114 protein-coding genes and 1 tRNA gene (2 of these 115 cut by a window edge) are annotated in these 115,343 nt (G+C 40.2%); 100 read left to right on the forward strand and 15 right to left on the reverse strand.

The genetic code is table 11. The features are described from left to right. The 53 genes from JI666_RS01800 to hfq form a co-directional block, all read left to right on the forward strand. On the forward strand, positions 1-1,380 hold the 3' portion of the coding sequence (locus JI666_RS01800) for a proline--tRNA ligase (RefSeq protein WP_206888350.1). The gene continues 237 nt to the left of window position 1, outside the view; only the last 1,380 of its 1,617 coding nucleotides appear in the window; its start codon lies off the left edge, out of view; its stop codon occupies positions 1,378-1,380. Between the two features lie 76 nt (positions 1,381-1,456). Continuing rightward, positions 1,457-5,746 carry a PolC-type DNA polymerase III gene (locus tag JI666_RS01805; protein WP_206888352.1) on the forward strand — a complete coding sequence of 1,430 codons (4,290 nt, stop codon included), beginning with the start codon at positions 1,457-1,459 and terminating at the stop codon, positions 5,744-5,746. 158 nt (positions 5,747-5,904) lie between these two features. Then, positions 5,905-6,375 carry a ribosome maturation factor RimP gene (gene rimP, locus JI666_RS01810; RefSeq protein WP_206888354.1) on the forward strand — a complete coding sequence of 157 codons (471 nt, stop codon included), beginning with the start codon at positions 5,905-5,907 and terminating at the stop codon, positions 6,373-6,375. 19 nt (positions 6,376-6,394) lie between these two features. Beyond that, on the forward strand, positions 6,395-7,504 hold the full coding sequence (nusA, locus tag JI666_RS01815) for a transcription termination factor NusA (RefSeq protein ID WP_206888357.1): 1,110 nt from the start codon (positions 6,395-6,397) through the stop codon (positions 7,502-7,504). Between the two features lie 30 nt (positions 7,505-7,534). Next, entirely contained in the window at positions 7,535-7,798 is a 264-nt protein-coding gene (gene rnpM, locus JI666_RS01820; RefSeq protein ID WP_349769291.1) for an RNase P modulator RnpM, read from the forward strand. Continuing rightward, positions 7,799-8,104: a YlxQ family RNA-binding protein gene (locus JI666_RS01825; RefSeq protein WP_136945520.1), complete on the forward strand. Its 306-nt coding sequence runs from the start codon at positions 7,799-7,801 to the stop codon at positions 8,102-8,104. A 15-nt stretch (positions 8,105-8,119) separates the two neighbouring features. Continuing rightward, entirely contained in the window at positions 8,120-10,201 is a 2,082-nt protein-coding gene (gene infB / locus JI666_RS01830) for a translation initiation factor IF-2 (RefSeq protein ID WP_206888359.1), read from the forward strand. Next, on the forward strand, positions 10,198-10,473 hold the full coding sequence (locus tag JI666_RS01835) for a DUF503 domain-containing protein (protein WP_048309786.1): 276 nt from the start codon (positions 10,198-10,200) through the stop codon (positions 10,471-10,473). The genes infB and JI666_RS01835 overlap by 4 nt, the downstream gene beginning before the upstream one ends. Before the next feature lie 20 nt (positions 10,474-10,493). Then, entirely contained in the window at positions 10,494-10,844 is a 351-nt protein-coding gene (gene rbfA, locus JI666_RS01840; RefSeq protein WP_206888362.1) for a 30S ribosome-binding factor RbfA, read from the forward strand. Between the two features lie 65 nt (positions 10,845-10,909). Then, positions 10,910-11,806 (forward strand): tRNA pseudouridine(55) synthase TruB, encoded by an 897-nt coding sequence (gene truB / locus JI666_RS01845; protein WP_206888365.1) that lies wholly within the window; start codon positions 10,910-10,912, stop codon positions 11,804-11,806. A gap of 18 nt (positions 11,807-11,824) precedes the next feature. Beyond that, on the forward strand, positions 11,825-12,757 hold the full coding sequence (gene ribF, locus JI666_RS01850; protein WP_206888368.1) for a bifunctional riboflavin kinase/FAD synthetase: 933 nt from the start codon (positions 11,825-11,827) through the stop codon (positions 12,755-12,757). Between the two features lie 131 nt (positions 12,758-12,888). Continuing rightward, positions 12,889-13,158, forward strand: a complete 270-nt coding sequence (gene rpsO, locus JI666_RS01855; protein ID WP_048309782.1) for a 30S ribosomal protein S15 — start codon at positions 12,889-12,891, stop codon at positions 13,156-13,158. Positions 13,159-13,295: 137 nt separating this feature from the next. Then, on the forward strand, positions 13,296-15,413 hold the full coding sequence (locus JI666_RS01860; protein ID WP_206888371.1) for a polyribonucleotide nucleotidyltransferase: 2,118 nt from the start codon (positions 13,296-13,298) through the stop codon (positions 15,411-15,413). A 206-nt stretch (positions 15,414-15,619) separates the two neighbouring features. Then, positions 15,620-16,579, forward strand: coding sequence for a polysaccharide deacetylase family protein (locus JI666_RS01865; RefSeq protein WP_206888375.1), 960 nt, complete (start codon positions 15,620-15,622; stop codon positions 16,577-16,579). Positions 16,580-16,659: 80 nt separating this feature from the next. Then, positions 16,660-17,898 carry a M16 family metallopeptidase gene (locus JI666_RS01870; RefSeq protein WP_206888377.1) on the forward strand — a complete coding sequence of 413 codons (1,239 nt, stop codon included), beginning with the start codon at positions 16,660-16,662 and terminating at the stop codon, positions 17,896-17,898. 122 nt (positions 17,899-18,020) lie between these two features. Then, positions 18,021-18,263 carry a YlmC/YmxH family sporulation protein gene (locus tag JI666_RS01875; RefSeq protein ID WP_206889273.1) on the forward strand — a complete coding sequence of 81 codons (243 nt, stop codon included), beginning with the start codon at positions 18,021-18,023 and terminating at the stop codon, positions 18,261-18,263. A gap of 105 nt (positions 18,264-18,368) precedes the next feature. After that, on the forward strand, positions 18,369-19,271 hold the full coding sequence (gene dpaA / locus JI666_RS01880) for a dipicolinic acid synthetase subunit A (RefSeq protein WP_206888380.1): 903 nt from the start codon (positions 18,369-18,371) through the stop codon (positions 19,269-19,271). Further along, a complete protein-coding gene (locus JI666_RS01885) occupies positions 19,268-19,861 on the forward strand; it encodes a dipicolinate synthase subunit B (RefSeq protein WP_206888383.1) in 594 nt (197 codons plus the stop codon). Before dpaA ends, JI666_RS01885 begins: the two co-directional genes overlap by 4 nt. A 133-nt stretch (positions 19,862-19,994) precedes the next feature. Then, positions 19,995-21,041 (forward strand): aspartate-semialdehyde dehydrogenase, encoded by a 1,047-nt coding sequence (gene asd, locus JI666_RS01890; protein ID WP_206888386.1) that lies wholly within the window; start codon positions 19,995-19,997, stop codon positions 21,039-21,041. Between the two features lie 19 nt (positions 21,042-21,060). Beyond that, positions 21,061-22,332, forward strand: coding sequence for an aspartate kinase (gene dapG, locus JI666_RS01895; protein ID WP_136945508.1), 1,272 nt, complete (start codon positions 21,061-21,063; stop codon positions 22,330-22,332). A 5-nt stretch (positions 22,333-22,337) separates the two neighbouring features. Then, a complete protein-coding gene (dapA, locus tag JI666_RS01900) occupies positions 22,338-23,204 on the forward strand; it encodes a 4-hydroxy-tetrahydrodipicolinate synthase (protein WP_206888388.1) in 867 nt (288 codons plus the stop codon). 121 nt (positions 23,205-23,325) lie between these two features. Further along, a complete protein-coding gene (locus JI666_RS01905; protein ID WP_206888391.1) occupies positions 23,326-24,069 on the forward strand; it encodes a ClpP family protease in 744 nt (247 codons plus the stop codon). Further along, positions 24,066-24,293 carry a YlzJ-like family protein gene (locus JI666_RS01910; RefSeq protein ID WP_206888394.1) on the forward strand — a complete coding sequence of 76 codons (228 nt, stop codon included), beginning with the start codon at positions 24,066-24,068 and terminating at the stop codon, positions 24,291-24,293. Before JI666_RS01905 ends, JI666_RS01910 begins: the two co-directional genes overlap by 4 nt. A gap of 112 nt (positions 24,294-24,405) precedes the next feature. Then, the gene (locus JI666_RS01915; RefSeq protein ID WP_206888397.1) at positions 24,406-26,742 is read left to right on the forward strand and encodes an FtsK/SpoIIIE family DNA translocase; all 2,337 of its coding nucleotides are present in this window, start codon (positions 24,406-24,408) and stop codon (positions 26,740-26,742) included. 358 nt (positions 26,743-27,100) lie between these two features. After that, positions 27,101-28,198, forward strand: coding sequence for a BMP family lipoprotein (locus JI666_RS01920; protein WP_206888400.1), 1,098 nt, complete (start codon positions 27,101-27,103; stop codon positions 28,196-28,198). A 131-nt stretch (positions 28,199-28,329) separates the two neighbouring features. Continuing rightward, positions 28,330-29,859, forward strand: coding sequence for an ABC transporter ATP-binding protein (locus JI666_RS01925; RefSeq protein ID WP_206888404.1), 1,530 nt, complete (start codon positions 28,330-28,332; stop codon positions 29,857-29,859). After that, positions 29,856-30,914, forward strand: coding sequence for an ABC transporter permease (locus JI666_RS01930; protein WP_206888407.1), 1,059 nt, complete (start codon positions 29,856-29,858; stop codon positions 30,912-30,914). Before JI666_RS01925 ends, JI666_RS01930 begins: the two co-directional genes overlap by 4 nt. Then, positions 30,914-31,876 (forward strand): ABC transporter permease, encoded by a 963-nt coding sequence (locus tag JI666_RS01935; RefSeq protein WP_206888410.1) that lies wholly within the window; start codon positions 30,914-30,916, stop codon positions 31,874-31,876. The genes JI666_RS01930 and JI666_RS01935 overlap by 1 nt, the downstream gene beginning before the upstream one ends. Positions 31,877-32,015: 139 nt before the next feature. Beyond that, on the forward strand, positions 32,016-33,293 hold the full coding sequence (gene yfmF, locus JI666_RS01940; RefSeq protein ID WP_206888413.1) for an EF-P 5-aminopentanol modification-associated protein YfmF: 1,278 nt from the start codon (positions 32,016-32,018) through the stop codon (positions 33,291-33,293). A 2-nt stretch (positions 33,294-33,295) separates the two neighbouring features. Beyond that, entirely contained in the window at positions 33,296-34,582 is a 1,287-nt protein-coding gene (yfmH, locus tag JI666_RS01945; protein ID WP_206888416.1) for an EF-P 5-aminopentanol modification-associated protein YfmH, read from the forward strand. Positions 34,583-34,630: 48 nt separating this feature from the next. Then, entirely contained in the window at positions 34,631-35,341 is a 711-nt protein-coding gene (gene ymfI, locus JI666_RS01950) for an elongation factor P 5-aminopentanone reductase (RefSeq protein ID WP_206888419.1), read from the forward strand. 67 nt (positions 35,342-35,408) lie between these two features. Then, positions 35,409-35,660: a DUF3243 domain-containing protein gene (locus JI666_RS01955; protein WP_206888422.1), complete on the forward strand. Its 252-nt coding sequence runs from the start codon at positions 35,409-35,411 to the stop codon at positions 35,658-35,660. Positions 35,661-35,825: 165 nt separating this feature from the next. Continuing rightward, a complete protein-coding gene (locus JI666_RS01960; protein WP_136945496.1) occupies positions 35,826-36,608 on the forward strand; it encodes a YmfK family protein in 783 nt (260 codons plus the stop codon). A 17-nt stretch (positions 36,609-36,625) separates the two neighbouring features. Next, positions 36,626-37,537, forward strand: a complete 912-nt coding sequence (locus tag JI666_RS01965) for a helix-turn-helix domain-containing protein (RefSeq protein ID WP_206888425.1) — start codon at positions 36,626-36,628, stop codon at positions 37,535-37,537. 177 nt (positions 37,538-37,714) lie between these two features. After that, complete coding sequence (pgsA, locus tag JI666_RS01970) at positions 37,715-38,293, forward strand: CDP-diacylglycerol--glycerol-3-phosphate 3-phosphatidyltransferase (protein WP_206888428.1); 579 nt, start codon at positions 37,715-37,717, stop codon at positions 38,291-38,293. A 207-nt stretch (positions 38,294-38,500) separates the two neighbouring features. Then, complete coding sequence (locus tag JI666_RS01975; protein WP_206888430.1) at positions 38,501-39,730, forward strand: competence/damage-inducible protein A; 1,230 nt, start codon at positions 38,501-38,503, stop codon at positions 39,728-39,730. A gap of 11 nt (positions 39,731-39,741) precedes the next feature. After that, entirely contained in the window at positions 39,742-41,310 is a 1,569-nt protein-coding gene (locus JI666_RS01980) for a DEAD/DEAH box helicase (RefSeq protein ID WP_206888432.1), read from the forward strand. Positions 41,311-41,505: 195 nt separating this feature from the next. Then, positions 41,506-42,555, forward strand: a complete 1,050-nt coding sequence (gene recA / locus JI666_RS01985) for a recombinase RecA (protein ID WP_206888434.1) — start codon at positions 41,506-41,508, stop codon at positions 42,553-42,555. A 386-nt stretch (positions 42,556-42,941) separates the two neighbouring features. Then, positions 42,942-44,504, forward strand: coding sequence for a ribonuclease Y (gene rny, locus JI666_RS01990; RefSeq protein ID WP_206888436.1), 1,563 nt, complete (start codon positions 42,942-42,944; stop codon positions 44,502-44,504). 345 nt (positions 44,505-44,849) lie between these two features. Further along, positions 44,850-45,644 carry a TIGR00282 family metallophosphoesterase gene (locus JI666_RS01995; protein ID WP_206888439.1) on the forward strand — a complete coding sequence of 265 codons (795 nt, stop codon included), beginning with the start codon at positions 44,850-44,852 and terminating at the stop codon, positions 45,642-45,644. Between the two features lie 108 nt (positions 45,645-45,752). After that, a complete protein-coding gene (gene spoVS, locus JI666_RS02000) occupies positions 45,753-46,013 on the forward strand; it encodes a stage V sporulation protein SpoVS (protein ID WP_044391806.1) in 261 nt (86 codons plus the stop codon). A 118-nt stretch (positions 46,014-46,131) separates the two neighbouring features. Continuing rightward, positions 46,132-47,052 (forward strand): dipeptidase, encoded by a 921-nt coding sequence (locus JI666_RS02005; RefSeq protein ID WP_206888442.1) that lies wholly within the window; start codon positions 46,132-46,134, stop codon positions 47,050-47,052. Positions 47,053-47,164: 112 nt separating this feature from the next. After that, positions 47,165-48,916 (forward strand): 2-oxoacid:acceptor oxidoreductase subunit alpha, encoded by a 1,752-nt coding sequence (locus tag JI666_RS02010; protein ID WP_206888443.1) that lies wholly within the window; start codon positions 47,165-47,167, stop codon positions 48,914-48,916. Then, entirely contained in the window at positions 48,903-49,769 is an 867-nt protein-coding gene (locus JI666_RS02015; RefSeq protein WP_206888445.1) for a 2-oxoacid:ferredoxin oxidoreductase subunit beta, read from the forward strand. Before JI666_RS02010 ends, JI666_RS02015 begins: the two co-directional genes overlap by 14 nt. Positions 49,770-49,967: 198 nt before the next feature. Beyond that, positions 49,968-51,008 carry an L-threonine 3-dehydrogenase gene (tdh, locus tag JI666_RS02020; protein ID WP_206888447.1) on the forward strand — a complete coding sequence of 347 codons (1,041 nt, stop codon included), beginning with the start codon at positions 49,968-49,970 and terminating at the stop codon, positions 51,006-51,008. Positions 51,009-51,050: 42 nt separating this feature from the next. Beyond that, complete coding sequence (gene kbl / locus JI666_RS02025; RefSeq protein WP_206888449.1) at positions 51,051-52,226, forward strand: glycine C-acetyltransferase; 1,176 nt, start codon at positions 51,051-51,053, stop codon at positions 52,224-52,226. A 279-nt stretch (positions 52,227-52,505) separates the two neighbouring features. Beyond that, positions 52,506-54,038, forward strand: coding sequence for a tRNA (N6-isopentenyl adenosine(37)-C2)-methylthiotransferase MiaB (gene miaB / locus JI666_RS02030; RefSeq protein ID WP_206888452.1), 1,533 nt, complete (start codon positions 52,506-52,508; stop codon positions 54,036-54,038). Further along, the gene (locus JI666_RS02035) at positions 54,038-54,454 is read left to right on the forward strand and encodes a YlbF/YmcA family competence regulator (protein WP_048309748.1); all 417 of its coding nucleotides are present in this window, start codon (positions 54,038-54,040) and stop codon (positions 54,452-54,454) included. The genes miaB and JI666_RS02035 overlap by 1 nt, the downstream gene beginning before the upstream one ends. 268 nt (positions 54,455-54,722) lie before the next feature. Continuing rightward, positions 54,723-55,271 (forward strand): outer spore coat protein CotE, encoded by a 549-nt coding sequence (cotE, locus tag JI666_RS02040; protein WP_136945482.1) that lies wholly within the window; start codon positions 54,723-54,725, stop codon positions 55,269-55,271. 153 nt (positions 55,272-55,424) lie between these two features. Continuing rightward, entirely contained in the window at positions 55,425-58,037 is a 2,613-nt protein-coding gene (gene mutS / locus JI666_RS02045) for a DNA mismatch repair protein MutS (RefSeq protein ID WP_206888454.1), read from the forward strand. Between the two features lie 19 nt (positions 58,038-58,056). Continuing rightward, entirely contained in the window at positions 58,057-59,931 is a 1,875-nt protein-coding gene (gene mutL, locus JI666_RS02050) for a DNA mismatch repair endonuclease MutL (RefSeq protein WP_206888456.1), read from the forward strand. A 36-nt stretch (positions 59,932-59,967) separates the two neighbouring features. Then, on the forward strand, positions 59,968-60,909 hold the full coding sequence (gene miaA / locus JI666_RS02055; RefSeq protein WP_206889274.1) for a tRNA (adenosine(37)-N6)-dimethylallyltransferase MiaA: 942 nt from the start codon (positions 59,968-59,970) through the stop codon (positions 60,907-60,909). A gap of 46 nt (positions 60,910-60,955) precedes the next feature. Next, positions 60,956-61,189, forward strand: coding sequence for an RNA chaperone Hfq (gene hfq / locus JI666_RS02060; RefSeq protein WP_048309744.1), 234 nt, complete (start codon positions 60,956-60,958; stop codon positions 61,187-61,189). 58 nt (positions 61,190-61,247) lie between these two features. On the opposite strand, the gene JI666_RS02065 is transcribed toward hfq, so the two are convergent. Continuing rightward, positions 61,248-62,228 carry a tyrosine-type recombinase/integrase gene (locus JI666_RS02065; protein ID WP_206888458.1) on the reverse strand — a complete coding sequence of 327 codons (981 nt, stop codon included), beginning with the start codon at positions 62,226-62,228 and terminating at the stop codon, positions 61,248-61,250. A 125-nt stretch (positions 62,229-62,353) separates the two neighbouring features. Here JI666_RS02065 and JI666_RS02070 point away from each other — a divergent pair, with 125 nt between their 5' ends. The 6 genes from JI666_RS02070 to glnA all read left to right on the forward strand — a co-directional run bounded on the left by JI666_RS02070 (position 62,354) and on the right by glnA (position 68,147). After that, on the forward strand, positions 62,354-62,539 hold the full coding sequence (locus tag JI666_RS02070) for a cold-shock protein (protein ID WP_048309742.1): 186 nt from the start codon (positions 62,354-62,356) through the stop codon (positions 62,537-62,539). 13 nt (positions 62,540-62,552) lie between these two features. After that, the gene (locus JI666_RS02075) at positions 62,553-62,903 is read left to right on the forward strand and encodes a hypothetical protein (protein WP_206888459.1); all 351 of its coding nucleotides are present in this window, start codon (positions 62,553-62,555) and stop codon (positions 62,901-62,903) included. Positions 62,904-62,994: 91 nt separating this feature from the next. After that, positions 62,995-63,924 carry a stage V sporulation protein K gene (gene spoVK / locus JI666_RS02080; RefSeq protein ID WP_206889276.1) on the forward strand — a complete coding sequence of 310 codons (930 nt, stop codon included), beginning with the start codon at positions 62,995-62,997 and terminating at the stop codon, positions 63,922-63,924. 55 nt (positions 63,925-63,979) lie between these two features. Further along, a complete protein-coding gene (hflX, locus tag JI666_RS02085; RefSeq protein WP_211201400.1) occupies positions 63,980-65,242 on the forward strand; it encodes a GTPase HflX in 1,263 nt (420 codons plus the stop codon). Between the two features lie 12 nt (positions 65,243-65,254). Then, the gene (locus JI666_RS02090) at positions 65,255-66,520 is read left to right on the forward strand and encodes a methionine gamma-lyase family protein (protein ID WP_206888460.1); all 1,266 of its coding nucleotides are present in this window, start codon (positions 65,255-65,257) and stop codon (positions 66,518-66,520) included. 289 nt (positions 66,521-66,809) lie between these two features. Then, a complete protein-coding gene (gene glnA, locus JI666_RS02095; protein ID WP_206888462.1) occupies positions 66,810-68,147 on the forward strand; it encodes a type I glutamate--ammonia ligase in 1,338 nt (445 codons plus the stop codon). Positions 68,148-68,431: 284 nt separating this feature from the next. On the opposite strand, the gene JI666_RS02100 is transcribed toward glnA, so the two are convergent. Continuing rightward, positions 68,432-69,199 carry a PAS domain S-box protein gene (locus JI666_RS02100; protein WP_206888463.1) on the reverse strand — a complete coding sequence of 256 codons (768 nt, stop codon included), beginning with the start codon at positions 69,197-69,199 and terminating at the stop codon, positions 68,432-68,434. Between the two features lie 227 nt (positions 69,200-69,426). On the opposite strand from JI666_RS02100, the gene JI666_RS02105 reads away from it, so the two are divergent. From JI666_RS02105 to JI666_RS02120, 4 genes are all read left to right on the forward strand, one after another. Next, positions 69,427-71,238: a dihydroorotate dehydrogenase gene (locus tag JI666_RS02105; RefSeq protein ID WP_206888466.1), complete on the forward strand. Its 1,812-nt coding sequence runs from the start codon at positions 69,427-69,429 to the stop codon at positions 71,236-71,238. A 161-nt stretch (positions 71,239-71,399) separates the two neighbouring features. Beyond that, complete coding sequence (locus JI666_RS02110; RefSeq protein WP_206888468.1) at positions 71,400-71,804, forward strand: VOC family protein; 405 nt, start codon at positions 71,400-71,402, stop codon at positions 71,802-71,804. A gap of 11 nt (positions 71,805-71,815) precedes the next feature. Then, positions 71,816-72,280 (forward strand): NUDIX hydrolase, encoded by a 465-nt coding sequence (locus tag JI666_RS02115; protein ID WP_206888470.1) that lies wholly within the window; start codon positions 71,816-71,818, stop codon positions 72,278-72,280. A 16-nt stretch (positions 72,281-72,296) separates the two neighbouring features. Continuing rightward, positions 72,297-72,824 carry a dihydrofolate reductase family protein gene (locus JI666_RS02120; protein WP_206888472.1) on the forward strand — a complete coding sequence of 176 codons (528 nt, stop codon included), beginning with the start codon at positions 72,297-72,299 and terminating at the stop codon, positions 72,822-72,824. Between the two features lie 167 nt (positions 72,825-72,991). Here JI666_RS02120 and JI666_RS02125 read toward each other — a convergent pair whose 3' ends face one another. Further along, complete coding sequence (locus JI666_RS02125; RefSeq protein ID WP_206888474.1) at positions 72,992-73,483, reverse strand: ferritin; 492 nt, start codon at positions 73,481-73,483, stop codon at positions 72,992-72,994. A gap of 97 nt (positions 73,484-73,580) precedes the next feature. After that, positions 73,581-74,201, reverse strand: a complete 621-nt coding sequence (gene lexA, locus JI666_RS02130) for a transcriptional repressor LexA (RefSeq protein ID WP_136945468.1) — start codon at positions 74,199-74,201, stop codon at positions 73,581-73,583. 153 nt (positions 74,202-74,354) lie between these two features. Here lexA and yneA point away from each other — a divergent pair, with 153 nt between their 5' ends. The 10 genes from yneA (at position 74,355) to JI666_RS02180 (ending at position 79,892) form a co-directional block, all read left to right on the forward strand. Then, positions 74,355-74,675 (forward strand): cell division suppressor protein YneA, encoded by a 321-nt coding sequence (gene yneA, locus JI666_RS02135; protein ID WP_206888476.1) that lies wholly within the window; start codon positions 74,355-74,357, stop codon positions 74,673-74,675. Between the two features lie 3 nt (positions 74,676-74,678). Next, the gene (locus tag JI666_RS02140; protein ID WP_206888478.1) at positions 74,679-75,329 is read left to right on the forward strand and encodes a YneB family resolvase-like protein; all 651 of its coding nucleotides are present in this window, start codon (positions 74,679-74,681) and stop codon (positions 75,327-75,329) included. Positions 75,330-75,395: 66 nt separating this feature from the next. Beyond that, complete coding sequence (locus JI666_RS02145) at positions 75,396-75,632, forward strand: DUF896 domain-containing protein (protein WP_206888480.1); 237 nt, start codon at positions 75,396-75,398, stop codon at positions 75,630-75,632. A gap of 121 nt (positions 75,633-75,753) precedes the next feature. Continuing rightward, a complete protein-coding gene (locus JI666_RS02150) occupies positions 75,754-76,038 on the forward strand; it encodes a HesB/YadR/YfhF family protein (protein WP_206888482.1) in 285 nt (94 codons plus the stop codon). 155 nt (positions 76,039-76,193) lie between these two features. Further along, positions 76,194-76,637, forward strand: a complete 444-nt coding sequence (gene sirA / locus JI666_RS02155) for a sporulation inhibitor of replication protein SirA (protein ID WP_206888484.1) — start codon at positions 76,194-76,196, stop codon at positions 76,635-76,637. Between the two features lie 92 nt (positions 76,638-76,729). After that, positions 76,730-76,957, forward strand: coding sequence for a YneF family protein (locus tag JI666_RS02160; protein WP_206888487.1), 228 nt, complete (start codon positions 76,730-76,732; stop codon positions 76,955-76,957). A 114-nt stretch (positions 76,958-77,071) separates the two neighbouring features. Continuing rightward, positions 77,072-77,998 carry a M15 family metallopeptidase gene (locus JI666_RS02165; RefSeq protein WP_206888489.1) on the forward strand — a complete coding sequence of 309 codons (927 nt, stop codon included), beginning with the start codon at positions 77,072-77,074 and terminating at the stop codon, positions 77,996-77,998. 110 nt (positions 77,999-78,108) lie between these two features. Beyond that, the gene (locus JI666_RS02170; protein ID WP_206888490.1) at positions 78,109-78,819 is read left to right on the forward strand and encodes a cytochrome c biogenesis protein CcdA; all 711 of its coding nucleotides are present in this window, start codon (positions 78,109-78,111) and stop codon (positions 78,817-78,819) included. A gap of 20 nt (positions 78,820-78,839) precedes the next feature. After that, positions 78,840-79,295 (forward strand): Na(+)/H(+) antiporter subunit B, encoded by a 456-nt coding sequence (locus JI666_RS02175; protein WP_206888492.1) that lies wholly within the window; start codon positions 78,840-78,842, stop codon positions 79,293-79,295. A 108-nt stretch (positions 79,296-79,403) separates the two neighbouring features. After that, positions 79,404-79,892, forward strand: coding sequence for a CcdC family protein (locus JI666_RS02180; protein ID WP_206889278.1), 489 nt, complete (start codon positions 79,404-79,406; stop codon positions 79,890-79,892). Between the two features lie 32 nt (positions 79,893-79,924). Here JI666_RS02180 and JI666_RS02185 read toward each other — a convergent pair whose 3' ends face one another. Both JI666_RS02185 and JI666_RS02190 read right to left on the reverse strand, forming a co-directional pair. Next, positions 79,925-80,353 carry a DUF2621 family protein gene (locus JI666_RS02185; protein ID WP_206888494.1) on the reverse strand — a complete coding sequence of 143 codons (429 nt, stop codon included), beginning with the start codon at positions 80,351-80,353 and terminating at the stop codon, positions 79,925-79,927. Between the two features lie 360 nt (positions 80,354-80,713). Beyond that, positions 80,714-80,810 (reverse strand) — tRNA-Sec (locus JI666_RS02190). A gap of 522 nt (positions 80,811-81,332) precedes the next feature. On the opposite strand from JI666_RS02190, the gene selB reads away from it, so the two are divergent. The 4 genes from selB to phnC are packed head-to-tail and all read left to right on the forward strand — an operon-like array spanning position 81,333 to position 85,639. After that, positions 81,333-83,210, forward strand: a complete 1,878-nt coding sequence (gene selB / locus JI666_RS02195; RefSeq protein WP_206888496.1) for a selenocysteine-specific translation elongation factor — start codon at positions 81,333-81,335, stop codon at positions 83,208-83,210. Positions 83,211-83,236: 26 nt separating this feature from the next. Further along, a complete protein-coding gene (gene phnD, locus JI666_RS02200; RefSeq protein WP_206888500.1) occupies positions 83,237-84,139 on the forward strand; it encodes a phosphate/phosphite/phosphonate ABC transporter substrate-binding protein in 903 nt (300 codons plus the stop codon). 2 nt (positions 84,140-84,141) lie between these two features. Next, complete coding sequence (gene phnE / locus JI666_RS02205; protein ID WP_206888503.1) at positions 84,142-84,894, forward strand: phosphonate ABC transporter, permease protein PhnE; 753 nt, start codon at positions 84,142-84,144, stop codon at positions 84,892-84,894. Then, positions 84,884-85,639: a phosphonate ABC transporter ATP-binding protein gene (gene phnC / locus JI666_RS02210; protein WP_206888507.1), complete on the forward strand. Its 756-nt coding sequence runs from the start codon at positions 84,884-84,886 to the stop codon at positions 85,637-85,639. The genes phnE and phnC overlap by 11 nt, the downstream gene beginning before the upstream one ends. Positions 85,640-85,678: 39 nt before the next feature. On the opposite strand, the gene selD is transcribed toward phnC, so the two are convergent. Then, positions 85,679-86,728 carry a selenide, water dikinase SelD gene (gene selD / locus JI666_RS02215; protein WP_206888510.1) on the reverse strand — a complete coding sequence of 350 codons (1,050 nt, stop codon included), beginning with the start codon at positions 86,726-86,728 and terminating at the stop codon, positions 85,679-85,681. Between the two features lie 92 nt (positions 86,729-86,820). Here selD and JI666_RS02220 point away from each other — a divergent pair, with 92 nt between their 5' ends. Then, a complete protein-coding gene (locus tag JI666_RS02220) occupies positions 86,821-87,060 on the forward strand; it encodes a SelT/SelW/SelH family protein (protein ID WP_524535768.1) in 240 nt (79 codons plus the stop codon). 54 nt (positions 87,061-87,114) lie between these two features. Further along, positions 87,115-88,506 (forward strand): L-seryl-tRNA(Sec) selenium transferase, encoded by a 1,392-nt coding sequence (gene selA / locus JI666_RS02225; RefSeq protein WP_206888516.1) that lies wholly within the window; start codon positions 87,115-87,117, stop codon positions 88,504-88,506. 47 nt (positions 88,507-88,553) lie between these two features. On the opposite strand, the gene JI666_RS02230 is transcribed toward selA, so the two are convergent. Continuing rightward, positions 88,554-88,691 carry a small acid-soluble spore protein P gene (locus tag JI666_RS02230; protein WP_084006397.1) on the reverse strand — a complete coding sequence of 46 codons (138 nt, stop codon included), beginning with the start codon at positions 88,689-88,691 and terminating at the stop codon, positions 88,554-88,556. Positions 88,692-88,806: 115 nt separating this feature from the next. On the opposite strand from JI666_RS02230, the gene JI666_RS02235 reads away from it, so the two are divergent. Beyond that, on the forward strand, positions 88,807-89,067 hold the full coding sequence (locus JI666_RS02235; RefSeq protein WP_206888518.1) for a hypothetical protein: 261 nt from the start codon (positions 88,807-88,809) through the stop codon (positions 89,065-89,067). A 37-nt stretch (positions 89,068-89,104) separates the two neighbouring features. Here the strand turns inward: JI666_RS02235 and sspO are convergent, their stop codons facing one another. Next, positions 89,105-89,254: a small acid-soluble spore protein SspO gene (sspO, locus tag JI666_RS02240; protein ID WP_206888521.1), complete on the reverse strand. Its 150-nt coding sequence runs from the start codon at positions 89,252-89,254 to the stop codon at positions 89,105-89,107. Between the two features lie 191 nt (positions 89,255-89,445). On the opposite strand from sspO, the gene acnA reads away from it, so the two are divergent. The 8 genes from acnA to JI666_RS02280 all read left to right on the forward strand — a co-directional run bounded on the left by acnA (position 89,446) and on the right by JI666_RS02280 (position 95,153). Then, the gene (gene acnA, locus JI666_RS02245; RefSeq protein ID WP_206888525.1) at positions 89,446-92,157 is read left to right on the forward strand and encodes an aconitate hydratase AcnA; all 2,712 of its coding nucleotides are present in this window, start codon (positions 89,446-89,448) and stop codon (positions 92,155-92,157) included. Positions 92,158-92,407: 250 nt separating this feature from the next. Beyond that, positions 92,408-92,536, forward strand: coding sequence for an FbpB family small basic protein (locus JI666_RS02250; protein ID WP_206888527.1), 129 nt, complete (start codon positions 92,408-92,410; stop codon positions 92,534-92,536). 57 nt (positions 92,537-92,593) lie between these two features. Then, the gene (gene sspN, locus JI666_RS02255; RefSeq protein WP_048309683.1) at positions 92,594-92,737 is read left to right on the forward strand and encodes a small acid-soluble spore protein N; all 144 of its coding nucleotides are present in this window, start codon (positions 92,594-92,596) and stop codon (positions 92,735-92,737) included. Between the two features lie 139 nt (positions 92,738-92,876). Further along, positions 92,877-93,401, forward strand: coding sequence for a putative DNA-mimic protein (locus JI666_RS02260; RefSeq protein ID WP_206888529.1), 525 nt, complete (start codon positions 92,877-92,879; stop codon positions 93,399-93,401). A 52-nt stretch (positions 93,402-93,453) separates the two neighbouring features. Continuing rightward, entirely contained in the window at positions 93,454-93,942 is a 489-nt protein-coding gene (locus JI666_RS02265) for a hypothetical protein (RefSeq protein ID WP_206888531.1), read from the forward strand. Between the two features lie 86 nt (positions 93,943-94,028). Beyond that, positions 94,029-94,244, forward strand: a complete 216-nt coding sequence (gene tlp, locus JI666_RS02270; protein WP_206888533.1) for a small acid-soluble spore protein Tlp — start codon at positions 94,029-94,031, stop codon at positions 94,242-94,244. 157 nt (positions 94,245-94,401) lie between these two features. Beyond that, positions 94,402-94,839: an acyl-CoA thioesterase gene (locus tag JI666_RS02275; protein ID WP_206888536.1), complete on the forward strand. Its 438-nt coding sequence runs from the start codon at positions 94,402-94,404 to the stop codon at positions 94,837-94,839. Between the two features lie 2 nt (positions 94,840-94,841). Continuing rightward, positions 94,842-95,153: a hypothetical protein gene (locus tag JI666_RS02280; RefSeq protein WP_206888538.1), complete on the forward strand. Its 312-nt coding sequence runs from the start codon at positions 94,842-94,844 to the stop codon at positions 95,151-95,153. A 39-nt stretch (positions 95,154-95,192) separates the two neighbouring features. Here JI666_RS02280 and JI666_RS02285 read toward each other — a convergent pair whose 3' ends face one another. Beyond that, a complete protein-coding gene (locus tag JI666_RS02285) occupies positions 95,193-95,483 on the reverse strand; it encodes a HesB/YadR/YfhF family protein (protein ID WP_206888541.1) in 291 nt (96 codons plus the stop codon). Between the two features lie 150 nt (positions 95,484-95,633). Between JI666_RS02285 and JI666_RS02290 the strand changes: the two genes are divergently transcribed. The 4 genes from JI666_RS02290 to JI666_RS22060 all read left to right on the forward strand — a co-directional run bounded on the left by JI666_RS02290 (position 95,634) and on the right by JI666_RS22060 (position 97,767). Further along, positions 95,634-96,563 carry an SGNH/GDSL hydrolase family protein gene (locus JI666_RS02290; RefSeq protein WP_206888544.1) on the forward strand — a complete coding sequence of 310 codons (930 nt, stop codon included), beginning with the start codon at positions 95,634-95,636 and terminating at the stop codon, positions 96,561-96,563. A gap of 87 nt (positions 96,564-96,650) precedes the next feature. Then, the gene (locus tag JI666_RS02295) at positions 96,651-97,304 is read left to right on the forward strand and encodes a uracil-DNA glycosylase family protein (protein ID WP_206888547.1); all 654 of its coding nucleotides are present in this window, start codon (positions 96,651-96,653) and stop codon (positions 97,302-97,304) included. 136 nt (positions 97,305-97,440) lie between these two features. Continuing rightward, positions 97,441-97,578: a hypothetical protein gene (locus tag JI666_RS02300; protein WP_169525142.1), complete on the forward strand. Its 138-nt coding sequence runs from the start codon at positions 97,441-97,443 to the stop codon at positions 97,576-97,578. A gap of 93 nt (positions 97,579-97,671) precedes the next feature. Further along, positions 97,672-97,767: a putative holin-like toxin gene (locus JI666_RS22060; protein ID WP_430622278.1), complete on the forward strand. Its 96-nt coding sequence runs from the start codon at positions 97,672-97,674 to the stop codon at positions 97,765-97,767. A 1-nt stretch (position 97,768) separates the two neighbouring features. Here JI666_RS22060 and JI666_RS02305 read toward each other — a convergent pair whose 3' ends face one another. Further along, on the reverse strand, positions 97,769-98,659 hold the full coding sequence (locus tag JI666_RS02305; protein WP_206888550.1) for a helix-turn-helix domain-containing protein: 891 nt from the start codon (positions 98,657-98,659) through the stop codon (positions 97,769-97,771). Positions 98,660-98,829: 170 nt separating this feature from the next. Between JI666_RS02305 and JI666_RS02310 the strand changes: the two genes are divergently transcribed. Next, complete coding sequence (locus JI666_RS02310) at positions 98,830-99,603, forward strand: SDR family NAD(P)-dependent oxidoreductase (RefSeq protein ID WP_206888553.1); 774 nt, start codon at positions 98,830-98,832, stop codon at positions 99,601-99,603. A 54-nt stretch (positions 99,604-99,657) separates the two neighbouring features. On the opposite strand, the gene JI666_RS02315 is transcribed toward JI666_RS02310, so the two are convergent. Further along, complete coding sequence (locus JI666_RS02315; protein WP_206888556.1) at positions 99,658-100,203, reverse strand: hypothetical protein; 546 nt, start codon at positions 100,201-100,203, stop codon at positions 99,658-99,660. 196 nt (positions 100,204-100,399) lie between these two features. Between JI666_RS02315 and dat the strand changes: the two genes are divergently transcribed. The 4 genes from dat (at position 100,400) to JI666_RS02335 (ending at position 107,535) form a co-directional block, all read left to right on the forward strand. After that, positions 100,400-101,233: a D-amino-acid transaminase gene (dat, locus tag JI666_RS02320; RefSeq protein WP_206888559.1), complete on the forward strand. Its 834-nt coding sequence runs from the start codon at positions 100,400-100,402 to the stop codon at positions 101,231-101,233. A gap of 199 nt (positions 101,234-101,432) precedes the next feature. Further along, entirely contained in the window at positions 101,433-102,920 is a 1,488-nt protein-coding gene (cshA, locus tag JI666_RS02325) for a degradosome RNA helicase CshA (RefSeq protein WP_136945437.1), read from the forward strand. Positions 102,921-103,094: 174 nt separating this feature from the next. Next, positions 103,095-106,715: a dynamin family protein gene (locus tag JI666_RS02330; RefSeq protein WP_206888561.1), complete on the forward strand. Its 3,621-nt coding sequence runs from the start codon at positions 103,095-103,097 to the stop codon at positions 106,713-106,715. A gap of 4 nt (positions 106,716-106,719) precedes the next feature. Continuing rightward, a complete protein-coding gene (locus JI666_RS02335) occupies positions 106,720-107,535 on the forward strand; it encodes a sulfurtransferase (RefSeq protein ID WP_206888563.1) in 816 nt (271 codons plus the stop codon). Between the two features lie 51 nt (positions 107,536-107,586). On the opposite strand, the gene JI666_RS02340 is transcribed toward JI666_RS02335, so the two are convergent. Beyond that, on the reverse strand, positions 107,587-108,741 hold the full coding sequence (locus tag JI666_RS02340; RefSeq protein ID WP_206888565.1) for an aminotransferase A: 1,155 nt from the start codon (positions 108,739-108,741) through the stop codon (positions 107,587-107,589). Positions 108,742-109,242: 501 nt separating this feature from the next. On the opposite strand from JI666_RS02340, the gene JI666_RS02345 reads away from it, so the two are divergent. Continuing rightward, on the forward strand, positions 109,243-110,169 hold the full coding sequence (locus tag JI666_RS02345; RefSeq protein ID WP_206888567.1) for a polysaccharide deacetylase family protein: 927 nt from the start codon (positions 109,243-109,245) through the stop codon (positions 110,167-110,169). 209 nt (positions 110,170-110,378) lie between these two features. Here the strand turns inward: JI666_RS02345 and JI666_RS02350 are convergent, their stop codons facing one another. Next, positions 110,379-112,007 (reverse strand): M4 family metallopeptidase, encoded by a 1,629-nt coding sequence (locus JI666_RS02350; RefSeq protein ID WP_206888569.1) that lies wholly within the window; start codon positions 112,005-112,007, stop codon positions 110,379-110,381. 318 nt (positions 112,008-112,325) lie between these two features. Then, a complete protein-coding gene (locus tag JI666_RS02355) occupies positions 112,326-113,780 on the reverse strand; it encodes a PucR family transcriptional regulator (protein WP_206888572.1) in 1,455 nt (484 codons plus the stop codon). Between the two features lie 134 nt (positions 113,781-113,914). Here JI666_RS02355 and JI666_RS02360 point away from each other — a divergent pair, with 134 nt between their 5' ends. Together JI666_RS02360 and JI666_RS02365 are read left to right on the forward strand one after the other, a co-directional pair. Next, entirely contained in the window at positions 113,915-115,285 is a 1,371-nt protein-coding gene (locus JI666_RS02360) for an aspartate aminotransferase family protein (protein WP_206888574.1), read from the forward strand. Between the two features lie 18 nt (positions 115,286-115,303). Continuing rightward, positions 115,304-115,343 carry the 5' portion of a CoA transferase subunit A gene (locus JI666_RS02365; protein WP_349769292.1) on the forward strand. Its footprint extends 653 nt past the window's final position, so only the first 40 of its 693 coding nucleotides appear in the window; it begins with the start codon at positions 115,304-115,306; its stop codon lies off the right edge, out of view.

Here is a 115,343-nt window from a genome sequence, read left to right on the forward strand (position 1 = left end):
TGGCAAGAAACAGGTCGTTGGAACGTATACGGTCCTGAGTTAATGAGACTGAAAGATCGTCACGGTCGTCCGTTTGCTCTTGGGGCTACTCATGAGGAGCTTATTACAAGCCTTGTTCGTGATGAATTAAGTTCATATAAACAACTACCGGTTACACTTTATCAAATTCAGACCAAGTATCGTGATGAACGACGTCCTCGTTTTGGGTTGTTACGTGGAAGAGAGTTTATTATGAAGGATGCTTACTCTTTTCATTCTTCAGAAGAACAGCTCGATGATGCATACAAACTAATGCACAAGACTTATAGCAAAATTTTCACCACACTTGGACTGAATTTTAGACCAGTTGTTGCTGATTCCGGTGCAATGGGTGGTAAAGATACAGAAGAGTTCATGGCTCTTTCTAGTGTTGGGGAAGATACGATTGCTTATAGTGATTCTTCTGACTATGCGGCTAATATTGAAATGGCAGAAGTTCACGTCCAGTACAAAAAGTCAGATGAGCTTGAATCTCCATTCGCAAAAGGTGAAGCTGAAACTGCCTTAGATCGCCAAATTCATTCAACTGTTATGAAAGTTGAAGACGATTTGATTGCTGTTCTTGTAAGAGGCGACCATGTATTGAACGAGATTAAGGTAAAGAACCTATTTGGAACAAATATGGTTGAAGTTCACAATGAAGATATAGATTTAAAGGAATTCGAAGGTAAGATTATAGCAGATACTGCGGTTAAGACTATAGTCAATGGTTCAATCATAGGTGCACATGCCTATCATAATGTAAACCCTGACCGTGATCTTTCCATTGAACGTTATGAAGACCTCCGCTTCATCCAGGAAGGAGATCCTTCTCCAGATGGCAACGGAACAATCGTCTTTGCTGAAGGTATTGAAATTGGACAGGTGTTCAAGCTCGGTACAAATTATAGTGAAACGATGGGAGCCAAGTTCCTTGATGAAGGTGGTAAAGCTAAACCAATTATCATGGGTTGTTATGGTATTGGTGTATCAAGAACCTTAGCTGCAATTGCAGAGCAAAATGCAGATGACAATGGATTACGTTGGCCGCTTGCTGTAACACCGTATCATATTCATTTGATTACGATTAATGTGAAGGATGAAGATCAAAGCGCATTATCGGATCGTCTTTATGACTCACTTAAGAATGAACATGACGTTCTTTATGATGACCGCAAGGAACGTGCGGGTGTAAAGTTTAAAGATGCCGATTTGATTGGATTACCACTTCGCGTTATTGTTGGTAAAAAAGCAAACGAAGGTATTGTAGAAGTAAAGCGTAGAGATACTGGGGAGTCTATAGAAGTGCCTGTAGATAACTTGAACTCGACACTTCAGCAACTTTTAGAACAAATGAACTAAAATTGTGGAAAGGTGCCTGTGGTACCTTCCACCTTTTTTTTCGTTCGTGTATTGGTTAAGAAGGAGGAAGAATTGCATGGACCAGGATTTAAAGATAAGGAAAGAACGTCTTCAGCTGCTCCTTCAGCAAATATCGTTTCCTGATAAGTTTGAGGAATATTTTAAAGAGGGCTATATTTCAAAGCTAACTGTATATAAAGAGACGAGAAAATGGCATTTTGATTTTCACCTCCCTGACGTACTTCCATTTCATATATATGAGCTGTTTCGCAGTCGCTTGCAAGATGGATTGAAGCACATCGCAACAGTGACTTATGGCATCTCTACAGATAGTGGAGGTAATGAAGAATTAGCAATGGCATACTGGGACAATGTCGCTGAACTGATGAAGGAGCATTCCGCCTCCCTAACAGCTGTATTGAAAAGTCAAACGCCTAAAATAAGTGGAAATAAGCTTATTGTAACGGTTCGTAATGAGACGGAAGCTGCAATCGCAAGACGAAAGCTATCTGGTCCTTTGTCAGAGTGTTATACGCACGCTGGATTTCCGAAGTACATGCTTGAAGTAGAAGTTAAAGCTTCAGAACAGGATTATCAAAAATTTGTTGAACAAAAACAACAAGAAGATCAATCTAAAATGATGGAAGCCTTGATCGAGAAAGAAAAGGCAGATAAATCTTCAAGTAAAAACGTTCCAGATTCTCTTGTCATTGGTTACAAGATCAAAGAAGATCCAGTACCGATCGAAACTATTCAGGACGAAGAACGACGTATAGCTGTTCAAGGTTATGTCTTCCATGCTGAAACGAAAGAGCTTAGAAGTGGACGAACGCTATTAACGTTTAAAATAACGGACTACACGGATTCAATCCTTGTGAAAATGTTCTCCCGCGATAAAGAAGATGTTCCGATTTTAGAAGCAGTAAGGAAAGGAATCTGGGTGAAAGTACGCGGTGGGATCCAGAATGATACGTTTGTACGCGATCTTGTTATGATCGGAAACGATTTAACTGAAATCAAACCTGATTTACGAGTAGATGAGGCGCCTGAGGATGAAAAGCGTATTGAGCTACATGCTCACACGCAAATGAGTCAAATGGACTCCGTCAGTTCAACAGGGGAATTGATTACACAAGCAGCTAAATGGGGACATCCTGCTATCGCCATTACGGATCATAATGTTGTACAGTCATTTCCCGATGCGTATGCAGCAGGACAAAAGAACGGTATAAAGGTTATCTATGGTTTAGAAGCAGACCTTGTCGATGATGGGGTACCGATGGCATACAATGAAGCTGATCGTGATCTTGAAAGTGGCACTTACATTGTTTTTGATGTGGAAACCACCGGACTTTCGGCTGTTTATAATAAAATTATCGAGTTAGCGGCAGTGAAATTGAAAGATGGAGAGATCGTTGATAAGTTTGAGCGATTTGCTAATCCGCATCACCCTCTTTCATCTACAACCATTGAACTAACAGGTATCACGGACGATATGGTCATGAACGCTCCCGAAATTGAAGATGTCTTAAAAGATTTTCACGAATTTATGGGAGATGACATTCTTGTTGCTCACAATGCTAGCTTTGATATGGGCTTCTTGAATGTAGGGTTACGTAATATTGGGTTAGGAGAAGCAACAAATCCAGTAATTGATACCCTTGAGCTTGCTCGTTTTCTATATCCGGAAATGCGAAACCATCGCTTAAATACGCTTTGTAAAAAGTTTGATATCGACCTTACTCAGCACCACAGAGCGATATATGATGCGGAAGCAACAGGGTATTTATTGTGGAAATTGGTGAAAGATGCACTTGAGCGTGAAATTACAAATCACAATATGCTGAATGATAATATGGGGCAAACTGGTTTCCAACGTACGCGTCCATCGCATACGATCATATTGGCGCAAAATGACGTAGGTTTAAAAAACTTGTTCAAACTCGTTTCCCTTTCTCACATTGATTATTTCTACCGAACTGCACGTATTCCTCGCTCCAAGCTTGAGAAGTACCGCGAAGGTCTGCTGATCGGTTCAGGCTGTGACAAGGGTGAAGTTTTTGAAGGGATGATGCAAAAGTCACCTGAAGAAGTAGAGGAAATCGCGAAGTTTTATGACTATCTGGAAGTGCAGCCGCCACAAAATTACATGCATTTAATCGAGAAAGAACTTGTTCAAGATGAAATGGCGTTGCGTGAAATTATTGGTAAGATTGTAAAGCTTGGTGAGAAGTTAAATAAGCCAGTCGTCGCTACTGGTAACGTTCATTATCTCGAGCCAGAGGATCATATTTATCGTAAAATTCTTATTAAAGCACAGGCGGGTAACCCATTAAATCGCCAAACGTTACCTCAGGTTCATTTTAGAACGACGAACGAAATGCTTGATTGCTTCCATTTTCTTGGGGCAGATAAAGCGAAGGAAATTGTCGTACAAAAACCACAGCAAGTAGCCGACATGATCGATGATATTAAACCGATCAAAGATGATCTATTCACACCTCGAATTGAAGGTGCCGATGAAGAAATGCGTGAAATGAGCTATAACATGGCTCGAAGCATTTATGGTGATGAACTGCCAACAATAGTGGAAGAGAGACTTGAAAAAGAGCTAAAAAGTATTATTGGCCATGGATTCGCCGTTATCTACTTGATTTCTCATAAGCTAGTTAAGAAGTCACTAAACGACGGCTATCTCGTTGGTTCACGTGGGTCTGTAGGTTCTTCATTTGTTGCCACTATGACTGAAATTACTGAAGTGAACCCATTACCACCTCATTATGTTTGTCCATCTTGTAAGAAGTCACAGTTCTTTGATGACGGTTCTGTAGGATCAGGGTTCGATCTTCCAGACAAATCATGCGAAGATTGCGGTGTACCTCTTACAAAAGACGGACATGATATACCGTTTGAGACGTTTCTTGGGTTTAAAGGTGATAAAGTACCCGATATTGATTTGAACTTCTCGGGGGAATATCAGCCGCGTGCCCATAATTATACGAAGGAATTGTTTGGAGAAGACAATGTATTCCGAGCAGGAACAATCGGTACAGTCGCTGAGAAGACGGCGTACGGTTATGTAAAAGGGTATATGGGAGATCATGACCTTCACTATCGAGGGGCTGAAATTGATCGTCTCGTGTCGGGGTGTACTGGAGTTAAGCGAACGTCTGGGCAGCATCCAGGTGGTATTATCGTAGTACCTGATTATATGGACATTTACGATTTTTCACCTATTCAGTTTCCTGCAGATGATAAAACATCCGCTTGGAAAACAACCCATTTTGATTTCCATTCGATCCACGATAATTTGTTGAAGCTTGATATACTTGGGCACGATGATCCTACGGTTATTCGTATGCTTCAAGATTTAAGTGGAATTGATCCGAAAACCATCCCAACAGATGACGCTGAAGTGATGAAGCTCTTTAGTGGAACGGAATCTCTTGGAGTGACACAGGATCAAATTATGTGTAAAACAGGAACTTACGGAATCCCAGAATTCGGAACACGATTCGTTCGTCAAATGCTAGAAGATACGAAACCTAGTACATTTTCTGAGCTCGTTCAGATTTCAGGTCTTTCCCACGGTACTGATGTTTGGTTAGGTAATGCACAGGAATTGATTCAAGCTGGTACTTGTAACCTTAGTGAAGTAATTGGTTGTCGTGATGACATTATGGTTTATTTAATCTACAAAGGCCTTGATCCATCACTTGCTTTTAAAATTATGGAGTTTGTACGAAAAGGCAAAGGGCTACAAGAAGAATGGGTAGCTGAGATGAAGAAGCATGATGTGCCAGATTGGTATATTGATTCATGTTTAAAGATTAAATACATGTTCCCGAAAGCTCACGCAGCGGCATATGTGTTAATGGCCGTTCGAATTGCTTACTTCAAAGTGCATCATCCAATTCTTTTCTACGCTGCTTACTTTACGGTAAGAGCAGATGACTTTGATATCGATACGATGTCAAAAGGATCAAATCCGATTCGAGCGAAAATTGAGGAAATCAATGAAAAAGGATTGGATGCTTCTCCTAAAGAGAAGAACCTTCTCACTGTTATGGAAATCGCACTTGAAATGTCAGAACGCGGTTACCGTATGCAAAAGGTAGATTTGTATCGATCCAAAGCAGCAGAATTCGTTGTTGATGGCGATACACTCATTCCACCGTTTAACTCTTTACCTGGAGTTGGAACGAACGCAGCACTTAACATCGTTAGTGCTAAAGAAGGTGGAGAATTCCTTTCGAAGGAAGATCTTCAGCAACGAAGTAAGATCTCTAAGACTGTTCTTGAGTATCTTGATGACCATGGCTGCCTTGAAGGTTTACCAGATGCCAATCAGCTCAGTTTGTTCTAGAGGAGTGCGTTCGCTTCTCTGTTGAATTGGTGATATGAGTATGGTATAGTAATTGTGGAAATACTAGTGAATAAACACGCGACGGAAGAGTGGGGCTATCCCACTCTTTCGTTTTCGATTGGGACCCTGCTGTACAGGATCAGAAAGGAGGACAACCAATGACTGAAAATGTGATTACGGTAACTGAAGAACTAGTAAAACCAATAGTAGATGAAATGAACCTGGAACTCGTAGATATAGAATTTACGCAGGAAGGAAAGAATTGGTTTCTCCGTGTCTATATCGATTCTCCTCAGGGCGTAGATATCGAGGAGTGCGGTACAATTAGCGAAAAATTAAGCGAACAGCTTGATAAACATGATCCAATTACGCAACCTTACTTCCTTGAAGTATCCTCACCTGGTGCTGAGCGCCCGCTTAAGAAGCGGACTGACTTTGAAAAAGCAGTAGGTAAACAAGTCTATATGACAACCTATGAACCCATTAATGGGGAGAAGAGCTTTGAAGGTAAGCTTTCGGACTTCAATGGTGAAACGGTTGTCATTGAACAGAAAGTGAAAACGAGAGTTAAGAAGGTTGAATTACCTTTTGAAAAAGTTGCAAGCGCAAGGCTTGCTGTTGTTTTTTAGTTAAAGGGGAGAATGAAAAATGAAGAGTAGTGATTTATTAGATGCGCTGACCGTTCTTGAAAAGGAAAAGGGCATTAGCAAGGATATTATTGTTGAGGCGATTGAAGCTGCGCTTATTTCTGCATATAAGCGAAACTTCCACCAGGCTCAAAATGTTAGAGTTGACTTCAATCAAGATACTGGATCAATTCGCGTATTTGCTCGTAAAGACGTTGTGGAAGAAGTTGAAGATGCTCGTCTTGAGATCTCTCTTGAGGATGCAAAGGATATTGATCCACAATATGAATTAGAAGATATCGTTGAGATTGAGGTAACACCTCGTAATTTTGGTCGTATTGCAGCTCAGACAGCTAAACAAGTTGTTACACAGCGCGTACGTGAAGCTGAAAGAGGCATTATTTTTAGTGAATTTATTGATCGTGAAGATGATATCATGACTGGTATTGTGCAGCGTCAAGATCATCGTTTTATTTACGTTGACCTTGGACGTATTGAAGCTCTCCTCCCAGCAGGCGAACAAATGCCGAACGAAACGTATCATTCACATGACCGTATAAAGGTTTATGTTACGAAAGTTGAGAAAACAACAAAAGGGCCTCAGGTGATGGTTTCACGTACTCATCCTGGCCTTCTTAAGCGTTTATTCGAACTTGAAGTGCCTGAAATCTTTGACGGTACAGTAGAAGTGAAATCCATTTCCCGTGAAGCTGGCGATCGTTCTAAGATTGCGGTTCATGCAGAAGATCCAGAAGTAGATCCGGTTGGTTCATGTGTTGGACAGCGTGGACAGCGTGTACAAGCTATCGTAAACGAACTTAAAGGCGAGAAAATCGACATTGTAAGCTGGTCTGAAGACATCGTCAAGTACGTGGCGAATGCGCTAAGTCCTTCAAAAGTACTTAAGGTAAACGTAGATGAAGAAAACAAAATGACTCAAGTTATCGTTCCTGATTATCAGCTTTCACTTGCAATTGGGAAGCGTGGCCAGAATGCACGTCTTGCAGCAAAGCTTACAGGATGGAAAATCGATATTAAGAGTCAATCAGAAGCGGAAGAGCAAGGGATATACAGTCCTGATGAAGCACCGCTTTTTGAAGAGAACGATTCAGAAGACTCTGAGCTAGATTAAGCAACTGAAAGATCAGGAGAGGTGTCCATCGTGCAAAAACGTAAAATTCCGATGCGGAAATGTGTCGCCTGTCAGGAAATGAAGCCAAAGAAGGAGCTCGTTCGAGTCGTTCGATCACCCGAAGGGGTTATATCGATCGACGAAACGGGTAAAAAGAATGGACGAGGAGCTTATCTTTGCAATAATGAAGAGTGCTTCGCGCTTGCCAAGAAGAGAAATTCATTAGCGGCTCATCTTAAAACAGAAGTGACAGAAGATATCTATTCCGACCTACAAGAATCGCGGTCAAATTAAATGAAGAGTAAGAATTGGGAGTCACTTCTAGGACTTGCTCAGCGCGCTGGTAAAGTCGTTTCTGGAGAAGAACTTGTCGTTAAAGAAATTCAACGCAAGAATGCCAGACTGATTTTATTAGCTAATGATGCATCTGACAACACAAGAAAGAAAATAACGGATAAAGCAACTACTTATAAAGTGCCTGTATGTACCGTTACAGGACGATATGAACTTGGCCATGCAATTGGTAAAGTTCAGCGAGTCACGATAGCCGTTACTGACGCAGGCTTTGCGAAGAAACTCTTTGCGATTCTCGATCAATAACTCGGGGGTGATCGTTTGAGTAAGATGCGAATTCATGAATATGCAAAAGAACATAATACAACTAGTAAGGATGTTATCGAAAAGTTAAAAAGCATGAATATTACGGTGAGTAACCATATGTCTGTGATTGACGATCAGACTGTTGATAAGCTTAAAAACAATTCGAAACAATCCAAAAAGGGAAGCGACAAAAACAGTATGGAAAATAAAAACAACCGAAACAACCCAAAAGCAAATGCAAATCCAAAAAGTAAGAGTGCACCAAATAACCGCCGAGGCGGACGACGTCCTAACCGTCGAGGTAAAGGACAGCCTCCTAAAAACACGGCTGCTCCAAGAAGACTGCCTTCAAAAGTAACGTTTATGGGATCATTAACTGTAGGGCAGCTTGCTGAAAAACTTGGTAAAGATGCTTCAGAACTAATTAAAAAGTTAATGGGTCTTGGCGTTATGGCTACAATTAACCAGGAACTTGATAAAGACACAATGGAACTAATTTGTGATGACTATGGTGTTAAGGTCGAAGAAGAAGAACCATTTGAAGTAACAGACCTTGATAATTACACTAGTGAAGACAAAGAAGAGAAACTTGTTGAGCGTCCTGCTGTAGTTACAATTATGGGTCACGTCGACCATGGTAAAACAACGCTGCTTGATAGCATCCGTGACACAAAAGTAACTCAAGGTGAAGCAGGCGGTATTACACAGCATATCGGTGCTTACCAAATCGAAGACAAGAACAAGAAAATTACTTTCCTTGATACACCTGGACACGCTGCCTTCACAACAATGCGTGCACGTGGTGCGAAAGTAACGGATATTACAATCCTTGTTGTTGCAGCTGATGATGGTGTTATGCCTCAAACTGTCGAAGCGATTAACCATGCAAAAGCGGCTGAGGTGCCAATTATCGTTGCCGTTAATAAGATGGATAAAGAAGGTGCAAATCCTGACCGCGTTATGCAGGAACTAACTGAGTATGAATTGGTTTCTGAAGCATGGGGTGGAGATACAATTTTCGTCAACCTTTCTGCTATTAAGCGTGAGGGAATTGAAGAACTTCTTGATACCATTCTTCTTATTTCTGAAGTAGAAGAATTTAAAGCAAACCCAGATAAGCTCGCTACAGGTACAGTAATTGAAGCACAGCTTGACAAAGGCCGTGGCCCAGTTGCAACACTTCTTGTACAAGAAGGAACACTAAAAGTAGGAGACCCAGTAGTAGTAGGGAATACTTTTGGCCGTGTTCGTGCAATGGTTAACGACCTAGGTAAGCGTGTTGAAACTGCTGCACCGTCTACACCAGTTGAAGTAACGGGACTAAGTGATGTTCCACACGCTGGAGATCGTTTTGTAGCATTTGAAGATGAGAAAACGGCTCGTCAAGTTGGTGAAGCGCGTAACCAACAAAAAATTGAAGCACAGCGTAAAGAGTCTTCAAAAATGAACTTAGACGATCTATTTGAGAAAATTCAACAGGGCGATGTGAAGGACATTAACGTAATCGTTAAAGCTGATGTACAGGGTTCAGTTGAAGCACTAGCTGGCTCGCTTCGTAAGATTGAAGTAGAAGGTGTGAAGATTAATATTATTCATACAGCTGTTGGTGCTATTACAGAATCAGATATCATTCTTGCTTCAGCATCTAACGCAATCATTATTGGATTTAACGTACGTCCAGATACGAATGCGAAGAAAGTAGCTGAATCAGAGCAAGTAGAGATTCGTTTACACCGCGTAATCTATACAGCGATTGAAGAAATTGAATCTGCTATGAAAGGGATGCTTGACCCTGTTTATGAAGAGAAGGTCATTGGTCAGGCTGAAGTTCGTGAAACATTTAAAGTATCCAAAGTTGGTACTATTGCAGGTTCTTACGTAACAGAAGGTAAGATTACAAGGAATTCTGGTGTTCGTGTCATCCGTGACGGCATTGTGGTCTTTGAAGGTGAAGTGGATACACTGAAACGCTTTAAAGACGATGCGAAAGAAGTGGCTAAAGGATACGAATGCGGAATAACGCTTACTAAGTTCAATGATGTGAAAGAAGGAGACATTATTGAAGCTTACATCATGGAGGAAGTAAAGCCTAAGTGATCGGTTATGTAGAATGTGAATGCATCATTTATGATGCACAATCTCTGAAAGAAAAAAGGTCTGTGCTTCAGTCGGTTATAAGCCGGCTGAAGCATTATAATCTGGCTGTTTCTGAGCTTGATAGTCAGGATCTGTGGCAGCATACGGTTATAGGTATCGTCACGACCGCTTCAAGCAAGACGGCCTGTGAGCGTGAGCTTCAGCGTGCCGTTTCATTGATTGATTCACGTCCTGATATCGAGCTCACTCGAGCTACTTATGAATGGCTTTAGGAAAGAAACGAGGTGTAACGATGAGTAATGTTCGCGCAAATCGTGTTGGTGAACAGATGAAGAAAGAACTTGGTGATATAATCAGCAGGAAAATCAAAGATCCGCGCGTAGGTTTCGTTACGGTAACAGCTGTTGAAGTTACGAATGATCTACAACAAGCAACAGTATTTATTACTGTTCTCGGTGATGAAGAGAAGAAAGAAGCTACCCTTAACGGTCTTGCGAAAGCAACTGGATTTATCCGTTCAGAAATAGGGAAACGAATTCGTCTTCGCAAAACGCCGGAAATTTACTTTGAGTTCGATGAATCAATTGATTATGGTAACAAAATCGAGCGACTTCTTGCAGATTTAAATCAAACGGATGAGTAATGACGAAGGGATAGGCAGGAATGTCTATCCTTTCTCTATGTCATCGTAATGAAAGGAGGAAAAGTATGAACGGTATATTACCATTGAAAAAGCCTGCTGGGATGACGTCACATGATTGTGTTGCAATCACACGAAAGCTTTTACGAACGAAGAAAGTTGGACACACCGGTACATTGGATCCTGATGTGACTGGCGTCCTACCTTTATGTATTGGTAGAGCAACGAAAGTGGCTCAATACATGACTGATTTCTCAAAAACGTACGAAGCCGTTATCACATTAGGGTTTTCAACAACCACAGAAGATGCGTCTGGAGATAAAGTGAAGGAAAAGCATGTGGAAAGAATGCCGGCTGCTGACGAAATAGAAGAAGCCCTGGCTGCGTTCAGAGGGGATATCGAACAAATTCCACCTATGTATTCTGCCGTAAAAATAAACGGAAAGAAGCTATATGAGTATGCCTTTAAGGGAGAAGTCGTAGAGCGCCCATCTAGAAAAGCAACAATTTATGAGCTTGAGTTAATTGGTGAGGTCACACATGAAGAAGGAACTGTCTCTCTTCCTGTTCGTGTCACTTGTAGCAAAGGGACTTACATCCGTACACTTGCGGTTGATATTGGGGAAAAGCTTGGGTTTCCAGCCCATATGTCTTTCTTGATTCGTACTGCTTCCGGCCCATTTAAACTAGAAGAATGTTTGACATTTGATGAGATTAAACAGATGATAGAAGAGGACACGCTATCTCTGTTCCCAATGGAATACGCTCTTTCCGCAATGCCCTCATTAACCGTAGAACCTGAGTTTGAAGAAAAGCTTCAAAATGGAGCAGTGCTTCCTCAAGTGGATGAGATGACAGCGGAGCGGCTTGTTATGTACAATAAGGACGGAGAAGCAATTGCAATCTATCAAAAACATCCTGAGAAACCTGGCTTAATGAAGCCTGAGAAAGTGTTTTCGAGATGAAGTTAGAAGGTGAAACCGTTGAAGACAATTTATTTATCTCATCCTCATAAGATGGAAGCAGACAACCCATCTGTCATGGCACTTGGTTATTTCGATGGAATTCACCAGGGCCATCAGAAAGTCATATCTACTGCTAAAGAAATCGCAGTAGATATGGGAGTAGACGCTGCTGTTATGACGTTTTATCCCCATCCTTCTGTGGTATTGGGCAGTTCAACACCACAAACAGAAGCCATTACACCACTCGATGAGAAAATTGATTTGATTGAACAGCTTGGTATCGACGTACTTTACATCGTAAAGTTTGACCCTACTATAGCTGGTTTAACACCACAGCAGTTCGTAGATGACTACATTATTGCTTTATCAGTTGTACACGTTGTAGCAGGTTTTGACTTTACATATGGAAGTAAAGGAAGAGGAACAATGGACTCAATGCCATTTCATGCTCGAAACAAGTTTAATCAAACCATAATTGATAAAGTATCAAAACATGATGAAAAAGTTAGTTCAACATTAATTCGTTCTTATATTCGTGAAGGGGCTGTCGAGAACATTAAAGGTGTTCTTGGTCGCAACTATATTGTGAAGGGAACGGTTGTAAAAGGCGATCAGCGTGGACGTACAATTGGATTTCCAACAGCTAATGTTGAGCTAAAAGCCGATTATCTTGTTCCATCTACAGGTGTATACGCTGTTCGGTTGAAGGCAGAGGATTCCTGGCTGAACGGTGTTTGTAACATAGGGTATAAACCAACCTTTTATGATGAAAAGCCAGAGCATCCATCACTGGAGGTCCATGTATTTGATTATGAGGGAAATTTATATGGCCAAAATGTGATGGTAGAATTCCATAAAAAAATTCGTGGGGAAGTTAAATTCCCTTCAGTTGATGCCTTAATTCAACAAATTGGTCAAGACTCTGAAGAAGCAAGAAGAATACTTAAGTAGTTTCCCCTTGCATTTTGGTAAGAAAACCTGTAATCTAATATTCGTACGGAAAGTACACAACCTATACTGGGCAATCGAGTCACCGACGTTTGCGCGGTACCAGGGGATTAGAAATTAAGGAGGTGAAACGGATGGCAATCACACAAGAGCGTAAGCAAGAACTTATCACTAAGTTCAAAACTCACGAGAATGATACTGGTTCTCCAGAGGTTCAAATCGCTGTCCTTACTGAGGAAATCAACAATTTGAACGATCATCTACGTTTCCACAAGAAAGACCACCACTCTCGTCGCGGTCTTCTTAAGATGGTTGGTAAACGCCGTAATCTTTTAACGTATCTTCGTAACAAAGACGTTACTCGTTACCGCGAACTAATCAAAGAACTTGGTCTACGTCGATAATGATTCAGAAAAGCGGGATATTTCCCGCTTTTTTATTAGGTTAAAATACATAGATTTCTTCCTTTCTTTTTAGATGCAAAAAGGTTAGGGTATAATAAAAGAAATGATTTTATTGGATGAGAGGAGTTCTCACATTAATGGCACAGGACAAGCAAGTGTTTTCAATTGATTGGGCCGGTCGTGAGTTGTCGGTTGAAATTGGTCAACTGGCAAAGCAAGCGAGCGGTGCGGCATTGATTCGCTACGGCGACACAGCCGTATTAGCAACGGTTACAGGTTCAAAAGAGCCTAAAGACCTTCCGTTTTTCCCACTAACGGTTAATTATGAAGAACGATTATATGCAGTAGGTAAAATTCCTGGAGGTTTCATCAAGCGTGAAGGCCGTCCAAGTGAAAAGGCAATCCTAGCGAGTCGTCTAATTGACCGCCCGATTCGTCCTTTATTCCCTGACGGTTTCCGTAACGAAGTACAGGTAGTAAGTACAGTTATGAGCGTTGATCAAAACTGTTCCTCAGAGATGGCAGCTATGTTCGGTTCATCTCTAGCACTTGGTATTAGTGATCTACCATTTGATGGTCCTATTGCTGGTGTTATTGTAGGACGTATCGACGGTGAATTCGTCGTGAATCCAAACGTTGATCAGCTTGAACAAAGTGATATTCATTTAACTGTAGCTGGTACGAAAGAAGCTATTAACATGGTTGAAGCAGGTGCTGAAGAAGTTCCTGAAGAAACGATGCTTGAAGGTATTCTGTTTGGACATCAGGAAATTAAGCGTCTAATTTCTTTCCAGGAACAAATCATTGAAGCAACTGGTAAAGAGAAGCGTGAAGTAGTGCTTAAGAAAGCAAACGAAACGCTTGAAGCTGAGCTTAGCGAGCAGTACCTTTCTGACGTTAAAGAAGCTGTAAAAGTGATTGAAAAGCATGCAAGACAAGAAGCAATTGACGCTGTTATGACGCGTGCAACAGAAGCGTACGAAGAAAGCGAAGAATATAGTGCTGATGAAGTGAAATCAATTTTGAACAGCTTCGTAAAGCAAGAAGTTCGCCGTTTAATTTTGAAAGATAAAGTACGACCTGATGGACGCGGCGTTGATGAAATTCGCCCGCTTGATTCTGAAGTTGGTATTCTGTCAAGAACGCACGGTTCAGGTCTGTTCACTCGTGGACAAACTCAGGCACTTAGCATTTGTACGCTTGGAGCACTTGGAGATGTCCAAATCCTTGATGGTCTAGGTACAGAGGAATCGAAGCGTTTTATGCATCACTATAACTTCCCGAAGTTCAGCGTAGGAGAAACTGGCCCAATGCGTGGACCTGGTCGTCGTGAGATTGGTCACGGTGCACTTGGTGAGCGTGCTCTTGAGCAAGTGATCCCGACTGAGAAGGATTTCCCTTATACAATTCGTCTTGTATCTGAAGTGCTTGAATCAAATGGTTCGACTTCACAGGCAAGCATCTGTGCAAGTACGCTTGCGATGATGGATGCAGGAGTGCCGATTAAAGCACCAGTTGCAGGTATTGCAATGGGACTTGTAAGTGATGGAGAAGATGTAACAGTTCTTACTGACATTCAAGGCATGGAAGATGCTCTTGGTGACATGGACTTTAAAGTAGCTGGAACGAAGCAAGGTGTAACAGCTCTTCAAATGGACATTAAAATTTCTGGAATTAACGAAGACATTCTTCGTCAGGCTCTTGAGCAGGCGAAAAACGGACGTCTTGCAATTCTTGAAAACATGATGAGCGCTATTAATGAGCCTCGTACTGAGCTTTCTGCATATGCACCTAAAATCCTTACAATGTCAATTAAGCCTGATAAAATTCGCGATGTTATCGGACCAAGCGGAAAAATGATTAATAAAATTATTGAAGAGACGGGCGTTAAAATTGACATCGAACAAGATGGATCAGTCTTCATCTCTTCTACTGAACAAGAAATGAACGCAAAGGCTAAGAAAATCATCGAAGATCTTGTGCGTGAAGTTGAAGTTGGGACAACATACCTTGGTAAAGTTAAGCGAGTTGAGAAGTTCGGTGCATTTGTTGAACTATTCGCTGGTAAAGAAGGTCTTGTTCACATTTCTGAACTTGCAGAAGAACGAACTAACAAAGTTGAAGATGTTGTTTCGATCGGTGATGAGATTATGGTTAAAGTTAAAGAAATTGATAGGCAAGGACGCGTTAACCTTTCTCGTAAAGAGCTATTGAAAGAGCAGCGTGAACGTGAAGAACAAAGTCAAAAGAACTAAAGAATTCGGCTTAGGCCGGGTTCTTTTTTTTTTTTAGTATAAGATGCGAACGAAAGAGAACCTTATCATAAGGATATGTTAATTAGTCATAAATCGAGAAATCAACAATGGAAGCTAACATAGCCTATCATAAAAGATTTTTATAAAGTGTTTCGTTCTATAGCTTGACTTAAACACATACCCTTTGTACAAAAGGGGGCAAAACAATGAAGAAATCCTGGATTCATTTAATTGTTTTCATTATGATCTTAGCGGTTGCAGCAGGTTCACTTCAGAACCCCTATACATCGATGTACCTTGGTAATTTAAAAGAACAGGCTACTATAACAGTTAATGGTAGTCCACTATATAGTGAGATAAATGAAGCGAAAGCGAAACTTGATATACTACCTGTTAATGCCATGATTGACCGTGTTTGGAAAGGCATACCGGGTTATAATGGAATTATGATAGACGCAGAAGCCTCCTACGAGAAAATGAAGGGTAAGTCTTTTAACGAAGACATGCTTGTTAGAAAAGAAGTTGAACCTGATATCCAGTTAGAGGACCTTGAACCAACAGCAGTGTATAAAGGAAATTCTAAAAAGCCAATGGTCGCTTTAATGATAAATGTTGCGTGGGGGGAAGAGTACCTACCAGATATGCTACAAGTGTTAAAGAAAAACAATGTTCACGCAACGTTTTTCCTTGATGGATCATGGGCTAAGAAAAATCCAGATATGGTGCGTATGCTTGATGAAGAAGGGCACGAAATTGGAAATCATGCCTATTCTCACCCTGATTTAAAGCAATTAAGTAATGCATCCATTCGTAAACAGCTAGAAGATACAAATAAAGTTATTGAAGCGACAATCGACAAAAAGCCAGTTGTTTTCGCACCACCAAGCGGTAGCTATGCGAACAATGCAGTTCAGATTGCTGACAGTCTTGGCATGCAAACGGTTCTTTGGTCTGTTGATACAGTGGATTGGAAGAAACCTGCTCCACAGGTAATAACGGATCGAGTGTTGCAGAAGGTTCATGCTGGCGCATTAGTTTTGATGCACCCTACAGACTCGACAGAAAAAAGCCTTGAGGCTATTATTCGCGGAGTTAAAAAGCGCGGATATCATCCTGGTACAGTCTCACAAGTGTTAGATTCGAAACGAATTGAGAAAAGACCATAGAATTGTTTCCTATCTTCATTAATGATATAGTGATTTTGGAAGATTACGAAAGAAAAGGTTACGATACAGGAGGAAAAGGCTTGATAAATAAAGTAACTTGCAAAAATGGTGTAAGGGTAGTGTTAGAAAATATACCAACAGTTCGATCGGTCGCCATCGGAATCTGGATTGGAACTGGTTCTCGTTTTGAACCAAAAGAGTTAAATGGTGTCTCACATTTCCTTGAGCATATGTTTTTCAAAGGAACAGAAAAGAGAAGTGCAAAAGAAATTGCTGAATCTTTTGATAGTATTGGTGGTCAAGTTAATGCGTTTACATCGAAAGAGTATACGTGTTACTATGCAAAAGTTCTCGATGAGCACGCTGATTATGCACTTGATGTGTTAACAGATATGTTCTTCCAATCAACGTTTGATGCTACCGAGCTTGCCAAAGAGAAGAACGTTGTTCACGAGGAAATCAAAATGTATGAAGATACGCCAGATGATATCGTTCATGACATGTTAAGTCAGGCGAGTTACGGTGATCATGAATTAGCAATGCCAATTCTCGGGACTGAAGATACATTAAAAGGGTTTTCTGGAGAAACGTTGCGAGACTATATGCAAAGTCACTATACACCTGACAATATCGTAGTATCTATTGCAGGGAATATTGATGAATCCTTTATGAAAAAAGTAGAAGCTGCTTTTGAACACTGGGAAACTCCTGCAGGAAAGCCTGATGTGACTGCACCAGTCTTTCACTCAGGCCATCTTGCTCGTAAAAAAGAAACAGAGCAAGCTCACCTTTGTCTCGGATACGAAGGACTTCCATTTGGTACTGACGATATTTATAGCTTAATTGTTATGAATAATGTTCTTGGTGGAAGTATGAGTAGCCGACTCTTCCAGGATGTAAGGGAAGACCAAGGACTTGCTTATTCTGTGTTCTCGTATCATTCTGCTTATAAAGATAGCGGATTGCTTACAATTTATGCAGGGACAGCACAAAACCAGCTCGATCGTCTATATGAAACGATTCAGAAGACATTAACAGAATTTAAGAATGATGGAATAACATCAAAAGAGCTTAAGAATTGCAAGGAGCAGCTGAAAGGGAACTTGATGCTTAGCCTTGAGAGTACAAACAGCCGTATGAGCCGAAACGGTAAAAATGAATTATTACTGAATCAACACCGCACACTCGATGATATTATTACGAATATTGAAAGTGTGAATCATGAAAATGTAAACAATATGATTCAATCTATGTTTACAGACGATTTCTCCTGTTCGTTGATTAGTCCGAACGGTAAATTACCCAATGGCATGAAATAAAATTTTGATTAAAAGCCCGTCTCTACTAAAGAGGCGGGTTTTTAGTCGTGATAATTCATGTCTTCCTCTCGGGTCTTATTCATAGACTAGGATATATAAACGCGAATGTTAGGAGGAGAATGATGAGGCTTAGCCAACTAAGTGGTAAAGAATTAATAGACATTGAAAGAGGACAGAAGCTCGGTGTACTAGGTCAAACAGATCTTTTATTTGATGAAAAGACGGGATTATTAAAAGCTTTGATTATTCCTAAGTCCTCCTGGATGGGTTTTAAGCGTAAAGAACAAGATATCTCAATACCTTGGGATCATATTGAAACAATTGGAAGAGATATGATTATCGTTCAAAATAATAAAAAGGATTAAATTGGAGTTCATTCTAAATTCACCAAGCGGGTATTCACCACATAGAATGTTGAGAAATTACATTAATCCCCGTAGTAAGACGTGGAAAAGGAAAGGGGAGGAACGATGCTAACGAATCAACACATCGCCATAATTGGCGGTGATGCCCGCCAGCTTGAAATTATTCGAAAGTTGACCGAACTGAATGCGGACTTATACCTAATCGGGTTTGATCAGCTTGATCACGGATTCACCGGAGCAACGAAATGTACAATGGATGAAGTTAAGCTTTCAACACTGAATGCGATTATCCTTCCAGTGGGTGGAACGACGCTTGAAGGGGAAGTAGATACGATTTTTTCTAATGAGAAAGTTATCTTAACAGCAGATCAACTGAAACAAACTCCTTCCCACTGTACAATTTATAGTGGAATCAGTAACAGTTGTTTAAATCAAATGGTTTCCGAGGCGTCCAGGACTTTAGTTTGCCTATTTGAACGAGATGATGTTGCAATTTATAATTCCATCCCGACGGTAGAAGGAACTGTCATGATGGTTATTCAGCATACTGATATTACAATTCATCAATCAAACATTGCAGTACTAGGACTAGGTCGAGTGGGTATGTCTGTTGCACGGACATTTGCGGCACTTGGTGCGAACGTCAGTGTGGGAGCAAGAAAGCCAGAACATATTGCCAGAATTACGGAAATGGGATTAAAACCTTTTCATTTATCAGACCTCGTTCATAACGTTTCGAATCTAGATGTTTGTATCAATACAATACCAGCCCAAATTGTAACGTCACAAGTGATCGCAAAAATGCCTTCTCATACGCTTGTGATTGACCTTGCTTCGAAGCCTGGAGGAACGGATTTTCGATATGCAGAAAAACGAGGCATTAAGGCGCTTCTTGCACCAGGACTTCCTGGTATTGTTGCACCGAAAACAGCGGGGAAAATTATTGCTAATGTATTGACTCAGCTGCTGATTGAGCAGTCTCAAAAGGGAAAGGAGAACACTCCATGAGTTTGAAAGGGAAACACATCGGTTTTGGTTTAACAGGTTCTCATTGTACGTATGATGCCGTCGTCCCTCAAATTGAAGAGCTCGTTCAATCTGGAGCCAAAGTCACTCCATTTGTATCACATACTGTTATGAACACGACTACGAGGTTTGGGGTAGGCGAAGACTGGATTGCTCGAATTGAAGAAATTACAGGCAATTCTGCTGTAAATTCAATTGTAAAAGCAGAACCGTTTGGCCCTAAAACGCCGCTTGATTGTATGGTCATTGCTCCAATAACAGGCAATTCTATTAGTAAATTCGCTAATGCGATGACTGATTCTCCTGTTTTAATGGGGGCAAAAGCAACGTTAAGAAATGAAAAACCAGTCGTTCTTGGCATATCGACGAATGATGGTCTTGGGTTAAATGGCACAAATATTTTGAGGTTGATGTCGACCAAAAATATTTATTTTATCCCATTTGGTCAGGATGATCCTGTTAAAAAGCCAAACTCACTTGTCGCTCGAATGCCTTCATTGAAAGAAACAATTGAGATGGCCATCCAAGGGAAGCAGATTCAACCGGTACTAGTGGAGCGGTATTTAGATTAACAATTGATTTTTCTTTCTTTAGATTAGGTTTATGATAAAATAGAGAATAAAATCACTAAGTAGGAGGAGAAACCTCGGTTTCTCCTTCTGTTGTGATGGATTTAGGAATGGACTATGGGAGGAGAATAAAGAAATGAGCGGAAACCAATATCATGTAGCAGTAGTTGGAGCAACAGGTGCAGTCGGACAACAAATGATTCAAACACTAGAGGAACGAGATTTTCCGATATCGACCTTAACGCTCCTTTCATCATCACGTTCAGCAGGTAAAAAAGTCATTTTCAAAAATCAGGAATTAACGGTAAAGGAAGCAACACCTGAAGCTTTTGAAGGGGTGCAGCTTGCCTTATTTAGTGCTGGAGGTAGTGTTTCGAAAGAATTAGCACCTGAAGCAGTTAAACGAGGCGCTATCGTTGTTGATAATACAAGTGCGTTCCGAATGAATCCGGAAGTTCCACTTGTGGTACCAGAAGTGAACGAAAGCGATTTAAACGATCATAAAGGGATTATTGCGAATCCAAACTGTTCAACTATACAGATGGTGGCAGCACTTGAACCACTTAAGCAAACATACGGCCTTCATAAAATTATTGTTTCTACTTACCAGGCAGTTTCAGGTGCAGGAGCGAACGCTGTTACTGAGATGAAAGAACAGTCACAAGCTGCATTAAATGGAGAAGAGTACACTCCAGAAATTCTTCCAGTTAAGGGAGACAAGAATCATTATCCAATCGCATTTAATGCGATCCCACAAATTGATGTTTTTGAAGATAATGGATTTACTTATGAAGAAATGAAAATGATAAATGAAACGAAGAAAATTATGCATGACGCTGAGCTACATGTAGCTGCAACTTGCGTACGTCTTCCAATTGAGACAGGTCACGCTGAATCTGTTTATGTGGAGATCGGTCGAGATGATGTAACCGTTGAGGATGTGAAAGAACTAATGAAAAATGCTCCAGGAGTAACATTGAAGGACGACCCTTCTAAACAAGTTTATCCTATGCCGCTCGATGCTGTAGGGAAATCTGATGTTTTTGTGGGTCGTATTCGAAAAGATCTAAATCAAAAAAATGGCTTCCATATGTGGATTGTCTCTGATAATCTACTCAAGGGGGCAGCATGGAATTCTGTCCAAATCGCCGAAAGTTTGGCAGCCCTTAATATTTTGAAATAGACATAAGAAGGTGTTCTGAATGAAAGTCATCGTGCAAAAGTTTGGCGGAACTTCATTAAAAAGTGAAGACGGCAGACTTAGAGCTGTTAACCATATTAAAGAAGCAGTCAGCGATGGATATAAAGTTGTCGTCGTCGTATCAGCGATGGGTCGAAAAGGGGATCCCTATGCAACAGATACGTTGCTTGGATTGATTGGTGATCGCAATCGTAAAGTAACTTCAAGGGAATATGATCTCTTAGTTTCCTGTGGAGAAAGCATTTCTTCTGTCGTTTTTTCAAACTTGCTACTTACAGAAGGTCTTAGAGCCACAGCCTATACAGGTGGCCAGGCAGGGTTTATGACGACTGCCGAGCATAGTAAAGCAAGAATTCTTGAAATGAAATCAGAACGTCTCATGGAAGAGCTCAAGACGATGGACGTTGTGGTTGTAACAGGTTTCCAAGGTGTTACAAAAGATGGCGATGTTACAACACTTGGTCGTGGAGGTAGTGATACCTCGGCTGCAGCTCTTGGTGCAGCACTAACGGCTGAGTGGGTTGATATTTTCACAGATGTGGAAGGAATTATGACAGCCGATCCTCGTCTTGTTGAAAAAGCGCGCCCGCTTTCCATTGTGACTTATAATGAAGTTTGTAATATGGCTTATCAAGGTGCAAAGGTGATTCACCCACGTGCCGTTGAAATTGCGATGCAAGCGAAGATTCCAATGCGTATTCGATCTACTTATTCGTCCTCAACAGGAACACTTGTTACATCTGCTACTGGTAAGATCACAGGTGAACAGGTTATAGATCGTGTGATAACGGGTATCGCTCATGTGAGTGGCGTGACACAAATTAAAGTCTTCGCGAAAGAGGGGCAATACGATCTTCAGTCCAGAGTATTTAAAGCTATGGCTCGAGAAGGAATTAGTGTTGACTTCATTAACATCAGCCTTACAGGTGTCGTATACACTGTAATGGAAGAAATGACAGAGCGAGCAGTTTTGACTTTAAATGAAATGGGCTACGATCCAGAAATCATTCAAGATTGTGCGAAAGTATCTGCTGTAGGAGCGGGTATGAGTGGTGTACCTGGTGTTACTGCGAAGATTGTTGAGTCGCTTGCTCAAGAAAACATTGATATACTTCAGTCGGCTGATTCTCATACAACCATTTGGGTTCTGGTAAGACAGCATGATTTGTCAGCGGCTGTTAACGCGTTGCATGATGTGTTTCATTTACATCTTGCTCCAGGACAGGAATTAGAAGAAATGAAGGATCAGCTTCAAGCTGAAGGCAAGGAGTGAAAGAAATGAATTTTGGAAAAGTATTAACAGCTATGGTCACTCCCTTTGATCGTAAAGGGTATGTTGACTTCGCGAAAACGGAACAATTAATCAACTATCTATTAAAGAACGGAACTGATGGACTCGTTGTTGCCGGAACTACCGGTGAATCTCCAACGCTTTCGTCAGAAGAAAAGGTTGCCTTGTTCAAGCATTCCGTTAAAATAGCAGATGGAAGAGTTCCAATTATAGCTGGAACAGGTAGTAATAATACACATGCATCAATTGAGCTAACGAAGAAAGCGGAAGCTGTAGGTGTGGATGCAATCATGATCGTTGCACCTTATTACAGCAAACCCGGACAAAAGGGTCTTTTCGAGCATTTCAAAGCTATCGCTGAATCAACAAAACTTCCTGTCATGATTTATAACATTCCGGGTCGCTCTGTTGTGAATATGACAGCTGAAACGATTGTAGAGCTTTCTAAAATCAAAAACATTGTTTCTGTTAAAGAAGCGAGTGGAGATCTTGATCAGATTACTGAAATCATTAGTCAAACAGAGGATTCTTTCTCAGTCTATAGTGGAGATGATGGGTTAACCTTACCGATTATGTCTATAGGCGGAGATGGCGTTATTTCAGTAGCTGCTCACGTTCTTGGAAACGAGATGCAGGAAATGATCGCTGCTTATGAAGCAGGGGAAGTAAAGAAAGCAACATCGATTCATCACCAGATTTTACCGATTATGAATGAGCTTTTTAAAGCCCCAAGCCCATCACCAGTAAAAACTGCCCTTCAGCTAAAAGGAATGGACGTTGGAAGTGTTCGACTGCCAATGATTCCTCTTACAGCTGAAGAGCGTTCATCATTAGCTGCTATGCTATCTAAATAATATGTTCGACGGACGCCTATGGCGTCCGTTTTTTTAGGCAATATGGGGATGTTTTGTAATGAATGGTAAAACAATGTCTCGTTCATACTACTACTACCAGAGTTAGGAAGGGGACAATAGTATGAATAATGAGTATCGTAATGAAAACCCAGGCCAGGAGCCTGATAAAAAAGATGACCAAAAATCATCACTTGTGGATAAAATTCAGCAGCTTGGTCAAACGAATGTGCCAAGTATGGATCATTCAAACATTCACTGTTTGACAATCATTGGTCAAATTGAAGGTCATGTTCAACTTCCACCACAGAATAAAACAACGAAATATGAACATTTGATCCCTCAAATTGTTGCAATTGAGCAGAATCCTAAAATTGAAGGAGTCCTTATTCTTTTAAATACTGTTGGAGGAGATGTAGAAGCTGGTCTTGCGATCTCTGAAATGATAGCTTCCCTATCAAAACCTTCTGTTTCAATCGTACTTGGAGGAGGGCACTCCATTGGTGTTCCTATTGCCGTTGCGGCGAATTATTCTTTTGTTGCTGAAACAGCTACGATGACAATCCATCCTGTTCGATTAACTGGACTTGTTATTGGCGTACCACAAACATTTGAATACTTAGATAAAATGCAGGAGCGGGTTGTGAGTTTTGTAACAAGGCATTCAAATATAACAGAAGAAAAATTCAAGGAATTAATGTTCTCAAGAGGAAACCTTACGAGAGATATTGGGACAAACGTTGTCGGAGATGATGCTGTTAGTTACGGATTGATTAATGAAGTTGGTGCGGTGGGACCTGCGATGAAAAAGCTTAATGAATTAATTGATGAATACAAAGGGAATCAGGAAGGAGATCTCGTGCAATGATCCTCTACACGATTCTTCCCCATGAGGCGGTTTTTCCACCAGAGCAATCCGTCTACGAACAGCAAAACATTATTGAATGGAATGGTGTAGAACTTCTCGTCGAAAGAACTTCTCTTACAGAATGCAGAGTTGTCCAGGTATTAAGTACAAATCCTCAGGATTATTTAAATGAAGCAACGCAGCCTGGTCAAATGCTTACTTTATCAACTTCCCCTTTGAAATAGAGCCTATAGGACCACGGCAAGATGTGGTATACTAGGAATAGATTGGTGAACGAAAAGCAGCCTGAAATGGCTGCTTTTTCTTACCAGCTATGGCTTGTATAGAGGTGAGAATATGGCAAAGCGAAAACGAAAGAAGTCAACAAAGAAACAGGCCGCCTGGCAATCCCAAGTAAAAATTGAATTTATCGGTTTGACCGTTCTGGCGTTTACCGTTTTAGGCGTTTTAAAAATGGGAGTTGTCGGTCGAGCAATCTATCATATGTTTCGTTTTTTTGCAGGAGAATGGTTCGGGCTCATAGTTGCTGGACTCGTTCTATTTGCTGGCTATTTAATTGTGAAAAGAAAACTGCCACCTTTTTGGACAAGGCGGCTAGCTGGCTTTTATTTATTAGGAACATCTTTTTTACTCTTAAGTCATGTTGGCTTATTTGAAACTTTATCTCGTGAAGGAGAATGGGGTAGTGCATCGGTTATCGCTAATACATATGAACTCTTCCGTATGGATGTAACCAATCCATCAGAATCCAGCCCGCTTGGCGGTGGCATGATCGGTGCTATGTTATTCGCGTTTAGTTATCGTTTGTTTGATGCAACTGGCACTCAGCTAATGTCTTTTCTGTTGATTCTTCTTTCATTCGTCTTAATCACTGGCAAGTCATTCAGTGATGTTCTTGGAAAGTTCTTTGAATGGATCAAAGGGTTTGTCACCAATACTTTTGACGAAGCAAAAGATTTATTTATGGAAAGCAAAAATGCGAGAAGAGAAAAGAAGGAACAGCGAGCAGCTTTAAGGGAACAGGAAGAAACAATGGAGCCTGAAACCTATGATGTCTCGCAAAATGATAACGAACAAGAAGAGGACCCCTTCGAACCTGAAATTCGTACGTTTACAGAAAGTGCATACAGAGCAGAACCTGATGCAGCACAAGATAAGCAGGAAGAGTCGAAGAGTGCAGCTACTTCAGAAACAGCGGATGGGACACCTATTCAATCATTGACTGTAGGAGAGCTAGAAAACAAAGATTATCGTCTCCCGTCACTTTCATTGCTTCAGGCTCCTAAGAAAATTTCACAGGATAATGAACGGCAGCAGATTTCTGCTAATGCAAGGAAACTTGAGAAAACGTTTGAGAGTTTTGGAGTGAAGGCAAAAGTAATGAAGGTTCATCTTGGACCTGCTGTAACGAAATACGAGGTATACCCAGATACGGGCGTGAAGGTAAGTAAAATTGTCAACTTGACAGATGACCTGGCCCTTGCTCTTGCTGCAAGAGATCTCCGAATTGAAGCACCGATACCTGGTAAATCTGCAATAGGTATTGAAGTTCCAAATTCTGAAGTAGCGATGGTTACTTTGAGGGAAGTACTAGAATCGAAAGAGTATCAATCTCATGAATCAAGAGTTGCTATCGGATTCGGAAGAGATATTTCAGGTGAAGCCGTGGTATCGGATTTATCAAAGATGCCACACTTGCTTGTCGCAGGGGCAACAGGAAGCGGGAAAAGTGTGTGCATTAATGGAATCATCGCAAGTATCATGATGAAAGCTAAGCCACATGAAGTGAAAATGATGATGATTGATCCTAAGATGGTAGAATTAAATGTCTACAATGGTATTCCACACCTTCTTGCACCCGTGGTAACAGATCCCAAAAAAGCATCACAGGCTTTGAAAAAGGTCGTCAATGAAATGGAACGTCGTTATGAACTCTTTTCCCATACCGGGACTCGCAATATAGAGGGTTATAACAACTATATTAAGCGTCAGAATGAAACGTCTGAAGCAAAGCAACCAACGCTACCTTATATTGTTGTAATCGTTGATGAGCTAGCTGATTTAATGATGGTTGCATCAAGTGATGTAGAAGATGCGATTACAAGACTTGCCCAAATGGCTCGGGCAGCTGGTATCCATTTAATTATCGCCACTCAACGACCTTCTGTTGATGTTATTACAGGCGTTATCAAAGCCAATATCCCTTCTCGAATTGCATTTAGTGTGTCTTCCATGACGGATTCGAGAACCATCCTTGATATGGGTGGTGCTGAGAAATTACTTGGTAAAGGAGATATGCTCTTCCTACCGGTAGGTGCGAATAAACCGAAGCGTGTTCAGGGGGCTTTCTTATCTGATGAGGAAGTCGAAGAGCTAGTTGACTTTGTGATTGCTCAACAAAAAGCGCAATACCAAGAAGAAATGATTCCATCAGATAAACCAGAAGAAGCTCAACCTGAAGTAGATGACGATCTCTACGATGATGCTGTCCAACTCATTACTGAAATGCAAACAGCATCCGTATCCATGCTTCAACGTCGTTTTAGAATTGGTTATACAAGAGCAGCAAGGCTAATCGATGCAATGGAGGCTAGGGGAATAGTTGGACCATATGAAGGAAGTAAGCCACGCGAAGTACTTATAAGCAAAGAGGAAGAAGCGCAATCTAGCTAGATTGCGCTTCTTTTTTTATGCCCTTTTTCGGGAGGCTCCATCAAACTTTGCCGCGGAAAGCGAGCATTTTGAAGTTGAAATTAACACACTCAAATAACAAAAGAAACAATAATTTCACGTAATGTATTGTATGATTTAAAATATTGTTAATCGAGTTTTTTTTCAAAAAACTATTCCTTTATCTCCTTGAAAATGGTATAGTTATGTCGAAATATGACTTATTTTTCACAATTATTCAAAAAGCGTATTTCATGCTCACACATAATTTTTTGAGAGTTATGATAACGCGACCAAACAAAGCATAGCTCGATAGAGATAAAAGAGCATGCGGAGTTTAAAAAACATTAGGGGGATTAAAATGAAGAAGAAGTACGGTTTTATGTTGTCGGCTGTATTAGCTGCCGGTACACTTTTGTCTGCTTGTGGAACAAATGATTCAGCAAATGAAAGTTCTGGAGGCGGAGGTACAGAAGATAAAAGCAGCGATTTTAAAGTTGCGATGGTAACTGATACAGGCGGTGTTGATGATAAATCCTTTAACCAATCTGCCTGGGAAGGTCTTCAGCAGTTTGGTAAAGATAATGGACTTGAGAAAGATAAGGGCTTTAAATATGTACAATCAACTGCAGCAAGTGACTACCAACCAAACCTTTCAGGTCTAATTCGCGAAGATTATAACTTGATTTTTGGAATTGGATTCCTTATGCAGAAGGATATTGAAACAATTGCTACACAAAAACAAGATGCTCAGCTTGCACTTGTGGACAGCGTTGCTGTAAACAAAGATGGAGAGCCTCTTGAGAACGTAGCGAGTATTACATTTAAAGAGCACCAGGGTTCATTCCTTGTTGGTGTTATTGCGGGGATGCAATCGGAAACAAACAAAGTTGGCTTCATCGGTGGAGTTAACTCTGAACTAATTAAGAAGTTCGAAAGCGGATTTAAAGCTGGAGTAAAATCTGTAAACCCTGATGCTGAGATCTTTACTCAGTATGCAGATGATTTCAACGCTGCAGAGAAAGGTCAACAGATCGCTGCAACCCTTTACGATAAAGGTGCAGACATCATCTATCATGCTGCTGGTGGAACTGGTAACGGTGTGTTCACAGAAGCGAAGAACCGTGCAAAAAACGGTGAAAAAGTTTGGGTTATTGGTGTAGACCGTGACCAGCATGAAGAAGGTATGCCGGAGAATGTAACGCTAACGTCTATGATTAAGCGCGTTGACACTGCAGTAATTGAAGTATCCAAGCAAACAATGGACGGAAACTTCCCTGGTGGACAAGTTACAGAATTTGGTCTTGAGGAAGATGGCGTAGGTATTGCAGAGACACAGGAAAATGTATCAGAAGAAGCACTGAAAAAAGTAGAAGAGTATAAAGAGAAAATCCAGAGCGGCGAGTTGGAAGTTCCTAGTACGGACGAAGAATTCGAGAAATTCGAAAGCTCTTTATAAGAGACATTCATCCTTAGGGCTGAACAACCTCTTGGAAATCTCACCTATATTACAGCCAAATACGGGACAAAGGCTAGTATATTCATAGACTAGCCTTTGTTTCATGTTTTGGATAAGGGAGTGACATCTGTATGGAGTATGTAATTGAAATGAGGAATATTCGTAAGGAATTCCCTGGCATCGTCGCAAATGATAACATTACTCTTCAGCTACAAAAAGGAGAGATCCATGCTCTGCTAGGTGAAAATGGTGCCGGTAAGTCAACGCTAATGAATGTGTTATTTGGTCTTTATCAGCCTGAGCAAGGTGAAATTCATGTGCGCGGTCAAAAAGTTAATATAACAGATCCAAATATTGCAAACGAACTAGGTATAGGTATGGTGCACCAACACTTTATGCTTGTAGAAAAATTTACGGTTACTGAAAATATTATTCTTGGAAATGAACCGACTACTAAAGGACAAGTGAACCTTAAAAAGGCCGCTAAAGAAGTGGAATCGATTTCTAAGCAATACGGTCTTTCAGTTGATCCAAACGCCAAGATAGAAGATATTTCAGTTGGAATGCAGCAGCGGGTTGAAATTTTGAAAACACTTTATCGTGGTGCTGATATTTTGATCTTTGATGAACCAACTGCTGTGCTCACGCCTCAAGAAATCAAAGAATTGATTATTATTATGAAGAAATTGATTTCAGAAGGTAAGTCAATTATCTTAATTACACATAAATTGAAAGAAATTATGGAAGTAAGTGACCGTTGTACGGTTATACGTCGTGGTATAGGAATTGGTACAGTGGATGTAGCCAATACAAACGAAGATGAACTAGCATCAATGATGGTTGGACGAGAAGTGAATTTTTCGATTCAGAAAAAGCCTTCTGAACCTACAACGAATACACTTGAAATTAAAAACCTTGTCGTTGAAGATGCAAGAAAAGTACCTGCTGTCAATGGAATGGATTTGTCCGTTCGTGCAGGAGAAATTGTTGGTATCGCAGGGGTAGATGGAAATGGACAATCTGAATTAATTGAAGCTATTACTGGACTAAGAAAATCAAAATCCGGCAGCGTCGTGCTTAACGGAAAAGATGTTACGAATTGGAAACCGCGTCGCGTAACAGAGGGCGGTATTGGACATATTCCACAGGATCGCCATAAGCATGGCCTTGTATTGGATTTTTCTATTGGCGAAAATATGGTTCTTCAGACCTATTATAAAAGACCTTTTTCTAGGAATGGTATTCTGAATTTTTCTACTATCATGGACAAAGCAAAGTCCTTGATTAAGGAGTATGATGTCAGAACGCCAAGTGAGTCCACACCAGCGCGTGCTTTATCAGGAGGGAATCAACAAAAGGCGATAATCGCTCGTGAGATTGATCGTAGTCCTAATCTCCTAATTGCAGCACAGCCTACACGCGGGCTTGATGTTGGAGCAATTGAATTTATTCACTCAAAGTTGGTGGAGGAGCGAGATAAAGGGAAAGCTGTCCTCTTAATCTCCTTTGAACTAGAGGAAATTATGAACGTTAGCGATCGTATTGCCGTTATATACGAAGGGAAAATCGTTGCTATCGTTAAGCCTGAAGAAACAACAGAGCAGGAGCTTGGCCTCTTAATGGCGGGCGCAAACCGCAAAAAGGCTGGTGAAACTTCATGAAACTTTTAAAAGGGAGATGGTCTAATATCACTGTCCCAGTGCTATCAGTAGCGCTTGGGTTACTTGTTGGTGGTATTATCATGCTTGTGAGTGGATACAATCCAATTGTTGCTTATGCAGCTTTATTTAACGGGATTTTCTCGAACTCATATGTACTTGGTGAGACAGTTCGTCAAATGACGCCGCTTATTCTTTCTGGTCTTGCGGTCGCATTTGCATTTCGTACGGGTCTTTTTAATATTGGTGTAGAGGGACAGCTTCTTGTCGGATGGCTCGCATCAGTTTATGTTGGATTGCAATTCGAGGGATTAAGTCCAATTGTACACATTCCACTAGCTATTCTTGCTGCTGCAGTTGCAGGTGCAATGTGGGCATTTGTTCCTGGTTTCTTAAAAGCAAAGTATCATGTTCATGAAGTTATTACGACGATCATGATGAACTATGTTGCACTACATGTCGTGAATGCTATCATTCGTACGTATTTGCTTGCGCCTGGAGAGCGTACCGATCAAATTAATCAATCGGCTTCACTTCAATCATCTTTTCTACAAACGATTACTGATTTTTCTCGTCTACACTATGGCTTTGTTGTTGCAATTATTGGAGCTATTATTATGTGGTTCTTACTTTGGAAGACAACGACGGGATATGAACTTCGCTCAGTAGGGTTTAATAAATATGCTTCAGAATATGCCGGCATAAATGTCCAACGTAACATTATTCTCTCTATGGTCATCTCTGGTGCATTTGCAGGAGCAGCTGGAGCTATGGAAGGCCTTGGAACATATGGTTATATGACCGTTATGGCCGATTTTACAGGTGTCGGTTTTGATGGAATCGCCGTAGCTCTTCTTGGAGCAAACAGTGCATTTGGTGTTGTTCTAGCATCAGCATTATTTGGGGGATTGAAAATTGGAGCTCTGAATATGCAGTCTGTTGCACAGGTACCTACACAGCTTGTTGAAATCGTAATTGCGATGATTATTTTCTTTGTCGCATCAAGTTACTTGATTCACTGGATCAGCAACAGAGTGAACAAAAGGGGGAAAATTTAATGGATTTCATGCAGATTCTTCAGCTCGTCATTCCTGCTGCTATCTTCTCAGCAGCTCCCCTGATTTTCACTGCTCTTGGTGGAGTATTCAGTGAAAGGTCAGGCGTGGTTAATATTGGCCTTGAAGGACTCATGCTTATGGGAGCCTTCACAGGAGCGTTATTTACAATTCTCGGTGAGCAATGGGGGATGGGGGCAGCGTCACCATGGTTTTCACTCATAGTAGCCATTATTGTAGGAATGCTATTTTCACTATTACACGCTGTTGCAAGCATCTCGTTCAAAGCAGATCAAGTTGTGAGTGGTGTTGCACTTAACTTCCTTGCAGCTGGTCTTGCAATTTTTCTTGTGAAGAAAATTTTTGACGCAGGTCAAACACCAATTATTCAAGAACGTATTTATAAAACAGACGTGCCTTTATTAAGTGATATTCCATTTATCGGTCCGTTGTTTTTCTCAAGTGCTTACTATACGTCGTACATTGCAATTGCACTTGCCTTTGTTGTGTGGTGGATTCTTTTCAAAACGCCATTTGGTCTTCGTTTACGTTCAGTAGGTGAGCATCCAATGGCAGCAGACACTATGGGGATTAACGTTACGAAAATGCGCTATGTAGCGGTAATGCTTAGTGGTGGATTTGCAGGACTTGGTGGAGCAGTTTATGCTACTTCAATTGCAGGTAACTTTAGTCATGCAACGATTTCCGGTCAAGGCTTCATGGCGTTAGCAGCTATGATCTTTGGTAAGTGGCATCCTCTAGGAGCCTTGGGCGCTGCTTTATTCTTCGGTCTTGCTCAGTCCCTTAGTATTACCGGTCAACAAATTCCTGGATTAAAAGAAATTCCAGAAGTTTATTTATTAATATCTCCTTATGTTTTAACAATCCTTGCCCTTGCAGGACTTGTTGGACGAGCGGATGCTCCTAAGGCAATTGGACAGCCGTATGAAAAAGGGAAGCGCTAGAAATGAAGCTCTCCGTGAAAGCGGAGGGTTTTTTCTTTAGGGGTAATTGCTTACCTTATTACACATACTATGGTATAAAGGGGATAAGTTATGCTTTCCTCTAATGGTAGTTAATGGATTTTAAAAAGGAGTGAGGTCAATGGCTATTATCCCTCATGAGAAAACCTCTTGCGGCGGTTTGACGCTACATAGGATACAGACGGATAAATATAAGACGACAACAGTAGTAATGCAGTTTAAGGCAAAGTTAACGAAAGATACGGTTACGGAGCGTGCTCTTTTACCTTATGTGCTTCAGAGTGGGACGGCTCAATATGGATCTTCGAAAGCTGTGAGAACAGAGCTTGAGAAATTGTATGGGGCAACGCTTGGTGTTGACCTTGCTAAAAAAGGTGATTTTCATATTATGACGTTCCGAATGGATTTCGCAAATGAGAAATTTTTATCGGAAGATGATCCGTTATTTAAGAAAGCTTTGACACTACTTGCGGATGTTGTGATGAATCCTAAAACAGGGGATTCTGGTTTTGATCCTTCAATTGTAGAAAAAGAAAAGCGAACGATGAAGCAGCGAATTGAATCAATCTATGACGATAAAATGAGATATTCTAATATGAGGTTAACTCAGGAAATGTTTCCTGATGAGCCGTTTGGCTTACATGTGTTTGGTGAGAGTGAGCAGGTGGATAAAGTTACTTCACAATCGCTTTATAATTACTATAAAAAGGTTTGCGCAGAAGATGAGATTGATCTCTATTTTGTAGGTAATTTGGAAGGCATTAAAGTAGAAAGTATCGTAAAAGAATTATTTCCTTTTGAAGAGCGCAGCAGTAGAGAGTCTGAGACGACAGTCAAGGCATCGCTTGAAGTTAAAGAGAAGGAAGTGCAAGAAACTCAGGAAATCAAGCAAGGGAAGCTTCACATGGGCTTTCGTTCAGGTGTTGGGTATGCTGATGATGAATATTATGCACTTCAAGTTTTCAATGGCATGTTCGGTGGCTTCTCACATTCTAAGCTATTCCGTAATGTACGAGAGAAAGAGAGCCTTGCTTATTATGCAGCGTCACGCTACGAGAGCCATAAGGGTTTAATTATCGTGATGTCAGGAATTGAAGCTAAGAACTATTCCAAAACTGTTGAAATTATTAAAGAACAGCTCACTGCAATGAGGAATGGTGACTTCAATGAAGAAGAAATGAAACAAACAAAAACGATGATCCGGAATCAGCTACTCGAAACAGTAGATGATGCGAAAGGTATGGTTGAACTTCTTTACCACGGTGTTGTATCAAGAAAGCTTCGTAGCATCGAAGAATGGCTGGACGGTGTTGAAGCCGTGACGAAAGAAGATATTCTAGCGGTTGCTGACAAGGTTAAGCTTGATACTGTTTACTTCTTAAAAGGGGAGGAAGCTTAATCATGAAAACTATCCCATTTAATCAACTACAAGAAACACTCTATCATCAAACGATGGACAATGGACTTGATGTATATGTTCTTCCAAAGAAAGGATTTAACAAAACATACGCAACGTTCACAACTAAATACGGCTCTGTTGATAACCATTTTGTACCGCTAAATGGTTCAGAGAACATTCAAGTTCCAGATGGAATTGCGCACTTCCTTGAGCACAAGCTGTTTGAGAAAGAAGATCGTGATGTGTTTCAGGATTTCAGTAAACAGGGCGCTTCATCAAATGCGTTTACTTCTTTCACAAGAACGGCATACTTGTTTTCTACAACACAAAATGTAATGCAAAACCTTGAGACGCTTGTAAACTTTGTACAGGATCCTTATTTTAGTGATAAAAGCGTGGAGAAAGAAAAAGGGATCATTGGCCAGGAAATCGAGATGTACAATGATAATTCAGATTGGCGTGCGTATTTTGGTGTGATTGAAAACATGTTCCATCACCACCCAGTTAAAATTGATATTGCAGGAACAGTAGAATCGATCGCTAAAATTACGAAAGAATCCCTATATACCTGTTATGAAACATTCTACCATCCTTCCAATATGGTGCTCTTTGTTGTTGGAGCTGTAGAGCCAAATGAAATTATGTCATTTGTTGAGAAAAACCAAGCTGCAAAATCTTATAAAGATCAACCGCCTATTGAGCGATTCTTCGATGAGGAGCCTAAAAAGGTTGCTGAGAAGAAAAGAGTTCTTCAAATGTCTGTTCAAGTAGCTAAATGTCTTGTAGGGTTTAAAGAGCCAAACCCAGGACGTCAAGGTGAAGAACTTCTTAAGCACGAGTTATCCATTAATTTGGCACTTGACTTAATGTTTGGTCAGAGCTCAGAGAATTATGAAACTTTGTATAACGAAGGCTTAATTGACCAGAGCTTTTCTTACGACTTTACAGAAGAAGAGAAGTTCGGTTTCTCAATTCTTGGTAGCAATACAAGTTCACCGGATGAGCTTGCTGATCGGTTGTACACCATGATTCAATCGTTTAAGAATAAAGCTGTAGACGAAGAGCAACTTGAGCGAATTCGTAAAAAGAAAATCGGAAGCTTTTTGAGAGCTTTAAATTCACCAGAATTTATTGCAAATCAGTTCACGCGCTATCGTTTTAATCAAATGGATTTGTTTGAAGTAGTACCTGTACTTGAGGCTTTAACAGCTCAAGATGTTGAAAATGCCGTGAAAGAACACTTCGCTGAAGAATGCTTTACGGTTTGTCAGGTTGTTCCGAAGGCGTAAAAGCACCCCTATCGGGTGCTTTTTTCTTTTCAGAAAGGAGAAGTCAAAGTGAAAAACATTTTAATTACAGGGGCAAGTGGAGGGATTGGAAAGGCTGTTGCAGAGCAGTTTATTAGGCAAGAAAACCGTGTATATGCGCACTATCATTCTAACCATGGCGCCATTACAGCTCTTCAAGAAGAAAATCCAGAGGCGTCCGTTATACCAGTTAAAGCTGATTTATCATGTTCTAAAGGGGTCGAGGCGCTTATAAACGAAGTACCAGAAGTCGATACGCTCATTCTAAACGCAGGCAACAGTTTTAATGGTTTATTAACAGATATGTCTGATCGTGAAATCGATGAGATGATCCATCTTCACCTCACTTCTTCCATTAAGCTTGGTAGGCATTATACAAAGAACATGGTTCAAAGTAAGAGCGGTTCAATAATCGTTGTGTCTTCTGTTTTTGGGATATCTGGTGCATCGTGTGAAGTTGTGTATTCCTCCGTTAAAGGTGGCTTAAACGCTTTTGTAAAAGGGCTTGCGAAAGAGCTCGGGCCAAGTGGCATTCGTGTTAATGCAGTCGCTCCTGGCTACATTTCAACAGCAATGAATGCTTCGCTTATTGAAGATGATGAAAGAGCTTTGATTGAGGAGATCCCATTAGGAAGACCTGGTAAACCAGTTGAGGTCGCTTCACTTATTTCATTTCTTAATTCGAATCAAGCAGCATACATAACCGGCCAAGTCATTTCAATTGATGGTGCATGGCAATAAATTAATGCATAAAGTACTTCTTTTCGACGCAACATATAGGTGATGAATTGATAAAGGAGGGACATAGATGTCTGTACTAGATAATTTTGATACGTGGAAAGAATTTTTGCACGATCGCTTAAATCAGGGGCAGCAGCAAGGACTTTCTCAAGAAGTTGTCTCAGATGTTGCTTATCAAATCGGCGGATACCTTGCTGATGGCGTTAAAGCAAAAAACGAACAAGAACAAATTCTTGCTGACTTATGGCATGTAGCGAGTGAAGAAGAACAGCATGCCATCGCTAACATGATGGTAAAGCTTGTCCAAAACGAAAGATAAATAAACGAATAGAGGAGAAGGATGTGAGAACATCCTTCTTTTTGTATGCATTTGGACAAAACATCTAAGAAAAGTAAACAAAATCCGTATTCATCTCTTTTATACTAATTGAAAATCATTTATGATTAAAGAACATAGGAAATTTGTGGCTGAGGGAGTTGGCATATGGAGAAAAAGGAATGGTACCTTGAATACGAAATTCATAAGAATAGACCTGGTCTTCTTGGAGACGTCGCTTCTCTATTAGGAATGCTAGGTATTAATATTATTACAATTAATGGTGTTGACGATATGAGAAGGGGACTTTTGCTTCTTGTAGATGACGTTGAGCAAATTGAACGACTTGAATCTATTCTTAATACGATGGATAATATTACTGTTACGAAAATGCGAGAGCCTAAATTAAGAGACCGTCTTGCTGTTCGTCATGGCAGATACATACAGCGTGACGCAGATGATAAGAAGACATTTCGATTCATTCGTGATGAACTTGGTTTACTTGTTGATTTCCTTGCAGAAATTTTTAAACAGGACGGCCATAAGCTTGTTGGGATTCGTGGGATGCCTCGGGTAGGAAAGACAGAATCGATTGTCGCCTCAAGCGTATGTGCAAATAAGAGGTGGGTTTTCTTGTCTTCAACAATGTTAAAACAAACCGTTCGAACCCAAATTGCAGATGATGAATTAAATAGTGATCATATTTTTCTCATCGATGGAATCGTTTCAGCAAGAAGAGCTTCTGAGAAGCACTGGCAGGTGCTTAGGGATATCATGAGACTTCCAGCAACGAAGGTTGTCGAGCATCCTGATATATTTGTTCAAGAAACAGAGTATACGATGAACGATTTTGATTATATAATTGAATTGCGAGACGATCCAGAACAAGAAATTACATATCAAGTGATTGAAAATCAGAATTCTGGGTTTTCGAGCTTAGACTTTAACTAATTGGTAGGTGTTTTTCATTGACAGAGCTAGGTCAACGATTGAAAGAGGCTCGAAATGATAAGGGATTATCAATCGAGGAAATTCAATCCATCACAAAGATTCAAAAACGCTATCTTCATGCAATAGAAGAAGGAAATTACGAACTGCTTCCAGGTAATTTTTATACGCGTGCATTTATTAAAAACTATGCGGAAGCAGTTGGCCTTGGCGGAGAGGAATTACTAGAGGAATATGCGTCTGAAATTCCTAAAGCCAGCACAGATGTGCCAGAGAACTTGCCTCCAAGAAAAATGAGAAGGCCGACGTCACCAAGCAAAACAACTTCCAAGTGGCCGTCCGTATTTCCATCGATTCTTGTCGTCCTCGCTTTGGTCGGTGTTGCAGCCATCATTTGGTTTGTAGTGCAGAATGGTGATGAGAAAACAAATCAGACTGCGACGACAAATCAAGTAGAAGAACAGGTATCTAGTGATGAGAATAGTGGTAACCCGCCTTCCTCTGATGAGGTAACTGATTCGAAAAAGCCTGAGGATTCATCAGATCAACCTGACGAGGACGCTAAGGAACAATCTTCAGATGAAGAGAAGAAGCCTGAAGAGGAACCAGAACCTGACATGGCTATTAAGAAAGTCGAAAGTAATTCTTCGAGCTCAACCTATGAACTATCTAACACAGATAAGTATGAAGTTAAGCTAGAAGCTAAAGGCGGTAGCTGGGTTGCTTTAACAGGTGCTAGTGACAAGAAATACGTGTATAAGAGTCTTAAAAAAGGTGAAAAGGTAACGCATGACTTAACAAAAGAATCTTCAGCGTCATTACGATTAGGAAGCTCACCGAACGTTACTGTATTCGTAAATGGAGAGAAGATTGACATCCCGAATGAACCGGTTGTTCAAAACGTTACGTTAAATTTTAAAAAGTCAGAGTAAGTAAGTAGGGTCATCTTCGTTAGATGACCCTTTTTCTTTCGACTAATCATTGGAGAAGTTTTCCTTTCTGCATGAAAGAAACAATGATAGAATAGAATACGATTTAATGGGTTGCTTATACAATGTCTCAATAACAGCTACCCCTTACAGGTTAAATGACATTTAGGAGGAACATACGTGAATTTGCCTAATAAAATTACAGTATCTCGCATTTTCCTAATACCCGTTTTTCTCATTTTTCTATTAGCTCCACTGCCTTTTGGAGAAACGGAGATTGCAGGCACCGTTTTATTAAATTCTCAATTGATCGCAACAGCCATTTTTATTTTCGCTTCTGTGACAGACTGGATTGACGGATACATTGCGAGGAAACATAACCTTGTTACAAATCTTGGGAAATTTCTTGATCCACTTGCCGACAAACTTCTTGTTACATCAGCATTTGTTTCTCTAGTGGAGCTTGGAGCAGCACCTGCTTGGATTGTAGTTCTAATCTTAAGTCGTGAGTTTGCTGTAACTGGCCTTAGGCTTGTTGCTTCTTCAGAGGGAGAGGTACTTGCAGCAAGCAATCTTGGTAAGCTCAAAACATGGATTCAAATTATAGCCATCATTGCACTTTTAATTGAAAATGTGCCATTTGGAGCAGTAGGTTTTCCATTTGCGATAATTTCATTATGGGCTGCACTCATTATTACTGTTTATTCAGGTTGGGATTATTTCTATAAAAATCGTGAAGTACTTCTAAAATCACGCTAAACACTCAGAGGAACAGATTATTCTGTTCCTTTTTGAAACCTTTTAAATACTCACTAAACGTCCGTTTCATTCGTACCATATTAAAGGGACATGAGGCGCTTTCTTATACGTTATGACCATTCCAATGTATAATAGAGGAAGAAGAGTTTTAAACAAGCTATTAAATCTGGTTGCTAATCAGGTTTTTAATAGAAGGGATGATTACGAATGAATGCTGAAATTATCGGAATAGGTTCAGAGTTATTACTTGGACAAATCGCAAACACAAATGCACAATTTATTTCTACCCGTCTTGCTGATCTTGGCATTAACGTTTTTTATCACACCGTAGTTGGAGACAATAGTGATCGCCTAAAACAGGTGATTCAAACTGCAGAATCTCGTTCAGATTTGCTGATTTTCACTGGTGGACTTGGTCCAACGAAAGATGACCTTACGAAGGAAACGATTGCTGAAACGCTTAACAAAAAGCTTGTCTACAACGAAGAAGCGATGGAGACCATTCAAGCGTATTATACGAAAACTGGAGCACCTATGTCAGAGAATAACCGTAAACAAGCGCTGGTCTTAGATGGTGCTGACGTTCTTCGAAATGACAATGGAATGGCACCTGGAATGGCTTTAACATCGAACAAGCGAACGTATATGCTTTTTCCTGGCCCACCTAAAGAACTTTACCCAATGTTCACCAACTATGCAGAGCCTTATTTACTTAGTCAGATGAAGCAGGGTGACACAATTGTCTCTCGCGTGCTTCGTTTCTTTGGTATTGGGGAATCAAGGCTTGAGACGGAACTTGAAGATTTAATTGATCAACAAACGAATCCTACAATTGCTCCGCTAGCAGGTGACTGGGAAGTTACGCTTCGTTTAACATCAAAAGCGGACTCGAAAGCGGAAGCAGAAAAGCTTATTGATGAAACAGAAAAGAAAATTAGTAAGCGTGTTGGGAAGTTCTTGTATGGTTATGACCAGACTTCTCTTGCTAAAGAAACATTTTCTTTGCTTGAAGAACGTAATTGGACGATTTCATCAGCTGAGAGCCTCACGGGTGGACTATTTAGTCAACAATTAACGGATCTACCTGGAGTTTCTTCACTTTTTTATGGCGGGGTTGTGTGTTACTCTAACGAAGTAAAGCGAGAGATCGGCGTATCAAACGAAACGCTCGAAGCATACGGTGCCGTAAGCGAAGAGTGTGCGATTGAACTTGCAAGAAGCGTGAGAGCGAGATATAACACCGATGTCGGCATCAGTTTCACCGGCGTAGCTGGACCAGATCCTAGCGAAGGAAAGGAACCTGGGACAGTGTTTATTGGAATAGTTTCACCATCAGGCGAGAAAGTCATTTCACTTCATCTAGCTGGTAACCGAGATGCTATTCGTAAACGAACAGTGAAACATGGATTTAATACACTATTGAATTTAGAAAGGTGAATTACGTAGGTATGAAGAATTTTGAAGACTTTGCATTATCCAATGAAGTAAGTAAAGCTGTGCTTGAACTTGGTTTTAAGGAACCGACTCCGATCCAGGAAAAAGCACTTGAACCAATACTTGAAGGAAGAGATATAATCGGTCAAGCGCAGACTGGAACAGGAAAAACCGCAGCCTTTGGTATTCCTATTATTGAAAAAGTAAAGAAAGTGGGCGGGCCAGAAGCTATTATTCTTACCCCAACTCGTGAACTTGCTATGCAAGTTGCGATTGAACTTCAGAAGCTTTCGAAATATAAGGGGCTTAATGTCCTTGCCGTATATGGTGGCGAGCCGATTTATCATCAAATACGTGCATTGAAGAAAGGTGTTCATATCGTTGTGGGTACACCAGGACGTATGCTTGATCACTTAAAGCGTAAGACACTTCGAACAGACAATGTTCATACGGCTGTTCTTGATGAGGCGGATGAAATGCTCGATATGGGCTTTATTGATGATATAGAACTAATCTTCAAGCAGTTACCTGTTCAGCGCCAATCATTGCTTTTCTCTGCTACAATTCCAGCACCGATTCGTAAGCTTTCAGGAAAGTACTTGAAAAACCCGCTTACAATTTCAGTTTCAAAAGGGGATGTAACAGCAGACACAGTTGAGCAAGTGTACTATCGAACGTTTGAAAGTGATAAGTTTGATACACTTTGTCGTGTAATTGAGAATGAAGACATTCGTCTAGGAATCATTTTCACGAAAACCAAAAAGGGAGCTTCTCAGCTAACGGAATCGCTTAAGAAACGCGGCTATCGTGGTGAAGAACTTCATGGTGACCTTACACAACAGCAACGATCAAAAGTTATGAATCTATTTAGACGTTCCCAAATTAACTTCCTTGTTGCGACTGATATAGCCGCAAGAGGAATAGACGTTGCCCACGTCAGTCATGTAATTAACTATGATATCCCTGAGGATCCCGAGCGTTATGTTCACCGTATAGGTCGTACCGGTCGTGCAGGTAACAAAGGTGTTGCATTAACACTAGTCACACCGAAAGACATGCGCTTTCTTCAGTCAATTGAATCAAAAATTAAGTTAAATCTTTCTGCTGAACCACTTCAAGATGAATCAGTGGATCTTGAAAACATTATTAAATCAGTTGAAAAGCAATTGAAAAACCAAAAGCAGGAATCATCAGCTCGAGAAACATCTGAACTTCTTCTTGCGAAGTATGATGCACATGAACTTGTTCAAGCATTGCTAGAAAACGCGATTCAAGAAAAACAAAATACAACGCCTTCCGAATATAACTTCGGTGAAACGGGCGGACAGAATGGCATGGTCCGTTTCTTCCTTAATGTAGGGCGTAACATTGACCTTCATCCGAAGAAGCTTCTTAGTGAGCTTTCAGTGATGGCAGGCGTTGAGAACGATTCTGTCGGACGGATCGATATTTTCGAGAAGTTCTCATTCTTTGAAGTTCACGAAGATGTAGCTCCATTCGTATATGAAGCGCTTCGTGCAGGAGGCATTGATGGTAAATCGATCCATCTTGAACCTGCCAAACCCCAAAAAAGCAGAGTGTAGTAAATAAAACGATCAGCTCCAGCCCTGGAGCTGATCGTTCTTCATGAGGTTTTCATTCACTTTAGAACTAAAAGAAAATGGAAAAGTCAAGATAAGTCCAAAATAAAAAGACGAATAAATGTTCGGTTTTCTATTGGCAAATCGATAAAAAAGAGATATGATAGTGATAGTTTAATAACGAGGAGGAATTCATTCGTGAGTGATCGCAAAGCTGCCTTAGATATGGCATTAAGACAAATAGAAAAACAATTTGGTAAAGGTTCCATTATGAAACTTGGCGAACAAGCCGAGCAAAGGGTCTCTACTATTTCCACTGGATCGCTAGCACTTGATATTGCTCTCGGTGTGGGAGGATATCCTAGAGGGCGTGTTATTGAAGTATACGGTCCGGAATCATCAGGTAAAACGACAGTTGCCCTTCATGCCATCGCAGAAGTACAACGTAACGGCGGTCAGGCCGCTTTTATAGATGCTGAACATGCACTAGATCCAGTTTATGCAGAAAAACTAGGTGTAAATATCGATGAGCTACTGCTTTCCCAACCTGATACAGGGGAACAAGCCCTAGAAATTGCTGAAGCACTCGTGCGAAGCGGTGCAGTTGATATGGTTGTTGTAGACTCCGTAGCTGCCCTTGTACCAAAGGCAGAAATTGAAGGTGAAATGGGAGATGCTCACGTAGGTTTGCAAGCACGTCTCATGTCTCAAGCACTTCGTAAGCTTTCAGGTGCAATTAACAAATCCAAAACGACAGCGGTCTTTATTAACCAAATTCGTGAAAAGGTTGGAGTTATGTTCGGAAATCCCGAGACAACTCCAGGCGGACGTGCCCTTAAATTCTATTCTTCTGTTAGATTAGAAGTGCGCCGCGCTGAAACTCTTAAACAGGGTAACGATATGGTTGGTAACAAGACTCGTATTAAAGTTGTAAAGAACAAGGTTGCTCCACCATTCAAACAAGCTGAAGTTGATATTATGTATGGTGAAGGTATTTCGAAGCAGGGTGAAATTCTTGATATCGGTTCGAACCTTGAGATCGTTCAAAAGAGCGGCGCATGGTTCTCGTTTGAAGGCGAACGCCTTGGGCAGGGTCGTGAAAATGCGAAGCAATTCTTGAAAGAAAACCCGGCTATTGAAGCTGAAATTGAAGGACGCGTGCGCGCTCATCATAATCTTGACGCAGATAAGCAGACGGAAGAAACGGCAACAGGCAAGGATACGCTTCTTCCTGATGAAGATAAGTAAGGTATATAGGGGAAGTCGGTCATTAAGACCGGCTTTTTCTCTCATTACATAGGCTTTTTTGTGCGAAATACGTTCATAATTGATTAAATTAAATAATCATTTCCAAGTTCAGGCAGTAAGATGTCAGTTATTAGTAATGAATAATCCATGATTAAGAGGCGAAAAAAAGAGCAATAATGAGCTATCTGAAGCAATTTTGACTCTATGTGCTCTCTTGACAACCCTTACGCTGAAAGATACAATATTAATTGTATAATTATAATTTTCTAGTAAGATTATACTTTACTCTTAACAAGTGACATGTGCTGGATTGAAATCTTGCAAATGGTACAAAGAACTAACATGACAGTAAACCAACAAGTTGATAGCAGGAGGAGGTGAGTTCGATGGATATAGTGATCATCATCTCCACTATGCTGGTCTCTGCAGTAGTCGGAGCAGTTGTTGGATTTCTTGTTCGCAAAACGATTGCTGAAGCGAAAATCTCCAGTGCAGAAATGGAAGCGCAACGGATTATCAAAGAGGGTAAAAACGACGCGGAAGCTTTGAAAAAGGAAGCTATGCTTGAAGCGAAGGACGAGAATCATAATCTTCGTGTTGAAGCTGAGCGTGAAATTCGTGAACGCAGAAATGAGTTACAAAAACAAGAGAATCGTTTGGTACAAAAAGAAGAGGTCCTTGATCGCAAAAGTGAGACTCTTGACAAAAAAGAGGATTCCCTCGAAAGAAGAGAGGACTCTCTCACCAAAAAACAACGACAAATTGAAGAGATGGAAGGCAAAGTGGAGGAGTTGCTACAAGAACAGCAACAAGAACTTCAGCGGATTTCCGGTCTTACGAGGGAAGAAGCGAAGCAAATCATTTTCCGTGAAAGCGAGCATGAGCTTGAGCATGAATTAGCACAGATGGTGAAAGAGCGTGAAAATCATGCGAAAGAAGAAGCTGATAAGAAGGCGAGAGAAGTATTATCGCTTGCGATTCAGCGCTGCGCTGCGGATCATGTTGCAGAAACGACGGTTTCCGTTGTTAACCTGCCAAATGATGAGATGAAAGGTCGGATTATTGGCCGTGAAGGTCGAAACATTCGAACTCTTGAAACGCTGACGGGGATTGATTTAATTATCGATGACACACCTGAGGCAGTTATTCTGTCCGGTTTTGATCCGATACGAAGAGAAATCGCTCGTAACGCCCTGGATAAACTCGTACAGGATGGAAGAATACACCCTGCACGAATTGAAGAAATGGTTGAGAAATCACGCAGGGAAGTAGACGAATACATCCGTGAAGTTGGAGAACAATCCACATTTGAAATTGGAGTTCACGGACTCCACCCGGATCTCATTAAGATTCTGGGACGTTTGAAATTCCGTACAAGTTATGGTCAGAATGTATTGAAGCATTCCATGGAAGTTGCTTATTTGACAGGACTTATGGCAGCAGAGCTTGGAGAAGATGTACAGCTTGCTCGACGTGCTGGTCTTCTACATGACCTTGGTAAAGCGATTGACCATGAAGTGGAAGGAAGCCACGTTGAAATTGGTGTAGAGCTTGCAACGAAGTACAAAGAGCATCCTGTTGTGATTAATGCAATTGCGTCTCACCATGGTGATACGGAAGCTACATCTGTAATCTCGACTCTTGTGGCAGCGGCCGATGCATTGTCAGCTGCACGTCCGGGAGCACGTCGTGAGACACTAGAGACGTACATTCGTCGCCTTGAGAAACTGGAAGAGATTTCAGAGTCGTTTGAGGGCGTAGAGAAGTCATTTGCTATTCAAGCAGGTCGTGAAATCAGAATTATGGTTAAGCCTGATCTTGTCGATGACGTTTCATCTTATCGTCTAGCACGAGAGATTACTAAGAAAATCGAAAATGAACTGGACTACCCTGGGCACATTAAAGTCACGGTAATTCGTGAAACAAGGGCAGTTGAGTATGCAAAATAAAGCGATGCCGCGTGCATCGCTTTATTTAATTGGCTCTTTTCTAAAAGATTGTTGCTTTTTAAAAGAATTTTTGAATAAAGGGCCAGACTTTGATGATTGGAGCGGAAGGATGCTCGACTCCTGTGGGACTAGCGGGACAGGTGAGACCCCACAGGCGGAATGCTTTTTGCGCCGAGGAGGCTCACCGCCCGCCCCGCGGAAAGCGAGCATCCTAGAGCGGAAATCCCTCTCACTCTTATAGCAACAAAGTTTACGAAAGCAGCCTATAATTTTATCGGTTACTTAATATCAAGACTTTCTTTTGATAAACTGATAAAGAATGAAATAAGAGATTGGAGTATCATTATGAAAATACTATTTATCGGAGATGTTGTCGGTTCTCCAGGACGCAATATGATTTCAACTTACTTACCTCGTTTAAAAAGAAAGTACAAACCTACATTTACAATCGTTAACGGTGAAAACGCAGCAAGTGGACGAGGAATTACTGAGAAAATTTATCGAGGCTTTCTAGAAGCAGGTGCCCAAGTTATTACGATGGGAAATCACACCTGGGATAACCGTGAGATCTTTGAATTCATCGATCGTGCTCCTAAGCTCGTTAGACCCGCTAACTTTCCTCAAGGCACTCCAGGTAATGGATCAACGATTGTGAACATTAACGGAATAGAGGTTGGTGTAATAAACCTTCAAGGTAGAACATTCCTTCCTGCACTTGATGACCCGTTCACTAAGGCGGATGAGCTAATTGAAGAAATGAGAGAAAGGACACCGGTTATTTTTGTTGATTTTCATGCTGAAACAACAAGTGAGAAGCAAGCGATGGGTTGGTATCTAGATGGAAGAGTAACGGCAGTTGTTGGGACACACACACATGTTCAAACAGCCGATGAACGAATTCTTCCTGGAGGTACAGGCTATTTGACTGATGCGGGAATGACTGGTCCGTACGATGGTATACTCGGAATGGAACGTGAAGCTGTTATTAAGAAATTTCTGACAACGATGCCTGTAAGGTTTGAAGTTACAAAAGGCCGGGAACAACTTAGTGGGGTCATTTTAACATTAGATCCAAAAAATGGTAAGGCAACCAAGATTGAACGCATAGCGATCAATGACGACCATCCATTCTATGATTAGGTTTTGAATGTTTTGAAAATTTGACGGACACAGCAGGAATACAAGCTTCTGACAAGGAATATAGTCTAGAGTGGTAATGGATGATCAAATTAAGGAGGGGCTATAAAAATGGATATATTAAAAGTTTCAGCAAAATCCAATCCTAATTCTGTAGCTGGTGCACTTGCTGGCGTCCTTCGGGAACGCGGTAATGCTGAGATTCAAGCGATTGGAGCAGGTGCACTAAACCAGGCAGTGAAAGCAGTAGCCATCGCAAGAGGGTTTGTAGCACCCAGTGGCGTTGACCTCATTTGTATCCCTGCTTTCACCGATATTTTGATCGATGGTGAAGAGCGTACCGCAATTAAGCTAATTGTAGAGCCTCGCTAAATAGTTCCGTCAAGAAAACCTGTTTGTTTTTTACAAACAGGTTTTTTATACTTTGGAATTCAATTACCAGGTAACATGATGAACAGATAAATTGAACAAACACTCGAGGAGGCTATCGATGTATATACATGATGCACACTGCGATGTACTTTGTAAAATGTGGTTGGATCCTTCTCTTTCATTTGAGAACGGTGAAGGTCTTCACACGAACCTTAATCAAATGAGGAGAGCAGGCGCTAAACTTCAATTGTTTGCGGTATACGTACCTGAGAGCGTTCCGGATACTGCTAAATTTGACTGTGCCCTAGGTATGGTCGATATTTTTCATGAAAAGGTCATCAAACCTTACGATGACGTTGTGCCCGTTTATTCGAAAGAGGATGCTGAGAATCTACCTGATGGTAAGATTGGTGCCATGCTTACATTGGAAGGTTGCGATGCGATCGGAATGGAAGCAGGCAGGTTGAGAACCCTTATTCGTCTTGGTGTTCGATCAGTAGGACTTACTTGGAATTACGGCAATGCTACGGCTGACGGCATTCTTGAGTCCAGGGGAGCTGGCCTTTCTGACTTTGGTAGAAGTATTGTCGATTTACATAACCAGCATCGAATTTGGACTGATGTCTCACACTTATCTGTTCGAGCATTTTGGGATGTAATGGACCAGGGGCGTTATGTAATTGCTTCTCACTCCAATGCAAAAGCAATTTGCACACATCCACGAAATCTTGATAATCAGCAGCTTACTGCGTTAATTGAGAAAGACTCCTTTATTGGCGTTACTTTTGTTCCGAAATTTCTACGTAATGATCGAAATGCAAGCGTATCAGATATTATTCACCATATTGAGCATATATGTAGTCTTGGTGGAACATCAAACATCGGTCTCGGATCTGATTTTGATGGTATTAATGAAGTCCCTGCTGGTCTAGAGCGCTATGATGATTATCCACGCCTCATCGAGGAACTGCATCGATATTACAGCAATGAACAAGTAGATGGATTTTTAGGTAAAAATTTGATCGCAAGAATGCCCTGATAAGTAAGAATTTAGTATTTGTCGAATTAATGAGCAGGGAATTATAATCCTATTTCGAACTAGTAATATAAGCAAGCGGTTTCAGGTACTAGATTAGAAAGGGTGGGGCGATATGATCGAGCAACTTTCGTGGAAAGTTGGTGGGCAGCAGGGTGAAGGAATTGAGAGTACAGGTGAAATATTCGCGATTGCGTTAAATCGTTTGGGATACTATTTATATGGTTACCGGCATTTTTCGTCCCGTATTAAAGGCGGGCATACGAATAATAAGATACGTGTAAGTACGAAAGAAGTACGCTCCGTTTCTGATGATCTTGACATGCTAATCGCATTTGATCAGGAAACCATTGATGTGAATGCTCACGAACTGCATAGCGGAGGCATTATTATTGGCGACGCTAAATTCAAGCCTGTTAAACCAGATGGTTGCAAGGCGGAGCTCGTCAGCATTCCTTTTTCAGAGATCGCAACAGAACTTGGCACATCACTTATGAAGAATATGGTTGCTATTGGTGCAACGAGTGCAGCTCTCGGGGTCGACACGGCAACATATCAGGCGGTCGTGGAAGAGATTTTTGGACGAAAGGGAGAAAAGGTCGTTACGAGCAATATGGAAGCAATCCAACGTGGAGCAGATGCTTTTATTCAATCTGCTGGAAACAGTGTTCAAGCGTTGTCTCTCCAAAAAGCCGATGGGAAGAATCGCATGTTCATGATTGGAAATGATGCGATAGCACTAGGGGCGTTAGCTGGTGGTGCTAGATTGATGGCAGCTTATCCAATTACGCCAGCTTCAGAAATTATGGAGTATCTCATCAAGAAGCTACCAGAGTTTGGTGGTACTGTCATCCAGACAGAGGATGAGATTGCCGCTGCGACAATGGCAATTGGCTCGAATTATGCAGGAGTAAGAACTTTAACCGCTTCAGCAGGACCAGGATTATCTCTGATGATGGAAGCAATTGGATTATCCGGTATTACAGAAACCCCACTTGTTATCGTAGATACACAGCGTGGTGGTCCAAGTACAGGTCTTCCAACAAAGCAGGAGCAGTCTGATTTACTTGCCATGATTTATGGAACACATGGAGAAATACCTAAAATTGTTATTGCTCCTAGCACAGTTGAAGAAGCATTCTATGATGCGATTGAGGCTTTTAATCTTGCAGAAGAATATCAATGTCCTGTCATCTTGCTTTCAGATCTACAGCTTTCATTAGGTAAACAAACAGTTGAACCTTTAGACTATCAGAAAATAAAGATAAGGAGAGGGAAGCTAAACGATCAAGAGCTTCCTGAACGAGAAGATAAAGCATACTTTAAACGGTTTGAAGTAACAGATGACGGCGTATCGAACCGTGTTATTCCAGGCACAAAGAATGGGATCTTCCATGTGACTGGAGTAGAACATGATGAGACGGGAAAACCTTCTGAAGTTCCTGAAAACCGTAAGGATCAAATGGATAAGCGGCTGAGGAAAATTAGTGACTTATCGTTTCCAGTCCCAATCTACAAGCGAGAAGAGCATGAAGAGTCGGATGTGCTATTGATTGGATTTAATTCGACAAGGGGTAGTATTGAAGAAGCTATTCCAAGGCTTGAAGAAGATGGATTTAAAGTAAACCATGCACAAATTCGACTTGTTCATCCATTTCCTTCCGATGAATTGTTACCAATGCTTAAAGGAGCGAAGAAAGTAGTCGTTGTGGAACATAATGCAACAGGGCAACTTGCTAGTCTTGTGAAAATGAATGCAGGCCACGGGGATAAGATTGAAAGTCTTCTGAAATATGACGGGAATCCATTCTTGCCAGGTGATATTCATCAACAATGCAAGGAGATGTTAGTAAATGGCCACATTTAAAGATTTTCGAAATCAGGTAAAACCTAACTGGTGTCCAGGCTGTGGTGATTTCTCTGTTCAAGCTGCTATTCAGCGTGCTGCAGCAAATGTTGGGCTAGTGCCAGATGACCTTGCAGTCGTTTCAGGAATTGGTTGTTCTGGACGAATTAGCGGCTATATCAATGCGTATGGGTTTCATGGAATCCACGGGCGCTCACTTCCGATAGCCCAGGGTGTAAAGATGGCTAACCGTGACTTAACTGTGATCGCTTCTGGTGGTGATGGGGACGGTTTTGCAATCGGAATGGGACACACGATTCATGCGATGAGACGCAATATTGATGTAACATATATTGTAATGGATAATCAGATCTATGGACTTACAAAGGGGCAAACCTCACCAACTAGCGCAGAAGGGTTTAAAACGAAGAGCACACCATCTGGCTCAATCGAATCGTCATTATCAATAATGGAACTTGCGCTTTCCAGTGGATGTGGCTTTGTCGCTCAGAGCTTCTCAACAGATCTAAAGGATCTTGTTGCCATTATTGAGCAAGGTATCGAACATAAAGGGTTCTCCTTAATCAATGTGTTTAGCCCATGTGTGACATTTAATAAAGTGAACACATATGATTGGTTCAAACAAAACCTAGTAAGTTTAAACGATATCGAAGGGTATGATCCTACAAATCGCATGATGGCCATGCAAACGTTGATGGAGCATGATGGACTTGTAAAAGGCCTAATTTACCATAACCCTACAAGGCCGTCTTATCAGGAATCTGTAAGAGGCTATAGTGATGAAGCCCTATCTAAACAAAACCTGAGTCTACCTGAAGAAAAGTTCACGGAATTAATGGCTGAGTTTATGTGAATTCTAACGGAGACCCCCAGACCCCCAAACACTGGAGGGTCTTTTTTTAATGGCGTGTACATTTAAACATATTCCATTTATAAAACTATAAGTGTCCGCATATACAGGACACATCAACTTTACGGTATATTCAATCAATGATAAAATGATTGTGTTAACAGTGGTTGTTTAAGGTTCTAAATAAGTGAGGTGTACGCTGTGGAAGGAAAGATGAAAGCGATTGTGAAGCATGAGCGTGAAAAAGGTGCTCAACTTCAAACGGTGGATATTCCACAAATTAATGATAATGAAGTATTAATTCAAGTAAAAGCAACATCGATTTGCGGTACAGATGTACATATTTATACTTGGGATGAGTGGTCTCAAAGTCGGGTGAATCCTCCGTACGTATTTGGACATGAATTTGCAGGAGTAGTTGTAGAAAAAGGCAAGAATGTAACAAATCTTGAAATCGGTGATCACGTGTCAGCCGAAACGCACATTGTTTGTAATCAATGTCCACAATGTTTAACAGGTAAATTTCACATTTGTGAAAACACAAAGATTATTGGTGTTGATACAGATGGATGTTTTGCAGAGTACGTGGCATTGCCTTCACAAAACATTTGGAAAAATCCTGAATCGTTATCCTTTGATGTGGCATCTGTTCAGGAACCAATGGGGAATGCGGTACATACGGTTCTTGCAGGGGACGTAGCAGGGAAAACGGTCGCAATTATTGGATGTGGACCAATTGGTATCATGGCTGTTGGTGTTGCAAAAGCAGCTGGCGCTTCACAAGTTATCGCGCTTGATTTAAATGATTACAGACTAGATCTTGCCAAAGAAATGGGCGCAACAACAGTTATTAATTCACGCAATGAAAATCCTCTTGATGTTGTACATGAACTTACAAACGGTCATGGTGTAGATGTTGTTTGTGAAATGTCAGGTCATCCAATAGCGATGAATCAAGGATTTAAGATGGTAACCAATGGTGGGAGAGTATCAATTCTAAGTCTTCCTGTTCGTCCGGTTGAAATTGATGTTACGAATGATATCGTTTTTAAAGGGATAACTGTGCAGGGAATTACGGGAAGAAAAATGTTTGAAACATGGCGTCAGGTTTCAGGGCTTCTACAATCAGGTCAGGTCGATGTTGAGCCAATGATTACACATCACTTTCCGCTTGAGGACTTTGAAAAAGGCTTCGAATTAATGATTGAGGGTAAATGTGGTAAGGTAGTATTGCATCCATAAGGCTCGTTAAGAGCTGTTACATAACGAAGAGGAGGCCAACCAATGAAAGGTTTTGAATATCTTCAGGAAGAGCTTGATCAAATGCAGGAGGAAGGTGTCTTTCGTAACCTTATTCCATTAGAATCAGCGCAAGGATCACGCGTTACAATCAAAGGGAAAAATGTCATCCAGCTTTCGTCCAATAACTATCTTGGACTAACAGATCATCCGAAAATGAAAGAAGCAGCGATTGAAGCGGTTGAAAAGTACGGTGCAGGAACGGGGTCCGTTCGTACAATTGCCGGTACGCTTTCCATGCATGAACAGTTTGAAGAAAAGCTTGCGGAATTCAAGCATACAGAAGCTGCACTCGTACTTCAATCTGGATTTGCCACTAACCAAGCAGTACTTTCGGCAATCCTAACAAAAGAAGACGTTGTTATTTCAGATGAGTTAAATCATGCATCGATTATCGACGGCATCCGTTTAACGAAAGCTGGACGCCGCATTTATAAACATACAGATATGGAAGATCTAGAGAAAGCCCTTCAAGAAACTCAAGATTATCGTACTCGTCTAGTCGTAACAGATGGTGTTTTCTCAATGGACGGAAATATCGCACCACTAACTGAAATTGTGGAACTTTGTGAGAAATACAATGCCCTTGTGATGGTTGATGATGCTCATGCGAGTGGTGTACTTGGAGCAAATGGACGTGGAACAGTTGATCATTTTGGTCTGAACGGTCGCGTTCATATTCAAGTTGGTACACTTAGTAAAGCAATTGGTGTTCTTGGGGGGTATATCGCGAGTACAAAAACACTTCGCGATTATCTGATCCACAAAGGTCGTCCGTTCCTATTTAGTACATCACACCCGCCTGCCGTAACAGCAGCGTGCTCTGCAGCCATCGATGTCCTTTTAGAAGAACCAGAATTGATTGAAAAACTCTGGGATAATACGAAGTTCTTCAAAGCCGGATTAGAAAACCTCGGTTTTGATACAGGTATTAGTGAAACGCCAGTAACACCGGTTATTATTGGTGATGAAGCACTAACGCATAAGTTCTCTGATAAGCTATTTGAAAATGGCGTATTCGCACAGGGAATTGCTTTCCCAACTGTTGCAAAAGGAAAGGGGCGCGTCCGCACGATCGTTACCGCTCAACATTCAAAAGAAGACCTTCAAGAAGCGCTCGATGCTTTTGAAAAGTCTGCAAAAGAGCTTGGTATACTGTAAGTGAACGTGAGGGGGAGCAATCCCCCTTCTTTTTTTGTGTTAGTTAATAGAGTTAAAAGTCGTTTAGTTGTTGTGAGCTCTCATTGCTTAAATACTCTGAAACCCTTATAATAAAGGAATGTCCACTGGTTACACATTTTTTATTTGACGATAAAGGATAACGAATAAAACAGAGGCTTTTTTGAAATATGACTTTCATTAGCCTGTTTTCTAAGTTTAGGAGCATGATGCTCTTTTTCATAGCAGGGTCATCCTTTTAATTGGAAAGGAGTTAACGACATGAACGAAAAGCAAAGGTTAGATTCACAAATCAATGTGAAAAAGACAGAGAAGACAACAGAAGACTTTGCGAAGTATTTTCAGACGACGTACCAGGCACCTAACTTAAAGGATGCAAAGCGGCGTGGGAAAGAAAATGTGAATGTTCATTACGATTTTGAAATTCCAGAGAACATTAAGAATCTCGGGAAAGACAAGAAGTTCTTGATTCGTACATACGGATGTCAAATGAATGAGCATGATACAGAAATTATGGCAGGTATTTTTGAAGAGATGGGATATGAAGCAACGACAGCAGTGGAAGAAGCTGATGTGGTTCTTTTAAATACGTGTGCAATTCGAGAAAATGCCGAGAATAAGGTGTTTGGAGAACTAGGACACTTAAAGCCTTTGAAAATGGAAAACCCTAATCTCATCATTGGCGTATGCGGTTGTATGTCACAGGAGGAATCTGTGGTAAATCGCATTATGCAAAAACACCAATTCGTGGATTTGATTTTTGGTACACATAATATCCATCGTTTACCAGAATTAATGGAGCAAGCTGTATTTGGTAAAGAAATGGTGATGGAAGTATGGTCAAAAGAAGGCGACATCATTGAAAACCTTCCGAGAACGAGAAAAGGTGAAATCAAAGCCTGGGTCAATATTATGTACGGTTGCGATAAGTTCTGTACATACTGTATCGTTCCATATACAAGGGGTAAAGAACGTAGTCGTCGACCGGAAGATATTATTCAGGAAGTACGTCACCTTGCAGCTAAAGGTTATAAAGAAGTTACTCTCCTTGGACAGAATGTAAACGCTTATGGGAAAGATTTAGAAGATATCGATTATGGTCTGGGAGACTTAATGAATGAGATTCATAAAATCGATATTCCTAGAGTCAGGTTTACAACAAGTCATCCTCGTGACTTTGATGATCGTCTAGTAGAAGTACTCGGTCAAGGTGGGAACTTAGTTGACCATATTCACCTTCCTGTTCAAAGCGGTAGTAATGACGTTCTGAAATTAATGAACCGTCGCTATACACGAGAAACGTATCTAGAGCTTGTTCGTAAGATAAAGAAAGTAATGCCACATGCAACGTTTACTACAGATATCATCGTTGGTTTTCCTAACGAAACCGATGAACAATTCGAGGAAACAATCGAGCTTGTTAAAGAAGTGGAATATGACAGTGCCTATACATTTATTTATTCACAGCGTGATGGAACTCCAGCAGCTAAGATGCAGGATAACGTTCCAATGGATGTGAAGAAAGAGCGTCTTCAACGATTGAATGCTCTTGTTAATGAGATGGCAGCGAAAAATAACGCGGTCTTTGAAGGTGAAATTGTTGAAGTGCTCGTTGAAGGAGAAAGCAAGAAGAATGCTGATGTCCTTTCTGGGTATACGAGAAAAAACAAAGTAGTTAACTTTAGAGGTCCTAAATCTCTAATAGGTCAATTGGTACAAGTAAAAATCACGAAAGCAAAAACGTGGTCTCTTGATGGAGAATATATCGAAAAAACGGCTGAGGTGAATGCATAATGATGTCAAGAATGGAAGTAATTGCAAAAGCAAAAGATCTTGCTAAGCTAGTTTCAGAAACAGAGGAAGTTGATTTCTTCAAACGTGCTGAAGCAAAAATTAACGAAAATAAAAAGGTGCAAAGCTTAATCGCTCGCATTAAACTTGAACAAAAAGAAGCAGTTAATCTTCAACACTATTCAAAACATGAAGCGTTGAAAGAAAAGGACGAGCGTATTGATAAGCTCATGCAGCAGCTTGATGAAATTCCTGTTGTTCAGGAATTCAAGCGTTCACAGTCAGATGTGAATGACTTGCTTCAGCTGGTTGCAAATACAATTTCGAATACTGTAACAGATGAAATTATCGAGGCAACTGGTGGGAATGTTCTAGAAGGAACGACTGGATCAACCCAAAGCGGACCTGGATGTAAGTAAGGTAAAAGTCGGGAGAAAATCCCGGCTTTTTTTATTTGTTCTGTAAATTTAATTTCATATACCATAATTTTTTAAGAAAAATATCAAAAGGTTGTAAAGCATTGGACATTAAAGACATAGACTGATAGTGGAACAGCCTTGATAGAGTGAAACTTCCATTTAAAGGTGGAGGAATTACTGCCACTTAAGGGTGGGATAAAAAAAGAGGCACACTAGTCGTTTGTCTTGCATAGGATGAGAATGAAGATTGGAAGAGGAGGTATGATCGATGTCAGAGGATTATAATTACAGAGAGATATTCGCCAAAGCAGTTTGCGGAAAAGGGCGTAAATTTACACAGGATACACACACAGTAACACCATCGCATAAACCATCAAGTATTCTAGGTTGTTGGATTATTAACAATGAATTTACTTCAAAGAAGCACGGTGACTGCGTAGTCGTTGAAGGCTCTTATGACATTAATATCTGGTACTCTTACAGCCATAATACGAAAACAGAAGTCGTAACAGAAAATGTAAAATACCGTGAAGAAATTCCTCTTCGCTATAAAGACAAAGACTGTGTGGCTGAAGAAGTAGTGGCAAAAGCGATACAAGAGCCGAATGCACTTGAAGCTACCATAGCTCCGAGTGGTCACAAAATCATTGTCCAGGTAGAGAGAGAGTTCCTCGTTGAAGTAATTGGGGAAACTAAAATTTGTGTCTACGTAAATCCAGATGGCTGTGGAGACGACGATGATTGGGATTATGAAGTTGATGATGAAGAGTTTGAAGATTTAGATCCGAACTTTTTAATTGGTGATCTTGAAGAATAGCTATACCAGGGAGAAGCAAACCTTCTTCCTGGTTTTTATTTGGGTTCATCGCTATGGAAGCAGTTCACACTAGTAGGACCTAATCATCCACTTCCACTTTACTGGTATGCTATACTATGATGTGAATAGAATTAAGATTGGTGGAGAAGAATCATGGCGCGATATACACCTATGATGGAGCAATATCTTAGAATTAAGGCAGAGTATCAGGATGCCTTTTTATTTTTTCGTTTAGGCGATTTTTATGAAATGTTTTTTGATGATGCGACACGTGCATCGAAGGAATTGGAAATTACATTAACGAGCAGAGATGGTGGAGAGCAGGGGCGCATTCCGATGTGTGGCGTACCTTACCATGCTGCTGATAATTATATATCTCAACTAGTAACCAAAGGCTATAAGATTGCGATTTGTGAGCAAACGGAGGATCCAAAGCAGGCTAAAGGGGTTGTGAGAAGAGAAGTTGTTCAGCTCATTACGCCAGGAACGGTCATGTCTGATCACTTAATCAAAGAGAAAGAAAACAATTACATTGTTGCGATTTCTGCATTTGAAAATGATACCTTTGCCCTTGCAGCAAATGATTTAACGACTGGTGAATCAATGGCCACCATTTTGGCTGGTGATCACCATGAAGTGATTGGAGAGCTTTCCAACCTTGCACCACGTGAAGTGGTTCTGAGTAGCGAGTGTGTAGAGCTGTCAAATGCGATTCAAGAACGGATGACAGTAACGATTTCGATTGAGGACGACACTACGATCCCTGAAGCGTTAACCACGCTTAGTGACCATATCGATCAACCAAAGCTATTGGATGTGTTTGGTCGTTTGCTTCAGTACTTAATTCGAACACAGAAGCGGTCGATGGATCACTTGCAGGCTCTTCGTCATTATCATATATCTCAATATATGAAGCTTGATGTAAACTCAAAACGAAATCTTGAACTCGTTGAGACGATTCGCGACAAAAAACGGACAGGCTCTCTAGTCTGGTTTCTCGATAGTTCTGTTACTGCTATGGGCGGGAGACTTTTAAAGCAATGGGTAGAACGACCACTTTTGAAGCAAAGGGAGATAGAAAAGCGCCAGGAGCTTGTTGAAACGCTGATGAAGCAATTTTTCGAACGGGAAACGATCAGAGAACAGCTTCAAGGTGTTTATGATTTAGAACGTCTTGCTGGGAAGGTTGCTTTTGGGAATTTAAATGCTAGAGATCTTGTACAACTAAGAAAGTCGCTTGAAAAAATTCCTGAAATTAAGCAAGCTGTCAACTCGCTTGATAATCCATATGCAAAGGAGCTCGGGGAAGAAATTCTTCCATGTGAAGAACTTGTAAAGCTACTGCAAGATGCAATTGAAGATAACCCACCGCTTTCGGTTAAGGAAGGACAAATGATTCGAGATGGGTATCATGTCGACCTTGATAAATATCGTGATGCGAGTCGTAACGGTAAAGATTGGATCGCATCCCTTCAAATGCAGGAGCGGGAGCGGACTGGAATTAAATCGCTCAAAATCGGTTATAACAAAGTATTTGGTTATTATATTGAAGTCACTAGATCAAATCTCCCTAATCTTCCTGAAGGCAGATATGAGCGTAAACAAACCCTTTCTAATGCCGAGCGGTTTATTACACCTGAGCTTAAGGAAAAGGAAACGTTGATTCTAGAAGCGGAAGAAAAAATTGTGGATCTAGAATATACTTTATTCTCCAATGTGCGTGAAGAGGTTAAAGCGTTTATTCCACAGCTACAGCAATTGGCTAGAAAAATTAGTGAACTCGATGTTCTCCAGTCCTTTGCGGTTGTAAGTGAAGAAAATCGATTTACTAAGCCTATCTTCTCAAAAGAACGGAAAGTAGAGGTTGAAGGTGGACGTCACCCTGTAGTTGAAAAAATGCTAAAAGGTCGAGAATATGTAGCGAACGATGTGATGATGGATCGTGATCGAGAAATTCTACTTATAACAGGTCCTAACATGAGCGGGAAAAGTACGTACATGAGGCAGCTAGCGTTGATCTCCATTCTTGGTCAAATTGGTTGCTTTGTGCCAGCTGAATCTGCCGTTTTACCAGTTTTTGATCAGATTTTTACAAGAATCGGTGCTGCAGATGATCTAGCAGCAGGTCAAAGTACGTTCATGGTGGAAATGCTTGAAGCTAACTACGCGATCACGCGCGCTACCCAAGATAGCTTAATTCTTCTTGATGAAATCGGGAGAGGGACTTCTACTTATGATGGTATGGCACTCGCCCAATCGATTATTGAATACGTGCATAGTGAAGTAAGAGCCAAAACACTTTTCTCTACTCACTATCATGAGCTTACAACCCTTGAGGAAGAACTTGATCGTGTTAAGAACGTTCACGTGAAGGCAGTTGAAGAAAAAGGACGAGTTGTATTCTTACACCGAGTCCACGATGGATCAGCGGATAAAAGCTATGGGATTCATGTAGCCCAGCTTGCGAATTTGCCCGAACTGCTTATCAAGCGTGCTGAAGAGATACTCAAAGAGTTCGAATCAGATTCAGATACAGTTTCAAATGCTGATGTAGAGCCTAGCACAGTTGAATCTAGTAAAGAGAAGGCGGCTTTGGAGGAAGAAGCGCAGCTTGCTTTCTTTAATGAAGACGCGAAGCCGAGAACGACAAGATCTCCTGGTGAAAAAGCGATTCTTGATCGGTTGAAAACTGTTGATATTATGGAAATGACGCCAATGGACGCGATTAATACGTTGTATGAGTTGAAGAAGCACTTAAAGTCATAAAGGAAGAAAGGTGAGGACAATGGGAAAGATCGTACAGCTTGATGATCAGCTTTCGAACAAGATCGCTGCTGGTGAAGTAGTCGAAAGGCCGGCTTCTGTCGTAAAAGAACTGGTTGAGAATGCCATTGATGCAGAGAGCAGTGAAATTTCAATTGAAATAGAAGAAGGCGGTCTTTCCAAAATCCGCATCGTAGATAATGGTAGTGGGATGGATGAGGAAGATTGTAAGCTCGCTTTCTTCCGTCATGCTACAAGTAAAATTAAAAATGAGCGGGATTTATTTCAAATTGAAACGCTCGGGTTCCGTGGTGAGGCCCTTCCAAGTATCGCAGCTGTTTCTCATCTTGAATTAAAAACATCAACGGGTGAAGCGGCAGGAACCTATGTACGAATAGAAGCAGGAAAAGTGGCTGAGTTCAAAGCGACCGATAGCCGAAAAGGGACGGAAATGACGATTACTGGCTTATTCTATAACACGCCAGCTCGTTTAAAGCATATGAAAACCGTTCACACAGAACTTGCGAACGTTGCAGATGTGATTAACCGTCAAGCGATGGCCCACCCTGACATTGCCTTTCGCTTCTTTCATAATGGTAAGAAACTGCTGTCTACAACTGGAAATGGTGATCTTTTACAAGTAATAGCGGCAATTTATGGCTATAACACAGCTAGAAAAATGCTTCCATTGCATGCAGAGACGATTGATTTTACAGTGACGGGCTATGCCGCCAAACCGGAATTAACCCGAGCGTCAAGGCAGTATATATCGCTCGTGATTAACGGCCGCTACATTAAGAATTTCACAATATCAAAAGGGATTCAACAGGGCTATCATACGCTACTTCCAATTGGACGGTATCCGATCGTTGTCCTTCACATTAAGATGAACCCAACGTTAATTGATGTAAACGTCCATCCTTCGAAACTCGAAGCGCGCATTAGTAAAGAACAAGATCTTGCGTTGGCAATTGAAAATGCCATTAAAGGAATCTTCAAGAAAATTGAACTTATCCCTGAACAATCGTTGCCAAAGAAAAAGGAGTCAGAAAGCGAGCAACCTGCTTTTCAATTTCAGCATGATCGACCTAAGGTGCAAGAGGAAGAGCAGGTTCAGCATATAAAGGAACCTGAGAATCAAACGAATCGCTATGAAGAAACTGCTCCAGTCACAAGGGATTTCCATGAGCCGTTTAGTGTAAAGGAAGAGTTAAAGTCTGACCACTATGATCCTGTCATTACAAAAGAACCAGAGCTACGTGATGAACTAGAAATGGCAATGGATTATGTGAAAGAAACGAACGATAGCGAAACTCGCATTCCGCCACTTTATCCAATTGGACAGATGCATGGAACCTACATTCTTGCTCAAAATGAGAACGGGCTATATATCATCGATCAGCATGCCGCACAGGAGCGAATTAAGTATGAATTTTACCGTGAAAAAGTTGGTGAAATTGATCCCGTCTTACAAGAACTTCTTGTGCCATTTACGCTTGAGTATAATACGTCTGAATCGGCTATTATTGATAGTAGAATAGAAGATCTTGCTAAAGTTGGCGTTTTTCTTGAATCATTTGGACGAAATAGCTATATGGTGAGCTCTCATCCAGTCTGGTTTCCTAGAGGGGCCGAACAGAATACGATCGAGGAACTGATTCAAGAAGTTGTTGATAACCGTGCAATCGACGTGAAGAAACTTCGTGAAGAAGCGGCCATCATGATGTCGTGTAAGAAATCCATTAAGGCGAATCGTCATTTACGCGATGATGAAGTATTCACCCTACTTGAAACGTTACGTCAATCAATTGATCCATATACATGTCCTCACGGTAGACCAATTATCATACATTACTCTACGTATGAGATGGAGAAAATGTTTAAGAGGGTTATGTGACGAACAGAAAACATTGAAGGAAAGTACGTGAAATATATGGATAAAGAGAAACAAAAACTAGTTACTGTTCTCGGTCCAACTGCTGTTGGCAAAACGAAGACAAGTATTGAACTTGCAAAAGCACTTGACGGTGAAATCATCAGTGGAGATTCAATGCAAATTTATAGAGGCATGGACATCGGAACGGCTAAAGTGACGGAAGAAGAGATGGAAGGGATTCCCCATTATTTGATTGATATTAAAGATCCTAAGGAAAGCTTTTCTGCTGCTGAATTTCAGGAACTTGCTACAGACCTTGTGTCTGATATTAATAGACGCGGGAAAGTGGCAATTATAGCTGGTGGAACAGGTCTTTATGTTAAAGCAGTCACGCATCAATATGCTTTCTCTGAAGCAAAAGAAGATCCTGAATATCGCGAGAAACTTGAACGACTTGCAGAAGAAGAAGGTGCTGTAGCGTTCCATGCGAGGCTTAAAGGAATTGATCCTGTAAGCTATAAAAGTGTACACCCGAATAATGTAAGAAGAGTGATAAGGGCGCTTGAAGTCTATCATGTAACTGGGGAGCCGGTATCGGCATCGAAAGACGCTCTCCCAGAACATTCTCCTTATAATCTCGTTAATGTAGGTCTTACGATGGATCGTGACTTCCTTTATGATCGTATTAATCGAAGGGTCGACCTTATGATGGAGGCTGGTTTACTAGAGGAAGCGAGACGTCTTCATGCTTCGGGTGTTCTAAATTGTCAGTCTGTGCAAGCGATTGGTTATAAGGAAATCTACCGCTACATCGATGGTCGCATCTCGTATGAAGAAGCCGTGAGTGAACTGAAACAAAACTCGAGAAGGTATGCGAAACGTCAACTAACCTGGTTTCGCCATCAAATGGAGATGGATTGGTTCGATATGACTGAGAAGCGGGAAGAAAAAATCCAAACAATCTTGCAATTTGTTGCAGGAAAGTTAGCAGAAAGCTAGAAATGTAGTAATTGAATGCCTTTAGAGAAAAAGAGGAGGACTGACAATGAAGCAGCAAATTAACATCCAGGATCAGTTTTTGAACCAATTGAGAAAAGACAATGTTTTTGTTACAGTTTACCTGCTTAATGGATTTCAGCTAAAAGGGACGATCAAAGGATTTGATAACTTCACGATAATCCTTGAGTCCGACGGAAAACAACAATTGATTTACAAACACGCCATTTCTACTTTCGCTCCACAGCGATCAGTTGAAATAAATTTTGAGTCTGACAAGTAAAAACCTGGTCCCTCGTTCTGATTTATGCAGGATGAGGGACTTTTTCATATCAAGAGATCTAGGATGTCATTTGCTGTTTTTCCATGTAATCAATATAGCGTTTCAGCGTTAAATCTGATTTCATTCCGAACTGAATGCGAAGCTGATTGATCGACAAGTCGTTTTCAATGGCTCGAATAACACATGTACGCCTCATGTGTTGTGCTGAAACTCCTTTTCTAAGTCCAGCGCGCTGGACTTCTTGCCTAATCATTTTTTGCACAGCAATTTCTGTCAGTCGTTTCGGGCGATCAACTTCATAGCTCCACCTATACGTCTGACGCTGGAAATCAAAAGATACGAACAAAGGGTCATCACTTTTTAACCTTGGTCTTACAGGAGCAGGAATCGTATGATAATAAGAATAAAGAACTTTTTTATGGTCAACGTCAAGGTGTACGGTCCGTTTCCCATAAGCAGACGTGACGAGAAGTTCATTCTGTTCGAAAGAGACGTCTTTCATCGAGAGTCCGCATAGCTCTTGAAGCGTAAGGCCATACGAAAGGAAAAGACGAACAATCATTAAATTGCGGTCAATTAAAAACGCTCGTGCCCTTAACTGATTTTCTGTTAGATCATCAAGAGAGACAATCGTTTCTAATAACTTTTCGCATTCCTCCTCAAGAAGAAAATCAGTATCAATGTACCCTGAAACATCACTTGTAGGAAGGACAACTTCTTTCATTGGATTGTTCTTTGTTCGGTTTAACGACATATAATAACGATATACTTGATTTAGGACAGTCATGATCCGTTTAAGCGTTCGCTCGGAATAGTGTCGTTCTAAATGCAGAAACCGAATGTATTCCTGAAGCCTTTCGGATGTCAACTGACGAAAGCTCTCGAAATCGACACTTCGATGATAGGTCCGTAGCCAGAAGGTGAAGTCAACAAGGTCATAGCGATAACGCCTTAGGGTAGATGCTTTTCTGCCTTTGCGTTCAAGCGATTGAAGGTATTCTTCAAGAAATTCAGGAAGCGTTTGTTCAAAGAGCTCCATAGTGTTGCCCCCTTCTGTTTTCTTCCATTATAACAAATTCACTATAGAATTTATTTCAAAGCATTTACATGATTTTGGGATTTGTGGGAATACTGTAGGTACCAAATAGAAAAGGAGCGGTTGTTATGGCCTTTTTTTCAAAACAGCAGCAAGAACCGATTCCAGAAGTGGATACAGACGTATGGTCATGTTCAGGTGGAGATTGCGCGGGCTGGATGCGGGCAGATTACTCATTTTCTGATACGCCAGCATGTCCGTTATGTGGAGCCGAAATGATGAGTGAAGTGCGAAACCTCCCAGAAATCAAATAAATGGAGGAATAGAATGAGTAAAATAATGGAGAAAATCATTCATAAAGCTGAACAAGTCGTTAGTATCACCAAAGCTGCAGGCAAGGGCAAGCACATGGTTCCAAAAGAAAGATTTTGTGATGTATTTAGAAAATTAGCTGAAGTACAAAAGAAAGAGATAACTCATTTAAAAAGTGAATTTGTTCTTTATTCGCTTCATGATGGTGAAGTATTCATAAAGATGCTAGAACGATCAAATGGTTATGTGCTCGAAATAGATGTAGTAGAAGATGGTGATTACCTCACCTGTTATCGATCGTACCAGGATCCAAAAGGTGAACAAAAAGTCACCATACCTGAATCTTACGTTCCGCGGTTTAGCTAAACACTCTGTCTAGAGTGTTTTTCTTTTGGGCTTTTGTCACGAATTCTGGGCAGGAGCGTATACTATCGTGTCAGATCAAAGCGAGGTGAGTATCTTGCAGCATTCGATTACACAGCGAAAGAGTAGTCAAATTAACATTGTTCTGCGTCAAAACGAAGGCGTACAGGAAGTGGCTGACGCAGCGCTTAGTGAAGCGTCTAAAAAGCATATCCCGCTTGAACGAATTCAACAGGAAATGGAACAGCTAATAGGTCTTAAAGAAATGAAATACTTACTGAAAGAAGTTTATGCCTGGCTGTATGTGAACAAGTGCAGGCAAGAGAACGGTTTAAAGCAGAATACGCAAGCACTCCATATGATGTTCAAGGGAAATCCAGGCACAGGCAAAACAACAGTTGCTCGTCTTCTTGGTACATTATTTCTTGAGATGAATGTGCTTTCTAAAGGACACCTGATTGAGGTAGAACGTGCAGATCTAGTCGGAGAATACATTGGTCATACAGCACAGAAAACGAGGGATTTAGTTAAGAAAGCAAAAGGTGGCATCCTTTTTATCGATGAAGCTTATTCACTCGCACGTGGCGGAGAGAAGGACTTTGGAAAAGAAGCAATCGATACGTTAGTAAAAGCAATGGAAGACTATCATAAGGATTTTATCCTTATCCTCGCCGGGTATTCTGACGAAATGGAGCATTTTCTTTCGTTAAACCCTGGCTTACCGTCTCGCTTTCCCCTGGTTATTGATTTCCCAGACTACTCAAATGAGCAGCTCTTGGAAATCGCTCGAAAGATGGCAGCAGAACGTCAGTATCGCTTCTCAAAAGAAACAGAGTGGAAGTTGAAGCAAAGTTTTATTAAAAAGCGTGAACGTGAAACAGCCGCTTTTAGTAATGGAAGATTTGTGCGAAATATCATTGAGAAGGCCATTAGGAAACAGGCAGTTAGGCTGCTTCAAGCAAAAGTCATCGACCGTTCATCATTAGAGCTCTTATTACCAGAAGACATCCCTGTAGAAGATTAAATGTGGTTCTGGTATGATGGGAACAGACTGATAGATAAAGGCAGGGAACGAACCTTTGAATAAAGAACGAATTGAAGTAGCTGAACCGGCAATATTGATTGGATGTCAGCTTCAAAAATATACTGATGAGCAGTTTGCTTATTCGATGGATGAGCTTGCTGCTTTAACAAAAACAGCAGGTGGAGTAGTTGAAGGCACTCTTTCGCAAAAACGTGAACGTATTCATTCTGCTACATTTATAGGGAGAGGGAAGGTAGAAGAACTTTCCGAGCTTATTGAGGAAAAGGAAGCAAGTATCGTTATTTTTAATAGCGAACTTTCTCCAAGTCAACTTCGTAACCTCTCAGAAGAACTTGATGCTAGAGTGATTGATCGCACTCAGCTCATTCTTGATATTTTCGCACAGCGAGCGAGATCAAGAGAAGGCATGCTTCAGGTTGAACTTGCACAGCTTCAATACATGCTTCCACGCCTTGCAGGACAAGGAACGTCCTTATCAAGGCTTGGGGGCGGTATTGGTACCAGAGGACCGGGGGAAACGAAGCTAGAAACGGATCGCCGCTATATTCGGAACCGTATTACCGACTTAAAGAAACAGCTTGATCATACAGTCAAGCATCGTGAACAGTATCGAGCAAGAAGAAAACGGAATGAAACGATGCAGGTTGCTTTAGTTGGCTATACGAACGCTGGTAAATCAACGATATTTAATCGATTAACTAATTCAGATTCATATGAAGAGGACAAGTTGTTTGCAACGCTTGATCCAATGACAAGACAGTTGAAGCTTCCAAATGGTTACAATGTACTCTTAACGGATACAGTTGGTTTCATACAGGATCTTCCAACAACGCTTGTTGCGTCGTTTAAATCTACGCTTGAAGAAGCGACCGAAGCCGACCTTATTCTTCACGTTATTGATGCTTCACATCCTGATCGAGCACGACACGAAGAAATCGTTCTTAAGTTGTTGAAGGATTTAAAAGCATCACACATTCCTGTATTAACGGTCTTTAATAAAATGGACCGTGCGGATCCTGCTGTGCACAGCAGTGTGAACGAACAAATTCACATTTCGGCTTTAAAGAAGTCTAACTTGATAAGTCTAAACGATCGTCTTCAAAAAGAAGTTTTGAAGCAAATGGAGTACTTCTCTATTTCGATTCAGGCTGATCAAGGCGATAAGCTTGCTTATCTACAAAGTAACACCGTGCTTTTAGAACGTAAATGGGATGAAGAGAAGGACCACTACAGATGCAAAGGCTATGCACCACAACATCTTTACGAACGAATCGTGAAAGAGTGGAACAACGACTAGGAGTAGACAAACATGTTTAAACATTTTACACACCAGGATGAACTTAAGAAACTATCAAGAGATGCAGAAAATAAAATTCAACCTGTTCTTAGAGAAATTGACGAACGAGTCGAAGCAAATCAGTACCGCGTTTTACAGGCATTTCATCAAAATCGGATAAGTGATTTTCATTTTACCCCATCAACAGGATACGGCTACGACGATGATGGAAGAGATACGCTTGAGAAACTATATGCAGATGTTTTTGGTGGAGAAGCCGGTCTTGTAAGGCCACAAATCGTTTCTGGTACACATGCAATTGCAACGGCTCTTTTCGGAGTATTACGACCGGGAGACGAGCTTCTCTATATCACGGGAGCTCCATACGACACGCTAGAAGAAATCGTAGGAAAACGCGGGACCGGTAACGGCTCATTAAAAGATTTTAACATTGGTTACCAAGATATTGCACTGTCTGACGGAGCGGTTAATTACGATGCTGTCCGTGAGGCTATGACGGATCAGACAAAAGTAATCGGAATTCAGCGTTCAAAGGGATACGCCAATCGTCCATCTTTCACAATTGATGAGATCCGTGAAATGATTGAATTCGTTAAATCAATTAAAGAAGACGTGGTTGTGTTTGTAGATAACTGTTATGGTGAATTTGTTGAAGAGCTTGAACCCTGTCACGTCGGTGCTGATTTAATCGCAGGCTCCCTTATTAAAAATCCTGGGGCAGGAATTGTTAAAACAGGCGGTTATCTTGTTGGCAGAGAGGACTTAATTGAACTTTGTGGTTACAGGTTAACGTCACCTGGAATTGGTAGAGAAGTGGGCGCTTCACTCTATTCCTTGCAAGAAATGTATCAAGGTATTTTTCTCGCGCCACATACAGTAGGGCAGGCTGTGAAAGGTGCTGTTTACAGCTCGGCCCTTTTAGAAGCTGCTGGGTTTAATACAACACCACACTGGAATAGTATGCGTACGGATCTCATTCAATCTGTGCAATTTAACGATCGGGAACGCATGGTTGCATTCTGTCAGGCGATACAATCTGCTTCACCAGTTAATGCGCATGTGCGCCCTGAACCTGCTTATATGCCAGGGTATGAAGATGATGTCATCATGGCGGCGGGTACGTTTATCCAAGGAGCAAGTCTTGAATTATCGGCAGATGGTCCACTAAGACCGCCGTACGTAGCATACGTTCAAGGTGGGCTTACGTTTGAACACGTGAAAATAAGTGTGCTTCGAGCGGTCGATGAATTGTTAATAAAAGGTTTGATCACAGTATAATTGGGAATAAAGGCAGGGGTCGAGTCGATCTCTGCTGTTTTTTTGTTTAAAAATGATGTTAGATTATCTAACGTACTTTAACACGATGATGTGAAGGCTATAGTATATTGTTAAGTAAGTGAAGAAGGAAGTGGCAATTGCGAATTCTCAGTTTGTTCAGAATTTTGGCATTTATTCGTATTGCCCACGTACGGCGAGTCGATCAGATACAGATCTTATAGTTTTACTCGTGCAGTTTGTCCAACGGATTCACTAAATCTTTATATTTCTTAAGGAGGATTCATTTTACATGGCTAACAAATTCACGGCAGACGATATTAAGAAGATGGCGCAAGACGAGAACGTAAAGTTTATTCGCTTGCAGTTTACTGACCTACTAGGGATTATTAAGAACGTAGAAATTCCAGTTGATCAGCTTGAAAAAGCTCTTGATAATAAAATGATGTTTGACGGTTCTTCTATCGAAGGGTTCGTTCGTATTGAAGAATCCGATATGTATCTTTATCCAGACCTCGATTCATGGGTCGTTTTCCCATGGTCATCTGAAAAAGGAAGAGTAGCTCGTCTTATCTGTGACATTTACAGCCCTGATGGCACTCCTTTCGATGGGGATCCTCGTTCAGTGCTTAAACGCGTTCTTAAAGAAATGGAAGAGCTTGGTTTCTCTGACTTCAATATTGGACCAGAGCCAGAATTTTTCCTATTCAAAATGGATGAGAACGGTGAACCAACGCTTGAGCTTAACGATAAAGGCGGATACTTTGACCTTGCTCCTACAGATCTAGGTGAAAACTGTCGCCGTGATATCGTACTTGAGCTTGAGGACATGGGCTTTGAAATCGAAGCTTCTCACCATGAAGTAGCACCTGGACAGCACGAAATTGATTTTAAATACGCTGATGCCATTACAACATGTGATAACATCCAAACGTTTAAACTAGCGGTTAAAACAATCGCTCGTAAACACGGCTTGCATGCAACGTTCATGCCAAAGCCACTTTTCGGTGTTAACGGCTCAGGTATGCATGCGAACATGTCTCTGTTCAAAGACGGGGAAAATGCATTCTACGATCCAAAAGACGAGCTTGGTCTAAGCGAAACAGCACGTCAATTTATCGCAGGAACGATGAAGCACGCTGAAGCGTTCACAGCGGTAACTAACCCAACTGTTAACTCTTACAAGCGTCTTGTACCTGGATACGAAGCACCTTGCTACGTTGCTTGGTCTCTTCGTAACCGTAGTCCGCTTATCCGTGTACCAGCATCACGCGGAATCAGCACTCGTATCGAAGTACGTAGCGTAGACCCATCTGCAAATCCATACCTTGCAATGGCAGTTCTACTAGCAGCTGGACTAGACGGTATCAAGAACAAAATGACGCCTCCTGAGCCAACTGAGCGGAATATCTATGTTATGGACAAAGACGAGCGCGTAGCAGAAGGCATTACAGATCTTCCTGCAACACTATACGATGCACTTCAATTGCTTAAGAGCGATGAAGTTATGATGAGCGCTCTCGGCGAGCACGCATCTGAACACTTTATCGAAGCGAAAGAAATTGAGTGGGATATGTTCCGTACGCAAGTACACCCTTGGGAACGCGAACAGTATATGACGACTTATTAATAGCTAAACCCCTTGATACGACTAGTATCAAGGGGTTTTTAATGAGAGCTGATATTATTGAAATAAGAACTATATTTAGTAAAACATCAGAATTATCACTTGTCCTTTTTCTAGTCTCATATTAATAAAATGCTGAACACTAGGCATGCAGTTTGTTTCAATAACAATCTTTTAGAATGTACAAACCTGTTGTTTTTAGAAGCTATTTAACAAGAAGAGATGTATTGTGCTCTGCTAAACTAAAAGAAAAACCCCTATGATAGGAGTCTTGTATTGATCGATTTTCAGTTAGAACTAGTTACATCTATACCTAAAGAGATCAGTGCCTCTTTAACCTTCGATTTTGTTGGAATTGAGCTTAGCCTTGTATCGATCTGTAGAGCGATGAGAGCTAGTTCAGGTCTAAGACCAGTAAAGATGGATTGCACTCCAAGTAGTGATAATACACTGTAAATTTTAAAGAGATACTCCGTAACAATATAGTCCAATGTATAGATTCCTGAAAAGTCAATAATAAGATGATTTACGCCCTGTTTTTTGACTTTAAGAGGGATATTTTCTAGAAGCTGTCTGGCTCTATCTTCATCAAAAGATCCAATAAGGGGTAGTATGGCAATACCATCTAGAAGGGGAACAATTGATGACGACAATTCGTTAACTTGATTGATAGTTTCTAAGTGTTTCTTTTCGTTTAGTTTCCTTTCTGTAATGTCCTTCACATAAGTTTGGATCGCCAGAGTATCTCCTAAACGTACAGGGTGGCAATATAATTCAACATCAACTGTTTTTCCGTCCATTCTATAAATGGTTTCCTCAATAACTTTTGCTGGTTTTTCATAAGCAGATTGTATTCGATCAAATATAGAGGATTTAGAGGTTTCTTGAAAAATATCTAATGGGCTAACACCAATAAGTTCTTCTCTAGGCGCTCTGAAAAAATCTACTGCTACACTATTAACGTCAATTATTTTCAGTTCTGTATGTATAATTAACGGATCAAGGGAATACTCCATGACTTGACGATAGTCAATGTTTTCAACCTTTTCGCTCATAGTAATTACTCCCGTCTTATACTTTTGTAATAAACATCATGTTACCACCTTAACAAATACAAACATTAAATAGCAATTATCTGAATTGAAAGGAAATGATAAGAAGCTGGTTAAAAATATGATATGGTGATGTAGCATGGTGATTTTCTAGTAATAAATGTGAGAGAAGCCTTCCTAATCACGTGCGGGATCTGACTGTAAAACTAAATGAAAAAGGGGGCTTGCATATGCCGGACTGGTCCTATCATGTACTGTTTAAACCTTTCCTATCAAGATGGAATACCGAAGTTTCAAGAGAGTTTATTCATCAATCAATGAATCGCATCGCATCACTACCAGGAGGGCATCATCTCATACACTTTTTAGGAAGAGAAGAAGTATCAGAAGAGTTAACGGTCAAGATTGAGAACCTATCGTTTCCTGGTTGTGTTGGGCTATCAGACAAAATAGATCCACGTCTATCTGGTTTAAAAGGGTTTAGTCATTTAGGGTTCAGTTGTATTGAAATAGGTCCAATTACAAAAGAACCCTCTGAAAAATATTTAAAACCAATTAGAGTTCAGAATGGTGCAATCTTTCTTCCTGAACGTGGAGAAAAAGTGGGGCTTACAAAGACAATTCAAAGGTTAGACCAAGTCAAGCTGACGCAGCCCTTTTTGTTCAATATAAGTGGAACAAACAATGAGATAATTGAGATAGCTAGAGCATTAAGACCTTATAACGGTGTTTATGAGATTCACTATGATCAAATCGATTTCAGTAATTTATCTATTTTGAAGTTGATCGGTGAGTGGAAATGCATTTTTGTTCGAGTTCCAAGTCGTAAAATTGAAAGTGCTAATTTACATCAAATTCATCCATACATAACAGGTATTGTGCTTGATGAAGATCTAAGTTTAGATACAAATGAAAACCTTACTATACATAAGCAAGCGATTGAATATTGTAAGAAAGTACATCCTTCATTACGATTAGTGACAGTAGGCGGAGTCAAAGAGCCAGTAGATGCGCTTGGGTTTTTGAATAATGGTGCTGATTTGCTGTTGTTATCTGGTGAATATGTAGAAGTCGGGCCTGGTTTGACGAAGAGGATATATGAAGCGATTCTTGATACGGATGATCATAAAGAAGAGAGTAATGGATGGAAGGATTACTTCTTGTTTGGATTTTTCGTCATGATTGGTGGCATTATTGCTCTGGTGTTAAGTCTGACCTCCATTGTGCTACCTTATGATGAAAGCTTTATGCAATTATCTCGTGAGGAGCTACTCCTTTTCAATGAGCGACTACTGTGGTTTATGGCGCATGACAGGATGACCTTAGCTGGAACGATGATTTCCGGTGGAGTTGTTTACATGACGCTGTCGATAAACGGAGTGAAATACGGATTGCTGTGGGCGAAACAAGCGATTGATATTGCTGCCATTATAGGATTTTTGGGCATTCTGCTTTTCATTGGTTATGGGTACTTCGATTGGTTACATTTGCTGTTTTGGATCGTGTTATTACCTTTCTACTTGAGAGGATATGTAAAATCGAAGGAAATAAAGGGAACACCTAAATCCCTTAACCGACACAATGACTTGGCTTGGAGAAGAGGAGTGTTGGGGCAATTTTGTTTTGTTATGCTTGGGTTTTCGTTTGTTCTTGGCGGCGTAATTATTGCTGGGATAGGCGTGACGGGTGTTTTTGTTCCAACTGACTTGCAATATATCTGTATGCCTGCGGATGCTATTCAGTCATTCAATGATCGGCTAATTTCCGTTATCGCTCATGACCGAGCTGGATTTGGATCAGCAATGATTAGTGTTGGTTTGTTAGTGTTAATGTCTGCTCTCTGGGGATTTCAAGCGGGAAATAATTGGCTGTGGTGGATGTTTCTTTTAGGAGGGATACCTGCCTTTGTATCAGGTATCTTCGTACATATCATGATTGGTTATACGACGTTTATTCATTTGCTACCAGCTTACATAGCTCTAGGGCTATTTTTGGGAGGATTATATTTCTCGCATAGCTATTTGATGCAGAAGAAAGCGTAGTTTCTACTTCGTAAAACTATTTTTTCCTCATGCTAAAGTCGTAGTAAAGTTCATTCGATGTTCTAAAGCTTTTACTCCTTGAAACGAATAAAATAGTTGTAAATAGTTTGATGGATCATCAGAAGAAAAAACCAATCCAAGCTCACCGGAGGGAATACAAAATGAACTTTAAAGACTTTACCGCAGTTCAAATTCGAATTGCTAGACCGACAGATCAATTAGAGGAGATCGTTCGTTTTTATGAAGTGGGTCTAGGATTAAAAAGGGTTGCCGAATTTTCAGGACATGTTGGGTATACAGGCGTAGTCTATGGTTTACCAAATCTACACTATCAACTAGAGTTCACGACACATGAACAAGGGAGTCCTTGCCCTGCTCCTACTACTGATAACTTGTTCGTTTTTTATATTCCGAACAAAGAAAACCTCGAGAAAGTAGCAGATAGGCTCAAAGAAATGGGACATGGAGAAGTTGAACCTGAAAATGTGTATTGGAAAGAGAGAGGCGTAACGATAGAAGACCCTGATGGGTGGAGAGTGGTATTAATGAACACCGAAGGAATTTAAGGAGGTTATTCATGGATTACATACAGCACCTACGCTCTATGATAGGGCACGAAAAAGTGATCATGGTTGTAGCGGGAGCGATGGTCTTCGATTCTCGAAATCGATTATTGCTACAGCTCCGAACAGATAATGAATCGTGGGGACTGCCTGGTGGGTTTATGGACTTGAACGAATCTGTACAGGAAACAGCGAGACGAGAGGTGTTTGAAGAAACAGGACTTACTTTGAAAGACATGTCGTTATTTGGGGTTTACTCAGGACCTGATAAAGACAAGCAGTTTGCAAACGGAGATCAGGTTTCACCGGTGCAGATTCTATTTCGTTGTGATGAGTATGGAGGGGAATTAATGAAAGACGATGAATCCCATGATCTAGCGTTTTTTCACCTAAATAAACTTCCGGAAAACCTGTTTCCAGAGCATCGTATAATGATCAATGATTTATTACAGCATAAAGAACAACCGGTAATCGGTTAGGAAAAGGAGGGGAACGATGAGTAAAAGAAAAGTAAGCGTCTATATCGCTACAAGCGTTGATGGCTATATTGCAACGGAGAATGACTCGCTGCACTGGCTGTTTCGTTCAGAGCCAGAAGGTGACGCTGGGTACGGGGAGTTCTATGAAACGGTCGATACGATTATAATGGGGCGACGAACGTACGACTGGGTAATGGAACAGGTGAAAGGTAAGTACCCATATGAGGAGAAGAAGTCCTATATTTATACTTCTAGCCCTGAAGAGAACACATCAAATATCACTTTCACGAGCGAGGAACCGTCTACTCTCATCGATCGGATAAAGAAGGATGATGGTGAAAGAATCTGGCTTGTCGGTGGCGGGGCGCTTATCAATGCTTTTCTGCAGAATAATCTCATAGATGAGTTTATTATTTCAATAGCGCCTGCTTTAATTGGAAAAGGCATTCCGCTTTTCAAAAACAGTGAGATTGAGCATGAACTCGAGTTAACGGACGTTCGGCGGTACGGGCAGTTCGCTCAGTTGCATTATCACATAAAGTAAAAACTAAGTTAGGGTAGCACTCGCAAATAAGCAAAAGAACTCACCAATTATAAGAAGGGTGAGTTCTTTTGCTTGTTTGCTGATTCCTTTTGATGCGGAATAGTACAGAAGAAATTAATTAACTATCGTAACGTATGTGTAATGGAGAAGAGTATTTATTACAATTACTAGCCAGGCTGCCTTTGGCCAAGTTCTTGATCAATTAAGAGTAGAGATGATGTGTTATCTCCAGCTAATTTCAGCCTTTCAACAATGGTGAGTGCTTGCGCTTCTTCATCAATCTGTTCTCGTAAAAAGTCCTGCACGATGACAGTGGTTTGAGGATCAATTTTTTTAATGTAATTGTAAGCCTGTCGATAAGAATCCGTGACATATTGTTCATGATCTAAAACTTGTTGGAAGGTTTCGAGTGGTGTTCCAAAGTCTGTCGATTGCTCCGGTAAGGCAGCTAGCTTCACAATGCCGTCTTTACCAGCTAAATAATCAATGAGGGTGAGTAAGTGTGTTCTCTCTTCATTAGATTGAATTCTTAACCACCTGGCCATACCTGTGTAGTTTTTTCTGTCCATGTAAGCGGACATTGCTAAATAAAGCGTTGAAGAAACATGTTCGATTTGAATAAGCGTATTCAACAAATCCTGAACCTCTTCTTTAACCATTACGATTCACCTCTTTATACATCATTACAACATACCTTATGAAATAGGCATGTGTAGAGTTCCAGAAGAAATAAAAAAAGAAGCGCAATTTGCGCTTCTAATGGATCGAACGAAAGACACCAACAACTTTACCAAGAATGGACACAGAATCTAGAATAATGGGCTCCATTGAAGAGTTCTCCGGTTGGAGACGGAAGTAATTGCTTTCTTTAAAGAATCGCTTAACAGTTGCTTCACCTTCATCAGTCATCGCAACAACAATATCCCCATTGTTTGCAGTTGGTTGTTGTTTCACGATAACCATATCTCCGTTATAAATACCAGCTTCGATCATACTGTCCCCTTCGATGACAAGAATGAAGGTATGTTCTTCATCTTGTGCAAACTGTTCAGGAAGTGGGAAATATTCTTCTACATTTTCAATCGCAGTAATCGGCTGACCTGCAGTAACTTTACCAATAACAGGAACGTTTACAGTGTGTTGGCGAGGGATATCAATGGCTTCCTCTAGACCAAGCACTTCAATTGCTCTAGGTTTTGTAGGATCACGACGGATGTAACCTTTTTTCTCGAGTCTTGCCAGGTGGCCATGGACAGTTGAGCTTGAAGCAAGTCCAACAGCTTCGCCAATTTCTCTTACAGAGGGTGGATAACCCTTTTGCTTCACTTCGACTTTAATAAAGTCCAGAATGTCCTGTTGACGCTTTGATAGTTTCATATATCTGGCACCTCGTTCCAATCTATCTATTTGTTAGTAGTATACCAGAATTTTTGTTCGCATACAAACATAAGTTCGAAGAAATTAGTTGACACGAACAGAGGTTCTGATATACTAAAAACAGAACAAATATTCGTATATGGGGTGGTTGGGATGAGAAAGCAAGCTGGGGGCTTGTCTGGAATTGATTTTCTTGTCATTATATCTTTTGTAGCTGTGTTAATTATTGTGTTCGTATCATTGCGAACAGCTGCAGCTGAGAATTATGATCGTTACACGACGATTGAATTGGAGCAGGGTGATACTGTCATTGAAATTGCAGAAGAGTATCGTAACGCGCATCATTTGTCTGATCGTAAATTTATCAGTTGGGTTGAGGAAGTAAATCGCATTAATGCAAACAGAATTACAGCAGGAGATACTCTCATCATCCCTGTTGAAGCGAATGCTACCGCACTTGGGGGTATAGAATAAAGAATGAACGCAATTATATATTGTCGTGTAAGCACGAAGAAAGAAGCACAGGAGTCCTCACTTACAAGACAAAAGGAAGAACTGCATAGGTTTGCGTCAGAGTCGGGATTTAAGGTATATAAAATGATTGAAGAAAAGCACAGCGGATATGACATTGATCGAAATGGCATACTTGAGGTGCTTGATTTGTTGAAAGAGGGATATGCTGAGGCATTGTTAATCCAGGATGAAACAAGACTTGGAAGAGGGAATGCCAAAATTGCACTGTTACATGCAGTTCATAAATATGGCGGTACGATCTATACAGTGAATCAAAACGGTGAACTGCAATTATCTGAAGCTGATTCAATGGTGCTTGAAATTGTAAGTATTGTTGAAGAGTTTCAGAGGAAGCTACACAATTTAAAAATTAAACGTGGGATGGACAAAGCAGTGAAGGAAGGGTATCGGCCACAGCGTAACCTCAGCCATCAGAGTAACGGAGGAAGAGATCGTGTCGAGGTTCCAGTTGAGGAAATCGTCAATCTACGTAACCGAGGACTTACATTTAACGAAATAGCAGCTACGTTAAAAGGATTTGGTCATAATGCCTCAAAAGCAACTGTACATAGGCGTTATCAAGAGTTTGTTGACCAACAGGAGGAAAGGCACTAAACTTGTTTATGTGCAATATTTACGTTAGCATAAAAGATACAAGTTGCAGTAAAGGAGCTATTCAACATGCTTTCACAAGATAAAATTCAAAGAATTAATGAGTTGTCACGGAAATCTAAAGAGTCTTCATTAACTGAAGCTGAAAAGAAAGAGCAAAAAGACCTCCGCCAGGAATACCTGAAGAGTTTGCGATCTTCATTTGACAACCAGCTACATTCGATTAAGGTAGTGGACGAAGAAGGTACTGACGTGACTCCAAATAAATTAAAAGAAAGCAAGAAAAGTCGCCGCTTTCTTCAGTAGTAAATAGCCTAATTTTGCGAAAAGCAAAATTAGGCTATTTTTATGGTTGCAATTTTTTGAATTTTCGTTATACTGTACTATAACAAGATGTACTAATACAAATACGGAGAGGGCGGATAAGATGTTTGTTGTAACAGACTCAGCTGCAGAATTTTATAAGAATGAAATGGAACTTAGAAATGGTGACTGCTTGAGATTGTTTGTACGCTATGCTGGAAGTGGAGATAGTGGCGGATTTTCCCTAGGTGTCATGTCAGATCGGCCTTCATATGAAGATTATAAGCAAGAAATTGGTGGAGTTACTTACTTTGTACGACCGGACGATCAGTGGTTTGTCGATCGAATGAAGCTTGATTATGATGAGAGTTGCGGCGGTGTGCTTTGCGACTTGCCAAGCATGGCCTAGCAAATCAAACCTGTACTATAACATATATGTTATAGTACAGGTTTTTTGTATTCGACAAAACTAGTGGAGCCACGCTACATGCATAGACAACGATTTTAATGAGAATGGTGTATACTATCTTTCATAATCAGGCTTTGTCTGACAGGGGGAAGTGTATGCGGCACTACGAGATGTACTTCATTAAGCAAGACGTTGCTTCTCAATATGCTGGTAAGGAAACCCTTTTGTATCAACTCTTCTTGGAACGAAAAGGTGCCTTATTTGTTGAAGAGAAGTCTATATTAGATAAACAGGTCACTTTTATTACAGAGCCTGTTTGTGAAGAGGAACTGAATAAGTATATTGTGAATGAACTAGGTGGTTTTCGAACCTATGAATTTAGAAATGACGGTCATAGGTTATCAATAAAACAATCTAATAGTGACGCTTCCTTATTTGTAAGAGGTGAAAAACTAAATTTATATTCTAGCGGTTCGAACGATGCTGAAACCGTTTTTTTTGAAGTAATTCGTAAATTAACTCCTTCTTTCTTTGCGATCGACTTCCAATCTGGTCGTTATGGCTGGCTTAACCCGGTAAAACAACAGAAGCTAGTTTGAACAAACTCCTACTATTTTAGTAGACGTTATTGTATAATCATTACGGGTTGTAGTACACTATTGGAAGAGAAAGAATAAGGAGGAAATCTAGAATGTGGTGGATGTACACGATTGTGGGCGTTCTAGCGTTGATTGCTGGAGTAGCACTTGGCTTTTTTATTGCCCGCAAGTATATGATGGACTATTTAAAGAAGAATCCCCCAATTAATGAAAATATGCTGCGTGTTATGATGATGCAGATGGGGCAGAAACCTTCTCAGAAGAAAATCAATCAAATGATGAAGGCTATGAATAGTCAAATGACAAATAACGATAAATAAAGCACGGGCACTCTGGTTGCAGAGTGCTTTTTTTATGGGTTGATTTTGGTTGACGGGTCTAATTGGTGTGATGGTATGATAGATTAGACTATAAAACAATCAGGAAGTGTTGATATGACAATGAAGAATCTATTTATTGCAAGTGGCTTATCCTTGGCTCTAATTGCAGGGTGTCAAGCAAATGAACCCAATCAAGGAGCCGATCAAACGACGAACCAGAATCAAAGTGATGATCAAACGAACACCACATCTAAAGAATCGAACAGTAACAACAGTACAAATAGCAACAATCAAAAAGATGATGCTAAGAAAAATGACGATCGTGAAAGTAACAGCAATCAGAATGATGCAAAAAAGAATGAAGACCAAAATAAAGAAAAGCAAAACGAAGCGAATCAGAGTAATGAGCCCGCTTATCCTACTATGGCTGAAACCGTCAAAGAAAACAATGGTGAACTAACTGTTACGAATCCAGATAGTATTTACGTTGTCGCGAATAAGGAGCGTAATTTACCTGCTGACTTCGTACCGAAAAATTTGGTTGAGCCAGATGTTGCTTTTTATGCACCACAAGGAGATCCAAAACGATTAATGGTAAAAGAAGCAGCGGAGGCGCTTGAAGAGATGTTTGCTGCAGCTAAAGAAGAGGGTTATGAGTTAAAAGCTGTATCCGGTTACCGATCTTATGATCGCCAGGAAGCTATTTTCGCTTATAATGCTGATCGCTATGGTGAAGAAAAAGCGAATCAGGTTAGCGCTCAGGCAGGACAGAGTGAACATCAGACTGGATTGACGATGGATATTAGTACGCCGTCCATTGGCAGTTCGCTCACTGAAGAATTTGGGAGCACTCCTGAGGGAGAGTGGGTCGCTAAAAATGCATACAAATATGGCTTGGTTGTCCGTTATTTAAAAGGCAAAGAAGAGATAACAGGTTATCAGTATGAACCGTGGCACGTTCGGTATGTTGGTAAAGAAGCAGCAAAAGATATCCATGAAGCAGGGTATACGCTCGAAGAATTTTTTCCGAATAAAAAATAGTTGATGAATGTTCATAGTATAAACGTATTAATTCGATTACAATCAAGGTTGGAATGGTGATCACATGCACATGCTATAATGATCGTGTGCATTAGACAGGGAGTAATGCAATGGCAGATTTGAACTTGTTTTTGGCGTTCGGTGCCGGTTTTCTATCGTTTATTTCGCCGTGTGTCTTGCCGCTTTATCCGGCGTTTATTTCTTACATCACTGGTGTATCAGTTGATGATTTAAAAGAAGATCGTGGAATGATGCAGAGAAGAGCGATATTCCACACGATTTTCTTCTTGTTTGGATTCTCGATCATTTTTCTCGTGTTGGGTATGTCTACAACACTAATTGGAAATTTGTTCATCCAGTATAAGGAGCTACTTCGTCAAGTTGGAGCGATTCTTATAGTTGTGTTTGGACTTGTCGTTGTAGGGTTCTGGAAACCGTCATTTCTTATGAAAGATAGGCGTTTAACGATTCGGAATCGCCCCGCCGGTTTTATAGGCTCTATTCTTATTGGGATGGGATTTGCAGCAGGGTGGACACCTTGTACTGGACCGATCCTCGCAGCTGTTATCGCTCTTGGTGTTTCGAATCCTGATGCTGGATTCATGTACATGGTAGCCTACACGCTTGGTTTTTCTGTTCCATTTTTCATACTTTCCTTTTTTATTGGGCGAATGCAGTGGATTAAGAAAAACAGTCGATTCATTATGAAGGCTGGCGGGTATTTAATGATTGTGATGGGTGTTTTGTTATATTTCAACTTTATGACAATGTTCACATCATTTCTTGTTAATAACCTCTTTAATGGATTCCAAGGATTTTAAGTTAGAAAGGATGCTTTAATGTGAAAGGGACAAATGATCTTATACTTAAAACGACAACAACAATAATTGTTTTCATTATTTTAGGATTTTCCATCTACCTATTTTTTGCAGGTCACAATGCGCCTGGTGGCGGGTTCATCGGAGGACTAATGACAGCAGGAGCCCTTGTTCTTCTTTACATATCGTATGGTTTTAAAACGATGAACAAGGTCATTCGAATTGACTTTAAGAATTTTATTCCAGTTGGGTTATTGATTGCTGTGTTGACTGGGGTCGGTTCATTTATGTTTGGGCAACCATTCTTGAGCCAAACGGATGCCTATTTCGAACTTCCAATTTTAGGTCATTCTCATCTTGCGACAGCTATGCTGTTTGACCTAGGTGTGTACTTCACTGTTGTAGGTGTAACGATGACAATAATTTTATCCATTGCTGCAGATGAAGGGGAAGAAGTCCTTTCTAAGCAAAATGGTTAAAGAGAGCAGGGGCTTCGACCCTGTTCTTTTTCGTAAGCTTGTATTTTTTGTTTCTTCCACATACAATGGTAAGGATAGGGAGTAACGGTATAGGTGAGGGATGAAAATATGCTGATTTTTAGTACAATTGTAGGAGCTATGATGGCAATGGCGATGGTAGTCATCAGATTGAAAGCTTCGAAAAAACCAGCAACAATTAGAAAAATAATACTTCCGCCTTTCTTCATGGCAACTGGCTTCTTTATGTTTGCAGTACCAGAGGCGAGAGTTCCGTGGTATGAAGCAATAGAAGCGCTTTCCGTAGGTGCTGCATTTTCACTTCTTTTGATTAGAACATCTAAGTTTGAAATTAGAGGGGATCAGATTTATCTGACACGATCAAAGGCTTTTGCGTTCATTTTGATTGGATTGTTATTGGTTCGAATTATTTTCAAACTAATTATAGGGGAGTCTATTCCGGTTCTTCAAACTAGTTCACTTTTCTTTGTGCTGGCATTTGGTATGATTGTGCCATGGAGAATTGCGATGTACTACCAATTTAGGAAAACGGAAAGAAGTCGAGGGCATCGAACCAATTTCCATCAAACATTATCATAAAAAACTCGTTTAGCAATAGCTAAACGAGTTTTTTATTGAAGCAAATGATTATATGGTGCCATATCAATTCGCTTTTCATTTAATTTTTTGATGAGCCACTTGTGATCTCGTTTCGGGGTAGCAATGATATAGCCGCGAATAATGAGGTCCTGTGACATGTTCTTTGCTTTTTCTTGTAATGCGAGTTCGCCAACTGTTCCTGCAATTTTGTATTTAGCAATATCTCTGAATAGTTCAGGAACAGGAGATACCAATTCATCTAAAAGTTTAATTTGATCCGAGCTCCACATGTGTTTCGTTTTCTCGATATGATATTCTTGCCAATCTAATATTGATTTGCCATCTTCTTTAGGTAGGCGTTTGAGAAACTTTCGAAACATAAAGAAGCCGCCGATAGCAATAAGAGAAATTAGTATTATCGTCCAGCTGACAATAAACCATTGAAACCAACCTGCCAACATCATCACCTCTTGGCATTATATTGTCTTAACAATGTTTGAATACGGTCACATTATACGCCGAAAGCAGCGATTAATCAAGAGGAGAGAGCTTTATTTACTTCTTCGTGCGGGAAATGATTTGGTTATGAATACGATTTATTTCAACTTCTACATAGTTGTGTATTTTAGAGGTTGGGGTGGTGATAAAGTTGAAAAAGAGGTGCATCTAGTTAAAGGTGATCCTTACTTATATAATTGGGGGATGCTAGAAGAGGAGGAGGGAAGTTTACTCAACTAGTATTTTTTTAAAGAAAAAGCAGACTGACACGCCAGTCTGCTTTTGGTATAAAAAGATTCGTAATCATATTATGTAAATCGAATTGGCGGGACTGTGTGGGAATCGAACCCACCGAAGACGGCACGCGCCTCCCAGGCGGTTTTGAAGACCGTGGCACTCACCAGACGTACAACCAGCCCCATCGGAATGAGTCATTCTTTTAACATAGTAACTTAAGGAACAATGAGATTCAACACATGTGCTCAAAGGCATTGAATCATTTAAGGGCTTTAGTAAATTACTTAGTAAACATTTTACTTCGGTCAACTAATGACAACATCATTAAGTCATGATTTGTCGAACTGTGGAGGCAGCTATTAAATATAGGAAATAGGAAACTGTATTCTACATTTCTCGACAATGATTACCGGACGTTGCATCAATTCATAATTCGACAAATTATTCCTTGAAACAGTTTTCTATAACGAACTATAACAGTTTGAGAGGTGGTACAGCTTGGATTTGGGAATGTAACAGTTCTCGCTTGTGGATAGCTGTTAATAACTTTTCTAGTATGCACGACTGTATAATTATACGGTCTTGCATGACTGTGTTGGGGAATGTGCCTAAATATAATTACACTTGTAAGGGGTTATAAGTTGCATCCTGATACGACTTTTATTAATGTTAATATCGGATGTAAGTAGATTGGCGGGTGAGTGTATGAACTATTTTACGATCGGTCTTGCGGGACACATTGATCATGGAAAAACAACGTTAACAGGTGCATTGACGGGTATTGATACGGATCGGTTAAAAGAAGAAAAGGAACGGAATATTTCAATCGAGCCTGGTTTTGCGCCATTTCAACTTTCGGAAGAGATGACGGTTTCAATCATAGATGTGCCGGGTCATGAACGGTTTATTAGACAAATGATAGCTGGTGTTGCCGGGATTGATTTGGTTATCCCTGTTGTAGCAGCTGATGAAGGAGTAATGCCACAGACCAGGGAGCATCTAGAGATTCTCTCTCTCCTTGGTATTCAAAGATCCATCATAGCCATTACGAAAGCAGATCTAGTTGATGAAGAGATGCTTCAGCTTGTACAGGAGGATATTATTGACTACATAGAAGACTCTGGATTTGAAGGATCTGAGATTCATATTGTCGATGCTAAGTCGGGCAGAGGACTTGATGAATTGAAAGAAAGTATTACAGCATTTCTTTCACGAGTACCCTCGAGGAATAGAGCAGGAGCATTTCGTCTTCCGATTGACCAAGTATTTACACTACAGGGACACGGCACGATTGTAAGAGGAACGATTTTCGATGGGGAAATAAGCGAAGGTGAAAAGGTTACACTCTTACCTGATCGATTGGAAGCTAGAGTGAGGCAAATACAAACGCATAACGAGAAAGTAGACCGTGCGTTTGCAGGTCAACGAGTGGCGGTCAATCTTGCTGGCATAAACAAGCAGGAGCTTACAAGAGGTCAAGTTATCGTTAATTCTAATCATTATTCGGTAACTTCAACCATTGATCTCGCATTCACACAATCATTAACAATGTCCCACGAATTGAAACAACGCTCACTTGTTACGTTACATAACGGAACAGCTGAGGTAAGGGGGACCATTGTCTTTTTCGATCGGAATGTATTGAAGACTGGTGAGCGAGAAGAACTTTTTTGCCAGATTCGACTTCATCGCCCTATAACAGCAAAAAAGGGAGACCATGTTATTGTTAGACGTCCGACCCCAGTTGAAACAATTGGCGGAGGAAGCATTTTAAATGTAGCTGGAGAGAAATATAAATTCGGCAACGAAACGATTGAAATGTTTGAACAGATGAGTAGAGGTACACCAGGTGAACGGTTAGATCAATTGCTTGATCATGAACTAGTACTCTCTAAGGAGCGGGTTATGCAGCACATTGGCCTTGATGAAGAAGCCTATGTACAACTTACTGAAGAATCTCAACTTGTTCTTTTTGGAAACTATGTAACATCGGACAGTGTATTTAACAGGGTTGTAGAGGCAATTCTAGTTATTCTTCAAAATAATCATCAGCAATTTCCAATGCGAAGAGGTATGCCAAAAGCAGAGCTGATACAGGAACTGAGCAAAACATATCCTGTAAAACTCGTTGAAGCTGCAATTGAGTTGATGATAATGAAAGAAGTTCTTAAGCAAACTGGTCCTTTGTTATCTGAATACTCATTTCAACCTTCTCTTCCTGATTCGTGGAACACAAGAATGACACAGGTTATTCGGGAATTAGATAAACAGGGACTAAACGTATCACCTATTGATGTGCTCATTGAGAAAGAAAGCATCCCCGAGTCACTTATAGGAGAATTTAAGCAATACTTAATAACAGAAAATGTGGCGGTTAGCCTTAATGAGGAATTATATCTTCATCAAAATAGTTGGGAAAAGACCATTACTGAATTGAACTCAGGTACAGGGGATACGTTTACACTTCAAGAAGCGAAGGATATTCTAAATGTGAGTAGAAAGTACCTTGTCCCAGTTCTTGAGAAACTAGATGATAGTGGTTATACCATTAGAAAAGATCGTGACCGTCATTGGAGAAAATAAAGAGGTACGGATGAGGAGTGGGGAAGATGAAGAAGTTAGGAATCGTTTTGATCGTATTATTAGTAAGTATTCTAGCGGCTTGTGGTTCGAATGAACAAAAGAATGATCAGGCAAGTAATGATAAAAAAGATAGTAAACCCTTTACGATTGGAGTTATTCCTGTACAAACTGAAGGTGAAATTGAAGAAGCTATGACTAAGCTTCAAGGTGAACTATCTAGCAAACTTGATAGGGAAGTGGAAATTACCACATTTCCTGACTATAACGGTGTTGTTGAAGCGATGAATTATAATCAAATTGATATGGCTTATTTTGGTCCACTTACTTATGTAATTGCACATGAAAAAAGTGGTGCTAAAGCGATTGTAACGCAGTTAATCGATGGAGAACCTTTTTACCATTCTTATATCATTACAAATACGGATAATAAATGGGATACTTTGGAGGCATTTCTAGAAGATAGTGAATCAAGTACGTTTGCTTTTGGAGACCCTAACTCGACATCAGGATCACTTATTCCTTCGATTGAACTTCAAGACCGTGGTGTGTTTGAAGATCAAGATAAGAACAGTTTTAAGTCTGTAAAGTATACAGGCTCGCACGATGCTACTGCTCTATCCGTTCAGAACAATCAAGTTGATGCAGGAGCAATCGATAGTGCTATATATAACCAGCTCTTGGAATCAGGCAAGATTGACGGAGACAAGCTAAAGGTGATTTGGGAATCAGAGAAGTTATTCCAATATCCTTGGGCGGTTACGAAAGAAACAGATGAGGAAACGGTTATTAAGTTGCAAAATGCATTTCTTTCGATTGAAGATGAAACCATTTTAAATGCGTTTGGCGCTTCTGGTTTTACAAAAGCAAGCAATGATGATTACGAGAGCATTCGCCAGGCTGCTGACAAACAAGGGTTATTAAACGAGTAAACATGGTATGGTTTAAATGGAATCATCTAATCTTATTTATTCTGGTAATTGGATTCATGATTTGGAGTGCGAGAGTTACAGAATTTGATATAAGGAAGTTCAGTCAATTTCATAATATGGTGGACTTTCTGTCGAATTGGTTTCCGATGAACACCAGTATTATTCCAAAGATGCTTGAAGCGAGTTTGGTGACGCTTGGTATGGCTTTTCTCGGAAGTTTTGCAGGACTACTGGTTGCTCTTCCGACTAGTCTTCTAGCTGCCAAGAATACAGCAGGTCCATTCTACGGAATCGTTCGAATCATGCTCAGTTTTATTCGATCGATTCCAGAGATAGTGCTAGGGTTAATGTTTCTTACTGTAGTAGGACCAGGGCCGTTTGCTGCGACAATCGCTATTATAGTTCATAATGCGAGCGTGCTCTCTAAATTAATTGCAGAACTCATCGAAGCTGCAGATAAAGGTCCTCAAGAAGCGATGAATGCTGCTGGAGCACGTTCATTGACTGGAGCACTTTTTTCGATCTTTCCGCAAATTTGGCCAAATGTACTATCTCATTTTTTCTACCGGTTTGAAGTAGCGATACGTACGTCCTTAATCCTTGGTCTCGTTGGTGGTGGAGGGATTGGACAGCAATTGTTTGTCCACTTTAAAACGTTTCAGTATTCGACCGTAGCTGTAGATGTAATCATTATTATGATTATCGTGATTGCGGTTGATTTTCTTGGGAGCAGGGTGAGACAGTATGTTATGTAATGAAGAGCTTCTAACAATTCGAAATGGAAGTGTTACCTACAAGAGTGCAAGGGTAGCTGCCTTGAGTGATGTGTCCCTTACGTTTCGCAAAGGTGAATTTGTTTGTATTCTAGGTAAAACGGGTGCAGGTAAATCAACTCTTATAAGAACATTGAATGGTCTTCAACCGCTCTCAGAAGGAGAAATATTTTACAATAAGAAGGTATATAGTCAATTAGATCGTGAAGGTCTAAGGCAGGTCAGAAGCAACATAGGTATGATTTTTCAACATCATCAATTGATACCAAGGCTTTCTGTGGTGCAGAATGTGTATACCGGGTTATTTGGATCTCGATCTACTCTTCGTAATCTTGTCGGATTTTTTACGAGTGAGGAGAAGGCGCTCGCTCGAGACGTTATTAACCAAGTAGAGTTGCTACCATTTCTTAATCACCGTGTTGATTGGCTTAGTGGTGGACAGAGGCAGAGAGTCGGGATTGCAAGAGCATTGATTCAAACGCCAGAAGTTTTTCTTGGTGATGAACCTGTTGCAAGTCTTGATCCAGGAACAGCTAATCGGATTTTCCAACTGCTTGAACGATTGCATTCAGAACGCCAATTACTTACAATCATTAATGTTCATGATGTGAAAATTGCAAAGAGGTATGCATCGAGGATTGTGGCACTAAAAGAGGGGAAGGTCGTGTTTGACGACAGGCCCGAGGCATTTACAGAAGATATAGAAGAGATGATATTTGCATACTAAAAAAGCGGAAGGGATAATCCTTCCGCTTTTCATATGCTTTTATTTATTAGCAGTTATCGCGAAAGTTTCTTTTTCCGTAACATGACCAATAACGAATGCCTGCTTTCCCTTCTCTTGCATTCGTTTTGTGTATAAGTCTGCTTGATCAGAAGGAAGGCTAATTAATAAGCCGCCCGATGTAACAGCATCGCATAATACATATTGTTCAATTTCACTTAAATTCTCATACTGAACGGCTTCAGAAATCCAGCGATGATTTGATTTAGATCCACCTGGGACAAATCCTTGTTGCGCAAGTTCTAACGTTCCAGGCAATACAGGTACTTTGTTGTAGTTAACATGAATACTTACGTTGCTGCCTGTCGCCATTTCATAAGCATGACCGAGTAATCCAAATCCCGTGACATCTGTTACAGCATTGGGCGATAATCCTGAAAGTGATTCAGCGGCTGTTTTGTTTAACTCGGCCATCGTAGTTGAGACCTTGTTAAGCTGCTGTTCAGTAAGTTTCTCAGGTTTAATCGCTGTTGTTTGAATCCCAACCCCAATAGGCTTCGTGAGGATCAGAACATCTCCTGGTTTTGCCCCAACATTCATATAGATATGGTCAGGATGAACAAGTCCTGTAACGGATAACCCGAACTTCGGTTCTTGATCATCAATCGAATGGCCACCTGCAATTACGGCACCTGCTTCATCGACTTTATCTGCTGCTCCTTTTAGGATTTCAGCTAGAATCGATGGATCAAGGTTCTTGATTGGAAAGCCAACGATATTAAGTACAGTTTTTGGAACTCCACCCATGGCATAGACATCGCTCAATGAGTTGGCTGCAGCAATTTGACCGAACATATATGGATCATCAACGATAGGTGTAAAGAAATCTACCGTTTGTATCATAGCAAGTTCATCGGTTAAACGGTAAACACCAGCATCATCAGAGGTTTCCACACCGACAAGTAAATTTGGATCTTTTTTCTTATTAGGTAATTGACGCAAAACTTGCGCCAGGTCCTCTGGACCGATTTTACATCCTCAACCACCTTTTGTAGAGAACGACGTTAATCGAATTTTTTCATGACTAGACATATGACCACCTCCTTACAAGAGTATAAAACTTTTCATGCATTTTTTGAAATGATATAGTATGTAAAACATGAATTTTAATATGGAGGTCTTTCATGTACAAAGTTACGATTGAATTTTGCATGCAGTGAAATTACGCACCTAAAGCCGCGAGTTTCGCGGAAGCGTTGTTTAACCATTTTAGAAGACAGGTTGTTTCACTTGAGTTAATACCAAGCTCAGGTGGTGCTTTTGAAATTACGGTTAATGGAGATCGTATGCATTCCAAGTTGGAAACTGGTCACTATCCAGATCCAGAAGCGTTTATTAAAGAAATGGAAAAGTTGAATTCATAGTTTTGGCACCCGGGCAAAGGGTGCCTTTCCTTTCGCCGTTAGGAGCTGAAAACATTGAGATTGTTAAGAGAACTGCCTCCCGTTCATCAGGTACAGGAAGTACTGTTGATGAAGGGAATTGGAACGGAACTACCTCATGAGTTAATCACGGAAATGATTCAACAAGAAGTAAACGAAATTCGTCACCTTCTTTTAAATGAATCATACAACGGGTCATCTAGTACGAGAGAAGAGTTCCTCAATGAAATAATAAACAACATTAACGTGAAGTCTCAGCAATCAGGTACGCTTAAACTTAAGCCGGTTGTGAACGCGACAGGTGTTGTTCTTCATACGAATCTTGGAAGAGCGCGTCTAAGTGAAGCAGCACTCACTCATATGGTGAATGTAGCAAGAAGCTATTCCACGCTTGAATACAATCTTGAAAAAGGTGAACGTGGATCTAGGCATAGCATTACAGAGGAATGGATATGTAAATTGACTGGTGCAGAAGCGGCGATGGTTGTAAATAACAACGCTGCTGCTGTTTTCTTTATTCTTAGTGCACTAGCCAAAGAGAAAGAAGTCATCGTATCGCGAGGGGAGCTAGTCGAGATTGGTGGATCGTTTCGTGTTTCTTCTATTATGGAAGAAAGTGGTGCAAAGCTCATTGAAGTTGGAACAACAAATAAGACGCATCCTGCCGATTACGAGAAAGGGATAAACGACGAAACAGCAATGCTAATGAAGGTACATCGTAGCAATTTTGCTTTAATAGGGTTTACAGCTGAGGTGGAGAGATCTGAGCTTTCTAGTATAGCTAGTATAAACAATGTGATCTTTTATGAAGATTTAGGTAGTGGAGCTTTATTCAATTATCGTAAAGCTGATATCGGAGACGAACCAACTGTCCAAGAAACGCTTGAAGCGGGTGCTGATCTAGTTTCATTTAGTGGAGATAAGTTGCTTGGGGGCCCGCAGGCAGGTATGATTGCTGGAAGGAAAGATCTTATCGACCAATTAAAGAAACATCAGCTTGCAAGAGTTCTTCGAGTTGATAAATTTACACTTGCAGCCCTTGAAGCAACGCTTAAGCAGCATTTGTTCGATGAAGCGGGTGATATTCCTGCCATAAGAGATATAACGAAGAGTGAGCGTGAAATTAAGACTCGTACCGAGAACTTTGAAGGTAAGCTACAAACGAATACTACATTATACGAAACAGAAATCATTCAAGGGACTTCTCAAGTAGGTGGGGGAACAATGCCGGCAGTCAAGCTACCTACCTACATTCTATCGATTGCTTCAAAATCTTTCAGTGTTAATGAGTTTGATGAACAATTAAGAAGTTATGCATTTCCTATCATCACCCGAATAAAAGCAGATAGGATTTTAATGGATTTTCGAACAGTAACGGCGAGTGAAGAAGTTATTATCCTGGAAGCATTAATTGAAATTGCATCATAAAAGACGGCCGTGAGGCCGTCTTTTTTAGTGTTTTAAGAAAGGAAACATTAAAACCCTTCACCATTTTTTTGTCTAGTGTGGTTTCTGTTCTTCACTTTATGGGACCCTTTCATTGGCTCGGGTTGTCCGGTGTGTCCCTTAGGAGCGTTTTTACGGGCATCTTTAAACGTATTGCTCTCTGTCATGTGAATCCCTCCTTAACCGTTAGTATTGGCAGTACACAGGTACTTATGCGCGTCGTATAGGAAGCCTATACCTGGTTACACTATGATGAAAGTAGAAGAAAAGGAGGTTGGTTTTATGCCATACAATAAGGATAAACAACAGTCGTTTCAAGCTGCTCAGCAAGGTTACGATCAGGCAATAAGTGCAAAACAAGAAATTATTGTTAGTAGCAGTGGTTATGGAAAAGATCTGAAACATTTGCAACAAGAGGTTGGAGAAGCGAAAATGCAAATTGAAAATGCGCTCGAAAGTGCCTCTGAACACCAGAGAGCCCAGTTACTTCAATTTCAAAAGGATTTGCAATCAATTGAAACTGAAATGAATAATAATCTTTAATAGAAAACCCGTCATCGAGGGATGACGGGTTTTTATGCTACTGACGTTTTTTCGTCTTTTTATTGTACTGTCGTTGTTCTTGTGTCATGTGTTCGTGTGCGTATTCATTATCATAGCCTGCACCGTTTCCTTGTGCATCGGCATCATTCATTCCTGGACGAACCCCGTTTGCTTTTCGCTTACCCATGTTAATCACCTCCGTACCTTTAATTTCTCCTGAAGCGAAGATTATATGTGGTGATAAGAAGATCTTATGAAGTATAATAACAATCTTGTTATTTACTTATGTTTGAAAATTTACTAAGATGGATAAAGGGAAGTTGAAAACGTTTTTTTCGACATTCGCTTTGTTATGCAATTTGGAGGAGGGAACTACATATGGCAAATCATGAACTTTATAACTCAAAAGCAACATTCGATGCCAATGGTAAATCATATTCCTTCTATCGCCTTCAGGCGCTAGAAGAAGCAGGCATCGCTAAAGTAAGCAAGCTCCCTTATACAATTAAAATATTGCTTGAGTCCGTGCTACGACAGTATGACGGCAAAGTAATTAAAGAAGAGCATATTGAAAATCTCGCAAAGTGGGGAACAAGCGAGCAGAACAAAGATATTGACGTACCATTTAAGCCTTCTAGAGTCATTCTTCAAGATTTCACAGGTGTACCAGCTGTTGTTGATCTTGCATCTCTTCGTAAAGCAATGGCTGATATCGGTGGCGATCCTGACAAAATCAATCCTGAGATTCCAGTTGATCTCGTTATTGACCATTCTGTACAGGTTGATAAATACGCATCGGATGATGCACTTGAATTTAACATGAACAAAGAATTTGAACGTAACATGGAGCGTTATAAATTCCTTAAATGGGCGCAGGGTGCATTTGATAACTACCGTGCGGTTCCACCAGCAACAGGTATCGTTCACCAGGTAAACCTTGAGTACGTTGCAAACGTTGTCCAAGAAAATACTGTAGATGGCGAAAACATCGCTTATCCAGATACACTATTTGGAACAGATTCTCATACAACAATGATCAACGGTCTTGGAGTTCTTGGCTGGGGTGTAGGTGGAATTGAAGCTGAAGCAGGTATGCTTGGTCAGCCATCTTATTTCCCTGTACCTGAAGTAATTGGTGTGAAGCTTACGGGAGAACTTCCAAGTGGAACAACTGCAACTGATCTTGCTCTTAAAGTAACACAGCTTCTTCGTGAGAAAAAAGTTGTTGGCAAATTTGTTGAATTCTTTGGTCCTGGTCTATCAGGCATGCCGCTTGCAGACCGTGCGACAATTTCGAACATGGCACCAGAACAAGGATCTACTTGTAGCTTCTTCCCAGTTGATGAAGAAGCACTTGAATACATGCGCCTAACAGGCCGTTCTGAAGAGCATATCAATCTTGTACGTGAATACTCGATTGCTAACGGCTTGTTCTATACACCAGAATCAGAAGATCCTGAATTCTCAAGCGTTGTTGAACTTGATCTTGGAACAGTAGAACCAAGTCTTGCAGGACCTAAGCGTCCACAGGATTTAATTCTTCTTTCTGATATGAAGAAAGAGTTTAACAAAGCGCTTACAGCCCCTCAAGGCAACCAGGGCCTTGGTATGGATAAGAAAGAAATTGACAAAGAAGCAGTTGTTAAATTTAAAGATGGAAATGAAGTAACAATGAAGACTGGTGCGGTTGCAATCGCTGCGATTACAAGCTGTACGAATACTTCGAATCCATCAGTTATGCTAGGAGCAGCGCTTCTTGCGAAGAAAGCTGTTGAAAAGGGACTTAAAGTACCAGAATATGTTAAAACAAGTCTTGCTCCAGGATCAAAGGTTGTAACAGACTACCTTGATAAGTCAGGCCTTATGCCTTACCTAAGAGATCTTGGTTTCCACCTTGTTGGTTACGGCTGTACAACATGTATCGGTAACTCTGGTCCACTAAAAGAAGAGATTGAAGATGCTGTCGCTAAGTCAGATCTTACAGTAACTTCTGTACTATCTGGTAACCGTAACTTTGAAGGACGCATTCATCCGCTAGTGAAAGCAAACTATCTTGCTTCACCACCGCTTGTAGTGGCTTATGCTTTAGCTGGAACTGTTGATTTTGATCTTCACTCTGAATCATTCGGTAAAGATAAAGACGGCAACGATGTATTCTTGAAAGATTTATGGCCATCAGCAGAAGAAATTAAGCAAGCAGTTGCTGAGACTGTTACGCCAGAAATGTTTAAGCGTCAGTACAAAACTGTTTTTGATGAAAATAAACGCTGGAATGAACTAAGCACAAGTGAAGGAGAACTATATAACTGGGATGACGATTCCACTTATATTCAAAATCCTCCATTCTTCGAGAATCTATCTAAAGATCCAGAAGATATTCATGAGCTTAAAGATCTAAGAGCAGTCGCGAAATTCGGCGATTCTGTTACAACGGATCACATTTCACCAGCTGGTGCGATTGCGAAAGATATGCCTGCAGGGCAATATCTACAAAATAACGGCGTTCGTCCAATTGATTTTAACTCTTATGGTTCTCGTCGTGGTAACCATGAAGTGATGATGCGTGGTACGTTCGGTAATATCCGTATCCGTAACGAAATTGCACCGGGTACAGAAGGTGGCTGGACTACTTTCTGGAAAACGGATGAAGTTATGCCGATTTATGATGCTGCTATGAAGTACAAAGAAGAAGGAACAGGTCTTGTTGTTCTTGCTGGTAAAGATTACGGTATGGGAAGCTCACGTGACTGGGCTGCTAAAGGAACAAACCTTCTTGGAATCAAAACTGTTATCGCTGAAAGCTATGAAAGAATTCACCGCAGTAACCTTGTTCTCATGGGTGTGCTTCCTCTACAATTTAGAGATGGCGAAACTGCTGATACGTATAACTTAACTGGTAAAGAAACGTTTGATGTTGAGATTACTGAGAACGTAAAACCAAGAGACGAAATTAACGTAACAGCTACTTCACCTGAAGGCGAAAAGCAAACATTTAAAGTTCTAGCTCGTTTTGATAGTGAAGTTGAAATTGACTACTATCGTCATGGCGGAATTCTTCAAATGGTCCTTCGCGACAAAATTGCAAACTAAAAATGTGTTAAAAGATGGCCCAGAAAATGGGTCATCTTTTTTGTTGGTTTCTAAAGGCCTGTAGTCTTTGTATAAAACCCACACTTATCGTATTGGAGCGGAAATTAGCTCACTCATATAACAAAAATGTTTACAGAGAGATTTTTTCATTTTAAAGCAATAAATAAACAAAAAACTCGGAATATGTAATAAGTTTTCGAAAATCGGGAATACTGGCAATAAATAAGTCCGTTTAAGAAAGGAGACTAACATGAGAAAATCTAAAAAGATGTCTTTCAAAGAACTTGTTATGCAGAATAAGCTTGAGCTAATGAACGATAAGAAAGCAATCGAACGAATTGAAGACAAATTCGAACAAAAACACGCTAAAAATTTGTAACAGGATAGATATTTCTCCTCCATTTGCACAGCCTAAAAGGTAAAGGAGGAGATAGTAATGAGTAATCCAAAGCGATTTCCTAAATCTTTTAAGCCAAATCACCTTGCTTCAGTAAATCCTGAGGCAGAAGGGAACAAAGGCAAACAGATGCAGACGAAAGGGAATCAAGAACCGGACTATGCACCCCCTAAAGGGAAATAGACTAATCAAAGCCAGAAAGGAACCAACTTTCTGGTTTATTTCAATTTTAACAAGTTCTTTTCATTCACTGTAAAATCGCCCCAAAAGATTAAATGACTGCGAAGGCTTAGATATAAGAATGTTTTGCGGGGGGACAATTATGACAATAACAGCAAGAATTCAACCTATTTCAAAGAACGGAGTGGAAGAAGGGACTAAAGAAGATCTTCTGATTAAAGAACTTGAAATTAAAATGCAGCAGATGGGTTATTTAGTGCCTTACCGAGAGGAATTAAATTGGGATCGAACAATCGCAAGCCTTGAGTTAGGCGAAGCACAGTCACTTCATCAGTTAAAAAAAGCAGCAGCTAGAAATGATCGAGTGCTCCTCATTTATGCAAGACTCTTCAAAGGCACAATTTTTCAGCACCTCATTCTTCATCCAAATCATTCAGGAATTTATCTACCGTTTCGTTTTGATGAACCGTTTACGGTTCAAGTTGAAGGCCAGAAAATCTGGATTGGTTCTTCTGTAAGGCTTCTTGAGGAATTATCATGGCTACAAATTAGCTTTGAACAAGGAAATCACAACGACACCGTCAAGGAATACTGGCAGAATCTTAGAGACATCTCTAAAAAAAGTGTTGATTACATGAGTCCGATTATTTTTGAAGAAGCCATTTAGGAGATTTTAACTAATAAAGATAGGGTATGGACATATAAGGTGGGTGATGAATATGGAAAGAAATGAAAAGGTTGGCAATGAGATTTACCGAATGTTAGAAGAATCTGGGCCACCCTATGGATGTGGAACAGCTGGGATAGTAGGTGGCTTCGCTGCACGATTAGCTATCATGAGTCTTACAATTTCAGATATTGATCATGACTTACATGATGTACCAGGTACTTTCTTCCTTCTAAGTGATGAAGACAACCAAGAATTTCAATCGTTTCTTGATGGTGAGCAAGAACGCTCAATAAACGAAGTACCTCTTCAACTCTTGGAATGTTCGTATCGTCTTCTGATCGCATTATCAGCTTATGAAGATCGAATCCAAGATAACGTAGTTGTTGATTATCGAATGGGAATGAGAATGTTAAATCAAGTATTTTTAGCTGCTGAAAATATTCTCCTTTCAAATGGGTGTAGTGCAGAAATAAGGAAAGACATGCTTTACTATGAAAACAAATTGTCTGGAACGATCCCTAAAAGTCTACAAACTTAAATAAGAAAACATAACCCGTCTGGTGATAAGACATACTAGGAAAGTACCATCGCGTACGTCAAATTCTAGGTCAGGGGGGATATGATATGAAAGCTAACCAAGATGATCGTCGAGACAATGCAGCTAAATTACAACAAATGGTTCAGGACACAACTGAGAATAAAAGGGATGCAGAGGCATCGTTAGAGTTTACCGATAGTGCTGAACAAAAGAAACAAATTGAAGCAAAGAACCAGCGTCGTGAAGAGAGTATTAAAGCGATGCGAAATGAAATTAAAGATGAATCTAACTATGATCAATAAATAAATTGACTGGATGGCCTTTTGCCATTCAGTCTTTCTGATTTACCCACTTATCGTATTGGAGTTGAACTGAACCGCTATAACAACAATGTCTACCAAAAGAGTAATTATGGTAAAATAGTAGTGAATCAATGTAACAGTAAGAGGAGGAATTCTAGTGTACATAGCAACAACTCCAATAGAGGTTCGTTATGCTGAAACAGATCAGATGGGTGTAGTTTATCATGCTAATTATCTGGTGTGGTTTGAGTTAGGACGGACTGCTTTAATAAATGATCTTGGATTTCGTTATGCCGATATGGAGAAAGAGGGGATTTTATCACCGGTCGTAGATATAAAGGCGAGCTACAAGCGCCCAGTCCGATATGGTGATCAAGTGATGATAAGAACGTGGGTAGAACATTATGACGGAATTCGAGTAAGCTACGGCTATGAAGTGACGAACGGTGATGGGGAAACCTGTGTAACAGGGGAGTCGATGCATACCTGTGTGAAGCGTGAATCATTTCGTCCTATCTCCATTCGAAGAAAATTTCCGGAATGGCATAAAGCGTATGAAGAAGTTAAAAAAGCACCTGTTTCGGATCGAGTTTAACGATGGCATTTGGGCTATCAAAGCTAGAATTAGCAGAATGGAAAGAAAGAGTAGCATCTGGTGAAGTAGCTCTGTTAACACACTTCTGGTATGATCCTCGATTTCCACAATATAAGACAGTAACGAAAGCAGGATGCAGTGATAAAGCAACCCTTGCCAGATGGGGAGAGAAATATGGATTAAAAGTAGAATGGATGCATGATCGCGAGGAATTTCCACATTTTGATTTGCTAGGAGATAATCAGCTACGCATCCTCCAATTAGAAGGACTGACCTCACACATAAATCGATTTAATTTGAAAGAAAACAGATAATAAGAAAACGCGAAAGCAGTTAGCTTTCGCGTTTTACGTTTAATTACCGTGTACGAACTCAATTTCATCTTTATTGCGGCTAAACTTCACAGTAAAATCCTGATTTTCGAAAAACCAGATATCTTTTTCTTCAACAAAGAAAGTAATACCCTCCTCTTGAATACTTAGAGCGGGTTCGGTTGGTGCTTCTACAGTCATACCGAGTGAGAAGCCATCCTGTACAGTGCTGCAACCTCCTACTCGTACAAAAAAGCGGAGGTTATCTCCTTCTGTTAGTTCCATTTCCCGTTTAAACCAATTCATAGCGGGTTTAGTAATTGTCATTTTCATTTATTTATTCCTCCTTGCCGTACAAGTCTACCACCTCTATTATAAAGAAGTAGCATCAACTTGCAAAAAGAAAAGGTTTCAATTTGTATTAAACGTTAAATCCTCATAAAATGAGGGTATAAATGGAAGTGTAATGGGGAGGTTTTTATAATGAAAAAACAAAGAGCGTGGCTGTTTTTATTCCTCATTCTTGCTGGAAGTATTCTCCTAAGCATTAAGCCAGTAATGGAATACCGTAGTCAGCGCCTGAATGAAATAAAGCAAGCAGCATCTATGATGGTAATGAATAAAGCACCGAATGAAACAGTCATTTCATCTATTGCAGATAAAAAAGATTCAGCAAGTACAACGATTACTCCTGAAGTAACAAGTCAACAAGTAGAAGAAGTTTCAACCACTACAAAAGATGAGGTTCCTAAGAACCCTGACTTGACAATGGTTGGTCTTGGAGACTCGCTTACAAAAGGTAGTGGTGATTCAACTGGTCAGGGGTACATTGGACGTCTGGCAGCAAATATAGAGAACGAAGCAGGTACATCCGTTTTAGTTGAGAACTTTGCAGTCCATGGTAGAAGAACACCTAAATTATATAAAATGCTTAAAGAAGAAAATGTTGAAGAAGCATTAGCTGATGCTGATGTTATAGTAATGAGCATTGGCGGAAATGATTTAATGAAAGTTGTGAAAGAACATTTTCTTGATCTTCAGATGGATGATTTTCAGAAAGAACAAACAAGCTATGTTGAACGACTAAATCAAATAATGAATAAGATTAGAAGCATTAATTCTAAAGCGCCTATTTTGTTTATTGGACTATATAATCCATTATTAGAAAATTTTCAATCCGTTACGGAAATTGATCAAATTGTACAGCGGTGGAATGGAGCGACGCAAGAGACCGTTGAGAAAGATGATAATACGACATTTGTGCCAATCTACGAATTATTTCATTCAGTTGATGAAAACCTGTTCTTTGAAGATGGTTTTCATCCAAATGATCAGGGGTATGAATTAATGGCGAGGCAGATTCAGTATCGGCTTCAACAAGACGACTTAGTCGAAGATATTCCATTTGAGTAATCGATAGATAGAATAAGAGAAATCGAATCCATTAAAATAATAATCATAAGTGACAGAGCAGTATATCGTTAAAGGTAGGGAATGAGTATGGAAGAGTCTTTAAATTACGAAGAGCTATACAATACGCTAGCGGACCGATATGAAGTAAAAGGTGTGACAACTCCTAAAACAAAATTAATCTTCATTTTGGAATCTCCGCATGTTGCTGAAGTGAAAAATGGTGTGCCAGTAGCTGGCCCCTCTGGCGCGACAATGTCAAAAAAGTTATTTGGAGAAGAATATGGTAAGCCTCTCGGTCTTCTTCTACAAAAACAGTTGGAAGAAAGCAAGGATAGACCTTCCCTGGATGTTGTTGGACTTTTGAACGTTTGCAACATACCTATGCAAAAGCGTCCATACGAAAAACAGGATATTAATAAATGCAATGGTTTCCTAGATCATCTGGAAACCATTCGAACATCAAATCAGAAGAGTCAATTTAAAGATGACAACCTAAATGACATTCAGAACTTTATTTTAAATAAGTTTCGAGAACGTTTGATTGCTCTAGTTGATCGAGAATTGACAATCGTACCATGTGGCCGATTTGCACAAAAGTTCTTTAAGCTTGCAAATGTGTCAAGTGAGAAGTGGACAGTTGTTGAAGACGTACCGCACCCTTCGTATAATTCATGGAGTCGTGAGCGTTACCAGGCTTCTGTTAACAATGTGATTCAAGAATTGAATCGCCATACAATATAAGTATGTTTATCTATAAGGATGTAAAAGCTTCGTTCAAGTTGAACGAAGCTTTTTTGGTTGATCAGTTGCCCATATAAAGCCAACGCATAAATATTGGATCCATTGTAATATAAATGTAACAAAGGAGGGGGATAATTTGAAAAAGTGGACAGCTTTGCTTTTGCTTTCTCTTGTCGTTTTCAGTAGTTATGCGGTAGTGCCTATAGACTCGCAAGAAATGGCACAAGTATCTAATTATATAATCAGTGACGAAGATCTTCCTTACTGCCATTAAAGAAAGAAAAGGGGTTTTGAACTTGCTTACATCACTTCAATACTTGCAAATTAGAATGAATAGTCCTTGAATCTCTTGAAAGGAGGACATGCAATGGAAGAACTCACATTGTTTATCACTGCAGGACTTTTCTTCGTGTCTCTCTTTAATTTTATCGTCATCTTAATTGAGAAAACAAAGCAAAAGTAATTTATGAATTATGGGGTAGCATTCCGATCTTCTTCGCATAGTCGTCTACGTGCCCTTTGAATGCTTCATTTTGATCTAGTTTAAAAATAGTAGAGGCAGTGGCGAGGTATTCAGAAGCAAGCTCCTGGTTTCCTAGTAAAAAGTTTAGCTTCCCACACTGGTAGCTTAATTCACCGAATAAATAAAGACGCTGTTTATCGCGACAGAGCAGAAATCCCTCTCTCGCAATCGAAAGTGCTTTCTCATAGTTACGGGAGGTGGAAAGAGCCTTCGCGTAATTATAATAAAGTCTAATTTCAATTGTCGCATCATTAATAATAGGAAAGAAGCGAACATGATAGAGGGCTTTATGAAATAATGGCAGCGCACGATCCCAATCCTTGTCTTCACTATATAGAATGGCCATACTAATGAGAATTTCAATTTCCCGTTCAGAGTAATTCTTAGGTGTTGTTGTTGTATAGTGGAGTGCAGCATCCAAAAGTTGAAGAGCAGTTTCTGCTTCCTTGTGAAGGTAGTACATGCAAATGCCCTTATGCCACAGATAGAATTGTTGATTTTTCACGGGTCTGAAAAGGGGGTTCGACTCTTCTGAATCTAGTATTTCTTCTACTTCTAAATATTCACGTCTTTTAATGTGTCGCCTTACCTGACGAATCACTTCATTTACGTAATCCAGGCGAGGCGTTTCCCTCATATGAAAGAAATAGTTGATATCAACACCAAGTCTTGATGCAAGTTGATACAGTAATTCTGCGGACGGAGATACATCATTGTTCTCAATTTGGCTAATCAATGCCTGTGTACAGATGCCATCTGAAAGCTCAGCTTGTGAAAGTCCAAGGTACAATCGAAGTTCGCGCATGGAATATCCGAGTGTATCCTGATGCACCTGCAATCCCCCTTTTTTCTTTCAGTGTAGCATGAAGAGATAATCTAAATACATATTTTTCTAAATTAATTGTACATAATTTTATTATGTAAACAAAAACCTATGCAGGAATTTACTTTTCTTTATTGAACAGTATTCTAGTAGATCTATATAAAAGGAGTGGAAACAACTTGTCTTACTTGCCATCATTTAAATTAACTGATCAAGTAGTCGTCGTCACTGGAGCAGGTAAAGGAATCGGAAGAGCACTTGCAGTAGGGGCAGCTGAAGCAGGTGCTGATGTTGTAATTCTTGCTAGAACGGAAGCTGATATCAACGAAACGGCAGGACTCGTTCGTGACGTGGGAAGAAAAGCTTACCCTATACAAGCTGATATTACGAGTAATGAGGAAATAAACGATGCAGTAAAACAAATTGAGAAAGAGGCTGGTACAGTCGATGTTCTTATTAATAATGCTGGCATGAACATACGCTCAAAGGCTAAAGATGTAACAGAAGAAGAATGGAACCGAATTTTTCAAACAAACCTGCAAGGTGCTTTTTTTATGTCTCAAGCATGTGCTGAGATTATGAAGGAGAATGGCGGAGGTAAAATTATTAATATCGCATCGGTTGCAGGACACGTTGCACTTAGAACAGGTGTGGTGTACGCAGCAACTAAAGCGGGTATGATTCAAATGACCAAAAATCTCGCACTAGAATGGGCAGAGAACAACATAACAGTCAATGCAATTGGTCCGTGGTATTTCAGAACACCGCTTACTGATAAGCTATTGCAAAATGAAGAATACCTTCAGGATATTCTATCAAGAACACCAATGAAACGAGTTGGCGAGCTCAGAGATCTTGTAGGTGCTAGCGTGTTTCTTTCATCCGAAGCATCTAATTATATGACAGGACAAACTCTTTATGTAGATGGTGGTATGACCATTTACGGATTCTAGAAGACATGGTATGAAAAAAACCGTTACGAGAATCGTAACGGTTCTATCTTTCTATTAATCTACTAGATCTGCCGCAAAACTAGGTGCAGTTAAACCTGCATCTTTGTATACAGTACCCATTTTTTCTTCAAAAGAAGCAAATTGAGCATCTGATTCTTCATACGCTGCTTCTGCTTCATCAGATAGGTTAGCTGCTCTTGTTTCGTATGATTTTGCAAGATCTTCTAACGCTGATTCGATGTCACTTTGGTACGTTTCAAGTTCAGCTGGAACCTCTACGCCACGAACATCTTCAGCAACTTGGTTTGCTGCTTCTTCTGCTTCAGATTTCATTTTAGCAAGTTCTTCGTCAGAAGGTTTTTCTTCTGCAACTTTTGCAGCTTCGAATGCATAGATTGGTGAGTCATTCTTGTTAACCGTTTGAATGAGGTTCATTTGGAAATCAAGAAGAGCACTCTTAACGTCTGTTTCGCTGTTAGTCGTTTCTTCGGTGTTACCAGAGTTGGTGGCGCCTTCATTGGTGTTATTGGTTTCACTGTTACTGCAAGCTGCCGCGAATACAAGTGCGAACAACATGAGTGGAAGTAATAATTTCTTCATTCAAAACCCTCCTAATTTTTAGAAAATTACCCTACGAATACAAATTCTAGTGGATTGAAGGGCGTTTGTAAATAACTAGAATGGAATTTGGAATAGAATGTAAAAAATAAGACTATTCAGATAAAAAAGAAATATAAGACGATCCTTTGTATATGTTAAAGTTGAGGGAGAAAAAAGGCGATAGGAGTGTAAAAAATTGATTCTATTAAATGGTGAATTACTTTCAAGAGAACAAGTTTCAATTGATATTGAAGACAGAGGATATCAGTTTGGAGACGGCGTTTATGAAGTAGTGCGTATTTACAATGGAGAATTTTTTGAATTGGATGCACATCTAGAAAGACTTGAAAGAAGTGCTGGAGAAATTAAGATCATCCTTCCCTTCAGCATAAGTGATCTTAAAGGAAAAATTGAGAAACTGATGAATTCCAACAACGTACATAGTGGCCATCTCTATTTACAAGTTACTCGAGGAGTATCTCCAAGGAATCATGCCTTCCCTGAAAACGCTGAGCCTATTCTAGTTGCATACACTAAAGAGTATAGTGTAGAGCCAACACGGTTACCAGGACGTGCCATGTTTACTGATGATATTCGCTGGTTACGCTGTGATATAAAGAGTCTTAATTTACTTGGGAATGTGTTAGCAAAAGAGGATGCCACAAAAAAGGGATTTGATGAAGCGATTTTCCATAGAGGAGAAATAATTACTGAAGGAAGCTCAACTAATGTATTCATCATTAAGAATCACGTCCTTTATACACATCCAGCAAACCATTTGATTCTTGATGGCATTACTAGAAGGAAAATATTATCAGTAGCAGCAAGACTTGGAGTACAGGTAAAAGAAGAGTCATTTACGAAACAGCAGTTGCTTGAATCTGATGAAGTTTTTATTTCTAGTACAACACAAGAAGTAAGACCTATAATTGAAGTGGATGGTCAAACGATTGGAAATGGAAAAGAAGGTGATGTGACAGCTTCTCTTCAAGCCGAATTTGAGTTACATATACCTCGAGCAGAGAAGTAAGCTAAAAATCTTTTTATGAAGTATAGTTGAATTATCATCATAAAAGTGGTACTGTTAACTTTGGCTATACGTGAATGAAGAATTGCTTGTTCCGAGCGTTTCCAACATTAGGGAAATGCTTTTTTTGAACATTATCAGGAGAGTTGTCTCCCGTCTATAGCATTTAATGCATTTAAAAGTAAAAAGGAGTTTTTAAAAGTTGAAAAAATTTCAAGATCTAGGTTTAAGTAATACACTAATTGAAGCCGTTAATCAGATGGGCTTCGAAGAAACAACACCAATTCAAGCAGGTACTATTCCAATTGCGCTTGAAGGTAAAGATGTAATTGGCCAGGCGCAAACGGGTACTGGTAAAACTGCTGCATTTGGTATTCCAATGATTGAAAAGATCGACACTTCTCTTTCGCACGTACAAGGTATCATTCTTGCTCCAACTCGTGAGCTTGCTGTACAGGTTGCAGAAGAACTAAATCGTATTGGTCAAGCAAAAGGCGTACGTGCCCTTCCTATATACGGTGGACAGAGCATCGTTCATCAAATCAAAGCACTTAAAAAGAAACCTCACCTGGTTGTAGCTACACCGGGACGTCTTATTGACCATATGGAACGTAAAACAATCCGTCTTTCAGAAGTTTCATTCGTTGTTCTTGACGAAGCAGACGAAATGCTCAACATGGGCTTCATCGAAGATATCGAGAAAATTCTTAAAGGTGTACCGAATGAGCGTCAAACGCTTCTGTTCTCTGCTACAATGCCTAAACGTATTGCGCTTCTTGCTGAGAAGTTCATGAGCAATCCTGAGACAGTTAGAACGAAATCAAAAGAAATGACTGTTCCATCTATCGAACAGCATTATTATGAAGTTCGTGATTCTAAGAAATTCGATATTCTTTGTCGCCTTCTTGATACTCAGTCTCCTGAGCTTGCGATTGTGTTTGCAAGAACAAAGAAGCGCGTTGATGAAGTATCTGAAGGACTTAAGAAGCGCGGCTATATGGCTGAAGGAATTCACGGTGATCTACCACAGGGTAAACGTGACCAGGTTATTAAGCAGTTTAAAGACAGCACAATCGACATCATGGTAGCAACAGACGTTGCAGCTCGTGGTCTTGATATTAGCGGTGTTACTCACGTTTATAACTTTGACATTCCTCAAGATCCTGAAAGCTATGTTCACAGAATCGGTCGTACAGGCCGTGCTGGTAAATCAGGTCTTGCTTCAACGTTCATCACTCCACGTGAGTATGATCACTTGAAAGTGATTGAGAAAATCACGAAGAAATCAATGCAGAAGCGTACGATTCCAAGTTTTGCTGAAGCAATGGAAGGTCAGCAACAAATGGCAATTCAACAGCTTCAAAGCACGATTGAAGAGCAGGATCATTCAGGTTACCGTTCATCAGCTGAGCAGCTTCTTGATGATCACGATTCTGTAACACTTCTTTCTGCAGCACTTAAGCTGCTAACAAAAGAGCCTGATACTACTCCTGTTAGAATTACAGAGATTGCTCCACTACGTGCGAAAAAAGCACAAAATCGTGGTGGTAGCGGTGGAAATCGTAACCGTAACCGTAGCAACGATCGCGGAGGCCGTAAAGGTGGAAGCGGTGGCGGATACCGTGGCGACCGTAACAGCAGTGGCAGTGGTAACAAGCGTCGTAAGTTTAACGACAAAGGAAATAAATAAGTATACACTTAAGTCGGGCTATTGCCCGGCTTTTTTTGTTGAATATGGATAGGAAAACATAGGACTATTGAGATAACATTCAAATAAGTCTTTTTTTATAAATCAGGACTGGGAAAAATCGTTTGAAAGCGTTATTCTAAGATAGACACTATTAACGAAAGGCAGCGGTATAACATGAAGCATGATTCCAAGTTGCATACAAGACTTAAAGAGGACGTTTTACTCGAACGTCTTGCGCTAATTGAGCGAGAGATTGACACGCCTGAAGCTACAAAAGTAAAACAGCTTATTCATAAGCTAATGACTGGAGAGCAACACTTTCTATTTTCGGGGCATTTTTCGGCAGGCAAATCATCGTTAATCAATGCTTTATTTGATACGAAACTACTGCCGTCTAGTCCAATTCCAGCAAGTGCCAACACCGTTCGAGTTCGTTCAGGTGAACCCGGTGCTTCTGTACATTTTTTGAATGGGAAGAAAATGGTGTTTCAAGCACCTTATGATATTGAAGTAGTTAAAGGGTATTGCTTGAATGGGGAAGAAGTGGAACGCGTCGAACTTTCTTCACCTTCCATGCTCAATCAAGATGTTATCTTAATAGACACTCCAGGAATTGATTCAACAGATGAAGCGCATCGCTTATCAACCGAGTCATCTATGTATTTAGCGGATGTTGTCTTCTATGTTATGGATTACAATCATGTTCAAGCTGAAGTGAACTACCAATTTATTCGTGAGCTCTATCGGCAGAATAAGAAAGTCATTCTAATCGTAAATCAAATCGACAAACATAAAGAATCAGAACTATCCTTTAAATCATTTCAGCGTTCGGTTGTTGAATCATTTGAGACGTGGGGTATTTCTCTCGAATCATTCTTTTTTATCTCATTAAGAGATCTTGAGCATCCTCACAATCAGTTTAACCAATTGAAGTCTTATATCGAAGGGCTATCTGATAAAACAACGGAAGAGAAAGTAAAACGCGTATACGATGCAGCTGTTGAGCTGCTCGCAGATGTAACAGCAGTTCAAGTGGAAGATGATGACGTGAATGAAGCGTTTAACGTTATGCAACATACACTTTCAAATTCGAATGAACGAATCGATTTAGTTGAGGAAGAGTTTCAAGTGGAATCATCAAAAATTATCAAGAGCGCGAACTTAATGCCTTACGAAGTTCGTGAAGCTGGTAGAGCGTATCTTGAGTCCCTCCAACCAGGATTTAAGGTAGGTTTTATTTTCCGAGAAAAGAAAACAGAGCAAGAAAGAAATGCTCGGTACCAGGCATTTATTGATGGCTTACAAGAGCAGGTTAAATCACAGCTTGAATGGCATTTTCATCAGCTGTTGCAACAGCTTGTTGAGACAGCAAAGGTGGAGCAAGTAGATTTATATGAAGAGCCACTAATTGCTGATTTCAGTGTGATTCAGGAAGAGGCAAATAAAGGTACTGGTGCATCAGGAGAGGCTGTCTTGCACTATACTGAAAATATTGCAAACCTCCTTAAATCGCAGATGAAACAGCAAGCAGAACGTGTGAAGGATGATCTTCTTAAACAAGTGAAAAAGGATCATGAACAAACTGCAACTAAAGCAGAAGCGTCATTTAAAGAAATGGTAGGAGAAAAAGCGGCAGCTACTTATTTAGCGAGAGTAAAAATTGCAAATCGTAAATATGAGGACCTCTGGTCAATTATGAGCGGTGACCATGATGAGGATGCTACCCACGCAGCTGAAAGAATAAAGCAGTGGTTAAAATCAGGTGATGAAGAGGTTGTTATTATTGAACCGGTTGATGAGAACCACGTACGAAAGAGAAACCAGCCAACTTCGAAGAAGAAACAAATTCAAAGAGAAGAATTATCGGATCGTTTACCATCTACTGAAGAAACGGCTCTTGCTCTTTACGACATTGCTAGTCAGCTAGATGATTTACCAGGATTCGAACAAACCAAATCCACTTTGATAAATAAGGCAGCAAAAATGAAAGATAAATCCTATACTGTTGCTTTATTTGGTGCTTTTAGTGCAGGGAAATCATCATTTGCAAATGCTCTGATTGGGGAAACAATTCTACCGTCATCTCCAAATCCAACAACAGCTACACTTAATCGAATCTGTCCAGTTTCAAATCAGCATCCACACAAAACAGCTATAATTTATTACAAAACAGAAGAAGAACTTCTTGAAGACTTAAAACATTCTCTTTCCTATTTTGGTGAGCAAGCCTTTTCGATACAAGATAGTTTGCAAATAATTGCTACAGGAAAGATTTTCAAACGAGAATCCGCTGATACGAAGCCCCATGCGCTCTTCTTGAGAGCAGTGCTTGAAGGTGAGTCGGAAATCGAATATCTTGGAAATGAACGAGAAGTATCTTTAGAAGAATATAAAGATATGGTTGTGAATGAGTCAAAGGCTGGATTTATATCTTCAATCTCATTGTTTTATGACTGTCCGCTTACAACAGAAGGCATCACGCTTGTTGACACGCCTGGAGCAGATTCAATAAATGCACGTCATACTGGCGTTGCTTTCCAGTATATGAAGTCTGCCGATGCTATTCTATATGTAACGTACTATAACCATGCATTTTCTAAAGCAGATCGAGAATTTCTCATTCAGCTTGGTCGTGTCAAAGATGTATTTGAATTAGATAAAATGTTCTTCCTATTAAATGCTGCAGACCTTGCAGAGGATGAAGAAGAATTACAAGTTGTCCTTGATCATGTGACACACCAGCTTCAGCAATATGGGATACGTCAACCGTCCCTTTATCCTGTCTCAAGTCTTGCAGGCATGCTTGAAGGGCAACATAATCTCAATCAGGAAGAAAGAAGATTTCTAGATGGATTACCTGATAAATTGAAGAAAAAGGGTGGAGTTGAAGACTTCGAGGCACGTTTTTATCAATTTATCCGTTCTGATCTTTCGAAATTGGCGGTTGAAGCCAACTTGTATGAAATTAATCGTGTTCAGCAGTTAATTGAGCAATGGCTATTAAATTATGAACTGGATTCAAGTGACAAAGAAAAGCAGTTACAACGAATTAAAGTACGAGCTGTGGAAGCTAAAAAGGAACTTTCTAATTATGCAATAACATCGTCGCAAAAATCGATTCAACAGGAATTGACTGAGCTTGTTCATTATATTCCGCAACGTCTGTTTTATCGTTTCAATGATTTCTTTAAAGAAGCGTTTAATCCTTCCGTTGTGAGTAGTCGTGAAGATTTGATTAATGCTTCGTCTAGTCTTTTAGAGGACATTGAACAAGATATTCTTCAAGAATTAAGAGCTGCTTCACTCCGGATCGATCGGTTTATTAAAAGAGAGCTTCAAAAGAATGAGAAAGACATTCAAATGATCATCAGTTACAAACTATCTGAATTTCGTTATTCAGGAGAGGGATATAAAGACATGGAAACACCTGCATTTGCAGAGTCCCTATCTTCATGGCTTCAGATAGATGATATACAAAAAAAAGCACGATCGGTATTTAAATCGCAGAAACAGTTTTTTGAACAAAATGGTAGAAGTCAATTACATGATGACTTAAAAGACTTGTTCAACCAACCTGTTAATGATTATTTAAAGACTGAACAGCAAGTTCTCCAAGACAGTGCTATCCATTATTATGAACAGATGGTGTGGCAGATGAAAGACCAGGTTGATGCCCATATTACAAATCACGTCGAATCTTCGTCTTACATGCTCACAAGCACAATTAATAAAGAAGTATTAGAAGAAAAAGAACAACAGGTTGAGCAAATTAAAACGAATTTATTGGGGGAATAGACCAATGAAAAATCTCGTTACAGTTGAGTGGCTTTCTGACCACTTACTTGATGAAAATTTAGTCGTCGTAGACTGCCAGTTCGATCTTGGAAATTCTTCCACTGGGTATGAATCTTATTTAAATGGGCACATACCAGGTGCTGTTTATGCAGATTTAGAAAAGGATTTATCAGGAGAGATTGGGGAACACGGTGGAAGACACCCTCTACCTGATCAAGAGCAATTACAACGGTTGATTGAACGTCTTGGAATTGAACAAGATTCAAAAGTGATTGCTTACGACAATCAGCACAGTGCGATGGCTGCAAGGCTCTGGTTTTTGCTAGGCTTTGCGGGCCATAAACAACGTGCTGTTCTAAATGGTGGGATTGAAGCATGGAGAGGGGAGGGGTTAAAAACCGAATCGAAGCTACCTTCTGTCCGTGCGTCCCATTATCCCATCAGTTTAGATAGTTCCATGATTGTGTCAATGAATGATGTGAAACAGGCACAGGTAGATGGTCGCACAATTGTCGACTCACGTGCACCTGCACGATACGCAGGCAAAGAAGAGCCAATTGATGCGAGAGCAGGACATATCCCTCATGCAGTGAATTATTTTTGGAAAGATAACCTTACAGAAAAGCAAAAATGGAAAGAGCCTTTCGAGAGAGTAGGGGAGATAGAAAGCGGTCAAGAGCCAATCATATACTGTGGCTCCGGAGTAACTGCGTGTGTCAACATACTTGCTTTCCAAGAAGCTGGTGTTCATGCCAAGCTTTATCCAGGTAGTTATAGTGATTGGATTTCATACAAAGATAACCAAGTTGTAACTTTATAATGAGAAAAGCCATCCTGGACATGATCGTCCAGGATGGCTTTTTTCTGTAAATTAAAGAGTCTTTATAAATCTTTCTAATCGATCCATACCTTCCCTTAATACATCGAGCTTGTAAGCAAATGAAATTCTTACATAACCTTCTCCACAGTCAGAAAAAGCACTACCTGGAACAACTGCAAGATTCCCTTCTTTCGCGAGCTTCATGGCAAAGTCAAATGACGATAAACCAAATTGCTTAATGGAAGGAAGAATGTAAAATGCACCGTCAGGTTTAATTGGAGATAGCCCCATCTCAACGAGTCGGTTATAAACGTAATTCATTCGAACCTCATATTCTTTTCTCATCTCTACTGGATCTTCAAGTCCGTTTTGCAGCGCTTCGAGAGCAGCATACTGAGAAATCGAAGAAGCACAGGAAACATTGTATTGATGAACTTTTAGAATATGTTTGCAAATTTTCTCTGGAGCGAAAAGGAAACCAACTCGCCAGCCTGTCATTGCATGAGATTTTGAAAGCCCGTTAATCACGATCGTTTTCTCTCTCATTCTGTCAAATTGAGCAATTGAGGCGTGGTTACCCGAGAAATTGAGTTCAGAATATATTTCGTCAGATAGAACAAAAATCTCCTTATCTCTTAAAAGATCTGCAATATCCGATAGTTCTTCTTCAGACAATGCAACGCCAGTGGGGTTAGATGGTGACGGAAGAATAATACACTTTGTTCTCTCAGTTAGAGCTTCTTCAATTAATGAACGTGTCATTTTAAATTCGTGTTGAGTTGTATCAACGTGAACTGGTGTTGCGCCTGAAAGCGTGATAATAGGTTCGTAACCAGGATAAACAGGTCCGGGAAGAATGACTTCAGATCCTTCAGTTAAAATAGTCCGAAGTGTCACGTCGATAGCCTGACTTGCGCCGGTCGTTGTAATAACTTCATCCTCTGCTCGATAGGTTAGATTATATTTTGATTGGAGAAAGTTTGCTGCTGCTTTTCGTAAGTCAAGTATGCCGGCATTATGTGTATACGTTGTTCGATTATCATCAACTGCTGATTTTGCAGCTTCTTTAATATGGTTAGGTGTTTCGAAATCTGGTTGGCCAATTGTCAGAGAAATCATATTCTCATAATTTGAGACCATGTTGAAAAAAGTCCGTATACCTGAAATTTCTATTGATTTCACTTTGGGATTTAATAAGTGTTCCATAGGGGTGTCTTCCTTTCTTCAAGCTCTCATATACCGTTACGAGCTGTTATCCCCGCAAAACCTCCTTAACTTTCATTTTGGAGTGGGGGTTATGGCCCTCTATTAAGGGTGGGTTAAACATCATTGTAGCATAATTTAAAAGCTATCGTCGAAATGACCTTCTAATCACGTATTGAAAGGAAAAGATCCAAATTAAAGGTTGTTGATAACTTCTAAAAGTATTGGTACTATTGGGTTTCGAATACTTATCAACAGCTCTTACCCTATACCCTATATGGGTATATTAGGAAGTTGAGGGGGTATAAGCCTAGGTATATGGTTACCCACAAAAATCTGTGGATAACCAATTTTCCGAACATTTTTACTCCATTTATTTTATTAAAAGGAATAATATGTAATAATAGTTGTGGTTATCTAATGGTGAGAAGTTCAAGATGAGGATACTTCATCATTACTTTTCACAGTATGAATTAATAAATTTAGAGAAGGAGAATGAGCCTATTGAACAACAAAATAATTTTCAGTGCACTTTTTCTGTCTCTTAGTCTTTTACTAGCAGCGTGCGGACAAGGAGAGGACGTAGGAAAGGACGATTCTAAGACAGTAGACGAAACGAAACAAAGTAATGACGAAGAAAATACAGCCTCTGATAATAGCAAAAATAATGAAGATGAAAACGCGTCAGAAGATAATGGCTCGACAGAGAGTGATTCGACAAGTGAAGGTGAAGCAACCTCGGAGGAAGCGTCTAGTGATGAAGAAAAGAATACGAATTTAAACGAAAGTTATGATCTTACTAAAGAAAATTTCACTGAAAATGGGGTCTCTATCAACTATCCTCAGATCACTGGTTTAACTGATATTGATAAAGAGAAGACTTTAAACGATCTTCTCAATAAAGAGGCACACAAAGTATTAAACTTTTACGAAGAATCAAATGGATTAGACTTAGAGATTGACTATGCAATTTCGTTTCAGAACCCTTATTTCTTAAGTGTGCAGTATGCAGGGAGTGGCTATGTAGATGGTGCTGCTCACCCGAATAACCTCTTCTACACGACAAATGTCGATGTGGAAAATGGAAATCGGATCAGGCTCTCTGACGTTGTAGTCATAGATGAATCGTTCCTTTCGCTTTTCCAATCAGATGCTTTTAAAGTGGTTAATCCCGATCAAGAAGAATTTGCAAACGAACTAAAAGCGAATGTAACGGTAGACCAATTGCAAAATGCTGATAACTTGGACGGAATTGGGACTGAGCAGCATTCTGAAACATTTACGTACTTCACTGAAAGTGGATTAGGTATAAGCATCGGAACGAGTCATGCGGCTGGTGGTCATGCAGCTTTCGAAATGATGTATGTTGACTCGCCTGAAGAAATGTGGGATGGAGATAAAATCTGGGATTTGTTAAAGGTATATCAATAAAATTGGGAAGACTCTGTCACATGCAGAGTCTTTTTAATTCTTTTGAAGGTGTTAAAAAGATAATGTCTTTTATAATAGAGGGAGTTTTGCTGAGAAAAGATTAGCAAAAAGGACTTCGAACGTGTGGTAGCTTTTATATCGGCGGTTAAGCTTACTAATGTAGCACAATGAATAACAGACGCATAAAAAGCTTATGTGATTGGAGTAATTTAGTTAACGCCAACCTGGCTCCACGCACTAGCAATTGAATCATACGTTGTGCCTGTACCGTAAAGGTCTGTCGTTGCCTGCAATAGGGCAGCGCGTGCTTCACTAAAGTTACTTGTTGGCGTTAAATAAACGCTTAAAGCACGATAGTAAATCTGTTCAGCTTTTGATTTACCAATGCTTTGAATGGTTAGATATGCTGCTTTGTTCGGAATTCCACTGTTTGTGTGAACACCGCCGTTATCTGAAGTTGTATTGTAGTAGTCATCCATGTGAGAAGGCTGACCATATGCTTCTGGATTTGATAAGCTTCTAAGCGCATCCCCTGACTTATTAGGCGTATAAACATCTTCACCAAGAAGGAAGTCTTCTGGTTCTACGAAGTAGCCAAATACATCGGACATCGATTCATTCAATGCACCTGATTGATCTTGATACTTTAGTCCAGCTGTTCTTTCTGTTACGGCATGCGTAATTTCATGCGCAACAACGTCCTGTGCGCCAGATAGAGGAGCAAATACTTTTCCGTCTCCATCGCCATAGACCATCTGTGAACCGTTCCAGAATGCATTATTGTAGTTCGAGCCATAATGAACCGTTGAACGGATTGTCGCACCATTATCGTCAAAGCTGTTACGGCCGTGTGTGTTGTAGTAATAGTCATAAACCGTACCAGCATAATAATTGGCATCAACATCCGCACCCTGAGAAGTATCAGTAAATGCGTTATCTTTGTCTGTAGAATAGTTTCCAGGAAGGAAATTACCCAAGAAGGCTTTTCTCGTTTCAATGACACCAGTCATAGGCTTTGTTGTATCGTAAAGATAGTACGTTCCGTTGGAGTAGTACGTATTAAGTGACTTGTTATCACCCAGTACGCCAGTTCCGTGACCGGTAGTTGCTTCTTCAGTAACTGCGTTGTAGGAATCTACGATTGATCCATCACGTGCGTCAACGAAGATTTGCCAGTTTGCAGGATATGGATCGATGAACTGAAGTTGGACTTTATATGTCATATAATAGTTATTGTCTTTTTGATAGACTACTTTTTCACTTTTCTCGACCATATCAGAAGCATTTGATTTTTTAACAAAGCTAGGGTTGTCGCTCATAACGTTTTTAGGCTTCACATCAATATGATTCCACGCTTCTTTAACAGCTTCCTTTTCGGACAGCTTTACTTCAGAATTGCCTTTGAAATTCTTATCCGCATCAGGGTGAAGATCCCCATTGACTGCTACAACCTCGCCTGTTTCATTTATATGTACGATAAATCTCGCTCCGTCGATCGAAACACCTTTAACTGTTTGAACGTACTCGTAATGCATCATACCAAGATCGTCAGTTGACTCGTTAATGAGTTCTAGATCCTTTACTTTTACTTTAAATAGACTTTCATTTGATTTTAAATATGATTTAACTGCTTTTTCGGTTTTAACATTCTTCTCAGATAGTTTTCCGGAAAGGAAAGATGGCACCTTACGCTCATTTTCCCAATTTTGCTTCACAATTTCCATTTTCTCTAGTGCCTGCTTTTGTTCCGGTTTTAAATCCTTTGAAGAAGCACCAGCAGGTAGGGCTGAACCAAATGCAAGACCAGTCGCAAGAACAACGGCGATTCCTTTTTTCAAATCATTTCCTCCATTCGATATAATTAGAATTTTCTTACATATTCAGACTAACATAGAAAATTAATACCTGTATTGGGAAATGTAGTTGTGTTTTAAGGATTATCGGATGGGTTTTTCCTAGTCTTTTCCCAATAACATTCTGAGTTTTAAAGTGGTATAATTTATTTGTAAGTTTGAATAATTACACTAATTTACATGAGTAGGCGTTCATAGCAAATAAGGCAGGCCAATGGCCTGCCTTATTTGCTAGTTATAAAAAGTTTTACTCAGATAACTTCCACACCTAATCTGTAGACGTTATTTTTTCATTATCACTCCTTATTTGGTAAGAATATGATCCGTTAAATAAGCAAGAAGAGCAAATTGAATATGAATTCGCTGTTCGTAAGAGTATATGTCAATGCCAGTGAGTTTCTCCAATTGTTTAATACGATAGTTTAACGTATGACGATGAATAAATAACTTGTCAGCTGTTCGGTTGATAACAAGGTTGTTCTCCAAAAATGTCTCAAGTGTTCTCATTAACTGTGATTGATGTTTTTGATCATAATTAATGATTTGAGATAGCAATGGAGTGTAGTAAGTAGAAAGATCTTCTCCACTTTCTTTTAGTCGAATAAAAATCTGATATGCTCCAAGTTCCTCATGGTGAAGAATGGTTTCGCCTCGATACTTTGCAAATTGATGAGCTGTTGATGCTTCCCTTAAAGCTTCTTCTAAAAGCTGGATTCCTGATTTACTTGAACTAATTCCTGCATTAAAAGGATAGGGAGCCATCTTATTAGTGAAAGGTACATGATCTCCAGTGAACAATACCACAAGATGATCTATTTTTCTCTTAACAATACCTTTCGTTCTACTAGTGACTAACTGCTGTTGGCATTCTTTTTCGAGCAATGCAAGATTACTAGATGAAAAGATAGCTACTCGATTTACCCCGCTTAAATCAAATCCCATATCTCTACTTTTCTTTAAGATATAGCCCTGGTCCTCGTAAGAGTGTGAGAGAAGTGTATCAAGGAAATCAGTCTCTATCTGAGATCGCGTATCTTCTACTATTTTTAACTTTAGGAATTCGATTGCAAATATGGTCGATGCATGTTTTAAAGCTAAATGTTCAAGTGAAGTTAGTGGTGTTTGCTTCTGAATACATAACATTCCGATCGTTCTAGTTTCTGCTACGATAGGATAGGTTTCTTCCACACGATAGTTTCGGTTTGCAAAGTAAGTCCCTGCTACTAAGGCATGATACTGGTCGTATAGCGTTATATTACTATTCAGTAGTTTTGATAGCGTTTCAGTAATGACAGAAAAACCAGTATTTTGTAATACAAGAGAAGTTAACTTCTCTTGTATTTGCTGTGCGTAAGTAAGCATAGAAAGCTGCTTGTTTACTAGCTGTTCAAGGATACTCCTAGTTACCATAGAAAAATTCATCGTTCTCGGAATTTCTAGAAGTGGTAGTCCTGTCCGATTCGCAGCTTCAATAATCGCTATTGGTATGACATCAAGGTAGAAGCCGGTGTGAATGGCAAGTGCAGAAAGCTGCCGGTTAGCTAGTGCCTCAACTAATTTCGTATACGTCTCAGAATTTTCATTCCATCCATAAGCTGTTGTAATTAAAAATTCTCCTTCATGCAGTCTTGTGATATCTTCCATCACCTCTACGATCGTTAGCCACTTAATATCACGATCAATCCCTTGTTTACCAGCAATGAGCTTAATTTCTTTCATTTCTCTCAGCTGCAACGCTTCTCTTACTGTTAATCCCATAGACGTCCCTCCGTATCCTCTTATCCAAATCGTACAACAAAGTCAGAATTTTTTGTAGATACTGTGGAATAGAATTTTCACCTTTTTCAACATAGGCTATAACTATAAACATGAATAGTGAGGTGAAGTTCTGTATGAACAAGGGAACCCACTTAATTAAACCTCTGCTCGGAATGGAATATGCCGTCATATCTCATGGTAAAGGAATATTTTTATATGATGAAGATGGCAACTCATTTCTTGACGGTTGTTCAGGTGCTGTAACGGCGAACATCGGTCATGGAGTGTCTGAAATTACAGAAGCCATGGTCAAACAGGCGACTCAAGTGTCTTTTGTTTATCGCTCTCAATTCACCAGTTCATCTGCTGAAGAACTTGCAGAGCGCTTAGCTCGGTCAGCACCCGGAGATCTCGACTGGGTGTTCTTTGTGAATAGCGGGTCTGAAGCAATGGAAACAGCGTTAAAAATAGCGGTTCAATACTGGCAGGAACTGGGTAGGCCAACGAAGAACAAAGTCATATCAAGATGGATGAGTTATCACGGCATTACTATGGGAGCGCTATCAATGTCCGGTCATGTTATCCGGAGAAGTCGATTCACTGCCATGCTTGAACAATATCCAACCCTTTCTCCACCTTATTGTTATCGTTGCACGTTTAAGGAGCATTGCCCTAACTGTTCAAAACAATACGCTCTAGAATTTGAGCGAGAAGTTCAACGTTTGGGAGCGGATACGATTGCTGCTTTCGTTTGTGAACCTATTATTGGTGCAGCGGGTGGTGCGGTCGTTCCTCCAGAAAACTATTTTAAGGAGATGAAAGCGGTTTGTGATCGTTACGACATTTTGTTTATTGCTGATGAAGTAATGACCGGTATAGGAAGAACAGGGAAAATGTATGCAATGGAACATTGGGGAGTTATACCAGACATTATTGCATTAGGGAAAGGTATGAGTGCTGGTTATACGCCTATGGCAGCAACTCTTGTATCCGATCGCATCATTCAAACAATTGAACGAGGATCGAAAATCGTTTTAAGTGGCCATACGTTTAGTGCAAATCCACTCTCTGCCTCCATATGTCTAGCTGTTCTTGATTATATTAATAATCATAATGTCGTTGATAATGCTGAAAAAAGCGGTGCAGTTCTATTGAGAGGGTTAGAACACCTTAAGTCTATTTATCCCATTATCGGTGATGTGAGGGGAAGGGGATTGTTGACTGCTATTGAATTTGTTATAGATCCTATAACAAAGGAATCCTTTCCACTTCACTATGAAATAACCAATCGATTCATACGAAAATGCTATGAAGCAGGTTTACTTGTTTACACCGCTGCTGGTGGTTTAAATGGTGTAGCAGGTGATGCAGTTATTGTAGCACCCCCACTGGTAATCCAAGAGCATGAAGTGCATATTCTTCTCGACAAATTGAACAGGGGGCTAAAAGACCTTGTTTCTGATTTGGAGGCAGAAGGACTTTACGGAACCAGGTCAATTAGCTGATGAGGGGAGAGTCCGTTTGTGAGAAGTAAAAAAAGTAGTCTTTCAAACCTGGACGTTT

The organism is Bacillus sp. NTK071, from assembly GCF_017303315.1.
Classification (GTDB): domain Bacteria; phylum Bacillota; class Bacilli; order Bacillales; family Guptibacillaceae; genus Guptibacillus.

Excerpts from the sequence above, each read along its gene's own strand:
- JI666_RS01805 (WP_206888352.1), top strand. The coding sequence starts at position 1,457 with ATGGACCAGGATTTAAAGATAAGGAAAGAACGTCTTCAGCTGCTCCTT.
- rimP (WP_206888354.1), top strand. The coding sequence starts at position 5,905 with ATGACTGAAAATGTGATTACGGTAACTGAAGAACTAGTAAAACCAATA.
- nusA (WP_206888357.1), top strand. The coding sequence starts at position 6,395 with ATGAAGAGTAGTGATTTATTAGATGCGCTGACCGTTCTTGAAAAGGAA.
- JI666_RS01825 (WP_136945520.1), top strand. The coding sequence starts at position 7,799 with ATGAAGAGTAAGAATTGGGAGTCACTTCTAGGACTTGCTCAGCGCGCT.
- rbfA (WP_206888362.1), top strand. The coding sequence starts at position 10,494 with ATGAGTAATGTTCGCGCAAATCGTGTTGGTGAACAGATGAAGAAAGAA.
- truB (WP_206888365.1), top strand. The coding sequence starts at position 10,910 with ATGAACGGTATATTACCATTGAAAAAGCCTGCTGGGATGACGTCACAT.
- rpsO (WP_048309782.1), top strand. The coding sequence starts at position 12,889 with ATGGCAATCACACAAGAGCGTAAGCAAGAACTTATCACTAAGTTCAAA.
- JI666_RS01860 (WP_206888371.1), top strand. The coding sequence starts at position 13,296 with ATGGCACAGGACAAGCAAGTGTTTTCAATTGATTGGGCCGGTCGTGAG.
- JI666_RS01865 (WP_206888375.1), top strand. The coding sequence starts at position 15,620 with ATGAAGAAATCCTGGATTCATTTAATTGTTTTCATTATGATCTTAGCG.
- JI666_RS01875 (WP_206889273.1), top strand. The coding sequence starts at position 18,021 with ATGAGGCTTAGCCAACTAAGTGGTAAAGAATTAATAGACATTGAAAGA.
- dpaA (WP_206888380.1), top strand. The coding sequence starts at position 18,369 with ATGCTAACGAATCAACACATCGCCATAATTGGCGGTGATGCCCGCCAG.
- JI666_RS01885 (WP_206888383.1), top strand. The coding sequence starts at position 19,268 with ATGAGTTTGAAAGGGAAACACATCGGTTTTGGTTTAACAGGTTCTCAT.
- asd (WP_206888386.1), top strand. The coding sequence starts at position 19,995 with ATGAGCGGAAACCAATATCATGTAGCAGTAGTTGGAGCAACAGGTGCA.
- dapG (WP_136945508.1), top strand. The coding sequence starts at position 21,061 with ATGAAAGTCATCGTGCAAAAGTTTGGCGGAACTTCATTAAAAAGTGAA.
- dapA (WP_206888388.1), top strand. The coding sequence starts at position 22,338 with ATGAATTTTGGAAAAGTATTAACAGCTATGGTCACTCCCTTTGATCGT.
- JI666_RS01905 (WP_206888391.1), top strand. The coding sequence starts at position 23,326 with ATGAATAATGAGTATCGTAATGAAAACCCAGGCCAGGAGCCTGATAAA.
- JI666_RS01910 (WP_206888394.1), top strand. The coding sequence starts at position 24,066 with ATGATCCTCTACACGATTCTTCCCCATGAGGCGGTTTTTCCACCAGAG.
- JI666_RS01915 (WP_206888397.1), top strand. The coding sequence starts at position 24,406 with ATGGCAAAGCGAAAACGAAAGAAGTCAACAAAGAAACAGGCCGCCTGG.
- JI666_RS01920 (WP_206888400.1), top strand. The coding sequence starts at position 27,101 with ATGAAGAAGAAGTACGGTTTTATGTTGTCGGCTGTATTAGCTGCCGGT.
- JI666_RS01925 (WP_206888404.1), top strand. The coding sequence starts at position 28,330 with ATGGAGTATGTAATTGAAATGAGGAATATTCGTAAGGAATTCCCTGGC.
- JI666_RS01930 (WP_206888407.1), top strand. The coding sequence starts at position 29,856 with ATGAAACTTTTAAAAGGGAGATGGTCTAATATCACTGTCCCAGTGCTA.
- JI666_RS01935 (WP_206888410.1), top strand. The coding sequence starts at position 30,914 with ATGGATTTCATGCAGATTCTTCAGCTCGTCATTCCTGCTGCTATCTTC.
- yfmF (WP_206888413.1), top strand. The coding sequence starts at position 32,016 with ATGGCTATTATCCCTCATGAGAAAACCTCTTGCGGCGGTTTGACGCTA.
- yfmH (WP_206888416.1), top strand. The coding sequence starts at position 33,296 with ATGAAAACTATCCCATTTAATCAACTACAAGAAACACTCTATCATCAA.
- JI666_RS01955 (WP_206888422.1), top strand. The coding sequence starts at position 35,409 with ATGTCTGTACTAGATAATTTTGATACGTGGAAAGAATTTTTGCACGAT.
- JI666_RS01960 (WP_136945496.1), top strand. The coding sequence starts at position 35,826 with ATGGAGAAAAAGGAATGGTACCTTGAATACGAAATTCATAAGAATAGA.
- JI666_RS01975 (WP_206888430.1), top strand. The coding sequence starts at position 38,501 with ATGAATGCTGAAATTATCGGAATAGGTTCAGAGTTATTACTTGGACAA.
- JI666_RS01980 (WP_206888432.1), top strand. The coding sequence starts at position 39,742 with ATGAAGAATTTTGAAGACTTTGCATTATCCAATGAAGTAAGTAAAGCT.
- rny (WP_206888436.1), top strand. The coding sequence starts at position 42,942 with ATGGATATAGTGATCATCATCTCCACTATGCTGGTCTCTGCAGTAGTC.
- JI666_RS01995 (WP_206888439.1), top strand. The coding sequence starts at position 44,850 with ATGAAAATACTATTTATCGGAGATGTTGTCGGTTCTCCAGGACGCAAT.
- spoVS (WP_044391806.1), top strand. The coding sequence starts at position 45,753 with ATGGATATATTAAAAGTTTCAGCAAAATCCAATCCTAATTCTGTAGCT.
- JI666_RS02005 (WP_206888442.1), top strand. The coding sequence starts at position 46,132 with ATGTATATACATGATGCACACTGCGATGTACTTTGTAAAATGTGGTTG.
- JI666_RS02010 (WP_206888443.1), top strand. The coding sequence starts at position 47,165 with ATGATCGAGCAACTTTCGTGGAAAGTTGGTGGGCAGCAGGGTGAAGGA.
- JI666_RS02015 (WP_206888445.1), top strand. The coding sequence starts at position 48,903 with ATGGCCACATTTAAAGATTTTCGAAATCAGGTAAAACCTAACTGGTGT.
- kbl (WP_206888449.1), top strand. The coding sequence starts at position 51,051 with ATGAAAGGTTTTGAATATCTTCAGGAAGAGCTTGATCAAATGCAGGAG.
- miaB (WP_206888452.1), top strand. The coding sequence starts at position 52,506 with ATGAACGAAAAGCAAAGGTTAGATTCACAAATCAATGTGAAAAAGACA.
- JI666_RS02035 (WP_048309748.1), top strand. The coding sequence starts at position 54,038 with ATGATGTCAAGAATGGAAGTAATTGCAAAAGCAAAAGATCTTGCTAAG.
- cotE (WP_136945482.1), top strand. The coding sequence starts at position 54,723 with ATGTCAGAGGATTATAATTACAGAGAGATATTCGCCAAAGCAGTTTGC.
- mutS (WP_206888454.1), top strand. The coding sequence starts at position 55,425 with ATGGCGCGATATACACCTATGATGGAGCAATATCTTAGAATTAAGGCA.
- mutL (WP_206888456.1), top strand. The coding sequence starts at position 58,057 with ATGGGAAAGATCGTACAGCTTGATGATCAGCTTTCGAACAAGATCGCT.
- miaA (WP_206889274.1), top strand. The coding sequence starts at position 59,968 with ATGGATAAAGAGAAACAAAAACTAGTTACTGTTCTCGGTCCAACTGCT.
- hfq (WP_048309744.1), top strand. The coding sequence starts at position 60,956 with ATGAAGCAGCAAATTAACATCCAGGATCAGTTTTTGAACCAATTGAGA.
- JI666_RS02065 (WP_206888458.1), bottom strand. The coding sequence starts at position 62,228 with ATGGAGCTCTTTGAACAAACGCTTCCTGAATTTCTTGAAGAATACCTT.
- JI666_RS02070 (WP_048309742.1), top strand. The coding sequence starts at position 62,354 with ATGGCCTTTTTTTCAAAACAGCAGCAAGAACCGATTCCAGAAGTGGAT.
- JI666_RS02075 (WP_206888459.1), top strand. The coding sequence starts at position 62,553 with ATGAGTAAAATAATGGAGAAAATCATTCATAAAGCTGAACAAGTCGTT.
- JI666_RS02090 (WP_206888460.1), top strand. The coding sequence starts at position 65,255 with ATGTTTAAACATTTTACACACCAGGATGAACTTAAGAAACTATCAAGA.
- glnA (WP_206888462.1), top strand. The coding sequence starts at position 66,810 with ATGGCTAACAAATTCACGGCAGACGATATTAAGAAGATGGCGCAAGAC.
- JI666_RS02100 (WP_206888463.1), bottom strand. The coding sequence starts at position 69,199 with ATGAGCGAAAAGGTTGAAAACATTGACTATCGTCAAGTCATGGAGTAT.
- JI666_RS02105 (WP_206888466.1), top strand. The coding sequence starts at position 69,427 with ATGCCGGACTGGTCCTATCATGTACTGTTTAAACCTTTCCTATCAAGA.
- JI666_RS02110 (WP_206888468.1), top strand. The coding sequence starts at position 71,400 with ATGAACTTTAAAGACTTTACCGCAGTTCAAATTCGAATTGCTAGACCG.
- JI666_RS02115 (WP_206888470.1), top strand. The coding sequence starts at position 71,816 with ATGGATTACATACAGCACCTACGCTCTATGATAGGGCACGAAAAAGTG.
- JI666_RS02120 (WP_206888472.1), top strand. The coding sequence starts at position 72,297 with ATGAGTAAAAGAAAAGTAAGCGTCTATATCGCTACAAGCGTTGATGGC.
- JI666_RS02125 (WP_206888474.1), bottom strand. The coding sequence starts at position 73,483 with ATGGTTAAAGAAGAGGTTCAGGATTTGTTGAATACGCTTATTCAAATC.
- lexA (WP_136945468.1), bottom strand. The coding sequence starts at position 74,201 with ATGAAACTATCAAAGCGTCAACAGGACATTCTGGACTTTATTAAAGTC.
- yneA (WP_206888476.1), top strand. The coding sequence starts at position 74,355 with ATGAGAAAGCAAGCTGGGGGCTTGTCTGGAATTGATTTTCTTGTCATT.
- JI666_RS02140 (WP_206888478.1), top strand. The coding sequence starts at position 74,679 with ATGAACGCAATTATATATTGTCGTGTAAGCACGAAGAAAGAAGCACAG.
- JI666_RS02145 (WP_206888480.1), top strand. The coding sequence starts at position 75,396 with ATGCTTTCACAAGATAAAATTCAAAGAATTAATGAGTTGTCACGGAAA.
- JI666_RS02150 (WP_206888482.1), top strand. The coding sequence starts at position 75,754 with ATGTTTGTTGTAACAGACTCAGCTGCAGAATTTTATAAGAATGAAATG.
- sirA (WP_206888484.1), top strand. The coding sequence starts at position 76,194 with ATGCGGCACTACGAGATGTACTTCATTAAGCAAGACGTTGCTTCTCAA.
- JI666_RS02160 (WP_206888487.1), top strand. The coding sequence starts at position 76,730 with ATGTGGTGGATGTACACGATTGTGGGCGTTCTAGCGTTGATTGCTGGA.
- JI666_RS02165 (WP_206888489.1), top strand. The coding sequence starts at position 77,072 with ATGACAATGAAGAATCTATTTATTGCAAGTGGCTTATCCTTGGCTCTA.
- JI666_RS02170 (WP_206888490.1), top strand. The coding sequence starts at position 78,109 with ATGGCAGATTTGAACTTGTTTTTGGCGTTCGGTGCCGGTTTTCTATCG.
- JI666_RS02180 (WP_206889278.1), top strand. The coding sequence starts at position 79,404 with ATGCTGATTTTTAGTACAATTGTAGGAGCTATGATGGCAATGGCGATG.
- JI666_RS02185 (WP_206888494.1), bottom strand. The coding sequence starts at position 80,353 with ATGTTGGCAGGTTGGTTTCAATGGTTTATTGTCAGCTGGACGATAATA.
- selB (WP_206888496.1), top strand. The coding sequence starts at position 81,333 with ATGAACTATTTTACGATCGGTCTTGCGGGACACATTGATCATGGAAAA.
- phnD (WP_206888500.1), top strand. The coding sequence starts at position 83,237 with ATGAAGAAGTTAGGAATCGTTTTGATCGTATTATTAGTAAGTATTCTA.
- phnE (WP_206888503.1), top strand. The coding sequence starts at position 84,142 with ATGGTATGGTTTAAATGGAATCATCTAATCTTATTTATTCTGGTAATT.
- phnC (WP_206888507.1), top strand. The coding sequence starts at position 84,884 with ATGTTATGTAATGAAGAGCTTCTAACAATTCGAAATGGAAGTGTTACC.
- JI666_RS02230 (WP_084006397.1), bottom strand. The coding sequence starts at position 88,691 with ATGACAGAGAGCAATACGTTTAAAGATGCCCGTAAAAACGCTCCTAAG.
- JI666_RS02235 (WP_206888518.1), top strand. The coding sequence starts at position 88,807 with ATGCCATACAATAAGGATAAACAACAGTCGTTTCAAGCTGCTCAGCAA.
- sspO (WP_206888521.1), bottom strand. The coding sequence starts at position 89,254 with ATGGGTAAGCGAAAAGCAAACGGGGTTCGTCCAGGAATGAATGATGCC.
- acnA (WP_206888525.1), top strand. The coding sequence starts at position 89,446 with ATGGCAAATCATGAACTTTATAACTCAAAAGCAACATTCGATGCCAAT.
- JI666_RS02250 (WP_206888527.1), top strand. The coding sequence starts at position 92,408 with ATGAGAAAATCTAAAAAGATGTCTTTCAAAGAACTTGTTATGCAGAAT.
- sspN (WP_048309683.1), top strand. The coding sequence starts at position 92,594 with ATGAGTAATCCAAAGCGATTTCCTAAATCTTTTAAGCCAAATCACCTT.
- JI666_RS02260 (WP_206888529.1), top strand. The coding sequence starts at position 92,877 with ATGACAATAACAGCAAGAATTCAACCTATTTCAAAGAACGGAGTGGAA.
- JI666_RS02265 (WP_206888531.1), top strand. The coding sequence starts at position 93,454 with ATGGAAAGAAATGAAAAGGTTGGCAATGAGATTTACCGAATGTTAGAA.
- tlp (WP_206888533.1), top strand. The coding sequence starts at position 94,029 with ATGAAAGCTAACCAAGATGATCGTCGAGACAATGCAGCTAAATTACAA.
- JI666_RS02280 (WP_206888538.1), top strand. The coding sequence starts at position 94,842 with ATGGCATTTGGGCTATCAAAGCTAGAATTAGCAGAATGGAAAGAAAGA.
- JI666_RS02285 (WP_206888541.1), bottom strand. The coding sequence starts at position 95,483 with ATGAAAATGACAATTACTAAACCCGCTATGAATTGGTTTAAACGGGAA.
- JI666_RS02290 (WP_206888544.1), top strand. The coding sequence starts at position 95,634 with ATGAAAAAACAAAGAGCGTGGCTGTTTTTATTCCTCATTCTTGCTGGA.
- JI666_RS02295 (WP_206888547.1), top strand. The coding sequence starts at position 96,651 with ATGGAAGAGTCTTTAAATTACGAAGAGCTATACAATACGCTAGCGGAC.
- JI666_RS22060 (WP_430622278.1), top strand. The coding sequence starts at position 97,672 with ATGGAAGAACTCACATTGTTTATCACTGCAGGACTTTTCTTCGTGTCT.
- JI666_RS02315 (WP_206888556.1), bottom strand. The coding sequence starts at position 100,203 with ATGAAGAAATTATTACTTCCACTCATGTTGTTCGCACTTGTATTCGCG.
- JI666_RS02330 (WP_206888561.1), top strand. The coding sequence starts at position 103,095 with ATGAAGCATGATTCCAAGTTGCATACAAGACTTAAAGAGGACGTTTTA.
- JI666_RS02335 (WP_206888563.1), top strand. The coding sequence starts at position 106,720 with ATGAAAAATCTCGTTACAGTTGAGTGGCTTTCTGACCACTTACTTGAT.
- JI666_RS02340 (WP_206888565.1), bottom strand. The coding sequence starts at position 108,741 with ATGGAACACTTATTAAATCCCAAAGTGAAATCAATAGAAATTTCAGGT.
- JI666_RS02355 (WP_206888572.1), bottom strand. The coding sequence starts at position 113,780 with ATGGGATTAACAGTAAGAGAAGCGTTGCAGCTGAGAGAAATGAAAGAA.
- JI666_RS02360 (WP_206888574.1), top strand. The coding sequence starts at position 113,915 with ATGAACAAGGGAACCCACTTAATTAAACCTCTGCTCGGAATGGAATAT.